General features: G+C 72.1%; 101 protein-coding genes (2 of these 101 cut by a window edge). 58 read left to right on the top strand and 43 right to left on the bottom strand.

From position 1 onward, the window contains the following. A protein-coding gene (locus MUB56_RS25790; RefSeq protein ID WP_244929871.1) for a class I SAM-dependent methyltransferase crosses the window boundary here: on the bottom strand, nt 1-826 show its 5' portion. The gene continues 344 nt to the left of window position 1, outside the view; 826 of the gene's 1,170 nt are visible here — the first part of the coding sequence; it begins with the start codon at nt 824-826; its stop codon lies off the left edge, out of view. A 202-nt stretch (nt 827-1,028) separates the two neighbouring features. Between MUB56_RS25790 and groES the strand changes: the two genes are divergently transcribed. Together groES and groL are read left to right on the top strand one after the other, a co-directional pair. Next, nucleotides 1,029-1,322: a co-chaperone GroES gene (gene groES, locus MUB56_RS25785; protein WP_244932475.1), complete on the top strand. Its 294-nt coding sequence runs from the start codon at nt 1,029-1,031 to the stop codon at nt 1,320-1,322. An 85-nt stretch (nt 1,323-1,407) separates the two neighbouring features. Then, entirely contained in the window at nt 1,408-3,033 is a 1,626-nt protein-coding gene (gene groL, locus MUB56_RS25780; RefSeq protein WP_244929870.1) for a chaperonin GroEL, read from the top strand. Nucleotides 3,034-3,115: 82 nt separating this feature from the next. Here the strand turns inward: groL and MUB56_RS25775 are convergent, their stop codons facing one another. From MUB56_RS25775 to MUB56_RS25765, 3 genes are all read right to left on the bottom strand, one after another. After that, nucleotides 3,116-3,817, bottom strand: coding sequence for a hypothetical protein (locus MUB56_RS25775; RefSeq protein ID WP_244929869.1), 702 nt, complete (start codon nt 3,815-3,817; stop codon nt 3,116-3,118). Beyond that, nucleotides 3,814-4,350, bottom strand: a complete 537-nt coding sequence (locus MUB56_RS25770; protein WP_244929868.1) for a sigma-70 family RNA polymerase sigma factor — start codon at nt 4,348-4,350, stop codon at nt 3,814-3,816. The genes MUB56_RS25775 and MUB56_RS25770 overlap by 4 nt, the downstream gene beginning before the upstream one ends. 135 nt (nt 4,351-4,485) lie before the next feature. Further along, complete coding sequence (locus tag MUB56_RS25765; protein WP_244929867.1) at nt 4,486-6,006, bottom strand: hypothetical protein; 1,521 nt, start codon at nt 6,004-6,006, stop codon at nt 4,486-4,488. Between the two features lie 96 nt (nt 6,007-6,102). Here MUB56_RS25765 and MUB56_RS25760 point away from each other — a divergent pair, with 96 nt between their 5' ends. The 5 genes from MUB56_RS25760 to MUB56_RS25740 all read left to right on the top strand — a co-directional run bounded on the left by MUB56_RS25760 (nt 6,103) and on the right by MUB56_RS25740 (nt 12,377). Continuing rightward, nucleotides 6,103-7,005: a GNAT family N-acetyltransferase gene (locus MUB56_RS25760; protein WP_244929866.1), complete on the top strand. Its 903-nt coding sequence runs from the start codon at nt 6,103-6,105 to the stop codon at nt 7,003-7,005. 58 nt (nt 7,006-7,063) lie between these two features. After that, nucleotides 7,064-8,566: an IMP dehydrogenase gene (gene guaB, locus MUB56_RS25755; RefSeq protein ID WP_244929865.1), complete on the top strand. Its 1,503-nt coding sequence runs from the start codon at nt 7,064-7,066 to the stop codon at nt 8,564-8,566. Nucleotides 8,567-8,626: 60 nt separating this feature from the next. Further along, nucleotides 8,627-9,733 (top strand): GuaB3 family IMP dehydrogenase-related protein, encoded by a 1,107-nt coding sequence (locus MUB56_RS25750; protein WP_244929864.1) that lies wholly within the window; start codon nt 8,627-8,629, stop codon nt 9,731-9,733. A 7-nt stretch (nt 9,734-9,740) separates the two neighbouring features. After that, on the top strand, nt 9,741-10,532 hold the full coding sequence (locus MUB56_RS25745) for a carbon-nitrogen hydrolase family protein (protein WP_244929863.1): 792 nt from the start codon (nt 9,741-9,743) through the stop codon (nt 10,530-10,532). Between the two features lie 117 nt (nt 10,533-10,649). Further along, complete coding sequence (locus MUB56_RS25740; protein ID WP_244929862.1) at nt 10,650-12,377, top strand: glycerol-3-phosphate dehydrogenase/oxidase; 1,728 nt, start codon at nt 10,650-10,652, stop codon at nt 12,375-12,377. Nucleotides 12,378-12,385: 8 nt separating this feature from the next. Here the strand turns inward: MUB56_RS25740 and MUB56_RS25735 are convergent, their stop codons facing one another. Beyond that, nucleotides 12,386-12,982 carry a TetR/AcrR family transcriptional regulator gene (locus MUB56_RS25735; protein ID WP_244929861.1) on the bottom strand — a complete coding sequence of 199 codons (597 nt, stop codon included), beginning with the start codon at nt 12,980-12,982 and terminating at the stop codon, nt 12,386-12,388. Between the two features lie 119 nt (nt 12,983-13,101). On the opposite strand from MUB56_RS25735, the gene MUB56_RS25730 reads away from it, so the two are divergent. From MUB56_RS25730 to MUB56_RS25705, 6 genes are all read left to right on the top strand, one after another. Beyond that, a complete protein-coding gene (locus MUB56_RS25730) occupies nt 13,102-14,202 on the top strand; it encodes a phosphotransferase family protein (RefSeq protein WP_244929860.1) in 1,101 nt (366 codons plus the stop codon). 2 nt (nt 14,203-14,204) lie between these two features. Then, complete coding sequence (locus MUB56_RS25725; protein ID WP_244929859.1) at nt 14,205-15,320, top strand: hypothetical protein; 1,116 nt, start codon at nt 14,205-14,207, stop codon at nt 15,318-15,320. A gap of 25 nt (nt 15,321-15,345) precedes the next feature. After that, complete coding sequence (locus MUB56_RS25720; RefSeq protein WP_244929858.1) at nt 15,346-16,800, top strand: aldehyde dehydrogenase; 1,455 nt, start codon at nt 15,346-15,348, stop codon at nt 16,798-16,800. Nucleotides 16,801-16,900: 100 nt separating this feature from the next. Further along, a complete protein-coding gene (locus MUB56_RS25715; protein WP_244929857.1) occupies nt 16,901-18,523 on the top strand; it encodes a succinic semialdehyde dehydrogenase in 1,623 nt (540 codons plus the stop codon). Beyond that, nucleotides 18,520-20,238, top strand: coding sequence for a GMC family oxidoreductase (locus MUB56_RS25710; RefSeq protein WP_244929856.1), 1,719 nt, complete (start codon nt 18,520-18,522; stop codon nt 20,236-20,238). The genes MUB56_RS25715 and MUB56_RS25710 overlap by 4 nt, the downstream gene beginning before the upstream one ends. Nucleotides 20,239-20,888: 650 nt before the next feature. After that, nucleotides 20,889-22,187 (top strand): HNH endonuclease signature motif containing protein, encoded by a 1,299-nt coding sequence (locus MUB56_RS25705; protein ID WP_244929855.1) that lies wholly within the window; start codon nt 20,889-20,891, stop codon nt 22,185-22,187. Between the two features lie 206 nt (nt 22,188-22,393). On the opposite strand, the gene MUB56_RS25700 is transcribed toward MUB56_RS25705, so the two are convergent. Then, a complete protein-coding gene (locus tag MUB56_RS25700; RefSeq protein WP_244929854.1) occupies nt 22,394-22,888 on the bottom strand; it encodes a GNAT family N-acetyltransferase in 495 nt (164 codons plus the stop codon). Nucleotides 22,889-23,115: 227 nt separating this feature from the next. Between MUB56_RS25700 and guaA the strand changes: the two genes are divergently transcribed. Continuing rightward, on the top strand, nt 23,116-24,681 hold the full coding sequence (gene guaA, locus MUB56_RS25695) for a glutamine-hydrolyzing GMP synthase (protein ID WP_244929853.1): 1,566 nt from the start codon (nt 23,116-23,118) through the stop codon (nt 24,679-24,681). 12 nt (nt 24,682-24,693) lie between these two features. Here the strand turns inward: guaA and MUB56_RS25690 are convergent, their stop codons facing one another. Continuing rightward, a complete protein-coding gene (locus MUB56_RS25690) occupies nt 24,694-25,569 on the bottom strand; it encodes a TIGR03619 family F420-dependent LLM class oxidoreductase (RefSeq protein WP_244929852.1) in 876 nt (291 codons plus the stop codon). A gap of 59 nt (nt 25,570-25,628) precedes the next feature. Here MUB56_RS25690 and MUB56_RS25685 point away from each other — a divergent pair, with 59 nt between their 5' ends. Then, nucleotides 25,629-26,027: a VOC family protein gene (locus MUB56_RS25685; protein ID WP_244929851.1), complete on the top strand. Its 399-nt coding sequence runs from the start codon at nt 25,629-25,631 to the stop codon at nt 26,025-26,027. Nucleotides 26,028-26,093: 66 nt separating this feature from the next. Here the strand turns inward: MUB56_RS25685 and MUB56_RS25680 are convergent, their stop codons facing one another. Together MUB56_RS25680 and MUB56_RS25675 are read right to left on the bottom strand one after the other, a co-directional pair. Then, complete coding sequence (locus MUB56_RS25680; RefSeq protein ID WP_244929850.1) at nt 26,094-26,237, bottom strand: GPGG-motif small membrane protein; 144 nt, start codon at nt 26,235-26,237, stop codon at nt 26,094-26,096. A gap of 32 nt (nt 26,238-26,269) precedes the next feature. Next, a complete protein-coding gene (locus MUB56_RS25675) occupies nt 26,270-26,728 on the bottom strand; it encodes a DUF5709 domain-containing protein (protein WP_244929849.1) in 459 nt (152 codons plus the stop codon). Nucleotides 26,729-26,833: 105 nt separating this feature from the next. Between MUB56_RS25675 and MUB56_RS25670 the strand changes: the two genes are divergently transcribed. The 6 genes from MUB56_RS25670 (at nt 26,834) to MUB56_RS25645 (ending at nt 33,496) form a co-directional block, all read left to right on the top strand. Continuing rightward, nucleotides 26,834-28,243 carry an FGGY family carbohydrate kinase gene (locus MUB56_RS25670; RefSeq protein ID WP_244929848.1) on the top strand — a complete coding sequence of 470 codons (1,410 nt, stop codon included), beginning with the start codon at nt 26,834-26,836 and terminating at the stop codon, nt 28,241-28,243. Then, nucleotides 28,240-29,406 carry a xylose isomerase gene (gene xylA, locus MUB56_RS25665; RefSeq protein ID WP_244929847.1) on the top strand — a complete coding sequence of 389 codons (1,167 nt, stop codon included), beginning with the start codon at nt 28,240-28,242 and terminating at the stop codon, nt 29,404-29,406. Before MUB56_RS25670 ends, xylA begins: the two co-directional genes overlap by 4 nt. Next, complete coding sequence (locus MUB56_RS25660) at nt 29,396-30,586, top strand: ROK family protein (protein WP_244929846.1); 1,191 nt, start codon at nt 29,396-29,398, stop codon at nt 30,584-30,586. Before xylA ends, MUB56_RS25660 begins: the two co-directional genes overlap by 11 nt. A 141-nt stretch (nt 30,587-30,727) precedes the next feature. After that, nucleotides 30,728-31,567 (top strand): ABC transporter ATP-binding protein, encoded by an 840-nt coding sequence (locus tag MUB56_RS25655; protein WP_244929845.1) that lies wholly within the window; start codon nt 30,728-30,730, stop codon nt 31,565-31,567. A gap of 70 nt (nt 31,568-31,637) precedes the next feature. Continuing rightward, entirely contained in the window at nt 31,638-32,657 is a 1,020-nt protein-coding gene (locus MUB56_RS25650; RefSeq protein WP_244929844.1) for an aliphatic sulfonate ABC transporter substrate-binding protein, read from the top strand. Continuing rightward, entirely contained in the window at nt 32,657-33,496 is an 840-nt protein-coding gene (locus MUB56_RS25645) for an ABC transporter permease (RefSeq protein ID WP_244929843.1), read from the top strand. The genes MUB56_RS25650 and MUB56_RS25645 overlap by 1 nt, the downstream gene beginning before the upstream one ends. Before the next feature lie 6 nt (nt 33,497-33,502). On the opposite strand, the gene MUB56_RS25640 is transcribed toward MUB56_RS25645, so the two are convergent. From MUB56_RS25640 to MUB56_RS25575, 14 genes are all read right to left on the bottom strand, one after another. After that, nucleotides 33,503-34,729 carry an ROK family protein gene (locus tag MUB56_RS25640; RefSeq protein ID WP_244929842.1) on the bottom strand — a complete coding sequence of 409 codons (1,227 nt, stop codon included), beginning with the start codon at nt 34,727-34,729 and terminating at the stop codon, nt 33,503-33,505. Nucleotides 34,730-34,750: 21 nt separating this feature from the next. After that, the gene (locus MUB56_RS25635; RefSeq protein WP_244929841.1) at nt 34,751-36,025 is read right to left on the bottom strand and encodes an ABC transporter permease; all 1,275 of its coding nucleotides are present in this window, start codon (nt 36,023-36,025) and stop codon (nt 34,751-34,753) included. A gap of 19 nt (nt 36,026-36,044) precedes the next feature. After that, a complete protein-coding gene (locus tag MUB56_RS25630; RefSeq protein ID WP_244929840.1) occupies nt 36,045-36,821 on the bottom strand; it encodes an ATP-binding cassette domain-containing protein in 777 nt (258 codons plus the stop codon). 133 nt (nt 36,822-36,954) lie between these two features. Beyond that, nucleotides 36,955-38,055, bottom strand: a complete 1,101-nt coding sequence (locus MUB56_RS25625; protein ID WP_244929839.1) for a substrate-binding domain-containing protein — start codon at nt 38,053-38,055, stop codon at nt 36,955-36,957. A 245-nt stretch (nt 38,056-38,300) separates the two neighbouring features. After that, entirely contained in the window at nt 38,301-40,859 is a 2,559-nt protein-coding gene (locus MUB56_RS25620) for a bifunctional FO biosynthesis protein CofGH (protein ID WP_244929838.1), read from the bottom strand. Next, nucleotides 40,856-43,009 (bottom strand): MMPL family transporter, encoded by a 2,154-nt coding sequence (locus tag MUB56_RS25615; protein ID WP_244929837.1) that lies wholly within the window; start codon nt 43,007-43,009, stop codon nt 40,856-40,858. Before MUB56_RS25615 ends, MUB56_RS25620 begins: the two co-directional genes overlap by 4 nt. Before the next feature lie 117 nt (nt 43,010-43,126). Then, nucleotides 43,127-43,525 (bottom strand): pyridoxamine 5'-phosphate oxidase family protein, encoded by a 399-nt coding sequence (locus MUB56_RS25610; RefSeq protein WP_244929836.1) that lies wholly within the window; start codon nt 43,523-43,525, stop codon nt 43,127-43,129. Nucleotides 43,526-43,595: 70 nt separating this feature from the next. Beyond that, the gene (locus tag MUB56_RS25605; protein ID WP_244929835.1) at nt 43,596-44,060 is read right to left on the bottom strand and encodes a VanZ family protein; all 465 of its coding nucleotides are present in this window, start codon (nt 44,058-44,060) and stop codon (nt 43,596-43,598) included. A gap of 29 nt (nt 44,061-44,089) precedes the next feature. Next, nucleotides 44,090-45,016 (bottom strand): phosphatase PAP2 family protein, encoded by a 927-nt coding sequence (locus MUB56_RS25600; protein WP_244929834.1) that lies wholly within the window; start codon nt 45,014-45,016, stop codon nt 44,090-44,092. Then, on the bottom strand, nt 45,013-46,509 hold the full coding sequence (locus MUB56_RS25595; RefSeq protein ID WP_244929833.1) for a hypothetical protein: 1,497 nt from the start codon (nt 46,507-46,509) through the stop codon (nt 45,013-45,015). Before MUB56_RS25595 ends, MUB56_RS25600 begins: the two co-directional genes overlap by 4 nt. A gap of 67 nt (nt 46,510-46,576) precedes the next feature. After that, complete coding sequence (locus tag MUB56_RS25590) at nt 46,577-47,374, bottom strand: ABC transporter ATP-binding protein (protein ID WP_244929832.1); 798 nt, start codon at nt 47,372-47,374, stop codon at nt 46,577-46,579. Then, nucleotides 47,371-48,453, bottom strand: a complete 1,083-nt coding sequence (locus tag MUB56_RS25585) for an ABC transporter substrate-binding protein (protein ID WP_244929831.1) — start codon at nt 48,451-48,453, stop codon at nt 47,371-47,373. Before MUB56_RS25585 ends, MUB56_RS25590 begins: the two co-directional genes overlap by 4 nt. A 35-nt stretch (nt 48,454-48,488) precedes the next feature. Continuing rightward, the gene (locus MUB56_RS25580) at nt 48,489-49,331 is read right to left on the bottom strand and encodes an ABC transporter permease subunit (RefSeq protein ID WP_244929830.1); all 843 of its coding nucleotides are present in this window, start codon (nt 49,329-49,331) and stop codon (nt 48,489-48,491) included. Between the two features lie 102 nt (nt 49,332-49,433). Continuing rightward, on the bottom strand, nt 49,434-50,582 hold the full coding sequence (locus MUB56_RS25575; RefSeq protein WP_244929829.1) for an acyl-CoA dehydrogenase family protein: 1,149 nt from the start codon (nt 50,580-50,582) through the stop codon (nt 49,434-49,436). A 122-nt stretch (nt 50,583-50,704) separates the two neighbouring features. Here MUB56_RS25575 and MUB56_RS25570 point away from each other — a divergent pair, with 122 nt between their 5' ends. Beyond that, nucleotides 50,705-51,427, top strand: a complete 723-nt coding sequence (locus tag MUB56_RS25570; protein WP_244929828.1) for a MerR family transcriptional regulator — start codon at nt 50,705-50,707, stop codon at nt 51,425-51,427. Nucleotides 51,428-51,555: 128 nt separating this feature from the next. Next, nucleotides 51,556-52,416, top strand: a complete 861-nt coding sequence (locus tag MUB56_RS25565; RefSeq protein ID WP_244929827.1) for an SDR family oxidoreductase — start codon at nt 51,556-51,558, stop codon at nt 52,414-52,416. A gap of 105 nt (nt 52,417-52,521) precedes the next feature. On the opposite strand, the gene MUB56_RS25560 is transcribed toward MUB56_RS25565, so the two are convergent. The 3 genes from MUB56_RS25560 to MUB56_RS25550 form a co-directional block, all read right to left on the bottom strand. Beyond that, the gene (locus MUB56_RS25560; protein WP_244929826.1) at nt 52,522-54,648 is read right to left on the bottom strand and encodes an OmpA family protein; all 2,127 of its coding nucleotides are present in this window, start codon (nt 54,646-54,648) and stop codon (nt 52,522-52,524) included. 118 nt (nt 54,649-54,766) lie between these two features. Next, nucleotides 54,767-55,222, bottom strand: a complete 456-nt coding sequence (arr, locus tag MUB56_RS25555) for an NAD(+)--rifampin ADP-ribosyltransferase (protein WP_244929825.1) — start codon at nt 55,220-55,222, stop codon at nt 54,767-54,769. After that, on the bottom strand, nt 55,219-56,256 hold the full coding sequence (locus MUB56_RS25550) for an LLM class F420-dependent oxidoreductase (RefSeq protein WP_244929824.1): 1,038 nt from the start codon (nt 56,254-56,256) through the stop codon (nt 55,219-55,221). The genes arr and MUB56_RS25550 overlap by 4 nt, the downstream gene beginning before the upstream one ends. 112 nt (nt 56,257-56,368) lie before the next feature. Between MUB56_RS25550 and npdG the strand changes: the two genes are divergently transcribed. After that, on the top strand, nt 56,369-57,043 hold the full coding sequence (gene npdG / locus MUB56_RS25545; RefSeq protein ID WP_244929823.1) for an NADPH-dependent F420 reductase: 675 nt from the start codon (nt 56,369-56,371) through the stop codon (nt 57,041-57,043). 55 nt (nt 57,044-57,098) lie between these two features. On the opposite strand, the gene MUB56_RS25540 is transcribed toward npdG, so the two are convergent. Together MUB56_RS25540 and MUB56_RS25535 are read right to left on the bottom strand one after the other, a co-directional pair. Next, a complete protein-coding gene (locus MUB56_RS25540; RefSeq protein ID WP_244929822.1) occupies nt 57,099-57,569 on the bottom strand; it encodes a DUF6328 family protein in 471 nt (156 codons plus the stop codon). Between the two features lie 13 nt (nt 57,570-57,582). Then, entirely contained in the window at nt 57,583-58,134 is a 552-nt protein-coding gene (locus tag MUB56_RS25535; protein ID WP_244929821.1) for a YbaK/EbsC family protein, read from the bottom strand. 77 nt (nt 58,135-58,211) lie between these two features. Here MUB56_RS25535 and MUB56_RS25530 point away from each other — a divergent pair, with 77 nt between their 5' ends. Beyond that, nucleotides 58,212-59,216, top strand: coding sequence for a glycerophosphodiester phosphodiesterase family protein (locus MUB56_RS25530; protein WP_244929820.1), 1,005 nt, complete (start codon nt 58,212-58,214; stop codon nt 59,214-59,216). Nucleotides 59,217-59,228: 12 nt separating this feature from the next. On the opposite strand, the gene MUB56_RS25525 is transcribed toward MUB56_RS25530, so the two are convergent. Together MUB56_RS25525 and MUB56_RS25520 are read right to left on the bottom strand one after the other, a co-directional pair. Beyond that, nucleotides 59,229-59,531, bottom strand: a complete 303-nt coding sequence (locus MUB56_RS25525) for a hypothetical protein (RefSeq protein WP_244929819.1) — start codon at nt 59,529-59,531, stop codon at nt 59,229-59,231. Further along, nucleotides 59,528-60,775 (bottom strand): PspC domain-containing protein, encoded by a 1,248-nt coding sequence (locus MUB56_RS25520; protein ID WP_244929818.1) that lies wholly within the window; start codon nt 60,773-60,775, stop codon nt 59,528-59,530. The genes MUB56_RS25525 and MUB56_RS25520 overlap by 4 nt, the downstream gene beginning before the upstream one ends. Nucleotides 60,776-60,943: 168 nt before the next feature. On the opposite strand from MUB56_RS25520, the gene MUB56_RS25515 reads away from it, so the two are divergent. From MUB56_RS25515 to MUB56_RS25500, 4 genes are all read left to right on the top strand, one after another. Continuing rightward, nucleotides 60,944-62,227 (top strand): ATP-binding protein, encoded by a 1,284-nt coding sequence (locus MUB56_RS25515; RefSeq protein ID WP_244929817.1) that lies wholly within the window; start codon nt 60,944-60,946, stop codon nt 62,225-62,227. After that, nucleotides 62,224-62,880: a response regulator transcription factor gene (locus MUB56_RS25510; protein WP_244929816.1), complete on the top strand. Its 657-nt coding sequence runs from the start codon at nt 62,224-62,226 to the stop codon at nt 62,878-62,880. The genes MUB56_RS25515 and MUB56_RS25510 overlap by 4 nt, the downstream gene beginning before the upstream one ends. A gap of 73 nt (nt 62,881-62,953) precedes the next feature. Continuing rightward, a complete protein-coding gene (locus MUB56_RS25505) occupies nt 62,954-64,369 on the top strand; it encodes an APC family permease (protein ID WP_244929815.1) in 1,416 nt (471 codons plus the stop codon). Between the two features lie 35 nt (nt 64,370-64,404). Then, nucleotides 64,405-64,761: a hypothetical protein gene (locus MUB56_RS25500; protein WP_244929814.1), complete on the top strand. Its 357-nt coding sequence runs from the start codon at nt 64,405-64,407 to the stop codon at nt 64,759-64,761. 85 nt (nt 64,762-64,846) lie between these two features. Here MUB56_RS25500 and MUB56_RS25495 read toward each other — a convergent pair whose 3' ends face one another. Next, nucleotides 64,847-65,857, bottom strand: a complete 1,011-nt coding sequence (locus MUB56_RS25495) for a type IV toxin-antitoxin system AbiEi family antitoxin domain-containing protein (protein WP_244929813.1) — start codon at nt 65,855-65,857, stop codon at nt 64,847-64,849. A gap of 238 nt (nt 65,858-66,095) precedes the next feature. On the opposite strand from MUB56_RS25495, the gene pcrA reads away from it, so the two are divergent. Beyond that, entirely contained in the window at nt 66,096-68,519 is a 2,424-nt protein-coding gene (pcrA, locus tag MUB56_RS25490; protein ID WP_244929812.1) for a DNA helicase PcrA, read from the top strand. Nucleotides 68,520-68,681: 162 nt separating this feature from the next. Here pcrA and MUB56_RS25485 read toward each other — a convergent pair whose 3' ends face one another. Beyond that, complete coding sequence (locus MUB56_RS25485; protein WP_244929811.1) at nt 68,682-69,743, bottom strand: M23 family metallopeptidase; 1,062 nt, start codon at nt 69,741-69,743, stop codon at nt 68,682-68,684. Between the two features lie 516 nt (nt 69,744-70,259). On the opposite strand from MUB56_RS25485, the gene sucC reads away from it, so the two are divergent. Beyond that, entirely contained in the window at nt 70,260-71,426 is a 1,167-nt protein-coding gene (sucC, locus tag MUB56_RS25480; protein WP_244929810.1) for an ADP-forming succinate--CoA ligase subunit beta, read from the top strand. A gap of 19 nt (nt 71,427-71,445) precedes the next feature. Further along, nucleotides 71,446-72,327 carry a succinate--CoA ligase subunit alpha gene (gene sucD, locus MUB56_RS25475; protein WP_244929809.1) on the top strand — a complete coding sequence of 294 codons (882 nt, stop codon included), beginning with the start codon at nt 71,446-71,448 and terminating at the stop codon, nt 72,325-72,327. A gap of 122 nt (nt 72,328-72,449) precedes the next feature. Here the strand turns inward: sucD and MUB56_RS25470 are convergent, their stop codons facing one another. Together MUB56_RS25470 and MUB56_RS25465 are read right to left on the bottom strand one after the other, a co-directional pair. Then, nucleotides 72,450-73,259: a hypothetical protein gene (locus tag MUB56_RS25470; RefSeq protein ID WP_244929808.1), complete on the bottom strand. Its 810-nt coding sequence runs from the start codon at nt 73,257-73,259 to the stop codon at nt 72,450-72,452. Beyond that, nucleotides 73,252-73,758, bottom strand: a complete 507-nt coding sequence (locus MUB56_RS25465; RefSeq protein ID WP_244929807.1) for a SigE family RNA polymerase sigma factor — start codon at nt 73,756-73,758, stop codon at nt 73,252-73,254. Before MUB56_RS25465 ends, MUB56_RS25470 begins: the two co-directional genes overlap by 8 nt. Nucleotides 73,759-73,881: 123 nt before the next feature. Here MUB56_RS25465 and MUB56_RS25460 point away from each other — a divergent pair, with 123 nt between their 5' ends. Then, nucleotides 73,882-74,673 (top strand): inositol monophosphatase, encoded by a 792-nt coding sequence (locus tag MUB56_RS25460; RefSeq protein ID WP_244929806.1) that lies wholly within the window; start codon nt 73,882-73,884, stop codon nt 74,671-74,673. A 4-nt stretch (nt 74,674-74,677) separates the two neighbouring features. On the opposite strand, the gene MUB56_RS25455 is transcribed toward MUB56_RS25460, so the two are convergent. Then, a complete protein-coding gene (locus MUB56_RS25455; protein WP_244929805.1) occupies nt 74,678-76,522 on the bottom strand; it encodes a sigma-70 family RNA polymerase sigma factor in 1,845 nt (614 codons plus the stop codon). A 70-nt stretch (nt 76,523-76,592) separates the two neighbouring features. On the opposite strand from MUB56_RS25455, the gene MUB56_RS25450 reads away from it, so the two are divergent. From MUB56_RS25450 to MUB56_RS25430, 5 genes are all read left to right on the top strand, one after another. Continuing rightward, a complete protein-coding gene (locus MUB56_RS25450) occupies nt 76,593-77,834 on the top strand; it encodes a DUF6350 family protein (protein ID WP_244929804.1) in 1,242 nt (413 codons plus the stop codon). Between the two features lies 1 nt (nt 77,835). Next, on the top strand, nt 77,836-78,462 hold the full coding sequence (purN, locus tag MUB56_RS25445) for a phosphoribosylglycinamide formyltransferase (protein WP_244932474.1): 627 nt from the start codon (nt 77,836-77,838) through the stop codon (nt 78,460-78,462). Nucleotides 78,463-78,581: 119 nt separating this feature from the next. Beyond that, entirely contained in the window at nt 78,582-80,144 is a 1,563-nt protein-coding gene (gene purH, locus MUB56_RS25440; protein ID WP_244929803.1) for a bifunctional phosphoribosylaminoimidazolecarboxamide formyltransferase/IMP cyclohydrolase, read from the top strand. 127 nt (nt 80,145-80,271) lie between these two features. Continuing rightward, nucleotides 80,272-81,126, top strand: coding sequence for a bifunctional methylenetetrahydrofolate dehydrogenase/methenyltetrahydrofolate cyclohydrolase (locus tag MUB56_RS25435; RefSeq protein ID WP_244929802.1), 855 nt, complete (start codon nt 80,272-80,274; stop codon nt 81,124-81,126). A gap of 14 nt (nt 81,127-81,140) precedes the next feature. Continuing rightward, on the top strand, nt 81,141-81,527 hold the full coding sequence (locus MUB56_RS25430) for a DUF3017 domain-containing protein (protein WP_244929801.1): 387 nt from the start codon (nt 81,141-81,143) through the stop codon (nt 81,525-81,527). A 364-nt stretch (nt 81,528-81,891) separates the two neighbouring features. Here MUB56_RS25430 and MUB56_RS25425 read toward each other — a convergent pair whose 3' ends face one another. Next, nucleotides 81,892-82,878 (bottom strand): malate dehydrogenase, encoded by a 987-nt coding sequence (locus tag MUB56_RS25425; RefSeq protein ID WP_244929800.1) that lies wholly within the window; start codon nt 82,876-82,878, stop codon nt 81,892-81,894. A 110-nt stretch (nt 82,879-82,988) separates the two neighbouring features. Here MUB56_RS25425 and MUB56_RS25420 point away from each other — a divergent pair, with 110 nt between their 5' ends. Further along, nucleotides 82,989-83,567 (top strand): hypothetical protein, encoded by a 579-nt coding sequence (locus MUB56_RS25420; protein ID WP_244929799.1) that lies wholly within the window; start codon nt 82,989-82,991, stop codon nt 83,565-83,567. A gap of 13 nt (nt 83,568-83,580) precedes the next feature. On the opposite strand, the gene MUB56_RS25965 is transcribed toward MUB56_RS25420, so the two are convergent. Beyond that, nucleotides 83,581-84,672 (bottom strand): MIP family channel protein, encoded by a 1,092-nt coding sequence (locus MUB56_RS25965; protein ID WP_348536704.1) that lies wholly within the window; start codon nt 84,670-84,672, stop codon nt 83,581-83,583. Between the two features lie 163 nt (nt 84,673-84,835). Here MUB56_RS25965 and MUB56_RS25410 point away from each other — a divergent pair, with 163 nt between their 5' ends. The 6 genes from MUB56_RS25410 (at nt 84,836) to MUB56_RS25385 (ending at nt 93,886) form a co-directional block, all read left to right on the top strand. Further along, complete coding sequence (locus MUB56_RS25410; RefSeq protein ID WP_244929798.1) at nt 84,836-87,028, top strand: NADP-dependent isocitrate dehydrogenase; 2,193 nt, start codon at nt 84,836-84,838, stop codon at nt 87,026-87,028. Beyond that, nucleotides 87,028-87,549 carry a hypothetical protein gene (locus tag MUB56_RS25405; protein ID WP_244929797.1) on the top strand — a complete coding sequence of 174 codons (522 nt, stop codon included), beginning with the start codon at nt 87,028-87,030 and terminating at the stop codon, nt 87,547-87,549. Before MUB56_RS25410 ends, MUB56_RS25405 begins: the two co-directional genes overlap by 1 nt. 23 nt (nt 87,550-87,572) lie before the next feature. Then, nucleotides 87,573-88,073 carry a DinB family protein gene (locus tag MUB56_RS25400; RefSeq protein WP_244929796.1) on the top strand — a complete coding sequence of 167 codons (501 nt, stop codon included), beginning with the start codon at nt 87,573-87,575 and terminating at the stop codon, nt 88,071-88,073. Between the two features lie 140 nt (nt 88,074-88,213). Next, nucleotides 88,214-91,720, top strand: a complete 3,507-nt coding sequence (locus MUB56_RS25395) for an ABC transporter ATP-binding protein (protein ID WP_244929795.1) — start codon at nt 88,214-88,216, stop codon at nt 91,718-91,720. A gap of 105 nt (nt 91,721-91,825) precedes the next feature. Further along, on the top strand, nt 91,826-92,608 hold the full coding sequence (locus tag MUB56_RS25390) for an alpha/beta hydrolase (RefSeq protein ID WP_244929794.1): 783 nt from the start codon (nt 91,826-91,828) through the stop codon (nt 92,606-92,608). A gap of 57 nt (nt 92,609-92,665) precedes the next feature. Further along, a complete protein-coding gene (locus tag MUB56_RS25385; protein WP_244929793.1) occupies nt 92,666-93,886 on the top strand; it encodes an MFS transporter in 1,221 nt (406 codons plus the stop codon). A gap of 4 nt (nt 93,887-93,890) precedes the next feature. On the opposite strand, the gene MUB56_RS25380 is transcribed toward MUB56_RS25385, so the two are convergent. Continuing rightward, the gene (locus MUB56_RS25380) at nt 93,891-94,982 is read right to left on the bottom strand and encodes a GNAT family N-acetyltransferase (protein WP_244929792.1); all 1,092 of its coding nucleotides are present in this window, start codon (nt 94,980-94,982) and stop codon (nt 93,891-93,893) included. A 52-nt stretch (nt 94,983-95,034) separates the two neighbouring features. Next, nucleotides 95,035-95,751: a DUF4328 domain-containing protein gene (locus tag MUB56_RS25375; protein WP_244929791.1), complete on the bottom strand. Its 717-nt coding sequence runs from the start codon at nt 95,749-95,751 to the stop codon at nt 95,035-95,037. Between the two features lie 78 nt (nt 95,752-95,829). Here MUB56_RS25375 and trpS point away from each other — a divergent pair, with 78 nt between their 5' ends. From trpS to MUB56_RS25355, 4 genes are read left to right on the top strand one after another with little or no spacing between them, the layout of a single operon-like run. Next, nucleotides 95,830-96,888, top strand: coding sequence for a tryptophan--tRNA ligase (gene trpS, locus MUB56_RS25370; protein ID WP_244929790.1), 1,059 nt, complete (start codon nt 95,830-95,832; stop codon nt 96,886-96,888). Between the two features lie 9 nt (nt 96,889-96,897). Further along, nucleotides 96,898-97,428 carry a 2'-5' RNA ligase family protein gene (locus tag MUB56_RS25365; protein ID WP_244929789.1) on the top strand — a complete coding sequence of 177 codons (531 nt, stop codon included), beginning with the start codon at nt 96,898-96,900 and terminating at the stop codon, nt 97,426-97,428. A 6-nt stretch (nt 97,429-97,434) separates the two neighbouring features. Further along, the gene (locus MUB56_RS25360; protein ID WP_244929788.1) at nt 97,435-98,487 is read left to right on the top strand and encodes a YihY/virulence factor BrkB family protein; all 1,053 of its coding nucleotides are present in this window, start codon (nt 97,435-97,437) and stop codon (nt 98,485-98,487) included. Continuing rightward, the gene (locus MUB56_RS25355) at nt 98,484-98,711 is read left to right on the top strand and encodes a hypothetical protein (protein WP_244929787.1); all 228 of its coding nucleotides are present in this window, start codon (nt 98,484-98,486) and stop codon (nt 98,709-98,711) included. The genes MUB56_RS25360 and MUB56_RS25355 overlap by 4 nt, the downstream gene beginning before the upstream one ends. Nucleotides 98,712-98,795: 84 nt before the next feature. On the opposite strand, the gene MUB56_RS25350 is transcribed toward MUB56_RS25355, so the two are convergent. The 4 genes from MUB56_RS25350 to MUB56_RS25335 form a co-directional block, all read right to left on the bottom strand. Continuing rightward, complete coding sequence (locus MUB56_RS25350; RefSeq protein ID WP_244929786.1) at nt 98,796-99,539, bottom strand: succinate dehydrogenase/fumarate reductase iron-sulfur subunit; 744 nt, start codon at nt 99,537-99,539, stop codon at nt 98,796-98,798. Further along, nucleotides 99,536-101,584 carry a fumarate reductase/succinate dehydrogenase flavoprotein subunit gene (locus MUB56_RS25345; protein WP_244929785.1) on the bottom strand — a complete coding sequence of 683 codons (2,049 nt, stop codon included), beginning with the start codon at nt 101,582-101,584 and terminating at the stop codon, nt 99,536-99,538. The genes MUB56_RS25350 and MUB56_RS25345 overlap by 4 nt, the downstream gene beginning before the upstream one ends. Before the next feature lie 19 nt (nt 101,585-101,603). Then, nucleotides 101,604-102,311, bottom strand: coding sequence for a succinate dehydrogenase cytochrome b subunit (locus MUB56_RS25340; protein ID WP_244929784.1), 708 nt, complete (start codon nt 102,309-102,311; stop codon nt 101,604-101,606). A 130-nt stretch (nt 102,312-102,441) separates the two neighbouring features. Continuing rightward, nucleotides 102,442-103,515: a glycosyltransferase gene (locus tag MUB56_RS25335; protein WP_244929783.1), complete on the bottom strand. Its 1,074-nt coding sequence runs from the start codon at nt 103,513-103,515 to the stop codon at nt 102,442-102,444. A gap of 149 nt (nt 103,516-103,664) precedes the next feature. Here MUB56_RS25335 and MUB56_RS25330 point away from each other — a divergent pair, with 149 nt between their 5' ends. From MUB56_RS25330 to MUB56_RS25290, 9 genes are all read left to right on the top strand, one after another. Continuing rightward, nucleotides 103,665-105,275, top strand: coding sequence for a sulfatase (locus tag MUB56_RS25330; RefSeq protein WP_244929782.1), 1,611 nt, complete (start codon nt 103,665-103,667; stop codon nt 105,273-105,275). Continuing rightward, on the top strand, nt 105,272-105,802 hold the full coding sequence (locus MUB56_RS25325) for a DUF1707 domain-containing protein (RefSeq protein ID WP_244929781.1): 531 nt from the start codon (nt 105,272-105,274) through the stop codon (nt 105,800-105,802). Before MUB56_RS25330 ends, MUB56_RS25325 begins: the two co-directional genes overlap by 4 nt. A 187-nt stretch (nt 105,803-105,989) precedes the next feature. Beyond that, entirely contained in the window at nt 105,990-107,717 is a 1,728-nt protein-coding gene (locus MUB56_RS25320; protein WP_244929780.1) for a methylmalonyl-CoA mutase family protein, read from the top strand. Then, nucleotides 107,714-109,891 (top strand): methylmalonyl-CoA mutase, encoded by a 2,178-nt coding sequence (gene scpA / locus MUB56_RS25315; protein ID WP_244929779.1) that lies wholly within the window; start codon nt 107,714-107,716, stop codon nt 109,889-109,891. The genes MUB56_RS25320 and scpA overlap by 4 nt, the downstream gene beginning before the upstream one ends. Next, the gene (gene meaB, locus MUB56_RS25310) at nt 109,891-110,883 is read left to right on the top strand and encodes a methylmalonyl Co-A mutase-associated GTPase MeaB (protein ID WP_244929778.1); all 993 of its coding nucleotides are present in this window, start codon (nt 109,891-109,893) and stop codon (nt 110,881-110,883) included. Before scpA ends, meaB begins: the two co-directional genes overlap by 1 nt. 219 nt (nt 110,884-111,102) lie before the next feature. Then, on the top strand, nt 111,103-112,251 hold the full coding sequence (locus MUB56_RS25305) for a ScyD/ScyE family protein (protein ID WP_244929777.1): 1,149 nt from the start codon (nt 111,103-111,105) through the stop codon (nt 112,249-112,251). Nucleotides 112,252-112,354: 103 nt separating this feature from the next. Next, nucleotides 112,355-113,545: an amidohydrolase gene (locus MUB56_RS25300; protein ID WP_244929776.1), complete on the top strand. Its 1,191-nt coding sequence runs from the start codon at nt 112,355-112,357 to the stop codon at nt 113,543-113,545. 65 nt (nt 113,546-113,610) lie between these two features. Beyond that, complete coding sequence (locus MUB56_RS25295; RefSeq protein ID WP_244929775.1) at nt 113,611-113,991, top strand: hypothetical protein; 381 nt, start codon at nt 113,611-113,613, stop codon at nt 113,989-113,991. Beyond that, nucleotides 113,982-114,684: the 5' portion of a hypothetical protein gene (locus tag MUB56_RS25290; RefSeq protein ID WP_244929774.1), read on the top strand. It continues 122 nt past the right edge of the window; only the first 703 of its 825 coding nucleotides appear in the window; its start codon is at nt 113,982-113,984; the stop codon falls past the right edge of the window. The genes MUB56_RS25295 and MUB56_RS25290 overlap by 10 nt, the downstream gene beginning before the upstream one ends.

Below are 114,684 nucleotides of genomic sequence, written 5' to 3'. Positions count from 1 at the left end.
GCTCGTAGAGGAACCGGCCCACCGGGACCACCCCGACCGCCTCGGGCCCCGGGTCGTCCTCGTCGGTCAGCGTCGCCAGGCCGCCGTCGCCGATCACGGTGGCCCGTCGGGCCGTGGTCGCGAGGCTGCCGGACCACAGGGCGGCCTCCTTCACCTCGCCGTGGTCGCTGACCCACTCCGCCTCGACGCCCGCGGGCACCAGGGCGTGCGGTATGCCCGGAGCGACCTTCACGCAGGAGTCGCGGCGCAGCAGCCGCTCGACGAACGCCCAGGGCGGGGTCCAGTCGTCGACGTCGAAGGAGCGTCCCCGGCCGGTACGACGGGCCGGGTCGGCGAAGGCCACGTCGAACGGCGACGGGTCGACCGCGGTCGCGTCGGTGACCATGACCGCGCCCGGCAGCCCGAGCGCCTCGAGGTTGGCCCGGGCCACCTCCACCCGCACCGGGTCGAGGTCGACGCCGGCGCAGGTGATGCCGACCCCGGCCGCGGCCATCAGGTCGCCGCCGATCCCGCACCCGAGGTCGACCAGCGTCGTCGTCTGGAACGCCTCCAGCCGGGCGGCCCGGTGAGCGGCGACCGGCCGTCGGGTCGCCTGCTCGAGGCCGTCGGGAGTGAAGTACAGCAACGGTGCGAGGTCGCCGAACTTCGCGACGGCCCGCACCCGGAGCGTGGCCTGGGTCAGGGCCGCCGCCACGTGCTCGGCGCTCGCCTCGCGCCGGAGCGCGGACTGGGCGCGCAGCGGGTCGTCGCCGACGACCTCGCTCGCCCGAGCGAGCAGTCGCTGGCCGTCGTCGGTCAGCAGCCAGCGGAAGGCGTCGAGGTCCACCCGGAGATCCTGTCAGGTCGACCGACGTACGGACCTCACTGGCACTCCTACGACACGAGTGCTAGTTTCTGAACTGGCACTCTCCCCGTGAGTGTGCCAGCGCTTGCGAGCCCGGCACGACCCCCGCGACGGCGTACCGGAACCCGTAGGCACCAGACGTGAATCACCCGCCATCCGAAGTTCGAAAGTGGAGGTCGACATCATGTCGGTCAACATCAAGCCCCTCGAGGACCGCATCGTCGTCAAGGCGGTCGAGGCCGAGCAGACCACCGCCTCTGGCCTGGTCATCCCGGACACCGCCAAGGAGAAGCCCCAGGAGGGCGAGGTCATCTCGATCGGCCCCGGCCGCATCGACGACAACGGCAACCGGGTTCCCCTCGACGTCGCCGTCGGCGACAAGGTCATCTACAGCAAGTACGGCGGCACCGAGGTCAAGTACGCCGGCGAGGAGTACCTCATCCTCTCCGCGCGCGACGTCCTCGCCGTCGTTTCCTGATTCTCTCCGGGTCGTGTGCCTGACCTCGCGCCAACGCGCGTGCTCAGGCACACGGCCCGGTCCTGTTTTGTGAGCTAGGAGAGCAATGCCCAAGATCCTGGAGTTCGACGAGAACGCCCGACGCGCCCTCGAGCGCGGCGTGGACAAGCTCGCCAACGCCGTCAAGGTGACGCTCGGCCCCAAGGGCCGTTACGTCGTCCTCGACAAGAAGTGGGGCGCCCCGACCATCACGAACGACGGTGTGACCGTCGCGCGTGAGATCGAGCTGGACGACCCCTTCGAGAACCTCGGTGCGCAGCTGACCAAGGAGGTTGCCACCAAGACGAACGACATCGCCGGTGACGGCACCACCACGGCCACCGTGCTCGCCCAGGCGATGGTCCACGAGGGTCTGCGCGCGGTTGCCGCCGGTGCGAACCCGATGGGTCTCAAGCGGGGCATGGACGCCGCGGCCGTCGCTGTCGGCGACGCGCTCCGAGCGGCCGCCCGCGAGGTGGACTCCAAGGAGGACATGGCCTCGGTCGCCACGATCTCCAGCCGCGACAGCCACATCGGCGAGCTGCTCGCCGAGGCCTTCGACAAGGTCGGCAAGGACGGCGTGATCACCGTCGAGGAGTCCAACACCATGGGCACCGAGCTGGAGTTCACCGAGGGGATGCAGTTCGACAAGGGCTACATCTCGGCGTACTTCGTGACCGACCAGGAGCGCATGGAGGCCGTCCTCGACGACCCCTACATCCTGCTGCACCAGGGCAAGATCTCGGCGATCGCCGACCTGCTGCCCCTGCTGGAGAAGGTCATCCAGGCCGGCAAGCCGCTGTTCATCCTCGCCGAGGACGTCGACGGCGAGGCCCTGTCGACCCTGGTGGTCAACAAGATCCGCGGCACCTTCAACGCCGTCGCGGTGAAGGCCCCCGCCTTCGGCGACCGCCGCAAGTCGATGATGCAGGACATCGCCACCCTCACCGGTGGCCAGGTCATCGCCCCCGAGGTCGGCCTCAAGCTCGACCAGGTCGGTCTCGACGTGCTGGGCACCGCCCGCCGCGTCGTGATCACCAAGGACGACACCACGATCATCGAGGGCGCCGGCGACACCGCCGAGGTCGAGGGTCGCGTCAACCAGATCAAGGCCGAGATCGAGAACACCGACTCCGACTGGGACCGCGAGAAGCTCCAGGAGCGTCTCGCGAAGCTCGCCGGTGGCGTGTGCGTGATCAAGGTCGGCGCCGCCACCGAGGTGGAGCTGAAGGAGAAGAAGCACCGCATCGAGGACGCCGTCTCCGCGACGCGCGCCGCGATCGAGGAGGGCATCGTCCCCGGCGGTGGCTCCGCGCTCATCCACGCCGTCTCGGTGCTGGACGGCGACCTCGGCCTCACCGGCGACGAGGCGACCGGCGTCCGCGTGGTCCGCAAGGCGGCCGACGAGCCGCTGCGCTGGATCGCCGAGAACGGTGGCGTCAACGGCTACGTCGTGACCACCAAGGTCCGCGAGCTCGGCGTCGGCAACGGCTACAACGCCGCGACCGAGGAGTACGGCGACCTGGTCGCCCAGGGCGTCCTCGACCCGGTCAAGGTGACCCGCTCCGCGCTGGTCAACGCGACCTCGATCGCCGCGATGCTGCTGACGACCGAGACGCTGATCGTCGAGAAGCCCGAGGCCGAGGACGACGCCCCGGCCGCCGGCGGCCACGGCCACGGCCACGGTCACTGATCCGCAGCACCAAGGATGACGGCGCCGACCCCCTTCGGGGGCCGGCGCCGTCGCCCATTTCGTGGCCGTCGGCCGCGCCGCACTACTTCTCGCTGAGGTCCCTCGTCCCCAGGACCACGCCCTGCGCGTCGATGAACTCCACGGTCGCGAAGTGGCCGCTGATCCCTCGGTCGAGCTCGGGGACGGCGACGGCGTACCCGCCCGTCCTCGGGTCGACGGCGACGCTGTGGTCGAAGCCGTCGCCGAGCACGCGCACCGTCGTCACGCCGTCCAGGGCGGGCTCGCCGTAGACGTAGTACGTGGCCGGCGGCGGGGGGTCGTCGACGGTGCCGGTCCAGGACTCGTTCGTGGTGTTGAACCACGCGTCCAGGGGGTAGTCGCCGCAGTTGCCGCCGAAGTCCGGCCCCCCGGTGGCCGCCGCCTCCAGGACCGCGATGCAGCTCAGCCCGTCTGCGTCCGTGCCCCGCCAGATCTCGAAGGTGCGGGGCGTGCCGCTCTTGGTCGTCGTGAACGAGGCCAGCTCGTGGATGCCGGACACGCTGGCCTGCGAGGTCTCGTCGAAGTGGTCGGTGATGAGCGCGGGCACCAGCCCGCCGGCGTACGCGACGCCGCTGAGGCCGAGCACTCCGGCGGTCGCCGCACCGACCAGGGCGAGACGACGGCGCCTGCCGCCGCGGCGTGCGGGCGACGGGTCGTGGCTGGCGAGGATGGCCTCCAGCGTGGTGGCCGACCACTCCGCGTCGATCGGACGGGTCTCGGGACGAAGTCGTTCGAGTGCGTTCATGACAGCTCCTGCGCTGGGATGTGTCGGGGTTCGGGGTCGGACGTTTGCGGTGCTGCCTGGGCGAGCAGGGCGGCCCGAGCGCGGCTGAGTCGCCGTCGGAACGTTGCGGGCTTGATGCCCAGGACCGTTGCTGCCTGATCGTTGGTGAGCCCGTCCCAGCTGATGAGCAGCAACGCCTCACGATGCTGCTCGTCGAGCCGGGCAAGACGTTCGAGCGCCTCACGACGGCTGAGGACTGCATCTGCGGAGTCGGCGGCGTAAGCCGCGACCCCGTCCAGCAGGGCGATCCGGTCCTCCAGGGCACGGTGGCGCCGGCTCGCGCGGGCCCGGTTCTGGATCACCTTGCGGGCGGTCACCAGGAGCCAACCGATCGGCGGAGTGGGGAGGTCACCCCAACGGCGCCACGCGATCATGAAGGTCTCCGCGACGACGTCGTGGGCGGCTTCGGCCCCGACGTGGCGCCGAGCGAAGGCCAGCACGTGCGGGGCCTCGGCGTGCCACAGCTCCGTGAACTGCTGCTGGGAGTTGCTCATACCTTGAAGTGTCCGGGAACGATGCCTCTGTGACTCGGGGCTCGCCATCGGCTGTGGGGTCCACCCGGGTCCCTCGTCGTCCCATGCCTTCCCGACGAGGTCAGGAACGGATCGGTTGCACGTGACCTCCCGGGCTCAGCCGCAGTCCGGCTCGATCGGGGCCCGGGTGAGGTCGCGCCGCAGGTAGACGGGCCGGTCGTCGCAGCCGCTGCCGTGGGCGGCGTACCGCTCCTCGACGAGCGCGCGCAACCGGGCGCCGCCGGGCTCGCTCCAGGTCTCGAAGTCGACCCACTCGACCACCCAGGCCGGGGCGTCGGGTCCGGCGACGAGGGCGGTGAGCTCGTCGAGGTCGGGGTCGAGGGTGCGCATCGGCAGGCTCCACAGGTGCGCGTACGGCGAGCTCATCCCGCTGGCCAGCTGGAGGTCGGCCCGTCCGCCGAAGACCACGAGCCGGTCGCCGGGCTCGGCCGCCGCCTTCAGGGCCACCCCCGTGTCGTACTCGTGGAACTCCTGCAGTCCGGCGGCGTTGATGACCACCCAGCCGACCAGGCAGGTCGCCGACGAGAGGGCCGCGCCGACGATCACCGCGCGCATGGTGCGCCCGCGCCGGTTGGAGCGGCGCGTCATCAGGGCCGCGGCCAGGGCGGTCGCGGGCAGCAGTGGGAAGAGGTAGTCGCGCCAGTAGCTCCCGCCGATCACCAGAGCGGCCGCATCGAAGACCAGCAGGGCGGCGGTCGCGGCCGTGACGGCCTTGCCGTCGGCCCACTCCTCGCGGATGTGCACGACGAAGCCGCCGATCACCAGCAGCATGCCGGCGACCAGGCCGGCGGTGAGCAGGATCCCGGCGCGCAGGGCCGGCGCGTGCGGGCTGCCGACCGCGAGCACGGCGGCCGCATCCGAGCGGAAGCCGCCGACGGCGTACCAGAGCACGTCGAGCTCCACCCCGGCCGACCTCGCCCACGCCACCGTCGCCACGAGGGGTACGGCGGCGCCTACCAGACCGCCCGCGGCCAGCCGGGTGAAGTCGCGCCAGTCGATCTCTCGGACCGCCCACGAGACCAGGAGCAGCACCCCTGCGAAGACCAGGCCGCCGAACAGGTTCTGCTTCACGTGCGGGGCGATCCCCGCCGACAGCCCGGCGAGGACGGCGAGCGGGACGGAGCGTTCGCGCAGGGCGAGCAGCGCGAGGGCGCAGCCGGCCATCACGAACGGAAGCCCGAGCAGCTCGCCCTTGACCGCGACGGCGTCGATGACCGTGTTGGTGGTGAGGGCGGCGACGCAGACCGCCGTCCAGCGCGCCGACCGCTCGCCCGCCACCAGCCGGGCCGTCCAGGCCGCGGCGAGGACCAGGGCCGCGCACGCGAGGGCGCCGAGGACCCGGATGAACAGCGGACCGCCGATCTCGTCGGAGACCCGGAAGATCGCGATGAGCAACGGAGGCCGGTCGACGAAGTAGGCGCCGTACACGCTGTCGGGCATCGGGTCCCAGGCCCGGGCCACGAGCAGGAAGCCCGCCTCGTCGGCCCGGACCGGGCGGGTCAGGCCGGGCAGGCGCAGCAGGAAGGCCGCCAGCGCCGCGAACGCGACGGTGTGCCGGGAGTCGACCCAGCCCGCGATCCGCCGGCCGGCGTCGACGAAGGGGGAGCCGCTGCGCATGGCGGACACCTTCTCAGACGCCCCGCGGCCCGAAGTGGCGCCCACCGGTAACGAGGACGTTGCGGGCCCGCAACGTCCCCGGGACACCATGGGCCCATGCTGTGGAGAGTTCGTACGACGCTGCCCGACCGACCCGGAGCGCTCGCCGTCCTCGCCCTCCACTGCGGGGCGGAGGGGGTGAACATCCTCGGACTGCAGATCTTCCCCGACATCGACATCGTGACCGACGAGCTCGTGCTGCGCACCCCCGAGGACTGGGAGAGCGACGACATCGTGCGGCTGGTCCTCGCCTCCGGGGCGATCGCCGTCAGCGCGGCACCCTGCAGCGAGGCGGCGCTCAAAGACCAGCCGACCCGGTACGTCCAGGCGGCACGGACGATCCTGGCGCAGCCGGCCGCGTTCCCCGAGGTCGTCGCGCAGCTCTTCGACGCCGAGGCCGACCCGCCGAGCGGCGAGGGCCCGGCGCAGGACGTCATGGAGTTCACGGTCGGCGACGTCGAGGTGCAGGTCCGGCGTGCCGCCCACTTCACGCCGACCGAGCACGCCCGGGGAGCGGCGCTGGCCGACTTGGTCAGCGACGTGCTCCAGCGCAGCAAGGAGTCGGCGGCGATCGGCTCGAACACCACCGGTCGGCGGCTGGGCGGCGGCCAGACCCCGGAGTACGTCCCCGACGGCGACTCGGTCTCCGCGATCATCGGCGACGTCGTCGTCGGTCTCGCGACCGTCCAGCAGCCGTTGCCCGACGAGCCCGAGGTGCGCTCGGTCGTGCTGCGGGTCGACCCGACCTGGCAGCGCCGGGGGATCGGCACCCGGCTGCTGGTCGACGCGGCCCGGCTGGCGCACCGGATGGGCGCGTCCGAGATCCTGCTGACCACCCGCTCGGACAACCAGGCGGTGCTGCCGATGGTGCTCGCGGCCGGCATGCGCGGCCGGATCCGGATGGCCGCGGACGTGCTGACCGTCCGGGTGCCGGTGCGGGATCTCAGGCCGCGCGGCTGAGCCGCAGGCCACACGGTCTGCGGCGGCCGCGGCCGCCGAGCGCCGGTAGGCTGTCGGGGTGGAGCTCCCCGACAAGTTCGCCGCCCTCGGTCTCACCTACGACGACGTCCTGCTGCTGCCGGGTCACTCCGACCTGGCGCCCTCGGACATCGACCTGACCTCGCGGCTGACCCGCGAGATCTCGCTCAAGGTGCCGCTGGTCAGCGCCGCGATGGACACCGTGACCGAGTCGCGGATGGCGATCGCGATGGCCCGGCAGGGCGGCCTCGGCGTGTTGCACCGCAACCTGTCGATCGAGGACCAGGCCTACCAGGTCGACCTGGTGAAGCGGACCCAGACGGGGATCATCTCGAACCCGGTCACCATCGGGCCCGACGCGACCCTGGAGCAGCTCGACCAGTTGGCCGGCGAGTACCGCATCTCGGGCTTCCCGGTCGTCGACCTCGAGAACCGCCTGATCGGCATCATCACCAACCGCGACCTCCGCTTCACGCCGGTCGCCGAGTGGGCGACCACCAAGGTCGACGAGGTGATGACCCCGATGCCGCTGATCACCGGCCCGGCCGACATCAGCCGCGACGACGCCACGCTGCTGCTGCGCCAGCACAAGCGCGAGCGGCTGCCGCTGGTCGACGAGCAGGGCCGGCTGGTCGGCCTGATCACGGTCAAGGACTTCGTGAAGTCCGAGCAGTTCCCGCTGGCCTCCAACGACGCAGCCGGCCGGCTGATGGTGGGCGCCGCGATCGGCTACTTCGGCGACGCCTGGGAGCGCGCCACCACGCTCATCGAGGCGGGCGCCGACGTCCTCGTCGCCGACACCGCCCACGGCAACGTGCGGCTGCTGCTCGACATGGTGCAGCGGCTCAAGACCGACCCGGCGACCAGGCACGTCCAGGTCGTCGGCGGCAACGTCGCGACCCGCGAGGGTGCGCAGGCCTTCGTCGACGCCGGCGTCGATGCGGTCAAGGTCGGCGTCGGGCCCGGCTCCATCTGTACGACGCGCGTCGTCACCGGCGTCGGTGCCCCCCAGGTGACGGCCGTGTACGAGGCCTCCCTCGCCTGCAAGCCCGCCGGCGTTCCGGTGATCGCCGACGGTGGCCTGAAGTACTCCGGTGAGATCGCCAAGGCGCTGGTCGCCGGCGCCGACACCGTGATGGTCGGCTCGCTGCTGGCCGGCTGCGAGGAGTCGCCCGGCGACCTGATCTTCGTCAACGGCAAGCAGTTCAAGGCCTACCGCGGCATGGGCTCGCTGGGCGCGCTGTCGAGCCGCGGCAAGAAGTCCTATTCCAAGGACCGCTACTTCCAGGCCGAGGTCACCAGCGACGACCAGCTCGTGCCCGAGGGCATCGAGGGCCAGGTCGCCTACCGCGGCCCGCTGGCCGCCGTCGCCCGTCAGCTGATCGGCGGCCTCAACCAGTCGATGTTCTACATCGGCGCCGCCAACGTCCCGGAGCTGCAGGAGAAGGGCCGGTTCGTCCGGATCACCCAGGCCTCGCTCCAGGAGAGCCACCCGCACGGGGTGCAGATGACGGTCGAGGCGCCCAACTACAGCGGACGGTAGACACCGCGGCCCGGCCACCGGGATGGCCGGGACGCGAGCCGGGGTCGGTATCCTTCGCCGGTGACCGACATCGAAATCGGCCGGGCCAAGCGGGCTCGCCGCGCGTACTCCTTCGACGACATCGCCATCGTGCCCTCGCGGCGCACCCGCGACCCGGAGGAGGTCAGCGTCGCCTGGCAGATCGACGCCTACCGCTTCGACCTACCGGTGCTGGCCGCGCCGATGGACTCGGTGATGTCCCCGGCGACCGCCATCGCGCTCGGGCAGTACGGCGGCCTCGGGGTGCTCAACCTCGAGGGCATCTGGACCCGCTACGAGGACCCGACCGACCTCCTGGAGGAGGTCGCGGGCCTGCGCGGTGCCCAGGCGACCGCGCGGCTGCAGGAGATCTACACCGAGCCGGTCAAGGCCGAGCTGATCACCGAGCGGCTCCGCGAGATCCGCGAGGCCGGCGTCACCGTCGCCGGCTCGCTCTCGCCGCAGCGCACCAAGGAGTTCGCCAAGGCCGTCGTCGACGCGGGCGTCGACATGTTCGTCATCCGCGGCACCACCGTCAGCGCCGAGCACGTCTCCTCGCAGTCCGAGCCGCTGAACCTCAAGGAGTTCATCTACGAGCTCGACGTGCCGGTGATCGTCGGCGGCTGCGCCACCCACCAGGCCGCCCTGCACCTGATGCGCACGGGCGCGGCCGGGGTGCTCGTCGGCTTCGGCGGCGGCGCAGCCCACACGACCCGCAAGGTGCTCGGCGTCGCGGTGCCGATGGCCTCCGCGGTCGCCGACGTCGCCGCCGCCCGTCGCGACTACCTCGACGAGTCCGGCGGCCGCTACGTCCACGTCATCGCCGACGGCTCGATCGGCAAGTCCGGCGACCTGGCCAAGGCGATCGCCTGCGGCGCCGACGCCGTCATGGTCGGCTCGCCGTTCGCGCGGGCCACCGACGCACCCGGCCGCGGCTTCCACTGGGGCACCGAGGCGCACCACGCCGACCTGCCGCGCGGGCAGCGGGTGGAGTTCGACACCGTCGGCACGCTCGAGGAGATCCTCTTCGGTCCCTCGCGGGTGGCCGACGGCACCATGAACCTGATCGGCGCGCTGAAGCGCTCGATGGCCACCACTGGCTACACCGAGCTCAAGGAGTTCCAGCGGGTCGAGGTCGTCGTCGAGTGAGTCCCGCGTGATCGTCGCGGCAGGCCAGGCGGCCGCCGAGGCCGGTGACCTGGCTGCCAACGTCGCGACCGCGGTCCGGCTCACGGCCCTGGCGGGCAGCCAGGACGTCGAGTTGCTGGTGCTGCCCGAGGCGTTCCTGACCGGGTACGACGCCGCGGTGTTCGCCGGTTCGCTTCCGGGTCCGGCCGACCTCGCCGGCCCGCTGCTCGACCCGCTCCGCGAGGCGGCCGCGGCCGCGGGCACGACCGTGGTGCTGAGCACGGCGCTGGACCGCGGCGAGCGTCGTACCCTCTCGTCGGTGGTGGTGCGGCCGGACGGCCGGACCGACGCGCCGTACGACAAGCAGCACCTCGACGGCGCCGAGAACGACCACTTCACCCCGGGCGACCACGGTGCCTCGATCGTCGTCGGCGGCCACGAGCTGGGGCTGAGCATCTGCTACGACGGCTCCTTCCCCGAGCACGCCCGGGCCGCGGCCGACGACGGCGCGGTCGGCTACCTGAACTCGATGGCGTACTTCCCCGGGGGCGCGCACCGGCGCGACCTCTACTACGCGGCCCGGGCGCTCGACAACGGCTTCTACGTCGTCGTCTCCGGGCTCACCGGTCGCTGCGGCTCGTCGTCGTTCATCGGGGGCTCGGCGGTCTACGACCCCGAGGGCCGCCCGCTCGCCCGGCTCGGCGAGGAGGAGGGCCTGGCGGTCGCCGAGCTGGACCCCGCCCTGGTCGCCGCCACCCGGGCCCGGCACACCATGCACCACGACCACCGACCCTTCCTGGGACAGCGGGTGGTGGGGTAGGTGGTGGGGTAGTCCGTCACACCAGGGGGGTGAGACGGCTCTTAATCCCGCTGGTGTGACGGACTACCCCGGCGGCTCGCACACCTCCCGGACACAGACCCCTGACACGATGGCCGTATGAGCATCTCGAGTGCCCTCGGACCGGACGCCCGCGACGCGGCCCTGGCCGCCATGTCGGGGGTCTCGGGTGAGGCCGAGCTCGACGTGCTGGTGGTGGGCGGCGGGATCGTCGGTGCCGGGGTGGCCCTGGACGCGGTGACCCGCGGTCTCAACACCGGCCTGCTCGAGCAGCGCGACCTCGCCAGCGGCACCTCCAGCCGCTCCAGCAAGCTGGTCCACGGGGGCCTGCGCTACCTGGAGATGCTCGACTTCGGCCTGGTCCGCGAGGCCCTGCAGGAGCGCGGCCTGCTGCTCACCCGGCTCGCGCCGCACCTGGTCCGGCCGGTGCCGTTCCTCTACCCGCTCACCCACCGCGGCTGGGAGCGGCCGTACGTCGGTGCCGGCCTCGCGCTCTACGACGGCATGGCGATGCTCGGGAAGTCCGAGATGGGCGTGCCGCGCCACCGCCATCTCACGCGCAAGGGCGTCGCCCGGATCGCGCCGGACTTCAAGACCGAGACGATCGTCGGCGCGATCCAGTACTACGACTGCCAGGTCGACGACGCCCGCCTGGTGCTGACCCTCGCGCGCTCGGCCGCCGGCCACGGCGCGTACGTCGCCACCCGCACCCGGGTGCTCGGCTTCCTCCGCGAGGGGGAGCGGGTCGTGGGCGTCCGGGCCCGGGACCTGGAGACCAGTCGCGACTTCGAGGTCCGCGCGCGGGTCGTCGTCAACGCCGCCGGCGTGTGGACCGACGAGATCCAGGAGCTGGTCGGCGGCCGCGGCGCCCTGCACGTCCAGGCGTCCAAGGGCATCCACCTCGTGGTCCCGCGCGACCGGATCCGCTCGGAGTCGGGCTTCATCGTCCGCACCGAGAAGTCCGTGCTGTTCGTCATCCCGTGGGGCCGGCACTGGATCATCGGCACCACCGACACCGACTGGAACCTCGACAAGGCCCACCCCGCCGCCAGCCGAGCCGACATCGACTACGTCCTCGACCACGTCAACGCGATCCTGCGCGAGCCGCTCGACCACGAGGATGTCGAGGGCGTGTACGCCGGCCTGCGCCCGCTGCTCTCCGGCGAGTCCGAGCCGACCTCCAAGATCTCCCGCGAGCACACCGTGGTCACACCGGTCTCCGGGCTGGTGATGATCGCGGGCGGCAAGCTGACGACGTACCGCGTGATGGCCAAGGACGCCGTCGACGCCGCCGCGCACTCCCTGAAGAGCACGGTCTCGATGACGGTCCGCGACTCGATCACCGACCGGGTGCCGCTGCTTGGCGCGGAGGGCTATGAGACCCGCGCCAACCAGCGGGTGCTGCTGGCCCGGCGCTCCGGGCTGCATGTCGCCCGGATCGACCACCTGCTCGGGCGGTACGGCGGGCTCGTGGACGACCTGCTCGACCTGGTCCAGGAGCGCCGGGTGCTGGCGCTGCCGCTGGAGGGCGCCGAGGACTACCTGGCGGCCGAGGTGGTCTACGCGGTGACCCACGAGGGCGCCCGGCATCTCGACGACGTGCTGACCCGACGCACGAGGATCTCGATCGAGACCTTCGACCGGGGGGTCGGAGCCGCGCCGGGCGTCGCGAGGCTGATGGCCGCCGAGCTCGGCTGGGACGCCGCGCGCACCGCCGAGGAGGTCGACCACTACCTCCGGCGGGTCGAGGCGGAGCGGCAGAGCCAGCTGAAGCTGACCGACCAGGAGGCCGACGAGGCCCGGGTGCAGGTCCCCGACATCGTCTGAGTCGGGCCTCAGGCCGGCAGCAGCCCGTCGAGCAGCAGGCCGGCCAGCGCCTCGACCCACGCGTCGTCGAGCACGCCGTCGGGCCGGTTCAGCAGGGCGAGCAGGGTGGCCCCTCCGACGGTCTCGATGAGTACGTCGGGGTCGACCCCGGGGCGGGCCTCGCCCGAGGCCACGGCCCGGGTCAGCCGCTCGTGCATCGCACCCCAGGTGCCGGCCTGGAAGCGGGCCAGCACGGCGCCGTTCAGCACCGGGTCGCCGACGACCTCGGCGAGCAGGCCGGGCAGCGCGGCCCGGGCGACCGGTCGGGAGAAGATGTCCCGGCAGGCGACCACCATCCCCCGGACGTCGTCGGCCAGCGGGCCGTCCCCGGCGACCGGCCCCGGGGCGTCGTCCGGGAACGCCGCCTCGTGCACCAGGTAGGCCTTGCCGGGCCAGCGCCGGTAGATCGCCGCCTTCGTGGTCCCGGCCCGTTCCGCGATCGCGGCGACGGTCAGGTCGGCGTACCCGACCTCGACCACGAGCTCCTCGGTCGCGCGCAGCACCGCCCGGTCGATCCGGGGGTCGCGAGGGCGTCCGGCGGCGCCGGTCTGGACCGTGGTCGTCATTACGAGACCGATCGTATCGGAACCCATTGACAACTAGAACACGTTCCACCGATGCTCGGTCCACGAGATCCACGTCACACCCGGGAGGAACCGTGACCCAGGCCCCACCGCCTGCCGATATGAAGCTGCAGGTCTCCAGCCGCGACGCGAGCACCGTCCCGGGGCTGCTGGCCGACTGGTTGGCCACCCTGCTGCCCGCCGGCGCGGACCCCGCCGTCGTGCTGCACAGCGGGATCGACGCCAACGGCATGTCGTCCGAGACGCTGCTCTTCGACGCCACCTGGACCGAGGACGGCCAGCAGCGGGTCGCCCGCTACGTCGCCCGGGTCGCGCCCGCCGAGGGCGACTTCCCGGTCTTCCCGAGCTACGACCTCCAGCACCAGTACGACGCGATGCGCGTCGTGGGCGAGCTCACCGACGTGCCCGTGCCCGCCGTGAGCAAGATGGAGCCCACCGGCTCGGTGCTCGGCACCCCGTTCTTCCTGATGGAGCGGATCGAGGGCGTCGTACCGCAGGACGTGCTGCCCTACACGTTCGGGGACAACTGGCTCTTCGACGGCACCGCCGAGCAGCAGCGCCGGCTGCAGGACACCACCACGGCGACCCTGGCCGCACTGCACGCGATCCCCGACGCGGCGAGCACGTTCGCGTTCCTCGACCCGCCGTACGACGGCGCGAACCTGTTGGAGCGCCACCTGGCCCGGGCCCGGGCCTGGTACGAGTTCGCCGTGCCCGACATCGGCCGCTCCGAGACCGCCGAGCGGGCGCTGGCCTGGCTCGAGGCGAACCTCCCCGAGTCGAGCGACACCGTGCTGTGCTGGGGCGACGCCCGGATCGGCAACGTGATGTACGACGACTTCGCCCCCGTTGCGGTCCTGGACTGGGAGATGGCCGCGATCGGCCCGCGCGAGCTCGACGTGTCCTGGATGCTCTTCGCCCACTGGGTCTTCCAGTCGATCACCGACATGCTCGAGATGCCCGGCATGCCGGACTTCATGAACGAGGCCGACGTCGTCGCCGCCTACCAGGAGGCGTCGGGCGAGACCCTCGGCGACCTCGGTTGGTACCACGTCTTCAACGGCCTGCAGTGGTGCGTGATCTTCATGCGCACCACCGCCCGCTCGGTCCACTTCGGTGAGATGGAGCGGCCCGAGGACATCGAGACCGCCATGCACCACAAGCCGCTGATGGAGCGGATCATGAAGCAGGTAGGGGCCTAGCAATGGCAATCACCAAGCTCGACGAGTTCCCGATCCACCAGGCGCCGCTGCCGATCGCCTGGCCGGCGTCCAGCGACCGGAACTTCTACGACCGCAACTACTTCAACTGCCACGACCGCAGCGGTGAGATCTTCGTGATCACCGGGCTGGGCTACTACCCCAACCTCGGGACCAAGGACGCCTACCTGCTCGTCGCTCGCGAGGGCAAGCAGACCGCCCTGCACTTCTCCGACCTCTGCGACGGCGACCGGCTCAACCAGCAGGTCGGGGGCTACCGCGTCGAGGTCGAGGAGCCGCTCCAGCGGATCCGGATCCAGGTCGAGGAGACCGAGGGCATCGCGGCCGACCTGACCTGGCAGGGACTCTTCCCGGTGATCCAGGAGGAGCGTCACGTGCTGCGCTCGGGTGCCCGGACGACCCTGGACGCGCAGCGCTTCGCGCAGCTGGGCTCGTGGACCGGCAGCCTCCAGATCGACGGAGAACGGATCGAGATCACGCCCGACCGCTGGATCGGGAGCCGGGACCGCTCGTGGGGCATCCGCCCGGTCGGCGAGGCCGAGCCGGCCGGCGCTCCGAGCGACCCGCCGTTCGAGGGCATGTGGTGGATGTACGTGCCGCTCGCCTTCGACGACTTCGCGATCATCCTGATCCTGCAGGAGGACCCGAACGGCTACCGCACCCTCAACGACTGCCACCGGGTCTGGCCCGACGGCCGGGTCGAGCAGCTCGGCTGGCCGCAGGTGAAGATCCACTACACCTCGGGGAGCCGGACGCCCACCGGCGCCACGATCCGGTGCACGAGCGCGGCGGGGGAGACCCTCGAGCTGGAGGTCTCCTCGCTGCTGGCCGCTCCCCTCCACGTCGGTGGCGGGTACGGCGGCGACCCCGACTGGACCCACGGCGTCTGGAAGGGCGAGAAGTTCGTCGAGCGGCTCACCTACGACATGGCCGACGACGCGGTCAAGGGTCGTTTCATGTTCGGCTGCGTCGACCACGTCGGCAGAGGCCTGCTCACCGAGGGCGGCCGGACCGTCGAGGGCTGGGGTCTCTTCGAGCACTTCTGCATCGGCCGCCACGACCCCAGCGGCTTCGTCGACTACTTCACCCTCGCCCCCTGACCGACCCGACTGACGGAGACCCGACATGAGCCTCGACCGCGACACCTTCTTCATCGACGGGGAGTGGGCCACCCCCGCCACCTCCGACACGATCCAGGTCGTCTCGCCGCACTCCGAGCAGGTCGTCGCGACCGTGCCCGAGGGCAGCAACGCCGACGTCGATGCCGCGGTCGCCGCGGCCCGGCGGGCCTTCGACGAGGGGCCGTGGCCCCGGATGAGCCCGGAGGAGCGGATCGAGGTGATCGCTGCCTTCTCGATGCTGTACGCCGGCAAGCTGACCGAGATGGCCGAGCTGATCACCATCGAGATGGGCTCGCCGACGTCGTTCGCCAACCTGGCCCAGTCGCCGGCGCCGTGGATGCAGATCGAGTCGTTCCTGGCCGTCGCCCGGGCCTTCCCGTGGGAGGAGACCCGGCCGGGCGCGCTGGGCTCGGACGTGATCGTGCGCCGCGAGCCGGTGGGCGTGGTCGCGGCGATCCCGCCGTGGAACGTCCCGCAGTTCACGACCATCTCCAAGGTCGTCCCGGCGCTGCTCGCCGGCAACACCGTGGTGCTGAAGCCGGCCCCGGAGACGCCGCTGGACGCCTACCTGATGGCCGAGCTGCTGGCCGAGGCCGGCGTACCCGCCGGAGTGGTCAACATCGTCGCCGCCGGCCGCGAGGTGGGCGAGCACCTGGTCGCCCACCCCGGGATCGACAAGGTGGCCTTCACCGGCTCGACCGCGGCGGGCCGCAAGATCGCCGCGGTCTGCGGCGAGCAGCTCAAGCGGGTCAGCCTGGAGCTCGGCGGCAAGTCCGCCGCGATCGTCCTCGACGACGCCGACCTGGCCGCGACGATGGAGGGCCTGAAGTTCGTCGCCCTGATGAACTCCGGCCAGGCCTGCGTGGCCCAGACCCGGATCCTGGCATCGCGGAAGAACTACGCCGCCGTCGTCGACGCACTCGCCGAGACCGTCGCCGGCATGGCCGTCGGCGACCCCGCCGACCCGGCCACCGAGATCGGCCCGATGGTCGCGCAGCGCCAGCAGGAGCGGGTGGAGAAGTACATCGCGCTCGGCCAGGAGGAGGGCGCCCGCCTCGTCGTCGGCGGCAACGGCATGCCCGAGGGCCTGTCGACGGGCTGGTACGTCCGCCCGACCGTTTTCGCCGACGTCGACAACCGGATGCGGATCGCCCAGGAGGAGATCTTCGGACCGGTCCTCTCGGTGATCCCGTACGACGACGTCGACGACGCCGTCCGGATCGCCAACGACTCCGACTACGGCCTGGCCGGCACCGTCTGGACCGCCGACCAGGAGGCCGGGCTGTCGGTGGCCCGTCGGGTCCGCGCCGGCACCTACGGCGTGAACACGTACACGATGGACTTCGCCGCCCCGTTCGGCGGCTTCAAGGCCTCCGGCATCGGCCGCGAGTTCGGGCCCGAGGGGCTGGCGCAGTACACCGAGCTGAAGGCGATCTACCCGACCGCGCCCGCGATGTAGTGGCACGACCGGGCGTTGACAGGCGTCGGTCTGTTGTAAAACCGGACATCTTCCTACTCGGTGGTAGTTCCGGAGACTGGCGTCACATACGCTCGGTTTCATGAGTGCCTCGAACCCCAGCCCCGCCGGCGGTCCGCTCGTCGAGGGCCCGCACGACCCCGAGCACGACCCGACCGCGTCGTACGCCTTGGAGCCGGAGTACGTCGGGGCGCTGACGGCTCGGCTGCTCGCGACCTCGGGGCGCACCGTCGAGGTGCGCTCGCCGCTGAACGGCGCGCCGCTGGCGCACATCCCACAGTCGAGCGACGCGGACCTCGACGAGGCCTTCCGGCGTGCCCGCCGGGCCCAGCACGCGTGGGCGCGCACCCCGATCGACGCGCGGGCGGCGGCGCTGCTGCGCCTGCACGACCTGGTGCTCGACCGGCAGGACGAGATCATCGACCTGATCGTGTGGGAGTCGGGCAAGGCCCGCAAGCACGCGTTCGACGAGCCGCTGCACATCGCGCTGACCGCGCGCTACTACGGGCGCACCGCCCACCAGCACCTCGATCCACAGCGCAAGCTCGGCGTCGTGCCGGGCCTGACCCGGGTCGAGGTCAACCGGGTCGCCAAGGGCGTCGTCGGCATCATCACGCCGTGGAACTACCCGTTCACGATGGCGCTGTGCGACGGCCTCCCGGCCCTGCTCGCCGGCAACGCGGTGGTCATCAAGCCCGACGCCCAGACGATGCTGTCGGCCCTGCTCGGCGCCCAGCTGCTCGAGGAGGCGGGCTTCCCGCGCGACCTGTGGCAGGTCGTCTCCGGTCCGGGCTCGCAGGTGGGCACCGCGATCATCGAGCGCGCCGACTACGTCTGCTTCACCGGCTCGACCGCGACCGGCAAGCTCGTCGCGAAGGGGTGCGCCGAGCGGCTGATCGGCTGCTCGCTCGAGCTCGGCGGCAAGAACCCGCTGCTCGTGCTCCGCGACGCCGACCTGGAGAAGGCGGCCGAGGGCGCGGTGCGGGCGACGTTCTCGAACGGCGGCCAGCTCTGCGTCTCCATCGAGCGGATGTTCGTGGCCGACCAGGTCTACGACCGGTTCGTGGAGCGGTTCGTGGCCCGGACCGAGGCGATGACGCTCGGGGCCACGCTCGACTGGGGCAACGACATGGGCTCGCTGATCTCCCAGCAGCAGCTCGACACCGTGGTCGCCCACGTCGAGGACGCGGTGGCCAAGGGCGCTCGGGTGCTGACCGGCGGCCGAGCGCGGCCCGACCTCGGGCCGTACTTCTTCGAGCCCACCATCCTGGAGGGCGTCACGCCCGACATGACCTGCTTCGGTCACGAGACGTTCGGCCCCGTCGTCTCGCTCTACCGCTTCCACGACGAGGCCGACGCCATCGCCCGCGCCAACGAGGGCGAGTACGGCCTGAACGCCTCCATCTACAGCCAGGACGGCGCCCGCGCCCGCGCGATCGCCCCGTTCATCAGGTGCGGGACGGTCAACATCAACGAGGCCTTCGGCGCCACCTTCGCCAGCGTCGACGCGCCGATGGGTGGCATGCGCCAGTCCGGCCTGGGCCGCCGTCAGGGCGGCGAGGGCATCCACCGCTACACCGAGACGCAGTCGGTCGCGACCCAGCGGCTGATCCGGTTCGCGCCGATGCTCGGCATGTCCGACCGGGCGTACGGCAAGGTGATGACCGCCAACCTGCGGCTGATGAAGAAGCTGGGCCGGGCATGAGCGACGAGTTCGACTTCGACGTCCTGGTCGTCGGCTCCGGCTTCGGCGGCTCGGTCACGGCGCTGCGGCTGACCGAGAAGGGCTACCGCGTCGGCGTGGTCGAGGCCGGTGCCCGGTTCGCGGACGACGACCTCCCCGACACCTCCTTCGACGTCAAGAACTACCTGTTCCGGCCCGAGGTCGGCTGCTACGGCATCCAGCGCATCGACGCCCTGCGGGACTGCATCATCGTCTCCGGGGCGGGGGTGGGTGGTGGCTCGCTGGTCTACGCCAACACCCTCTACGAGCCGCTGCCCGCCTTCTACGACGATCCGCAGTGGGGCCACATCACCGACTGGCGATCGGAGCTGGCACCGTTCTACGACCAGGCCAAGCGGATGCTCGGCGTCGTCGAGAACCCCCTTCGCACCCCCTCCGACGAGGTGATGGAGAAGGTCGCCTCCGAGATGGGTGTGGCCGACACCTTCCACCCGGCCCCGGTCGGCGTCTTCTTCGGAGAGCCCGGTCAGACGCAGGGGGAGCGGGTCGCCGACCCCTTCTTCGGCGGCACCGGGCCAGAGCGCACCACCTGCATCGGCTGCGGCGAGTGCATGACGGGGTGTCGCCACAACGCCAAGAACACCCTGGTCAAGAACTACCTCTTCCTCGCCGAGCAGAACGGCGCCGCCGTGCTGCCGCTCACGACCGTCACCCGGGTCGCCCCTCGAGACGGCGGCGGGTACGACGTCGAGGTCCGCTACACCAAGGCCAAGCGGCCCGGCCGGGGCGCCCGGCGTACCCTCACGGCCGAGCAGGTGGTGTTCTCCGCCTCCGCGCTCGGCACCCAGCGGCTGCTGCACCGGATGAAGGACGAGGGTCACCTGCCCCGCGTCTCCGAGCGGATCGGTCACCTCGCGCGCACCAACTCCGAGTCCATCGGCGGCGCGATCGCCTACGACGGCGACGTCGACTACAGCCAGGGCATCGCGATCACGTCCAGCTTCCACCCCGACCCCGACACGCACATCGAACCGGTGCGCTACGGCAAGGGCAGCAACCTGATGTCGCTGCTGCAGTCGGTGCTGACCGACGGCGACGGCGACGAGCCGCGCTGGCGCACCTGGGCGCGCGAGATGTGGCGTCAGCGGCGCGACATCCCGACGCTCTACGACATGAAGCACTGGTCGGAGCGGACCGTCATCGCGCTGGTGATGCAGAGCCTCGACAACTCGATCACCACCTACACCAAGCGGATCCCGTTCACGAAGCGGCGCTACCTCACCTCCAAGCAGGGCCACGGCGTCCCCAACCCGACCTGGATCCCGGCCGGCAACGAGGCGATCCGGTCGATGGCGCGGATCATGGGCGGCTTCCCGGGCAGCGCCGTCGGCGACGCGTTCAACCGGCCGCTCACCGCCCACTTCCTGGGCGGCTGTGCGATCGGGGACTCACCCGAGACCGGCGTCATCGACCCCTACCAGCGCCTCTACGGCCACCCAGGCCTGCACGTGGTCGACGGCTCGGCCGTGACCGCCAACCTGGGCGTGAACCCGTCCCTGACGATCACGGCCCAGGCCGAGCGGGCGATGGCACTGTGGCCCAACAAGGGCGAGCGCGACCCGCGTCCCGCGCTGGGGGAGACCTACCTCCGGGTCGATCCCGTCGCCCCCGCAGCCCCGGTCGTCCCCGCCCACGCCCCCGGTGCGCTCCGGCTCCCGATCGTGGACGTCAGCTGACCCGCGGTCCCCGCCGGTGATCGAGCCCCGGTGATCGAGCAGGAAGGCGCGCTGGCGCCTGACGTTGTCGAGATCCGGTGACCTTCCGTACGGCGGTGGGTTGGGGTCTCTTGTCGGCACCAGGCTGGTTCGAAGCCCTTTCAATGAAATAAGGGGCTCGTCGTTCGCGGCACTCGTCGTACCTGGTCGCGGCGGCTGCTCGGCTCACGGTCGCTTCGGGTCGACCGTCGTGGTCACCGCTGTGGATGGCTCCGTCGGAATTGCGTGACGCCGGTGCATCACCCTGGTCAAGCGCGACGCCGCGTCCCGCGCTGGGGGAGACCTACCTCCGGGTCGCCCACGTCGTCCTCCGGCTCCCGAGCGTGGGCGTCACCTGACCCGCGGTCCCTGCCGGTGATCGAGCAGGAAGGCGCTCTGGCGCCTGACGTTGTCGAGATCCGGTGAGCTTCCGTACGGCGGTGGGTTGGGGTCTCTTGTCGGCACCAGGCTGGTTCGAAGATTTTCAGTGAAGTAAGGGGCTCGTCGTCCGCAGCACTCGTCGTACCTGGTCGCGGTTGCTGGTCGGCTCACGGTGGCTTCGGGTCGACCGTCGTGGTCACCGCTGTGGAAGAACAACCCGGACTGTCGGTGGCCTCGAATACATTACTGGTATGGCCAACGGTGAGCTCCACGACTGCGACGACGCATCCGCGTTGCTCGCGTTCGTGCGCGCTGAGCGGCAGGCCGAGGCCCGGGCCTCGGCGAACCTGCTGGCGTCCGCGGTGGCCTGGGCGGCGATGCACTCCACCGACTCCCCCGACGAGGCCGCGAGCCTGGTCCCGGGCAGTCAGGAGCCGGTCGCGATCGCCGGGGAGGGTGCGCCGTTGGTGGCGGAGTTCAGTGTGTTGGAGTTCGCCGCTGCGCTGGGACTCTCTACCGATGCTGGGCGGATCTACCTGGGCGATGCGGTCGAGCTGGCGCACCGGCTGCCGAGGATCTACGGCCGGGTCCAGGCGTTGGACCTGCCGGTGTGGAAGGCCCGGCGGATCGCGAAGTCCACCAGTGACCTGCCGATGGAGGGTGCGGCCTACGTGGACGCGTACCTGCACGCGGTGGCGCACAAGGTCTCGATCGCCCAGCTCGACCGGACGGTCGAGGAAGCCCGGGTGACGTACGACCCCGCCGAAGGTCGGGCCCGGCGGGAGGCGTCGTTCGAGAAGCGACACTTCGACATCGAGTCCCAGCAGGTCTCGTTCGACGGCACCGTCGACGTGCACGGCACGTTGGATCTGGCCGACGCCCTCGATCTGGAGGACGCCGTCGCCCGCCGCGCCCGCGAACTCGGCGCCCTGGGACTCGACGTGCCGGTTGACATCCGCCGCTCGATCGCCGTGGGTGACCTGGCCCGGCGCCAGCTGTCGCTGGAGTTGAACGCCGGGGAGCCCGAGGGCCGGCAGCGGAAGCGGCCGCGACAGGTGGTGCTGCACGTGCACCTCTCCGACGCCGCCCTCGGCACCACCACCAGCGACGACCTGCACCTGGCGCGCGTCGAGGAAACTCGGTCCTTCGTCTCCGCCGACCAGGTAAGGACCTGGTGCGCCAACTCCGACACCCAGGTCACCGTCAAGCCGGTCATCGACCTCGACGGCCACGTCCACGTCGACGCCTACGAAACTCCGGATCGGCTCCGCGAACGCCAGGTGCTCTTGCAGCACTCGTGTGTGTTCCCGTGGTGCCGCAAGCCGGCCCGACGCTGCGACTGCGACCACATCGACCCCGCCGCCCGCGGCGGACCGACCTGCGACTGCAACATCGCCCCGCTCTGCCGGCGCCATCACCGGGCCAAGACCCACACCAGATGGCGCTACGACAAGCTCGACGACACCACCTTCGTCTGGCGAAGCCCCAACGGTCTGCTGATGAAACGCGACCACGCCGGCACCATCCCGCTCGACACCCTGCAGCCCTGACCGCCTCGGCCCGTCAGGGCTACAGGCACGCCGCGCGCTCGGACAGGCAGTAGTCGGATCCAGCCGCCCGGACGCGAGTGCAGGACGTGACCGCTGAGCGCCTCCGGATCGTCGGCGGACGCGATGTTCGGCCGCGGGAATCGAAGGTGGTGCTCGCGATCCGAGGATGATGAGTCCTCCGGTCCGCGGCTACCGACCGCCCAGGGCTACGGGCGCGCCCGGACCCGCCGCTTGACGTACCTCCGGCAGGGTGAGACGTACGACGAGCCGCCGGCGCTGACCTCGTACGGCAGCGGTCCGCCGTCGTGCCAGCCGTGGTTCTCGTAGAACCGTCGGGCCCGCGCGTTGCCCTCGACGACCGCCAGCCAGGCCTCGTCGTACCCGGTGGCAGCGACCTGTCGCTCCGCCTCGTCGAGCAGCAGGGCCGCGACCCCGCTGCCGCGATGGGCGGAGCCGACGTAGACCTGCTCGACCTCGTCGCCGACGACCATCACGAAGCCGGCGACCTCGCCGCCGATGTCCGCGATCGTGGTGTCGGAGACCCGGAGGGGCGCGCGCTCGTGGAAGGCGGTGAGCGTGCGGGCCGCGGTGAGGCCGTCGGGCACGTGGCCCGCGTGGCCGTCGTGCCAGCCGGCGTGCCAGAGGCCGGCGACGGCGGCCGCGTCCGCCGGCGTGCCGGGGCGGAGGGCGGGAGCGGTCATCCCGGCAGGCTACGGCCCCTCGGAGTCGCGCCGCGAGTGGGCCGTAACCCGCTTCCGGGGAGTTCGTTGAGGCAGAGAAGGCCCGGTCCAGTTGCTCCCTCCGTTGCCGGGTCGACGAGTCCACGCACTGTTCGACAAGTCGCCTGGACGATCAGGGCCCGGCCACCTCCCTCCCCGGCCGGGCCCTGGTGCGTTCACCGCCCCGGCGCCGCCGATAGGCTGGGTCCATGACGCAGCAGCCCGACCATGACCTGGTCCTGGTCGTCGACTTCGGCGCCCAGTACGCCCAGCTGATCGCCCGCCGGGTGCGCGAGGCCCGGGTCTACTCCGAGATCGTGCCGCACACCGTGCCCGTCGAGGAGATGCTCGCCCGCAAGCCGAAGGCGATCATCCTCTCCGGCGGTCCGTCGTCGGTGTACGACGAGGGCGCGCCCGGCATCGACCCCGCCATCTTCACGGCGGGGGCGCCGGTCTTCGGCATGTGCTACGGCTTCCAGCTGATGGCTCGCGGCCTCGGCGGCGAGGTCGCCCACACCGGCGCGCGCGAGTACGGCCGCACCGACGTCACCGTCGGCGAGCCCGGGACCCTGCTGGCCGACATCCCCGTCGAGCACCGGGTCTGGATGTCCCACGGCGACTCCGTCACCGCCGCGCCCGAGGGCTTCACCGTCCTCGCCTCCACCGCGACCACCCCGGTGGCCGCCTTCGAGGACGTCGACCGCGGCCTGGCCGGCGTCCAGTGGCACCCCGAGGTGCTGCACACCGAGCACGGCCAGGCCGTCCTGGAGCACTTCCTGCACGACATCGCCGGCTGCCGCCAGACCTGGACGATGCTGAACATCGTCGAGGAGCAGGTCGAGACCATCCGCGCCCAGGTGGGCGAGGGTCGGGCGATCTGCGCGCTCTCCGGCGGCGTCGACTCCGCCGTCGCGGCGGCGATCGTGCAGCGCGCCATCGGCGACCGGCTCACCTGCGTGTACGTCGACCACGGGATGATGCGGCTCGGCGAGACCGAGCAGGTCCGTCGCGACTTCGAGGAGGTCTTCGACGCCCTCGACGTGGTCGACGCGGCCGACCAGTTCATCGACGCGCTGGCCGGGGTCACCGACCCCGAGGAGAAGCGCAAGATCATCGGGCGCGAGTTCATCCGCACCTTCGAGGCCGCCCAGGTCCGGGTCTTCGGTGATGCGGTGGACGGCGAGACGGCGTACCTCGTCCAGGGCACGCTGTACCCCGACGTCGTGGAGTCCGGCGGCGGCGCCGGCACCTCCAACATCAAGTCCCACCACAACGTGGGCGGGCTGCCCGACGACCTGAAGTTCGAGCTGATCGAGCCGCTGCGCACCCTGTTCAAGGACGAGGTCCGGGCGGTCGGCGAGCAGCTCGGCCTGCCGTCGACGATGGTGTGGCGCCAGCCGTTCCCCGGCCCCGGCCTCGGCATCCGGATCATCGGCGAGGTCACCCGCGACCGGCTCGACCTGCTCCGCGAGGCCGACGCGATCGCCCGTGAGGAGCTCACCCGCGCGGGCCTCGACCGCGACATCTGGCAGATGCCCGTCGTGCTGCTGGCCGACGTCCGCTCGGTCGGCGTCCAGGGCGACGGCCGCACCTACGGCCACCCGGTCGTGATCCGCCCGGTCACCTCCGAGGACGCGATGACGGCCGACTGGGCGCGGCTTCCGTACGACGTCCTCGAGCGCATCTCGACCCGGATCACCAACGAGGTGCGCGACGTCAACCGGGTCACCCTCGACGTGACGTCGAAGCCGCCGGGCACCATCGAGTGGGAGTAGCCCGCTGCCGGTTCAGCCGGCGGTGGCGCTCAACGGCTCGATGACGTCGGCGGCGAAGCGCTGCATGCCCTCGAGCTTCTGCTCGACGGTGGCGTCCATGCCGAAGTAGTACGCCCAGGGCATGGTCATGCACTCGGTCACCCCGCCCTTCCGGGCCCGGTCGAAGTGCTCGGGCAGGAACGCGTCGGTGAGCGCGACGATGACCTCGAAGTCGCCGGTGGCACCCTGCTCGGCGCGGACCTCCGCGAGCCGGGTCGCCCACCCGATGGCCTCGTCGGTCTTGTACATGTCGCCGATCCAGCCGTCGTGCCGGGCGGCGCGGGCGAACGCGATCTCGGAGAGCCCGCCGACGAAGATCGGCGGCTGGACGGTCGGGGTCGGCTCCATGACGAGGCGCGGGGCGTCGTAGAACTCGCCGTGGAACTCCGTCCAGCCCGGCTCCCAGAGTGCCTTGACCAGGGCCAGGCCCTCGTCGGTACGCCGGCCGCGGGTGCGGAAGTTCTGCTCCAGCAGCGTGAACTCCTCCTCGCACCAGCCGATGCCGACCCCGAGGCTGACCCGGTTGCCGGACAGCACCGCCGCCGTACCGACCGACTTCGCGACCTGGAAGGGGTTGCGCATCGCCGGGACGTAGACGGAGGTGAAGAAGCGCAGCCGGGTGGTCACCGCGGCGAGCGCCCCGACGAGCACCCACGGGTCGGGCCACTGTGCGGAGTGGTCCCAGCGGCGCGCGCCGTCGGGCGTGTAGGGGTACGGCGTGCTCAGCGTCTCCAGGTCGACGACGTGGTCGGGCACCGCGATGCTGTGGTAGCCGAGCTCGTCGGCCGCCCGGGCGATGGGCAGCAGCTGGTCGGTCGGGATGAAGGCCGAGCTGATCGAGAAGCGCACGAGCGCCACCATAGAACGTGTTCTCGTTCTGCGGGTCGGCGTGGGACTACCGTGGCGTCATGATGCGCGCGCTGCACCACCTCGACCTGTGGGTGAGCGACCCGGACCTCGCGGCGGAGGAGTGGGGCTGGCTACTCGGCGAGCTCGGCTGGGAGGCCGACGACGCGGTCCTCTCCTGGGCGCACCCGGACGGCACCTACCTCTTCGTGGAGCGCTCGGCCGACCAGGTCGACGGGCCACACGACCGGCTCCGGTCGGGCGTCAACCACCTCGCCCTGCACGTCGGCGACCGCCGCGCGCTCGACCGGCTGCGAGCCGAGTCGAGTGCCCACGGCTGGCACGAGATGTTCGCCGACCGCTATCCGCACGCCGGGGGCGAGCAGCACACCGCGCTCTACCTCGAGAACGGCGAGGGCTTCGAGGTCGAGGTCGTCCTGGCCGACGAGCCGGAGGACTGACGGGCTGAAATGCCCGATCGCCCGTCCGACGAGGTCGGACGGGCGATCGGTGGTGCTGAGCGGGGGCTACTTGAAGATGCTGTAGCCGCCCGGGCCGACGGCGAAGCCGACGATGATCAGCACGACGCCCCAGAGGGTCTCGCCCTTGAACAGCTGGAAGATGCCAGCGATCACGAGGATGACGGCGATGATCCAGAAGATGAAGGCCATGGTGTGTTGCTCCTGTCGTAGGGGTCTGAGGGTCAAATCTGGTCGTCGGAGGAGTCGTCCTCGACGATGTGCATAGCCGCCTCTTCGGCGGATGCGGCGGCGCCGTCGATGCCGACGTCGGTGCCCACGAGCTCGGACTCGGTGTCCTCGCCGATCCCGGCGTTCGGGTCGACGAGCCGGCCGGCGCGACGGTCTCCGACCTCCCCGTCCTGGAGGTCCTCGGTGACCGACTCGTCGTACGGGTCGGGCTCCGGCTCCTCCTGGACGATCCGCTGGTCGATGGTCTCCCGGTGCTCCTCCTCCCAGGGCGTGTTGCCGTAGCCCTGGCCGGCGGAGTACTTCTCGGGCGGGCTGTAGCCCCGGTCCGCCTCGTCCTTGACGTCCTGGTCGAGCAGGAGGTCCTCCGCGCCGGGCTGGTCCTCGTCGTCGACGCTGTAGTCGCCGTACGTCTCGTGGTCCGCCGGGTCCGGGGTGTCGTCCCCCTGGGTCATGGCTGGCTCCTGTCTGTCGTGTTCGCCGGTCGTGTACCCGGCGGTCTCGAGACGCATGCCCCAGCGCCCTTGACTTTAGTTTGAGTCGCGTACTTAATGGACGGGGTGACCCTCGTGCTCGGTGTCGACTCCTCGACGCAGTCGACCAAGGCCGTGCTCGTGGACGCCGACGACGGCACCGTCGTCGAGAGTCGTACGGCGCCGCACCCGGCCGGCACCGAGGTCGACCCGCGCGCCTGGCTGGTCGCCTTCGACGCCGCCACCGGGGGCCTGCTGGAGCGGGCGGACGCGGTGGCGGTCGCCGGCCAGCAGCACGGGATGGTCGCGCTCGACGACGCCGGCGTCCCGGTGCGGGACGCCCTGCTCTGGAACGACACCCGCTCCGCCGATGCCGCCCGCGACCTCATTGCGGAGCTCGGCGGCCCGCAGGCCTGCGCCGACGCGATCGGCAGCGTCCTGGTCGCTTCCTTCACCGCCAGCAAGCTGCGCTGGCTCCGCGACCACGAGCCCGCGAACGCGGCCCGGGTCGCCCAGGTGCTGCTGCCCCACGACTACGTCTCGCGCCACGTCGCGGCGACCGGCACCGCCGCCTTCACCGACCGGGGCGACGCCTCCGGCACCGGCTACTTCGCCACCGCCGCGGGGGAGTGGCGCCCCGACCTGCTCGAGCTGGCGCTCGGTCGCGTCGTCGACCTGCCCACCGTGGTCGCGCCCGGGGCGGTCGCCGCCCGGACCGCCGGCGGAGCAGTGGTCGCCGCCGGCACCGGCGACAACATGGGCGCCTCGCTCGGCCTGGCGCTGGGCCCGGGCGACGTGCTCGTCTCGGTCGGGACCTCGGGGGTCGCGTCCGCGGTCAGCGCCGAGCCGGTCGCCGACGGCAGCGGCGTCGTCACCGGCTTCGCCGACGCCACCGGCGGCTTCCTGCCGATGGTCACGACCCTGAACGCCGCCGGCATCCTCGACCTGCAGGCCCGGCTGCTCGGGGTCGACCACGCCGGCCTCGCCGGGCTCGCGCTCGAGGCGCCCGCCGGATCGAACGGCGCGACCCTGCTGCCCTACTACGGCGGCGAGCGCAGCCCGAACCGGCCCGCCGCCGTCGGCACCTGGACCGGCCTGACCGGCGCGACCACCCGCGCCGACCTGGCCCGGGCGTCGTTCGAGGCGCTGCTCTGCTCGCTGGCCGACGCCGTCGACCAGGTCGCGGCCGTCACCGGCGACACCCCGCGCCGGGTGCTGGTCGTCGGGGGCGCGACCCGCAGCCCCGCGCTGCGAGCCCTGGCGCCCGCCGTCCTCGGGCGCCCCGTCGTACTCCCGCCGCCGGGGGAGTACGTCGCCCGCGGCGCCGCCCGCCAGGCCGCCTGGGCGCTGTCCGGCGCGGCCGGACCGCCCACCTGGCCGCTGGAGGGCGCCGAGACCCTCGAGGCCGACCCCACCCCCCACGTCCGCGAGGCCTACGCCCGGCTCCGCGACCGCACCGAGTCCTGGTCACGAGAGCAACGAGAGGTCGCACCATGAGCATCCAGATCCCCAGCCCCACCCCCGAGGACAAGTTCTCCTTCGGCCTGTGGACCGTCGGCTGGCAGGGCGTCGACCCGTTCGGCGGCGCCACCCGGCCACCGATGGACACCGTGCACGCGCTCGAGAAGCTCGCCGGGCTCGGGGCGTACGGCGTCAACTTCCACGACGACGACGTCATCCCGTTCGGTAGCGACGACACCGCCCGCGAGGCGATCATCGAGCGGTTCAAGAAGGGCCTGGCCGACACCGGGCTGGTCGTCACCACGGCGACGACGAACCTGTTCAGCCACCCGGTGTTCAAGGCCGGCGGCTTCACCAACAACAACCGGGAGATCCGCCGCTTCGCGCTGCGCAAGGTGCTGCGCAACATCGACCTGGCCGCCGAGCTCGGCGCAGGAGTCTACGTCGCCTGGGGTGGTCGGGAGGGCGCGGAGTTCGGCGCCTCGCAGGACACCGCCGTCGCGCTGGACCGGATGAAGGAGGCCTTCGACCTGCTCGGCCAGTACGTCGTCGACCAGGGCTACGACCTGCGGTTCGCGATCGAGCCCAAGCCCAACGAGCCCCGCGGCGACATCCTGCTGCCGACGATCGGCCACGCCCTGGCCTTCATCAACGAGCTCGAGCGTCCCGAGCTGGTCGGCGTGAACCCGGAGATCGGGCACGAGGAGATGGCCGGCATGAACGCCGCCGCGGGCTACGCCCAGGCGCTGTGGGCGGGCAAGCTCTACCACATCGACCTCAACGGCCAGAACGGTCCGAAGTACGACCAGGACCTGCGCTTCGGCGCCGGCAACGTGCGCGGAGCGTTCTGGGTGGTCGACACCCTGCTCGCCGGCGGGTACGACGGCCCGGTCCACTTCGACTTCAAGCCCTCGCGGATCGAGGACGAGGACGGCGTGTGGGTGAGCGCCGCGGCCAACATGCGCAACTACCTGATCCTGCGCGAGAAGGTGCAGGCCTTCCGTGCCGACCCGGAGGTGCGGTCGGCCCTCGAGGCGGCGAGGCTGCCCGAGCTCGCGCAGACCACGCTCGCGGCAGGAGAGGGTTGGCAGCAGCTGCTGGAGTGGCCGCTGCCCGACCCCGAGGTGCTGGCCCAGCACGGTGCCGCGGTCGAGCACCTCGACCAGCTCGCCCTCGAGCACCTCTACGGTGTCCGCTGACCGGCCGGCCGGCACCGAGGGTCTGCGGCGCCGGAACGCCGCCCTGGTGCTGCGCAGCCTGCGCCAGCTCGGACCCGCGACCCGGGCCGAGCTGGCGCAGCGCACCGCGCTCGCCAAGGCGACCGTGGGCGTCATCGTCGCCGGTCTCGAGGTCGCGGGCGCGGTCGCCGAGATTGCCTCCGGCGCCGAGTCCCGCACCGGTGCACGCGGCCGCCCGGGCCGGCCGGTGGCGCTGCGTGGCGACTCCTGGGTGGGCCTCGGCCTGGAGCTGAACGTCGACTACGTCGCAGCCGTCGTCCTCGACCTGGCCGGTGAGGTGCGGCTCAGCGAGAGTCGCCCCGTGGCGCTCGACGACGGCGTCGAGCAGGCGCTCACCGACCTCGTCCGCCAGGTGGCCGCCCGTTGCCGGGCCGCCGGTCAGGAGCTGGTCGGCGCGACCGTCGCCGTCCCCGGCCTGGTGCGCGGCGACAACCGCACGATCGCCTGGGCGCCCAACCTCGGTCTCGAGGGGCCGGGACTGGCCGACCTGGTGGCCGAGCTGCTCGGCGTCCCGGTGCGGGTCAGCAACGACGCCAACTGCGCGGCGTACGCCGAGTCGCACCACGGCGCGGCCGTCGGCGCCGAGCACGCGCTCTACCTCACGGGCACCGTCGGCATCGGCGCCGGGATCGTCGACCGCGGCGAGCTGGTCCGCGGGGCGGCGGGGTTCGCCGGCGAGGTCGGCCACATGCCGATCGGGGACTCGGCGGCCACCTGCGGCTGCGGTCGCCAGGGCTGCTGGGAGGCCTCGATCGGCCTGCATGCCGTGCTCGCAGCGGTCGGCATGCCGGAGCTGGACTCTCCGCTGGAGAGCGCGGCCGCCGTGGCCGAGCGGGCCGCCACCGACCCCGACGTGCGCGCGGTGCTGACCCGGGTGGGCGAGGACGTCGGCCTCGGGATCGCGATGCTCGCGGGGGTCCTGGACCCCGAGGTCGTGGTGCTGGGCGGCTACTTCGTGCCGCTCGGCGAGCTGGTCCTCGGCCCCGCCCGCACCGCCCTCGACCGGCGGCTCGCCTCGGCGGCCCAGGTCCGCCCCGAGCTGCGGCTGAGCACCCTCGGCATCCAGGCGGCGGCGCTCGGGGCCGCCGAGCAGGTGTTCGCCGACGTCTTCGCCGGCGAGCTGGACCTCACCTCGGGCTGACGGTGAGGCTGCCGGGTACGCCGAAGGCCCGACAGGCAGGACCTATCACCGGCACCGCCGTGGACTCGACGGCACCTGGCAGACTGGTTTAATAGCACTAAACCACTTGGGTTTAGTGAATTAGTCTTCAAGAAGGTCGCCATGAGCCTGCTCGGTACGCCGGCCCGCCGTACTGCCTCCGCCCGGGCCGGCACCGCCGCGGGCGGCGCGGACGCCGGCGCGCTGCGCTTCGAGGGCGTCGGGCGGACCTTCGGCGACGGGGCGGGCGCCCGGGACGTGCTGCGCGCCATCGACCTGGAGCTGGCGGCCGGTGAGGTCGTCGCCCTGCTGGGTCCCAGTGGCTGCGGGAAGTCCACCCTGCTGCGCGCCGCGGGCGGGCTCGACACGCCCACCACGGGCCGGGCGCTGATCGGGGGGAGCGCGGTGCGTCAGCACGACGAGCGCTGCGCGGTCGCCTTCCAGGAGCCCCGGCTGCTGCCGTGGCGCACCCTGCGCGCCAACGTCGCGCTGGGGTTGCCGACCGGCACCGAGCGACGCGCCGGGGCGGGACGGGTCGACGAGCTGCTCGAGCTGGTCGGGCTCGCCGACCACGCCGACCTGCGCCCGCGCGAGGTCTCCGGGGGCATGGCCCAGCGCACCTCGCTGGCCCGGGCCCTGGCCCGCCGGCCGGGCGTGCTGCTGCTCGACGAGCCCTTCGGAGCCCTCGACGCGCTCACCCGGATGAAGATGCAGGACCTGCTGCTCGCGGTGCACGCCGGGAGTCCGACCACCGTCCTGCTGGTCACCCACGACGTCGACGAGGCGCTCCAGCTCGCCGACCGGGTGGTGGTGCTCGGCCGGTCCGGCGACGACCCCGCCGCCACGGTGACCGAGCTCGTCCCCGTGCCCGGGGCACGTCCCCGCGACCGCGGCTCCGTCGAGCTCGCGCAGCTCCGCGGCCGGCTCCTGGAGAGCCTCGGCGTCGACGCGCACCGCCGCTGACGCCCCTCGATTCTCGGACCTTGACCTCCGCCCCGACCGGGTGCGGGGCCCGACACCAGAAGGAAGCTCCATGACGACGCACCACCTGCGCCCCACCGTCCGCCGTACCCTCGCCGCACTCGTGGCCACCAGCGCCGTGCTGGCGGGCGCCACCGCGTGCGCCGAGGGCGAGGCCGCCGGCGACGACGACGGCGGCACCCGTTCGCTCGAGCTCGACTACGCGACGTACAACCCGCTCAGCCTGGTCATCAAGGACCAGGGCTGGCTCGAGGACGAGGACGTCGAGGTCACCTGGGTGAAGTCCGAGGGATCCAACAAGGCCAACGAGGCGCTGCGCGCCGGCGCCATCGACGTCGGCTCGACGGCCGGCTCCGCCGCGCTGCTCGCCCGCGCCAACGGCTCGCCGATCCACGCCATCGACATCTACTCCCAGCCCGAGTGGGCCGCCGTCGTCGTCGGCGCCGACTCCGAGATCACCGAGCTGAGCCAGCTCGAGGGCAAGAAGGTCGCCGCCACCCAGGGCACCGACCCGTACTTCTTCCTCGTCCAGGCCCTCGAGGCCGAGGGCGTCGACCGCTCGAAGGTCTCGATCGAGAACCTCCAGCACGCCGACGGCGCCGCCGCCCTCCAGAACGGCGCGGTCGACGCGTGGGCCGGGCTGGACCCGATCATGGCGAACGCCGAGACCCAGGGCGCCGAGCTCATCTACCGCAACATCGACTTCAACACCTACGGCTTCCTCAACGCCACCGAGGACTTCCTGGAGGAGGAGCCGGAGCTCGCCCAGCTGGTCGTCGACGCCTACGCGAAGGCGCGTGACTGGGTGCAGGAGAACCCCGACGAGGCGGTCGCCATCCTCGCCGCCGAGGCCGGCATCGACGAGGCGGTCGCCCGCACCGTGCTGACCGAGCGCACCAACCTCGACTTCGACCACGTCCCCGGGACCGCCCAGCTCGACGTGCTGACCAAGGTCGGTCCGCTGTTCGTGGAGACCGGCGACGTCGAGGAGCAGGCCCAGATCGACGACGCGCTCGACACCCTGCTCGACGACACCTGGGCGGCGAAGGCCGACGGCTCGAAGGTCGGCTGATGGTCGGGGCGAGCAACACGAGCCAGGAGCCGGCCGGCTCGGTCGACGAGCCGCGCCTGGTGGCCCCGCCGACCCGCGCCTGGCACGACCGACGGGCGGTCCGCCTGCTCGGCGGCGCCCTGCTGCCGGTCGGCCTGCTGGTGGCCTGGCAGCTGGTGACCGCCGCCGAGGTGTTCAGCCCCGTCCAGCTCCCCGCCCCCGGCGCGGTGCTGGACGCAGCCCAGGGGCTGATCGAGCGCGACCTGCTCTGGCAGCACGTGCACATCTCGACGCAGCGGGTGCTCGTCGGCTTCGCCATCGGCGCCGCGATCGGCACCGCGCTCGGCGCCCTGGTCGGACTGTCCCGGGTCGCCGACGTACTGCTCGCCCCCACCATCGGTGCCCTGCGCGCCGTACCCTCGCTGGCCTGGGTGCCGCTGCTGATCCTGTGGCTGAAGATCGGCGAGGACTCCAAGCTCACCCTGATCGCCATCGGCGCGACCTTCCCGGTCTTCACCACGGTCTCGCTGGCCCTGCGCCACGTGGACCGACAGCTGGTCGAGGCGGCCCGGGCGTTCGGGCTCCGGGGGCTGCGGCTGTTCACCACCGTCCAGCTCCCGGCGGTGATCCCCTCGCTCTTCTCGGGCCTGCGGCTCGCGCTCGCCCAGTCGTGGCTGTTCCTGGTCGCCGCGGAGCTGATCGCCTCCTCGCAGGGCCTGGGCTACCTGCTCATCGAGTCGCAGAACAACGGCCGCACCGACCGGCTGCTGCTCGCGATCGTGCTGCTGGCCGTGATCGGCAAGCTCTCCGACGCGCTGCTCGGCATCGTCGAGCGCTGGGCCGTGCGCCGCTGGACCTAGGCCGGGTCAGCCCGCCAGTCGGGACCGGACGTCGACCAGGGCGGTGCCGAGGGCGGCGACCGGGTCGACGAAGAGGGGTTCGAACGCGATCTCCGCCGCGCCGAGCAGCACCGAGTCCTCGCCCAGACCCGGCAGGGCCAGGGTGACCGACTCCAGCGGCGCGGGCAGGGCCCGGTCGGCGAGCCCGGCCTGGACCTCGGCGCCGACCAGCGTGAACAGGGCGCGGAAGTAGCCGCCGAGCACGACCACGCGTGGGTTGAAGGCGTTGACGATGCTCGCGAGTCCGTGCCCGAGGGCGGTGCCGGTGGCGCGCAGCTCGCGGGTCGGCTTGTCGAAGGCGGCCAGCACCTCTCCGAGCTGGGCCACCTTGTCGGCGGGGCAGCGGATCGCCGCGGCGATGGCGTGCGCGCCCACCTCGGTCTCCCAGCAGCCGAGGTTCCCGCAGTGGCAGGGGTGGCCCTGCGGGTTGAAGCGGAGGTGGCCGACCTCGCCGGCGTACCCGCCCGCCCCCTCCAGGCGGTGTCCGCCGGTGATCACGCCGGCGCCGACGCCGACGTTGCCGGACACGTAGATCAGGTCGTCGATCCCCACGCCGGCGCCGCGCTGGTGCTCGGCGAGGGCGCCGAGGTCGGCGTCGTTGGCGATCGAGACGGGGATGTCGAGGCCGAGGGCGGCGAGCACGATCCCCCCGAAGGAGACGTCGTGCCACTCCAGGTTGGGGGCGAGCCGGACCAGGCCGTCGGTACGACGCACCAGGCCCGGGACGCTGACCCCGATGCCGACCAGGGGAGCGGACACCGGGGCGTCCTCGACGACCTCGCGGATCAGGGTGGCGACCGAGGAGCCGACCTGCCACGCCTCGCCGGCGGTGGCGTAGATCGGTGCCTCGGTGCGCTGCTCGATGACACCGCCGAGGCCGACCCGGGCCACGACCGCACGGTCGACCCCGAGGTCGACGCCGATGACGTACGGTCCGCTGTCGGTCAGCCGCACCCCCGCGGACGGCCGGCCGGCGCCCTGGCGCGCACCGACCGGCAGCGCGCGCTCGGTGACGCCGAGCGACTCCAGCTCGCCGACCAGACCGGCGATGGTGCTGCGGTTCAGCCCCATCATGCTGGTCAGCTCGGCGCGGGAGATGTGTCCGGCCCGGTGCACGTGCCGCAACAGCGTGCCGAGGTTGTGGCGGCGTACGGCTTCCTGGTTGGTGCCGAGGCCCGCCCGTTGGCGGCTCATGGTGATAGGTCCGGTCCCCGCCTAGACGCCTGCTGCGGAACGACGACGGCGCGAGATGGCGTCCACACTCGCGGCCAGCAGCAGCACGCCGCCGGTCACCAGGAAGTTTATGTAACTGGCCTGGTTGAGCAGGCCCAAACCGTTCGGAATGGTCGCGATGACCAGACCGCCGACGACCGCGTCGATCGCCCGGCCGCGGCCGCCGAACAGGCTGGTGCCGCCGATCACGGCGGCGCCCACGGCGTACAGGAGCTCGTTGCCGCCACCGGAGCCCGGCGAGACCTTGCCGGTGTACGACGCCGCCAGCAGACCGCTGATCGCGGCCATCGAGGAGCAGATCACGAAGGCGGTGATCTTGATCCGGGTGACGCTGATGCCGGCCCGGCGGGCGGCCTCGGCGTTGCCGCCGACGGCGTACAGGTGCCGGCCGAAGCGGGTCCGGGAGAGGACGAAGGTCCAGAAGAGCAGCAGTGCGACCACGACGGGCAGCACCCACGGGATGCCGCTGATGTTGAAGACGGCCGGGTTCGGCGCCCGGTTGGAGCTGAGCAGGGCGGTCAGGCCCAGCACGATCGCGCCGAGCACGACGATCTGGATGACCACGAGCGCGAGCGGCTTGTGCACCAGGCCGCGTGCGGAGCGGGAGCGGTAGCGCCACAGCGAGAGGGCCGCATAGCCGACGACGATCACCCCGGCGGCGATCCAGCCGGCCGTCACCGGCACGTTCTTGATCGACAGGCCGCGCAGCACCTCGTCGTTGAACCGGAGCGAGCCGCCGGAGCCGATCAGCTTCAGCGGCACCGCCTGCAGGGCGAGGAAGAAGGCCAGGGTCACGACGAAGGACGGGATGCCCAGGAACGAGACGAGCGAGCCGATCGCCAGCCCGATCACGGCTCCGACGGCGATGCCGGCGAGGGTCGCGAGCCACCAGGTCCAGTCGTAGTCGATCAGCGCCAGCGCGATGATCGTGGCCGAGGCGCCGCCCGCGACGCCCGCCGACAGGTCGATCTCGCCGAGCAGCAGGACGAAGACCAGGCCCATGGCCAGGACGCAGATGGAGCCGGCCTGGATGACCAGGTTGGCCATGTTGTACGTCGTGAGGAACCGGTCGTGGAGCGAGCTGAAGACGATGAACAGGACGACCAGGCCGAGGATGGCCGGCAGCGAGCCCATGTCGCCGCCCCGGAGGCGGTTGACGTAGTCGCGCGCCGAGTCGCCGATGGTCACGGCCTGGCGGTCGTCGATGGTGAAGTCGCTGCCGGTGACCTGCGAGGGGGTGTCGGATCCGACGGTCATGATGAGTCTCCGGTCCTTCTCAGACAGTCGCGGTCACGGGGTTCTCGGCGATGCCGAGGTCCCCGGAGCGTCCGGCGGTGATGAGCTCGACGATCTGGCTGTGCGTGACGTCCTCGACCCAGACGTCGGCGGCCACCCGGCCGAGGTAGAGGGCGGTGATCCGGTCGGCGACCTCGAAGACGTCACCCATGTTGTGCGAGATCAGCACGACGCCGAGACCGCGGTCCGCGAGCCGTCGTACCAGATCGAGGACCTGGCGGGTCTGCGCGACGCCGAGCGCGGCGGTCGGCTCATCGAGGAGGACGACCTTGGAGTTCCAGAGCACGGCCTTGGCGATCGCCACGGTCTGGCGCTGGCCGCCGGAGAGGCTCGCGACGCTCTGGCGCACCGACTTCACGGTGCGCACCGACAGGGAGGCGAGCGTCTCGCGGGCGCGCGACTCCATGGTGACCTCGTCGAGGCCGATGCGCCCGGTCTCCTCGCGGCCGAGGAACATGTTCTCGACGATGTCGAGGTTGTCGCAGAGTGCGAGGTCCTGGTAGACGACCTCGACGCCGAGGCCCGCGACGTCGCGCGGTCCGTGCACGTGGACGTCCTGGCCCTCGAACAGGTAGTCGCCGCTGTCGCGGCCGTAGATGCCCGCGATGATCTTGACCAGCGTGGACTTGCCGGCACCGTTGTCGCCCACCAGCGCGGTCACCTGACCGGGATAGACGGCGAAGTCGACGTCGTGCAGGACGTGCACCACGCCGAAGCTCTTGTTGACCCCGCGCAGTTCGAGCAGCGGCTGTGTCATGAGGTCCCACTCTCCTCAGGAGATTGTTGTCCGAGTGAACGAAAGGCGCCCGGGCCGAGGTGCGGCCCGGGCGCCGATCGGAGCAGAGTTGCCCGACGAGTCGGTCAGGTTGTCTGCCGGTGGTGCACGACGATCAGGAGATGCCGGCCTCGGTGCAGAGGGCGGCGTAGCTGCCGGTGCAGACGTCCTCCACCGTCTGGCCGCCGTCGGTGATGACGTCGCCGACGTTGTCCTTGGTGATGGACAGCGGCTCGAGCAGGATCGAGGGGACCTCGCGGCCGCTCTCGGAGTCCTTGGTGGTGCCGGTGGTCTGGGCGTCCTCGCCGTTCACCAGGGCGATCGCGGCGTCGGCCAGCGCGCCGGCCTCCTGCGTGGCGGACTTGTAGACCGTCATGCACTGGGTGCCGGCGAGGATGTTCTGCAGGCCCTCGACCGTGGCGTCCTGGCCGGTGACCGGGACCTTGCCGGCCTGGCCGTTGCCCTCGAGGATGCCGATGGCGGCGCCGCCGAGACCGTCGTTGGCCGCGAGCACGCCGTCGACCTTGCCGTCAGCAGCCGTGTACAGCTGCTGGAAGATCGTCGCCGCCTCCTCGTTGTCCCACTCCGGGACGGCCTGCTCCCCGACGACCGTGAAGTTGGTCATCGGGTCCAGGACGCTGTGGGCGCCGTCGGCGAACAGGGTCGCGTTGTTGTCGGTGGGCGAGCCGTTGAGGAAGACGATGTTCGCCTTCTTGTCACCCAGGCAGTCCGCCAGGCCCTGGCCCTGCAGCTCGCCGACCAAGGTGTTGTCGAACGAGACGTAGTACTGCGCGGTGCCGTTGAGGGTCAGGCGGTCGTAGTCGATGGTGGCCACGCCCTGCGACTCGGCCTTCTCCTGGATGGCCGCGCCCGACTCGGAGTCGAGGTTGACGATCGCCAGGACCGTGACGCCGTTGCCGATCATGGTGTCGGCGATCTGGGTCATCCGCTCCGCGTCGCCCTCGGCGTTCTGGATGTCGTACTCGACGCCGGCCTCCTTGAAGGCGGCCTCGAGGGCCGGGCGGTCCGCGCTCTCCCAGCGGACCGACGACTCGGTGTCGGGGAGGATGACGCCGATCTTGCCGGCCGCGGCCGAGCTGTCGCCGGTACTGCCCTCGCTGCCTTCGCTACCGGAGTCCGAGTCGTCACCACATGCGGTGAGCGACATCGCCACACCGAGCATCCCGACCAGGACCAAGCTGTGCTTCCGCTTCACGCGAACCGCCTCCTTGCGATCTCCACCGCGCCCGCCCGTCCGCCCATCGGAGGTTCACCGCGCGTTTGTTGTTCGCCACAACATATGGTGTGACCGCGATCACGTCCAGAGTCGACGCAGGCCCGTTTCGGCTTTGTTATCCCGTCGAGTCAGCAGAAATGGGGGCCGAGTCAGCACCAGTAGTGCTGACTCGGCCCCCCACTTCTGCTGACTCGGCGTCTGGGGGGAGAGATTCCCAGGGCGGGTCAGCGCAGGGTGTAGGTGGTGGTGCGCTCGCGCACCGGGCGGTCGATGCCGGCGCCGATCTCGATGAGCTCGGCGACCGTCTTGGCCGAGCCGTGCTCGGAGCCGGCCATCCGGGAGATGGTCTCCTCCATCAGGGTCCCGCCGACGTCGTTGGCGCCGGCGCCGAGCATCGCTCGGGTGCCCTCGACGCCGAGCTTGACCCACGAGGTCTGGATGTTCGGGATCCGGCCGTGCAGCAGGATCCGGGCCATCGCGTGTACGGCGAGGTTGTCGCGCAGGGTCGGTCCGGGGCGGGCCACGCCGGCGAGGTAGATCGGGGCGGAGGTGTGCACGAACGGCAGCGGCACGAACTCGGTGAACCCACCGGTCTCGTCCTGGATGCGCGACAGGACCCGGAGGTGACCGACCCAGTGCTTCGGGTTGTCGACGTGGCCGTACATCATCGTGCTCGTCGTCGGGATGCCCACGCGGTGCGCGGTGGAGACGACCTCGATCCAGGTGCGCGTCGGGAGCTTGCCCTTGGTCAGCACCCAGCGGACCTCGTCGTCGAGGATCTCCGCGGCGGTGCCGGGCAGCGACCCGAGTCCGGACTCGCGGGCCTTGATCAGGAAGTCCTCGATCGACAGCCCGGTGCGGGCGGTGCCGTTGACGACCTCCATGGGCGAGAAGGCGTGCACGTGCATCTCCGGCACCCGCTGCTTCACGGCCGCGACCAGGTCGAAGTACGCCGTGGCGGGCAGCTCGGGGTCGATGCCGCCCTGCATGCAGACCTCGGTCGCGCCGAGCTCCCAGGCCTCCTGGGCCCGGTCGGCGACGTCGTCGTACGACAGGGAGTAGGCGTCGGCGTCGGTGCGGCGCTGGGCGAAGGCGCAGAAGCGGCAGCCGACGTAGCAGACGTTGGTGAAGTTGATGTTCCGGTTGACGACGTAGGTCACGTCGTCGCCGACCGTCTCCTTGCGGAGTGCGTCGGCCAGTTGGACGACCTGCTCGAGCAGTGGCCCCTCGGCCGTCATCAGGGTCAGGGCGTGCTCGTCGGAGAGGTTGCCGGGGTCGGCCTCGGCCGCGGCCATCGCCTCGCGGCCCTCGGCGTGCAGCACCGCGGGGGCGCCGTCGATCATCGCGGTGCCGGAGGCGGCGGCCTTGACGGCGTCCCAGTCGCCGTACACGTCGGCGAAGTCCGAGCGCCGGTCCTCGGTGCGGCCGTCGGTGTCGACGGTCGCGAAGAGGTCGGTGCGGCCGGCCGAGGCGAACCCGCCGTCGGGCTCCTGCCACGGCAGTCCGACCGGTCGTACGCCGGGGCGCGCGAACCCGGCCAGCGGTCCGGACGGGATCGCCAGCGCCGCGACGTGGGCCGTGATCCGCGGGTCGAGCCACGGGCTCCCGCCGTCGAGGGCGGCCCGGACGTATTCGGGGTGCACGGTCAGCCGCGCCTGCAGCTCGAAGCCGCACTCGGCGGTGATCGCCCGCAGCCGATCGAGTGAGGGCCAGGGGCGCTCGGGGTTCACGTGGTCGGGGGTCAGCGGGGAGACCCCGCCCCAGTCGTCGACACCGGCGTCGAGGAGGGCCCGGCACTCGGCCGACCCGACGGCGTGGTCGACCAGGTTCGGCGGCGCCTGGATGCGCGCCTTGGGGCCGAGCACGAGCCGGGTGACCGCGATGGCGGCGCGGTACTCGTCGAGGTCGAGGTCGTCGGTGTGCCGCATCGCGGTGTCCGGCTTGGCCCGGAAGTTCTGGACGATCACCTCCTGCACGGCGCCGTACGCCCGCGAGGTCGCGCGCAGCGCGAAGATCGTCTCGGCGCGCTCGGTCAGCGTCTCGCCGATGCCGACCAGCAGGCCGGTGGTGAACGGGATCGAGAGTCGGCCCGCGTCCTCGAGCACCCGCAGCCGGACCTCGGGGTCCTTGTCGGGGGAGCCGAAGTGCGCCTCGCCCTTCGTGTCGAAGAGCCGGCGCGAGGTGGTCTCGAGCATCATCCCCATCGAGGGCGAGACCGGCTTGAGCCGGTTCATCTCCTCCCACGACATCACGCCGGGGTTGAGGTGGGGCAGCAGCCCGGTCTCCTCCAGCACCCGGATCGCCATCGCGCGGACGTAGGCCAGCGTCGAGTCGTAGCCGCGCTCGTCGAGCCACTCCCGGGCCTCGGGCCAGCGGTCCTCGGGCCGGTCGCCGAGTGTGAACAGCGCTTCCAGGCAGCCCATGGCCGCACCCTGGGAGGCGATCTCGAGGATCTCGTCGGGGGAGAGGTACGGCTCGCGGCCCTCGCGCCGGGCGTGGCCCGGCGTCTCGACGAAGGTGCAGTAGTGGCACTTGTCGCGGCACAGCTTGGTGACCGGGATGAAGACCTTCGGCGAGTACGTCACCATGCCGCGCCCGTCGACCACCCGGCCGGCGGCGACCAGGCTCGCGTCGCGGACCCGCGCAGCCGCGAGCGTCAGCCGGTCGAGCTCGTCCCCGGTCGCCGCGAGCAGCGCGGTCGCCTCAGGCACGTCGAGCGCCGCTCCCCGCTCGGCCCGAGCAAGGGCCCGGCGTACCTGCTGGGGAGTGGGCCTGTCCGTCATCTCGTCAGGCTAACCTCGCTGTCCTCGGAGGACGCCGGTGGCCCGCTCAGTGGTCCCCGGTCGAGCTTGGACGGCCACCAGATCCGCGAGCCGAGGTCGAGGTTGAGCGCCGTCACGAGCACCGACCGCACGATCAGGGTGTCGAGCAGTACGCCCAGGGCCACGGCGACGCCCAGCTGCACCAGGAAGACGAACGGCAGCGTCGCGAGGGCGAGGAACGTGGCCGCGAGCACCAGTCCGGCGGAGGTGATCACCCCACCGGTCGAGGCCAGCGCGATCAGCGAGCCGCGTCGGGTGCCGAAGGTGGCCGTCTCCTCCCGGACCCGGGTCATCAGGAAGATGTTGTAGTCGATGCCCAGGGCGACCAGGAACACGAACGCGAAGAGCGGGAAGCCGGCGTCGGAGCCCGCGAAGTCGAAGACGTACTCGAAGAGCAGGGCCGAGAGGCCGAGGGCGGCCCCGAAGGAGAGGACGACGGTCAGCATCAGCAGCAGCGGGGCGACCAGGGCGCGCAGCAGGATGATGAGGATCAGCAGCACCACGAGCAGGACCAGCGGGATGACGACCTTGTTGTCCCGCAGCGAGGCGGTCTTGGTGTCCAGGTAGAACGCCGCGCCGCCGCCGACCAGGGCATCCGCGCCGTCGACCGCGTGCGCGGCCGTCCGGGTCGCCTCCACGATCCCGAACGCCGTCTCCGAGGAGATGTCCGCCCTGATCGGCACCTCGAAGTAGGACCGACCGTTGCCCAGCGAGGTGGCGTCGGTCGGGCTGCCGAGGCCCTCGACGGCCGTGACGGCCTCCTCGACGGCGGCCAGCTGCTCGTCGGCGGCCACCACCTGGACGGTGTTGGAGTTGTCGCTCAGCCCGTGGTCGGTGAGCAGCTCCTGGGCGATGATCGAGTCGAACCGCTCGGTGAAGGAGTCCTCGGTCGACAGGCCCGACGCGTCGAGGCGCAGCATCCCGAGGCAGGCGACCAGCAGGGCGATCGTCGTACCGACCCACACGATCCGGGGCCGGACGGCGATCCGCTTGCCCACGCGGGACCAGAGCCCGGACTGGGTCGGCTCGGCGGAGGCGAAGGTGGGACGCACGGGCCAGAAGATCCAGCGACCGACGATCACCAGCAGCGCGGGCAGCAGGGTGACCATCACCAGGAAGGTCACGGCCACGCCCACGGCCAGCACCGGTCCGAGGCTCGCCGTGGAGTTCAGGTCGGCGAAGACCAGGCAGAGCAGGCCGACGACCACGGTGGCCGCGGAGGCCAGGATCGCCGGTGTCGCCCGGTGCAGCGCGTAGGCCATCGCCTCGTGGCGGTCCTCGTGGCGGCGCAGCTCCTCCCGGTAGCGCGCGACCAGCAGCAGCGCGTAGTCGGTGCCGGCGCCGATCACCAGGATGCTGAGGATGTACTGGCTCTGGTCGTTGACGGTCAGGTCGGCGTACTTGGCCAGGAGGTAGACGACGCCGCCGGCCATCGTGTTGGCCACGATGGCGCAGAGGATCGGCAGGATCCACAGCACCGGGCTGCGGTAGGTCACCAGCAGGATCAGGATGACGACCCCGAAGGTGATCATGAGCAGGGTCACGTGGGAGCCGTCGAAGGAGTTGATGAAGTCGTAGGCCTGGCCGCCGAAGCCGCCGACGTAGACGTCGACCCCGTCGATCGCGGTCAGGTCCTGGATCTCCTCCACCGGGTCGGCGATCTTGTTCCAGCCCTCGGAGCCGAGGTTGAAGACGAAGTAGAGGTAGGCGACCTGGCCGTCCTCGGAGACCAGCTCGGGAGCCTTGCCGCCCTGGGCCCGGATCTCCTCGGCCGTCTGCGGTGAGAGGACGCCGGCGTCGGTGACGCCCTCGAGGCCGGCGATCTCCTGGGCGTGCTCCTCCAGCGCGGCCAGGTCGGCCTCGGTGAGGCCGGACTCCCGGTGGTAGGCGACCAGGGTCGGGATGTCGTTGGGGTCGATCGCGTCCGAGAGCTGCTCGGACACCCGGGTCGACTCCGCCTCGGCGGGCACCCAGGACGCCTGCTCGTTGTCCTTGACGTCGGCGAGCTGACTGCCCAGCGAGCCGAGCGCACCGGTCAGGAGTACGACGACGGCGAGGACGATCCACTTCGTGACCGGGCTGGTGAGCCGGCCGGCGATCTGACGGTGCATGACGCGCTCCAGCGGGGAGAGGACGATAGGTCTCCTCGAGTCAGACCCGCCGTCCGCGCCGTACTCATCGGTGCCGGTGGCCGCGCCGTGCGCGGCGGCGGCCCGGTCAGCTGCCGATCAGCTGCCCGTCGTCAGCCGGCGACCGGTGATCTGGTCGACGACGACGGCGACGATGGTGTGCCGCGTCCCGCCCACCCACGGCTCGGGCGTGGGGCCGTCGTCCGCGCCGTACCGGACCTCGGCGCGGCCCCGGGCCACCACGCTCCAGCCGGAGTGGTCGGTCTCGTCGATCGAGTCCGCCTCGAATGCGACCCGCTCGGCGTCGACCTTCTGCACCAGGGCGGAGTACGCCGCGGTCCGGATCCGGATGGTGGAGCCGTCGGCGACGAAGTTGACCGGGACCACCTCGGGGCCGGACGCGGTGTTCCAGATGATCCGGCCCACCGGGGCCGTCGTCAGCAGCTCCCAGCACTCGGGGGCCGACAGGTCGCGCAGCTGTCCCGGCTTGTTCGTCATGCCCCCATCGTGCCCGGGCCGGTCCAGGACCGACAGGTCCCAGAGGCCCGAAGCGACGGGACGTACGGGCCTACGCCGTCTTCTGGGCGGTCGCCCGACGGGCCCGGCGGGCGCGGTTGCGGCGCAGGGTGGCCGGGAGGGTCAGCACGACGCCGACCGCGATCCCGATCACCGCGCCGGTCGTGTTGGCGGCGAGGTCGCGCTCGTCGGGCACCCGGCCGGGGATCGAGCGCTGCGCGGTCTCGATCGCCGAGGTCATCGCGAACGCCGCGGCCGCGGCGACCCACCAGAACCGGGTGCCGAACAGCAGCAGCAGGAACAGCCCGACGGGGACGAACAGCGCGATGTTGGCCAGGAACTCGGCCCGGTCGTAGGTGAGCCAGGACAGCTCGTCGTACCGCTGCAGCCGGGCGAGCACCCGCAGCACCAGGTCGCTCTGGGTGGGCGCAGCCGAGCCCGGGGTCAGGGTCAGCCAGGCGACGAAGCCGAGGTAGGCCAGGGTCGTCAGGCTCAGGAAGGGGTGCCGGTGCAGCATCTGCCCAGTGTGCCGAGGATGCGGTCGGGTCAGGCCGCCCGGGCCCGGCGGTTCTCCCACAGCTGGCACCCGACCAGCACCGCGAGCGCGACCAGGGCGCCGGCGATCGCGTCGACGACGTAGTGCTCGCCGGAGTACACCAGGCTCAGCGACATGGTCAGCGGGTAGATCAGCAGCAGCCAGCGGGCCGGGTGCCGGAACCGCTGGATGGCGTAGAAGACCAGCAGGAACGAGAACCCGGCGTGCAGCGACGGCATCGCGGCGACCTTGTTGGGCAGGCCGCCGAAGAAGATGCTCTGGCGGTGCAGGTCGATCTCGGACCAGCCCCGGCTGGTGATCCGGCTGACCGCGCCGATGAACCCGTCGCGACCGGCCATCCACGGCGGGGCCATCGGGTAGAGGAAGTAGATCGTCAGGCCGGCGAAGTTCATCGCGACGAACCGGCGGATCCAGCGCACCCACTCACCGCGGCTGCGCACCCACAGCACGCCCGCCAGTCCGAGGGAGGCCAGGAAGTGCGAGGCGTAGACGGTGGTGAACAGCGTGTCGTACCAGCGCGGCGAGGAGCCCGGCAGGCACGGGTCGCCGCACCAGGCGCTCTGCAGCAGCTCCGTCGGCGTGGTCCCGCCGCCGAGCCACTCGTCGAAGCGGATCGGAGCGGTGACGTTGACCGGGACGAAGGTCTGGTCGGCTACGCCGCGCAGCAGCGAGTACGCCACCAGCAGCACCATCGGCAGCCACCAGTCGCGCCACCAGGCCCGGGTCGTCTCGAGCGGCGCGTCGGCGTGCCAGGCCACGGTGCCGATCCAGATCCACAGGCACACGCCGAGGGTGTCGTTGGGGATGCCGATCGTCAGGCTCCACACGAGGAGGGCGACGACGTACGCCGCCATCGCGCGCCGCCGACTCGCCGGGCGGGTGGGGGTGGCGGCGACCTGGGTGGACGCGGACGTCACGGAGTGTGGTCCTTCCGGTGGTAGACGGTGAACCGGCCGGGGCTGCCGACGAGCTCGTAGTGCTGGTCGACGTGACCCTGCGCCGCCGAGGCATCGATGCCCCAGGTGTCGAGCGAGCGGCCCGCGACGACCAGCCAGGTCGGGCGCTCCGGCCCGGCCAGCACGCCCGCGAGCCGCTCCAGCCTCGGGTCGCGGACCCGGACCGGCAGGCTCCACAGGTCGGGGTAGGGGCTGCGCAGGCCGGAGGCCTGCAGGATGTTGGCCGCCCCGAACGCCACCATGCCGGTGTCGCCGGGACGGACCTTGTCCTGGAGGTAGGAGATGACCGGCTCCTCGGGCCGCTCCATGGGCCGCACGGCGACGAACGCGATCGCGATCGCCGTCGAGATCGCGGTGACGGCGTACGCGGTGGTCAGCAGGCGGGTACGTCGGGGGCGGCGCTGCGCGGCCGCGGCCGCCACCAGCACGACCCCGGGTACCAGGGCGGTCAGGTAATGGAGCCAGTAGCTGCCGCTCACGTAGGCGGCGAGCAGCTCCCAGGACAACACGGCCAACGCGGGCCAGCGCAGGTCGCCGGGTCCCGGCGAGTCTCCGGCTTCCCGCACCGGGCGCCGGGTGGCGAGGATGAGAGCCGCGATGAGGAACGGCGCCCCGCTGGCGAGGAGCGCGCCGATCATGCCGAGCAGTCGGCGGGTGGTCGTCTCGGTCGCGGCGGAGACGATCTTGGCGGCGGCCTCGCCCCGGAAGGAGACGACCGCCTCCCAGAGCGGTCCGGGGTCGGTGCCGCGGAGGGCGGCGAGCGAGACGGCGACGCCGACCGCGGCGAGTGCGCCGACGACGCTGCCGGCCAGCGTGCGGGACCCGACCGTCGACTCGCCCCGGCGCGGCCGCCACTGCAGCACGACCAGGGCGGCGAGGAGCACGAAGACGTCGACGAGGTTCTGCTTGACCATCGCGCCGCAGGCGCCCGCGACCCCGGCCAGCAGGGCCCAGCCGAACCCGCCGCGCCAGCTGGTCGCCATCCGGGAGCGCAGCACCGCGGCGATCCCGGCGAGCAGGAACGGCAGGCCCAGCAGCTCGCCGTTGACCGCGCCTCCACCGAAGAGCGGAGTGGCGACGAGCGCGGCCGCGGCGCCGGCGGTGAGCAGCGGGGCGCTGCGCGAGGAGGGTACGGCGAGCCGCCCCACCAGACCGGCCAGCGCGACGCTCGCCAGTACGGCGAGCACGCCCATGGTGCGCAGCGCCCACGCCCCGCCCGCGCCGTCGGCGAGCGCGAACAGTGCGACCAGCACCGGGGGCCGGTCGACCCAGTAGTCGCCGTACAGGGAGCTGCCGGGGGCCCACTGGCCACCCACGATCAGCATGCCGCCCTCGTCGGGGCTCAGCGTGCGGCCCATGAACGGCACCCAGCCCAGGCAGGCGAGGGCGGCCAGGAGACCGACGCGCGACCACACCGAGCGAACGGCCCGCGGGCTGGTGACGCGGCGGTGCACAAGATCCCCTTCACAGGTGTCGGACAGCTGAGACGAACTCTAGGGTGAAGAGGACTCTTGGAACACGTCAGATACCGGATGCGGTGTCGGCCGGCTGATGGATCGCGTGCCGCACCCGGTCGCAGAGCGCGGCGTACTCCGGCAGGGCCCGGATCTCGTCGGCCGGCACCCGGGCGCCGGCCTCGGTGAAGACGGCGGGCTCGTCGAAGACGATCCGGCCCGGCCGGGGGCTCATCACCAGGACCCGCGAGCCCAGGAAGACCGCCTCGTCCACGCTGTGGGTGATGAAGAGGATCGTGCGTCCGGTGGCCCGCCAGATCTCGAGGAGCTCCTCCTGCAGCCGCTCCCGGGTCAGGGCGTCCAGGGCGCCGAACGGCTCGTCCATGAGCACGATGTCGGGCTCGTTGGCCAGCACCCGCGCGATCTGGCAGCGCTGCTGCATCCCGCCGGACAGCTCGTAGGGCCGGTGCTTCCCGAAGTCCTGCAGGCCCACCAGGCGCAGGTACTTCTCGGCGAGCTCGGCTCGCTCCGCCGCCGGTACGCCGCGCAGCTTCGGGCCGAGCTCGACGTTGCGCCGCACCGACAGCCAGGGGAACAGCGTGGGCTGCTGGAAGACCACGCCACGCTCCTCGGCCGGGCCGCGGACCTGCTCGCCCCCGACCGTCACCGACCCGGTCGTCGGAGGCAGGAAGCCGGCGACCAGGCGCAGCAGCGTGGTCTTGCCGCACCCCGAGGGCCCGGCGAGCGTCACCAGCTCGCCGGGCTCCAGGGTCAGATCGATCCGGTCGAGTGCGGGCACGGGCGTGCCGCCCACGTCGAAGTGGTGCTCGACGCCCTCGAACGCGATGGCACGCCCGTGGCTCACTCCGCGGCCCGGGTCGCCGGTCCGGCGTCGACGTGCTCGGCGTACACCGCGGCGTCGCTGAGCGCCTCGATCTCGCCCTGCTCGAGCAGGAAGGTCGCGGTGGTCAGCAGATCCTCGGCGAACTTGCCGCCCAGGTAGTCCGCACCGGCCTGGTCGGCCGCGCGGACGTACTCCAGCCCGGCGAACTGGGCCTCGGCGGCGGCCGGGTCGATGCCCAGCACGACGGCGACGGACTCGGCCGCCTCGGCCGGGTCGTCCTGGATCAGCTGCACGGCGTGGTCCTGCGCCTTGGCCCACTGGGTGAGGAAGTCCTCGTTCTCGGCGGCGAAGGCGCGGTCGACGGTGCCGACGTCGAAGGTCGGGCGGCCGGCCTCCGCGGTGTCGGCGCTGGAGATCAGGCGGGCGCCGCCGCCCTCCAGCAGCTCGCTCTGCACCGGGTCCCACACCCAGGCGGCGTCGATCTCGTCGCCCTGCCAGGCCGCGGGCATCTTCTCGGGGTCGAGGTTGATGACCGTGACGTCCTTGGCGGGGTCCAGACCGGCCTCGGAGAGTGCCTGCAGCAGCGAGTAGTGGGCGGTGCTGCTGAACGGGGTGGCGATCGTGGCGCCCTTCAGCCCGGCGAGGTCGGTGACCCCGGGGTCCTTGACGATCAGCGACTCGGCGTCGCCGATGACGTCGTGGATCCAGATGGTGGCGATGTCGACGTCGCGGATCACCGGGGCGGAGGCGGAGCGGGCGGCCGGAGCCGAGCCCATCAGGCCGAGGTCGACCTCGTCGGCTCCGTAGTAGGTGATCACGTCGCCGCCCGAGGAGGCCTGGACCCAGGTGATCTTCGCGTTCGGCATGCACGCCTCGAGCAGGCCGAGGTCCTTGACGACGGCGTCGCCGTTGGGGATGGCCTGCCAGGCGATCCGGGCGGTCGTGGTGATCGACTCGTCGGGCGTCCAGGGGCAGTCGCTCCCGGTGGCGTCGGCGGCGTCGGCGGCCTTGCGCTCGTCGGCGGACTCGACGCACCCGCTGAGGGTCAGGGCGAGCGCGGCGGTTGCGAACAACGCGAAGCCGGTGGTCTTTCGGGTCATTCGGGTTTCTCCTTCGTACGCCGTGGCGGCGTGGTTCACGCCTTGCCCCGCCAGGGGACAAGGGCCTTCTCCAGGTACTTCAGACCGAGATCGAGGGCGATCGCCGCGAGGCCGATCACGAGGATGCAGGCGAGGACGAGCTCGGGGCGCAGCTTCTGGCCCGCCAGGTAGGCGAGCCCGCCGATGCCGGGGATGCCGTTGGCGATCTCGGCGGCCACGACCGTCGTCCAGGCGAAGCCGACCGCGACCCGGATGCCGGTGAGGATCTCGGGCAGCGTCGCGGGGAGCATCACCGACGTCAGCGCCTGGCGGCGCGAGGCGCCGAGGGAGAGGACCGCGTTGACCATGTCCTCGCGCACTCCGCGGATGCCGCCGATGGTGGCCATCGTGATGGGCGGGAACGCGGCCAGGAACAGCAGCCAGATCTTCGACGTGTCGCCGATGCCGAACCAGACGATCAGCAGGCCGATGTAGGCCAGTGGCGGCAGCGAGCGCACGAAGCTGAGGTAGGGCTCCAGGACGGTGCCGAGCCAGGTGGTGGCCATCAGCAGGCCGAGCGGGATGCCGAACGCGATGGCGGCGCCGACGCCGACCACGATCCGCTGGAGGCTGGCGAGCAGGTGCTCCCACAGGTAGTAGTTCTGCTCGCCGCGCACGATCCGGTCCGAGGTCGAGCTCAGCGGGTGGTCGGTGTTGGCGCGCACGAAGGCGTCCCAGACGTCGCCGGGGGGCGGCAGGATGAGCGGTCGCACCAGCTCCAGGCGGGTGACCAGCCACCACACGAACAGCAGCGCGAGGAGGGTCCCGACGTGCAACGGGATCCGGCGCCGGTGTTGGCGTCGTGCGGCCTGTGCGCGCACGGTGGAGGGGGTGGCCATGCCGGCGATCAAATCACAGTTGGTTGATCGACTTTACTGAGTGACTCGCTTTCGAGACGGCCGGTCCAGACAGGCGTACGTCCGGCGGGCGGGAAGGCCGGGTCAGATCCCCAGGCTGCGGCCGATGATCTCCTTCTGGATCTCCGTCGTCCCGCCGTAGATCGTCTGGATCCGGCTGTCCACATAGGCCTTCGCGATGGGGTACTCCATCATGTAGCCGTAGCCGCCGTGCAGCTGAACGCCCTGGTCGACGAGCTTCTTCTGCAGCTCGGTCGTCCACCACTTCGCCATCGACGCCAGGGTCGTGTCGACCTCGCCGGCGTTCAGCTTCGTCACGCAGTCGTTGACGAAGACCCGCGCGATGTGGACCTCGGTGGCCATCTCGGCGAGCAGGAACCGGTTGTGCTGGAACTTGCCGATCGGCTTGCCGAACGCCTCGCGCTCCTTGGCGTAGTCGAGGCAGAGCCGCAGCACGTGCTCGCAGGCGGCGACCGCGATCGAGGCGATCGAGATCCGCTCCTGGGGCAGGTTCACCATCAGCGAGATGAAGCCGGCGCCCTCCTCGCCGAGGAGGTTCTCCTTGGGCACGACGACGTTGTCGAAGAACAGCTCGGCGGTGTCCTGGGCCTTCAGGCCCATCTTGTCGAGGTTGCGGCCGCGCTCGAAGCCCTCCATGCCGCGCTCGACGACCAGCAGGCTGATGCCCTGGTGGCCGGCGTCGGGGTTGGTGCGCGCGACCACGATCACCAGGTCGGACAGGATGCCGTTGCTGATGAAGGTCTTGGAGCCGTTGAGGACGTAGTGGTCGCCCTTGTCGACGGCGCTGGTGCGGATGCCCTGCAGGTCCGAGCCGGCGCCCGGCTCGGTCATCGCGATCGCCGAGATCAGCTCGCCGCTGACCAGGCCGGGCAGCCAGCGCTGCTTCTGCTCCGGGGTCCCGAGCTGGCTGATGTAGGGGACGATGATGTCGGTGTGGACCGGGAAGCCGAGTCCGCTGGCGCCGACCCGGCCGATCTCGTCGGAGACGACCATGTTGTAGCGGAAGTCGGAGATGCCGGCGCCGCCGTACTCCTCCTCGACGTCGAAGCAGAGCAGCCCCTGCTCGCCGGCCCTGCGCCAGACCTCGCGGTCGACCTGGCCGTCCTTCTCCCACTGCTCGTGGAAGGGCACGACCTCCTTCTCGAGGAACGCGCGGACGGTACGACGGAAGTCCTCGTGCTCCTGCTCGAAGAACGGCTCGGTCTTGGACATGGGGCCTCCTGGGGCGTGACGGGCGGCCGGACGCTCGACCGTGTGGTCAAGCGCGCAGCACTACTGTGACAGCATCACTGTCACGTTAACGCAGATCCGATGACAGCACTACTGTGACAGTCATGAGTGTTCAGCCCGGGGCCCCCGACGACGGGCTGCTCACGATCGACGAGCTGGCGGCCGCCACCGGCATGACGGTGCGGACCACGCGCTACTACGCGAGCCTGGGCCTGCTTCCGGCTCCGGTCCGCCGCGGCCGGATGGCGTACTACGGCCCGGTGCACCGTTCGCGGCTCGACCTCGTGCGGGCACTGCAGGACCACGGGTTCACGCTGCAGGCCATCGAGCGCTTCCTCGCCGGACTGCCCGCGGACGCGACGGTCGAGGACCTCGCCCTCCAGCGGGCGATGATGACCTCCTGGACGCCCCGGCCGCCGGAGGAGCTGAGTCGCCGCCAGCTGGAGAAGAAGGCCGGTCGCCCGCTCAGCGACCGCGACGTCACCCTGCTGGAGAAGGCCGGCACCATCGAGCCGACCGGGTCGGGCTACCGGGTGCTGCCCAACTTCGCCGTCGGGGTCGAGCTGCTCGACCTCGACGTTCCCGAGGACGCGATGGGCGCCGCCGGGGAGGCGATCCGCCGGCACATGGAGGCGCTCGTCGAGGAGCTCACCCAGATCCTGCGCGAGGGGGTGCTCGCGCCGTACCGCCGCGAGCCGCACTCGCCCGAGGATGCCGAGCGCCTCGAGCGCACCGTGTCGCGGCTGCGTCAGCTGACCCTGGAGGCCGTGGTCACCGGCTTCCAGCGGGCCGCCAACGCCGTCATCACCCGGTCGCTGGCGCGGTAGGGGGAGGTAGCGCGCAGCCGCCCGACCGGTGCTCGGACTATCGTCCTGACTGCTAGAACGTGTTCTAGCATCGGGGCAGTCGTCGCACCGGACCGGCCCGGTGAGGGACCTCGAGAGGAAGTCGTGCGGTGGGCAACTACGTGGTGACCGGATCGGCCTCGGGCATGGGCGCAGAGGTCGTCGCCCGGCTTCGCGCCGACGAGCACCGGGTGATCACCGTCGATCTCCGCTCTGCCGACGTCGTCGCGGACCTCTCGACCGCACCGGGCCGCGAGTCGGCGGCGACCGAGGTCCTGCACCGGCTGGACGGCACGCTCCACGGTGCGGTCCTGGCGGCCGGGGTGGGTCCGCTTCCGGGACGGGAAGAGGTCATCGCCCAGGTCAACTACGTCGCACCGATCCAGCTCCTCGAGTCGTGGCGAGAGGCACTGGCGGCCGGGGCGGCGGCCGCGGGAGTCTCGAGCAAGGTGGTCGTCTTCGGCTCCAACTCGGCCAGCGTCACGCCCGGCATTCCCCAGTTGCTGGTGCGGTCGTTCCTCAACGACAGGCCGAGAACGCGAGCACGGGTCCTGAAGGCGTTCGGAGGCAGGAACGCTCCGGCATTCGCCTACGGCGCATCCAAGCTCGCCCTCAGCACCTGGGTCAGGCGTACGGCGGTCACCCCGGAATGGGCCGGAGCGGGCATCCGGCTCAACGCGATCGCGCCCGGCGCCATCATGACCCCCCTCCTCCAGAGCCAGCTGGACGGAGCCGAGAGGGAGCGGATCGAGACCTTCCCCGTCCCCGTCGGCGGGTACGGCGAAGCGGGCCACCTGGCCGACTGGGTGGCGTTCATGCTGTCGCCGGCAGCGGACTTCCTCTGCGGCAGCATCGTCTACGTCGACGGCGGCACCGACGCCTACTTCCGGGCCGACGCCTGGCCGGCGTCGTCGTCGCTGCTCAGCATCCCGCGGTGGCTGCTGCGTGCCCGAGCGTTCAGTCGGCCGTAGCGGCCTCGACGACGCCGTGTCGGGTCCGTCGAGCGACCGCAGCCCCTCCCGGCAGTCGTGCCGGGAGGGGCTGCGGTGGTCAGCCGGCCGGGGTGCGGCTACCGGTCACTTGACCCAGTAGATGTCCGCGCGGCGGTTGGCGGCCTCGTCCTTGCCGGCCGGGTTGCGCGAGCCCAGTGCGACAGTGGTCGTCTTGGCGTCCACACCGAGGTCGCGAAGGAACGCGGTGACGACGGCGGCCCGCTGACGCGACAGCTTCCGGTTGGCCGGGGTGTCACCGGCACCGAACGCCTGGGTGTTGCCGTAGACGGCGACGAGCTTGGCCTCGCGCAGCTTCGGCGCGAGACGCCGCAGCCGGGCCTTCGCGCGGTCGGTCAGCTCGGCCGACCGGTAGCCGAACCGGATCGAGCCGGCCAGGGACATGTCGCCCCGGTCGACCGCGCCGGTGCGGAGCTCGACGATCCTGACCTTCGCGGACCGGACCCGGTCGCCGCCCTTGGTGGTGACGGTGATGGTGCACCTGCCGGCGTCGGTCAGCGCGACCTGGCCGCCGCGAACGGCGCGGCACACGGTGGCCGGGGTGGCCGAGACGCGCAGGCTGCCCTCGCCCTTGCCGAGCACGTCCAGGACGCGGGTGGCCCGGGCCCTGGCGGGCAGCGCGGGGGTGCGCCACACCGTGAACGAGGCGGAGACCGGCTGGGCGGCGAGGTGACCGGCGTTTCCGGCCGCCGCACCGGTCAGAGTGCAGGTCCCGGCCTTGCGGAGACGGACGAGGCGGTTGGTCACCGAGCACACAGCCGGGGTCGTGGTCGTGACCTGGACCGGCAGGCCGGCCGAGGAGGCGAACGCGATCGGCGAGGTCCTGGACGACAGGGCGACGCCGTGGGCACCGGTGACCGCGATGGTCTGCGCGGCCGGCTCGACCTGCTCGACCGGCACGGCGGTGATCTCGAACGACTCGCTGACCTCGGGGGCCGGCGAGTAGGTGAGGTCGCCGGTGTCGCCGCCGTACTGGTTGGCGGTGACGGTGCACGTGCCCGGGGCCTTGGCCTCGACCTTCACCGGTGCGGGCGCGATCCCCCTGCCGTAGACGACGCCGGTGATCTCGCAGGTGCTCGGGGTGGCGGAGGCGTAGGAGATCTGGAGGCCGGACGTCGCGGTGGCCGCGGGCGCCTGGTTCTCACCGACGTGCAGGTCGTTCAGCTCGGGGAACGTGATGGACTGGGCGGCGATGTCCGGGCGGATGGTGAACGTCCGCTCCACGGGAGTCGCGGCGTTGTAGACCTGCTCCTCCCAGCTCCAGTCCGCGTTGCCGGGCTGGGTGGCGCGCACGGTGCACTCGCCGACGGCGACCGGTACGACGGTCGAGGTCCGGGGGGACGGGGCACGCTGCGCGACGGCGTTGCCGGCGGCACGGCCGGCCAGGCTGACGGTCTGCACGGCGCAGGTCGTGGGGGTCAGGGACTCGAAGCCGACCTGCAGGCGGGCGTCGGTGGTGGCGTCGAGGTTCTGGGGGGAATCGCTCAGCCGCATGTTCGCGGGCTGGGTGAAGCTGATGGACTGGCTGCCGGGCAGCGGCCAGACGGCGAAGTCGCGTTCGACCGGCGTCGCGGCGGCGTAGGTGGTGGCGGTGCTGGTGACGATGCCGCCGGGCTGGGTGGCCCGGACGGTGCAGGTGCCCTCACCGACGCCGGTGGCGACGCTCCCGGCGACGGTGCACACGGTCGGGGTCAGGGACTCGAAGGAGACGCCGAGGCCGCTGGTCGCGGTGGCGACCAGGTCACGGGTGCCGTTGAGGCGGACGTTGTCGGGGTAGTCGAACCCGATGGTCTGCTCGGTGGGCACCTCGGCGACGAAGCTGATGTCGCAGAGGTACGGGGTGTCGTAGGTGACCCTGGTCTGGTCGATGCCGTACGGGTAGACGCGGTAGTCGAGACGCTCGCTGCCCTGGTTGTCGGACAGGGCCCGAGCGTCGAGTGGCACGGTCCTGTCGAGGGTCAGGGCCCAGCCGCGGAAGTCGCCGTCGGCGAACGTGAACAGCCAGACCTCCGACTCGACGTCCAGGGCGGCGCTGGGGCGGCCGTCCTTGACGAGCTCGGTGAAGGAGCAGGAGAACGGCGGCTCCGCGTGGGCGGGTGCTGCGGCCACGGTGACGCCGGCGAGCGCGGCGAGGGTGGTCAGGAGGGCGGCAAGAATCGCGGGCAGACCACGACCCCGAGAAGTGGAGGGCATAGGAGCGAGTGTCACCCGTCCCGATCTGCCGTGTGGTCGTTACGAGTGAAACGAGGCGGGCGACACACCTGCCTCCACTCGCGCGACCTGCGACCCGCGTCGCCGGGCGAGGGGTCGATCAGTCCTCGATGACGTCGAGGCCCTGCTCCCGCAGCCGCGCGAGGTTGTCGAGCATGGTGCCCAGCACCTCGGGCGAGTGGCCCTCCCAGTCCTCGACCTCGCCGACGACGCGCAGGGGATGGCGGGTGCGGTAGGACCTCGTCGAGTTGCCGGGGAACTTCTTGTCGGTCACGTTCGGGTCGTCCTCGAACGGACCCAGCGGCTCCACGACGTAGATGCGTCCCCGCTCCTGGATCCCGGCCAGCGTGGTGGCGAGCTCGGCTCCCCACACGGCGGTCTCCAGCACCGCGGTGAAGTAGATGTTGTTCGACACCCGGCCCTCCTGGTAGTTGGAGCCGAAGCCGGGCACCAGCTCGTCGCCGACGGCGAGCGCGGCCTTCGTCCCATGGAAGAACGGGCCCTCGACGTGCTCGTAGCGCTCGAAGGTGACCGGCCCTCCGCCGGCGTCGCTCAAGACACCATCTCCTTGACCTGCGCGACGGTGGCCGCGGGGTCGGCGGAGGCGGGCACGAGGGACAGGTTGGTGACACCGGCCTCGCGGAACGCGGCGATCCGCTCCTCGACGTACGACTTCGGGCCGACCAGGTTGCCGGCCTCCAGCCACTCGAGCGGGACCTTGGCCTCCGCGTCGCGCTTGTTGCCGCCGAGGTAGAGGTCCTGGATCTCCTGGGCCTCCTTCTCGTAGCCGTACTGGCAGGCGACGTCGAAGTAGAAGTTCTTGCCGCGCGCGCCCATGCCGCCGACGTAGAGGGCGTATGTCGGCCGCGCGAAGTCGAGCAGTGCCTTGGTCTCGGGCCCCTCGCCGATCGCGACCATGCCGCCGGCGCTGATCTCGAGCGGGCCGAGGTCGGCGGAGCGCTTCGCCGCGCCGCGGGCCAGCGAGTCGCCCCAGACGCCCTGGGCCTTCTCGGGGTAGAACAGGTGCGGGAGCCAGCCGTCGGCCACCTCGGCGGTCATCTCGACGTTCTTGTCGCCGAGCGCCGCGATCCAGATCGGGACGTCCTTGCGCTCGGGCTTCGTGAGCAGCTTCAACGGCTTGCCGAGGCCGAGGCCCTGGTCGGCGGGGAGCGGGAGGGTGAAGTTGCGGCCCTCGTGCACGAGCGGCTCGCGGCGCAGGCCGCTGCGGAGGATCTCGACGACCTCGCGGGTGCGGCCCAGCGGGCGCTCGTAGGCCAAGCCGTGGAAGCCCTCGATGACCTGCGGGCCGGAGGCGCCGAGGCCGATCACGGCGCGGCCGCCGGAGACGTTGTCGAGGCCGGCCGCGGTCTGCAGCAGCGCGCCCGGCGTGCGGGAGAAGACGTTGAGGATCCCCGCGGCGATCTCGACCGTCTCGGTCTTGGCCGCGAGGTAGCCCATCAGCGTGGGGGAGTCGAAGCCGTACGCCTCGGCCACCCACACGGTGTCCAGCCCGGCCTTCTCCAGCGCCGCGACCTGGTCGGCGGACTCGCGCGGGTTGCCGGCGTACATCAGGGGGGTCGAGAGCTTCATGACGCGAGGTTACCAACTGGTAACGACCAGCGGGCGAGCGCTCGGCCGACGTCTCGGGGCGTGTGCGATCCTCGGGTCCGGACCATCTAGCCGGACCCCATCGGAGGAACAGTTGACGACGTACCGCATCGCCGTGATCGGCGGCACCGGACCGCAGGGCAAGGGGCTGGGCTACCGGTTCGCGAAGCACGGCCACGACGTGGTGCTGGGCTCGCGCGCGGCCGAGAAGGCCGAGCCGGTCGCCGCCGAGGTGGCCGAGCGGCTCGCGGGCGTCGCGGGTGCCGGGACGGTGACCGGGATGGCCAACGACGACGCCGTCGCCGCGGCCGACGTCGTACTCCTCGCGGTGCCGTACGACGGCCACGACGAGCTGGTCGCCACGCTCCCGCTCGCGGGCAAGACCGTGATCTCCTGCGTCAATCCGCTGGCCTTCGACAAGCGCGGCGCGCACGGCCGGGTCGTCGACGGCGGCGAGGGCTCCGCGGCCGAGTCGGCCCAGCGCCTCGCCCCCGAGGCCACCGTCGTGGGCGCGTTCCACAACGTCTCCGCGGTCCACCTGTGGGGCGACCACGACTACCTCGACGAGGACGTCCTGGTCGTCGGCGACGTGGTCGAGGCCAAGCAGGTCGCGATGGAGCTCGCCGCAGCGATCACCAGCCGGGTCGGCATCGACGCCGGCAAGCTGCGCCTGGCCCGTCAGCTCGAGCCGTTCACCGCCGTGCTGATCTCGATCAACCGCAAGTACAAGGTCAACTCCGGCATCCGGATCTCCGGCCTGGAGCACTGACCGTCGGGTCGTGTGCCTGAGGACGCGCCCCGCGGGGTCTCAGGCACACGACCGCTCAGTCCCGGGCCAGGAGCGCGGGTACGACGAGCAGCAGACCGACCATCACCGCGCCCATCACCCCACCGGCGACCAGCGCCGCGGCGAGGCTGACCACCACGTCGAAGATGAACGTGGTGATGCCGACGACCAGCAGCGCGAGGCAGGCCAGCACGCCGGACATCAGGCGGTGCGCAGCGGCGACCAGCCGGTCCTTGACGTGCCCGCCCACCAGCCGGCGGTGGATGGCGACGGGCGTCATCACCAGGGCGGTGGTGAGGCCGGCGAGCACCACGAGCACCAGGTAGAAGACCTCCTGGCCTCGGCCGAGCCGCTCCCAGAAGACGTCCTGGAAGGGCAGGGTGAGCAGGAAGCCGGCGGTCAGCTGGGCGCCGGTCTGCATCACCCGCAGCTCCTGGAGCAGGTCCTCCCACTTGCGGTCCTGCTGCTCGGCGCGGGTCTCGTGGCGGCCGGTCGGAGCCTCGTCCATCGCATCTCCTCGTTCAGGAGACCGGTACCCCCAGGCCCTCGACGACCTCCGCGCCCGGCAGCTCGGCGAGCAGTCGGCCGGGGACGAGCAGCTTGGAGCGGCGTACGCCGGAGCCGAGCACCGCGATCTCGATGTCGAGCACCCGGCTGTCGACCAGCACCCGCCATGGGTCCGGCAGGCCGACGGGCGTGATCCCGCCGTACTCCATCCCCGACTCCTCGACCGCGCGGTCCATGGCCAGAAACGAGCACTTGCGCACGTCGAGGGTCCGCTTCACCAGGCCGTTGACGTCGGCGCGGGTGTCGGCCCGGACCACGCACGCGGCGGCCCGCTCCTCGCCGTCGCGGCGGCCGGCGACCACGACGTAGTTGGCGCCGGTGTCCAGGGGCAGGTCGTAGGCCGCGCTCATCGCGGCGGTGTCGGCCAGGTCGGGGTCGATGGCGACGACGGCGATCTCTCCGGTGTGCGGCCAGGTCGCGAGCGCGGCCGCCACGCTGGGGCCGAGCAGGTCGGGGTGGTCGAGGACCGACAGCGAGGTGAGCCCGCCGAGCGAGGGGAGGGTCATGGGCCCATCATGTGGCATTCACCTGACGTCCACGGCGGAACCACCGCCGGGACGGGTCGGCGTGGGATCCATGACGTGTGAGCGTCCTGACCGCCGGGTCGATGTCCCGGCTGCACACCTCCCGCCTCGCCGTCACCCCGGCCGTGGTGGCCCACCGCGGGGCCAGCGGCTACCGCCCCGAGCACACCCTCGACGCCTACCGCACGGCGATCCGGATGGGCGCCGACGCCATCGAGCTCGACCTGGTGCCGACCGCCGACGGCGTCCTGCTGGCCCGCCACGAGAACGAGCTCAGCCTGACCACCGACGTCGCCGAGCACCCGGGGCTCGCCCACCTGCGCACGACCAAGGTGGTCGACGGCCACGCCATGACCGGCTGGTTCAGCGAGGACCTCACGCTGGCGGAGGTGCGGACCCTCGCCGCCCGGGAGCGCCGCCCCGGCCTGCGCCCCGGCAACACCGTCCACGACGGTCGCGAGGGGGTCCCCACCCTGGACGAGGTGCTGACGATGGTCGCCGCCGAGACGGTACGACGGGGGCGCGCCGTCGGCCTGCTGCTCGAGCTGAAGAGCTCGCCGTACTTCGACGCGCTGGACCGCTCCCTCGACGAGCCGCTGCTGGCCGACCTGCGCCGGCACGGCCTCGACCACGCCCGGTCGCGGGTGACGCTGATGTCCTTCGACACCGCGATCCTGCGCCGGCTCGCGCCGCGGACGAAGGTGCCGCTGGTGCAGCTGCTCGACGTCGGCGACCCGTTCGACGGGCCCGCCCTGGACGCGATCGAGGAGTACGCCGACGGCATCGGCGTCCACCAGGACCTGGTGCTGCCCCGGACCGCCGACGGTGCGCTGGACCTGCCCACCCGGCTGGTCCGCGACGCCCACCGGCGCTGGCTCGACGTCTACGTCTGGACGCTGCGCGCCGAGAACCACTACCTGCCGACGGACTTCCGGGTCGGGGAGGATCCGGCCGGGCTCGGGGACCTGGGTGGTCTGGCCGAGGCGTTCCTGGACGCCGGGGTCGACGGGCTGATCACCGACCACCCGGACCTGGCGGTCCGGGCGGTGGCCGCCGCCGCGTAGCGGCGGCGCCGCTCAGCCGAGCGGCTCGTCCTCGTCGCGCCGGGGCTCGGGCTCGGCGGCGTCGGACGGCTGGATCCAGCCGACCTGCGGCTGCTGGTGCCGATGCCCGGCGAGCACGCTGGCCAGCAGACCGGCACCGCCGGCGAGGACCCACGGGACCGGCAGCAGCCAGCGGATGTGCTCGTCGGCGACGGCGTCGCTGTGGACGACGGCCCAGACCGCGACCAGGCCCAGGAAGGCGATGCCCATCACCAGGTGGCCGACGTTGACGGGGTGGCGGCCGCTGCTGAGGCGGCCGGTCGGGTGCTCGCTCATCGGGTCCTCACCTGGATCTCGCCGAGGTCCATCTCGGCGGTGATGGTGAGCTCGGGGTGGTCCCCGAGCCCGGGGTCGTGGGTCTCGCTGGAGCTGGTGTCGATGCCGTCGCGCGTCTCGCCGAACAGGTCGATCGACCCGGGACCGTTGACGATCGCCTCGACGTCGACGCCGAGCTCCTCGGGCACGATGACCTCGATCCGCCCGACGTTCACGTCGAGATCGAGGGTGCGGCCGTCGAGGGCCTCGAGGTCCGCGACGTCGGTCAGGTCGAGGACCAGCTCGCCGGCGCCGAAGCTGTAGCTCTCGTCGAGGTCGGCGGCGATCGTCGGCCGTTCGGTCGTCGTCTCGTCGTCCCAGCGGTCGGCGGCGGTGGCTCCCGCCGTCGCCACGGCGGCGATCAGCCCGAGGAGGATCAGGCCGCCGGCGCGGCCGTAGAACGCGCCGACCAGGAGCATCACGCCGAAGGTCGCGAGGGCGAGGGCCGGGTACGCCGCGTCCGGCACGGGAGCGCCCGCCAGGTCGGCGATGCCGAGCACTCCCTCGAGCAGGGCGACCAGCGCGATCGTGAACCAGAACAGCAGCGGTCCGCGCCGACGCGGGTCGCGCTGCACCGGGCGCACGTAGACGGGCGGGGGGACGTAGCCCGGGGGCGGCGGGGCGTACGGCGGCGCACCCGGCACCCAGGGGGCCGGCCCGGGCTGACCCGGCTGACCACCTTGATAGGGCTGACCGGCTTGGTAGGCCTGACCGGGCTGATAGGCCTGGCCGGGCGGGGCGGGCTGGCCGTCGTACCCGGCGCCCGGCTTCGGCTTGTTGCGGGTCAGGAAGTAGAGCGCGATCACCCCGATGATCGCGACCGGCCACGGGAAGCCGATGAAGCCCCACGAGTCGCTGACCAGCGCCACCGCCGCGAGGAAGCCGACGACCACCAGCGCCACCGTGCGGTTGCGGTCGTCGAGGGTGATCGTCGCCTCGGTGCCGTCGTCCTCGGGCACGAGGAGCCAGCAGGCGCCGTACACCAGCAGGCCGGCCCCGCCGAAGAAGACCAGCACCACCAGGGCCACGCGCAGCAGCAGCGGGTCGATGTCGAGGTGTCGACCCAGGCCGCCGGCGACGCCGGCGATCTTGCGGTCGGTCGTGGAGCGGCGCAGCCGCCCGAGGTCACGGATCTCCTCGCGGGTGGTCCGCGGGCCCTCGTCCGGGCCGGGACCCGGCGCCGCGTCGGGTGGTGTCGTCGTCATGTCTCAACCCTCGCCGCGGGGACGCTGCAGAACCATCGGGGACGCCCCTGATCCTGCCGCACCTCGGACCCTCAGGTGGACCCGTACCGGACCGGGGTCCGGGTCGGGGGTCTCTCGGGGTCGATCCTCATGGTCCGGCCCCGGTCGCTGTGTGACGATTGTGGGGAGATGAGCGCCGCCACGACCCCCACGCCGTACGAGCCCCGGAAGGCCTACCGCGACTCCCAGGACTCCGTCCTCGGCGGCGTCGCGTCGGGGGTCGCCCGGCACCTCGCGGTGCCCGCGCTGTGGGTGCGCGCCGCCTTCCTGCTGATGTCCCTGCTGGGCGGCCTCGGCGTGATGCTGTACGCCGGCCTGTGGCTGATGCTGCCGAGCGACACCCGGTTCGACGAGAGCCCGCCCGGACTGGCCAGCGCGACCCGCGGCGGCCGGCGGCCCGGTCGGCTGCGGCGGCTCGGCGACGTCGGGCCCGCGATGGCGCTCGCCGCGCTCGGCCTCGGCGCGGTGCTCGCGCTGCAGGCCACCATCGGCGGGGGAGCGGTCTTCTGGCCCGCGTTCTTCGGGCTGGCCGGACTCGCCCTGCTGTGGAGGCAGGCCGACGAGGCGCAACGGGAGCGGTGGCTCGACCAGACGGGCCGGATCGACCCGGTCCGGATCGTGTTCGGCAGCGGCGGCTGGGCGTCGTACGCCCGGGTCCTGGCGGGTGCGCTCCTGGTCGTCTCCGCGGTCTTCATCGTCGGGTTCGAGGGCGCCTCCGCGAGCGACGCCCGCGCCGGGCTGCTCGCCGGCGGGCTGGTGCTGGTGGGGCTCGCGATCGTGATCGGCCCGTGGGTCTTCGGGCTGGCCTCGGACCTCAGCGCCGAGCGCGAGGAGCGGGTGCGCTCGCAGGAGCGCGCCGACGTCGCCGCGCACCTGCACGACTCGGTGCTGCAGACCCTCGCCCTGATCCAGAAGAGCGCGCACGACAGTACGACCGTCGCCCGTCTCGCCCGGGCCCAGGAGCGCGACCTGCGGGCGTGGCTCTACGCGGGGGAGTCCGCCGACGAGTCGTCCGTGGCGAGCGCGCTGCGTGGAGCCGCGGCCGAGGTGGAGGACACGCACGGGGTCTCGGTCGACGTCGTCGCCGTCGGCGACTGCGACCTCACCGAGTCGCTGCGGCCGATCGTCGCGGCGGCCCGCGAGGCCGTCACCAACGCCGCCAAGCACGCAGGCACCGGGCAGGTCGACGTGTACGCCGAGGTCACGCCCGGAGCCGTCGACGTCTTCGTCCGCGACCGCGGCGTCGGCTTCGACCCGGACGAGGTGGCGACCGACCGCTACGGCGTCCGCAACAGCATCGTGGACCGGATGCGTCGCCACGGTGGCAGCGCAGAGATCCGCACCGCGCCCGGCGAGGGCACCGAGGTGCGCCTGCACCTGTCCCGCACCCACCCCCAGGAGGACCCTTCATGATCTCCGGCCAGCTCGTCCGCGTCGTCGTCGTCGACGACCACGCCATGTTCCGTCGCGGCGTGATCGCCGAGCTCGAGGCCGCGGGGGCCGGCGAGATCGAGGTGCTCGCGCAGGCGGCCGACGTCGACGAGGCGGTGGCCGCGGTCGCTGCGCACCGGCCCGACGTCGTACTGCTCGACGTGCACCTGCCGGGCGGGGGCGGGGTCGAGGTGATGCGGCGCGGCCAGTCGCCGGAGACCCGCTACCTCGCGCTCAGCGTCTCCGACGCCGCCGAGGACGTCATCGGCACCATCCGCGGCGGCGCCCGGGGCTACGTCACCAAGACCATCACCGGCCCCGAGCTGGTCTCCGCGATCCGCCGGGTCGCCGACGGCGACGCGGTCTTCTCACCGCGGCTGGCCGGCTTCGTCCTCGACGCCTTCGCGGGCTCGATCGAGGTCGCGGCCGTCGACGAGGACCTCGACCGGCTCACCGAGCGGGAGCGGGAGGTGATGCGGCTGATCGCCCGTGGCTACGCCTACAAGGAGGTCGCGAAGGAGCTGTTCATCTCCATCAAGACCGTCGAGACCCACATGTCGAGCGTGCTGCGCAAGCTGCAGCTCTCCTCGCGTCACGAGCTCAGCCGCTGGGCCTCGGACCGCCGGCTGCTCTGAGGTCTCGTTTCCTCCCGGGTGGGAGGGGGTACCTCGGCCGGTGCCCGCGTGGATCCCCCGGCTGGAGGCACCGATGCCCGCGACGATCGAACACGAGAAGCTCGACGACACCGATCTCAAGCGCACGATCACCGGACGGCTGCTCTTCTTCTACGTCCTCGGCGACGTGCTCGGCTCGGGCATCTACGTCCTGATCGGTGCCGTCGCCGCGGCGGTGGGCGGCGCGTTCTGGATCGCCTTCCTCATCGGCATCTCGGTCGCGACCCTCACCGGTCTCGCGTACGCCGAGCTGGTCACGAAGTACCCCCGCGCCGCGGGCTCGTCGCTCTACGCGAACAAGGCGTTCGGGAAGCCGGCGCTGACCTTCTTCGTCACCGTCGCGATGCTCTCCTCCAGCTTCGCGGCGGCCGGCTCCCTGGCGGCCGGTTTCGCCGGCTACTTCGCCGAGATCTGGTCGGCGCCGCCCGCGCTGCTCGTCTCGCTCGCCTTCGTGATCATGCTCAGCGTCGTCAACTTCATCGGCATCACCGAGTCCGTGCTCGCCAACCTCGCGATGACCGTCGTCGAGGTCACCGGCCTGCTGATCGTGATGCTCGTCGGCGTCATCGTGATCGCGCAGGGCGACGCCGACTTCGGTGTCCTCGGGCAGTTCGACACCAGCGGCAGCCCGATCCTGGCGATCGTCTCCGGCGTGGCGCTCGGGTTCTTCGCGATGACCGGCTTCGAGAACGCCGCCAACGTCGCCGAGGAGTGCACCCACCCCCGTCGTACCTTCCCGAAGGCGCTGGTCGGGGGCATGGTCGGCGCCGGGATCATCTACGTCCTGGTCTCGATGTCGGCCGCCCTCGCGCTGCCCATCCCGGAGCTGGCCGCCTCCACCGCGCCGCTGCTCGACGTCGTCGAGTCCGGGGTGCTGCCGCTCCCGGTCGGCGTCATCACCATCGTCTTCGCGCTGATCGCGATGACCGCGATCACCAACACCACCCTGGTCGCGGTGGTCACCCAGTCGCGGATCCTCTACGGCATGGCCAAGGAGGACGTCGTCCCGAACGTCTTCTCCAAGCTGCACTCCTCGCGTCGCAGCCCGTGGGTCGGCCTGGTGTTCTCCGCCGTGGTCGTCGCCGGACTGCTCGTGGTCGGCGCCGTGCTGCCGAAGGTCGGCATCGACGTCAACGTGGTGGAGCGGCTCGCCGCCGTGACCGTCGTCCTGCTGCTGTTCGTGTACGGCATGGTGATCGTCTCCGCCCTCAAGCTGCGCGGCCAGGACGAGACCGACGAGACCTACCGCGCACCGACGGTGCTGCTCGGCGTCGGCCTGGTCGGCAACGCCGCGCTGCTGGCCTACGTCGTGTACGACGACCCCGCGTCCCTGGTCTGGTCGGCCGGACTGATCGCCGTCGGCGGGGTGCTGTTCGTGCTGGAGTACTTCTTCGGTTCCACGGACCGGCCCGCCGACAAGCGCCGGGGCGACCCGGTAGCGACCCGGTAGCGACCCGGTCGGCGTCGGCGTCCTAGGCTTCGCCCGTGGACACGTTGCGCCTGATCCTGCTGTTCCTGCACGTTCTGGGCTTCGCCGCCCTGATCGGCGGGCTGATCGCCCAGAGCTCGGAGCCCGTCAAGCGGGTCAACGCCGCCATGCGCGACGGCGCCGGCACCGCCTTCGTCGCGGGCCTCGCCCTCGTCGGCGTACTCGAGGCCGGCGACGGCGACGTCAACCACGCCAAGGTCGGCGTCAAGCTGGCCATCGGCCTGGTCATCCTGGTCCTGGTGATGGCGAACCTCCGCAAGGAGCGCATCCCGCAGGGACTCTGGATCGGCCTGCTCGCGCTGAGCGTCCTGAACGTCGCCGTCGCGGTCTTCTGGTCCCCGACCCACGCCTGAGTCCGGCCCCCGAGGGCTGCTGTAACGCGGTGTCCACCGGACTCCTGCGGTGCAGTGGAGCCGCGGAAGATCGGTGGACACCGCGTTACAGCCAGGTCCGGCGCCGGGGGCGCGGGACGATGTACGGCGCCAGGTCGGTGATGTCGGTGCCGAAGCGGGCCTCGGTGTCCGAGACCTCGCGCTCCAGCCGCACCAGTGCCGCCGCCTGGCCGGGTCCGTACACGTCGGTCCACGTGAGCCGGCTCATGCCGAGCTTGAAGCCGCACAGCCAGTCCTGACGCAGCTTCTCGTCCCAGACGACCTCGTCGGCCGTGCGGCCGGCCGGGCCGTCGCGCTGGTACTTCACCTTGCCGTCGACCTCGATCAGGTGCCGCCCGATCCGCAGGTCGACGTAGGCGACCTTGCCGTCGCTGGCGAGGCCGAACTGGGTCTGGGGCCGGCCACGGCCCAACCTGGCCACCAAGAGTCGGCCGAGGCTCTCGGCGACCGAGTCCGATCGGGGGTCGCAGTGGTCGAGGGCAGCGCGCACCTCGGTGCTGTAGGGCCAGCAGCGCATCTCGGAGAACGCCTGGCACAGGTCGTCTCGGCTCACCCCTCGCCGCAACGCGGAGTCCATCGCGACGACGCCGCGGACGGCACCGTGCTCCCGGGCGATGTCGAGGGCGGTGCGGGCCGGGTCGAGGACCCGGATCCCGTCGATCTCGCGGACCTGGTCGGGACGGTACGGCGCCCCGTGGTGCTTGACCCCGTGCTCATGCCGCGAGCCGTGGACGTCGGCCCGGGTCACGTGGGTCACGGGTGCGCCGGGCAGGAGAACCGGCATCCCGAGCACCACTGCGGCGCTCTCGTGGCTGCGCACGTGCGACCCGGAGATCCGCAGGCACGCCGCGTCGTCGTGGAGTCGCTGCCGGTCGTCCCGTGTGACCCGAGCATCGACGTACGCACGTCGGGCGTAGACCCCACGGCGGACCGCCACCCACTCACCCCGGCGCACCAGCCGGTCCACCGTCTCGGCGGCGATCCCCTGATCCAGCGCGGCCCGCCGGGTCACCAGGCCCGTGCTGCCGAAGAGGATCTCGCTCGCGAACTCGTCCATTCCCTCAGGCTGACCCCGCGCCCGGCCCGCTCACCGACGGTCCAACGCCACCTGGGGACAACCCAGCGACAGCCGCAAATGTGGACGCCAGATGGCCCCCGGGGCCTGACCCGGTGGCTGTAACGCGGTGTCCACCCACCTACCGCGGCCCCGTGTGACCGCACCAGGTAGGTGGACACCGCGTTACAGCCCCGCCGACCCCCGGACCGTCGGCACCGGACCGTAGGCTGGACGCAGCATGAGCACCCCCTCCCTTCCCGGCTTCGAGCACCTCACCGACGCGCCGCCCGCCGAGCCGCGCACGACCCGCCGCGGGCCGACCCGCGAGGAGCTGCTCGAGGGGCTCAACGACCCCCAGCGGGCCGCCGTGATCCACGAGGGCGCACCGCTGCTCGTCGTCGCGGGCGCCGGCTCGGGCAAGACCCGGGTGCTGACCCGGCGGATCGCCTGGCTGATCCAGGAGCGCCGGGCGCACCCCGGGTCGATCCTGGCGATCACCTTCACCAACAAGGCCGCCGCGGAGATGAAGGAGCGCGTCGAGGACCTGGTCGGCAAGCGCGCCCGGATCATGTGGGTCAGCACCTTCCACTCCGCCTGCGTCCGGATCCTGCGCAAGGAGATCGAGCGCTTCGGCTACAAGTCCAGCTTCTCGATCTACGACGCCGCCGACCAGAAGCGGTTGATGGGACTGGTGCTGAAGGACCTCGACCTCGACCCGAAGCAGTTCCAGCCGGGTCCGGTCCTGCACTGGGTGTCCAACCACAAGAACGAGCTCCGCGACGCCGAGGAGGCGACGAAGGACGCGCAGAACAAGCTGGAGCAGCAGTACGCCGCGGCGTACACGCTCTATCAGCGGCGGTTGCGCGAGGCCAACGCCCTCGACTTCGACGACCTCATCATGAGCACGGTCCACCTGTTCCAGGCGTTCCCGGACGTGCGCGAGGTCTATCGGCGCCGCTTCCGGCACGTGTTGGTCGACGAGTACCAGGACACCAACCACGCCCAGTACGCCCTGATCCACCAGCTGTGTGCGGAGCAGCTGGAGGAGACCGGGGCCCCCGAGCACAGCGGCGGCGAGCGGGTCGAGCCGGCGGAGCTGATGGTCGTCGGCGACGCCGACCAGTCCATCTACGCCTTCCGCGGCGCCAACATCCGCAACATCCTCGACTTCGAGCAGGACTTCCCGAACGCCACGTCCATCCTGCTGGAGCAGAACTACCGCTCCACCCAGACCATCCTCACCGCCGCCAACTCCGTGATCGGCCACAACAAGGGCCGCAAGGAGAAGCGGTTGTGGTCCGAGGCTGGCGACGGTGAGCGGATCGTCGGGTACGTCGCCGACGACGAGCACGACGAGGCCCGGTTCGTCTCCGACGAGATCGACAAGCTCGTCGACACCGGCGTGCGGGCCGCCGACGTCGCGGTGTTCTACCGCACCAACGCCCAGTCGCGGGTGTTCGAGGAGATCTTCATCCGCACCGGTCAGCCGTACAAGGTGGTCGGCGGCGTGCGGTTCTACGAGCGGCGGGAGGTCCGCGACGCCCTGGCCTACCTGCGGATGCTGGCCAACCCCGACGACCAGGTCTCGCTCCGCCGGATCCTCAACACGCCCAAGCGCGGCATCGGCGATCGGGCCGTGGCGTGCGTGTCGGTGCTGGGCGAGCGCGACGGCCTGACCTTCTGGGAGGCACTGCGCCGCGCTGACCAGGCGCCCGGTCTCGCGACCCGCTCGCTCACCAACATCCGCGGCTTCGTCGCGCTGGTCGAGGAGCTCCAGTCGATGGTCGAGGCGGGGGAGCGCGCCGACGTGGTCCTCGAGACGGTGCTGGCCCGGTCGGGCTACCTCACCGAGCTCGAGGAGTCCGACGACCCGCAGGACGCGACCCGGCTGGAGAACCTCGCCGAGCTGGTCGCGGTCGCGCGGGAGTTCAGCGACGACCCGGTCGCGGGTCCGTCCGCCGACCCCGCCGACGTCGACGCCGGCATCGTGGCACCCGGCCTCACCGACTTCCTGGAGCGGGTCGCGCTGGTGGCCGACACCGACCAGCTCCCCGAGACCGACGAGGGCGTCGTCACCCTGATGACGCTGCACACCGCGAAGGGGCTGGAGTTCCCGGTCGTCTTCCTCACCGGCCTCGAGGACGGCGTCTTCCCGCACTCGCGGTCGCTGGGCGACCAGAAGGAGCTCGAGGAGGAGCGTCGACTGGCGTACGTCGGCGTCACGCGGGCCCGCGAGCGCCTCTACATCTCGCGCGCCGTGGTCCGCTCCGCCTGGGGCGCCCCCTCCCACAACCCGGCCTCGCGCTTCCTCGACGAGCTGCCGATCGACCTCGTCGACTGGCGTCGTACGGAGGCGGCCCAGACCCGGTGGGGCCGCCCCGACCTGGCCAGCGGCTCGCCGGCCCGGCTCGGCAGCCCGACGGCGGCCGGCCGTCGCAACTTCTCCTCGGCGGCTGCTCGTGCCGACGCCGCCTCGAAGGCGAAGCCGGCCCGCGAGGTGCCGTCGCTCGAGCCCGGCGACCGGGTCCAGCACGACACCTTCGGCCTCGGCACGGTCGTCGCGCTCGAAGGAGCCGCCGACAAGTCCGTGGCGTCGATCGACTTCGGCACCGAGGGCGTCAAGCGCCTGCTCCTGCGCTACGCGCCGGTGGAGAAGCTGTAGGCCGGAGCGCAGCGACGGCCAACAGCTTGATGGTGGTCGAGCGAGCGGCGCGACTGAGGAACGAAGTCGCGACCCGCCTGTCGAGACCTCATCCAGCTCTCGCAAGCAGAGTCGACGCGACCGTGTCGAGACCTCAACCGGGTCTCGCGAACAGCGTCTCTGCTACGGCTGCAGGCCGTTGACGACCATCGCGCTGAACGGGTCGACCGGGTCGCCGGCGCCGGGCCGGACCTCGAGGTGCAGGTGCGGGCCGGTGACGTTGCCGGTGGAGCCGACGGTGCCGATCCGCTCGCCGGCGCGCACGGCCTGGCCGGCCGTGACCTCGATCGAGGTCTGGTGGCAGAACCACAGCTCGGTGCCGTCCTCGAGCGTGACGACCGTCTTGTTGCCGTAGGCGCCGTCGTAGCCGGTCTCGGTCACGACGCCGTTGGCGATCGCGCGGATCTCGGTGCCGGTGGGCGCGGCGAAGTCGAGGCCGGTGTGGTAGCTCGACCAGAGGCCGTACTCACCGAAGCGGGCGGTCAGCCGGTAGCCGTCGAGCGGCGAGACCCACTGGTTCTCCTCGATGACCGCGGAGCGCTTCTCCGCCTTCTGAGCCAGGCTCATCACCGCGCCCTCGCGGATCTCGTACTGCTTCTCGACCGCCGCCTGGAGCTCCTGGTCGGCCGCGCCCTCCAGCGCGTCACGGCGCGAGTCGCGGCTGACCACCTGCCGGCGCTTGTCCTTGAGCAGGTTGACCGTCGAACCGGCACTCGCGCCGCTGAGGGCACTGGCCTGGCTCAGTCGGGGCGCCTCGGCGTCGGTGATGCCCGTGCCGCCGGCCAGCAGCGCGCCGCCGGCGGAGACGGCCAGGGCGGCGATGCCGACCAGGACCGGGGCAGACGGCAGGCCGCGGAACAGGGGGCCGCGGTTGCCGACGTGCTTGACGGCCTTCCGCTTGCCGGGGGCCGAGACGAGGGGGAGTCGTTCGGTGGCGTCGGAGTGGAACGAGGTCGTCGTGTCCAGCTCGGCGGCCGGGACGGGCGGACCTGCGAGGACGATCGGCTCGGAGACGTGCAGGACCGGCTCCACGACCACAGCGGCCTCGGTGGCGAGCGCGGTCGACGAGGTGCTGGGAACCGGTCGACCGGCGACCCGACGACCGACGTACGTCGAGGGGATCTCCTGTCGCGTCTCCGAGGGTCCACGGCGAGAGCCGCGGTGGTCCGCTCGGTGATTACCCATGGATCAAGTCGCTCCGGAGATGTCGTTTCGCGAGGTCTGACAAGCGCCCCAGACTGTAACGGATGGGTCTCGGTCGTTGAAACTGGGCGCACCTCGGATTGTGGAGGAAGTGGCGACCGACGGGAGGCGGTTTGAGTGTTTTCGCAGGTCAGCGAGGTGGTCCCGTGAGCGCGATCACGGGTACGACGTGTTGTGGGTCATCCGGGACCGTCCCACTCGCGGCCTCGGGGGCCTCCGGTGCGCCGCCCTGAACAGGGTGACTGGGAAAGCTGCTGGGTCCGCGCCGCCCGGCTCGGAAGACGGCTGAGCCGTCTGCCCTCCGGATCTGACCAAGAGCTCCGGACCCGGCGGTCTTCCCACCCGCCGACCGAGCACCGCCAGGTGCGTACGACGGCGGCCGGGCGGTTACCCGGCCTGGGTATGTCCTCTATCACGTCGGTGCCTCCGGCCTTATCGAGGACGACCCGACAGGGCTATCGTCCCGTGGGATATCCGCGACTAGAGACTGGTGGATCAGTGGACCTGATGGAGTACCAGGCGAAGGAGCTCTTCGCCAAGCATGGTGTGGCAACGACTCTGGGAGTCGTCGTCGAGACCGCGGAGGCCGCCAAGGCCGCTGCCGAGAAGCTGGGCGGCGTGACGGTCATCAAGGCGCAGGTCAAGGCCGGCGGCCGCGGCAAGGCTGGCGGCGTCAAGCTCGCCAAGACCGCCGACGAGGCCTTCGAGCACGCCTCCAACATCCTCGGCATGGAGATCAAGGGCCTCACGGTCAACCGGGTGCTGGTCACGCCGGCCACCCCGCCGGTGGAGGAGTACTACTTCTCCTTCCTGCTCGACCGCTCGAACCGATCGCACCTGTGCATCGCGTCGGTCGAGGGCGGCGTGGAGATCGAGGAGGTCGCCAAGACCAACCCCGAGGCCGTCCGCCAGATCCCGATCAACGCGCTCGAGGGGGTCACCCCCGAGAAGGCTGCGGCGATCGTCGACGAGGCCAAGTTCCCCGCGGAGCTGCGCGACCAGGCCATCGAGATGGTCCAGAAGCTGTGGCAGGTCTACGTCGAGGAGGACGCCACCCTCGTCGAGGTCAACCCGCTGGCTCGCCTGGAGGGCGACAAGCTGGAGGCTCTCGACGGCAAGGTCTCGCTCGACGAGAACGCCTCCGAGTTCCGGCACCCCCACCACGCGGAGTTCGAGATCCGCGAGGAGGCCGACCCGCTCGAGGCGAAGGCCAAGGACCTCGGCCTCAACTACGTCAAGCTCGACGGTGCCGTCGGCATCATCGGCAACGGCGCGGGCCTGGTCATGTCGACCCTGGACGTCGTCGCGTACGCCGGTGAGGCGCACGGCGGCGTGAAGCCGGCCAACTTCCTCGACATCGGCGGCGGCGCCAACGCCACCGTGATGGCGAACGGCCTCGACGTGATCCTCAACGACCCGCAGGTCAAGAGCGTGTTCGTGAACGTCTTCGGTGGCATCACCTCGTGCGACGAGGTCGCCAACGGCATCAAGGGTGCCCTGGAGATCCTCGGCGACAGCGCCACCAAGCCGCTGGTCGTCCGCCTCGACGGCAACAACGTCGAGGAGGGTCGCGCGATCCTGAACGAGCTGAACCACCCGCTCGTGACGCAGGTCGACACCATGGATGGCGCGGCCGACAAGGCCGCCGAGCTGGCGAACGTCTGAGAAACGGAGACCTGACAACATGACGATCTACCTCAACAAGGACTCCAAGATCATCGTCCAGGGCATCACCGGTGGGATGGGCTCCAAGCACACCACCCTGATGCTCCAGGCCGACTCGAACATCGTCGGCGGTGTCAACGCTCGCAAGGCGGGCACCACCGTGGAGCTGAACGGCAAGGAGCTGCCGGTCTTCGGCACCGTCAAGGAGGCCATCGAGGCCACGGGCGCCGACGTGTCGGTCGCCTTCGTGCCCCCCGCCTTCACCAAGGACGCCTGCATCGAGGCCATCGACGCGGAGATCCCGCTGCTCGTGGTCATCACCGAGGGCGTCCCGGTCCAGGACAGCGCCGAGGTCTTCGCCTACCTCGACGGCAAGAAGACCCGGATGATCGGCCCGAACTGCCCCGGCATCATCTCGCCGGAGGAGTCGCTGGCCGGCATCACCCCGCACACCATCGCGGGCAAGGGCCCCATCGGCCTGGTCTCCAAGTCGGGCACCCTGACCTACCAGATGATGTACGAGCTGCGGGACTACGGCTTCTCGACCGCCATCGGCATCGGCGGCGACCCGATCATCGGCACCACGCACATCGACGCCCTCGCCGCCTTCGAGGCGGACCCCGAGACCAAGGCGATCGTGATGATCGGCGAGATCGGCGGCGACGCCGAGGAGCGCGCCGCGGCGTACATCAAGGACAACATCACCAAGCCGGTCGTCGGCTACGTCGCGGGCTTCACCGCCCCCGAGGGCAAGACGATGGGTCACGCCGGGGCGATCGTGTCGGGTTCCTCCGGCACCGCGCAGGCGAAGAAGGAGGCCCTCGAGGCCGTCGGCGTGAAGGTCGGCAAGACGCCGTCCGAGACCGCCGAGCTAATGCGAGAGATCCTCAAGACTCTCTGATCCACGAGCCCGTACGACGGCCCCCGGCGAGCGATCGCCGGGGGCCGTCGTGCTTCGTCGAGTGACATGTGGTGGCCCCCAGAACCCGGGTTCTGGGGGCCATTCCATGTCACTCGACGGGGTCAGTCGGCCTCGGGGGAGAAGGCCGACATCGTCGCCACCAGGTCGGCGACCGCGTCCTGCTCGGCCTGCACCTGCTGGTCGTTGGCGGCGACGCCCTCGGTGAGGGTGACCAGCAGCGCGTTGCCCGTTCGGGCCACCACGTAGTGGTCCACCCCCTGGGTCGGGAAGTCGTCGCCGGCGCCGTAGACGCCCCGGGTCACCACGAACGACTCGTCGGCCGCGAGCTGACCGCCGGACACCTCGAAGCGCACGGTGTCGCCCTCTCCCGTGCCGGGCGCAGAGGTGCAGCGGTCGGCCGCGTCGCGTAGCCGGGCGGCCGCCTCCTGCGCCGCCGTGCCGTCGGGGTAGACGGCGAGGGTGCGGCCCACGGAGTGCTCGGTGCCGAGCTCCACGTACGTCGCGCCCGCCACGTCGACCGTTCCGGCCGCGGCGGCGAAGGCGGTCTCGCCGCACACCTCGATGTCGATGACGCCGGGCTGGTCGGTCGGCTCCGGGTCCTGGGCGGCATTGGCGCCCTGGATGCCCAGCGAGACGTCCACCGTCCCGGGGATCTCCTGGAGCCAGTCGACCTGGGTCGGCTGGGTGGCGATCGGGGGATCGGGCTTCTCCGGGGAGGACTGGTTGGCGACCACCGCGAGCGGCGTCGCGATCACGACGAGGGCGGCGGCGACACCGCCGACCGCGGCCAGGGTGTTGTTGCGTCGCCGCATCCGGTCGCCGCGTCGGCGTACCTCGGAAGCGGGCAGGGGGTTCACGGGGGATCCTTGGGTCTTGAAGGTGGCGAAGAGGTCGTCGTCGAGGTCAGGCATGACTGGCTCCTTCCTGGAGGCCCCCGTCGTCGGAGAGCAGCGCGGCGAGGGCAGCCCGGCCGCGGCTGAGCCGAGCCTTGATGGTGCCTTCGGGGACGCCGACCTCACGGGCGACGTCGTGCACGGACATGTCCGCGATGTGGTGCAGCACCAGCGCCTGGCGCTGGGCCTCGGGCAGCTGCTTGAGCGCCGTCACGAGCGCGACGTGGCTCTCGCTCGGTGCCGCGGTCTCGGTGAGCGCGCCCAGCGCCCGGTCCTCCGGGCGGCGGGCCCGGACGGTACGGCGCCAGCGGCTGACCGCGAGGCGGTACGCCGTGGTCCGCACCCAGGCCTCGGGGTGCTCGGCCCGTTCGAGCTTGCGGCGGTGGGCCCAGGCGCGCACGAATGCCTCCTGGACGCACTCCTGAGCCTCGTCGCGGCTCCCGATCATCGCGTAGAGCTGGCCGACGATGCGGGTGAACGACGCGGTGTAGAAGTCGTCGAACTCGCGTTCGTCCATCTCCTCGTTCCCGTCTGTGGGGGTCCTCGTGGTGCTTGTCGGAGTGGATACGCCCCAGGTGGCGCCACGGTTGCACACGACCGGGGCGTCTAGACCGCACCGCGCGGTCGGTAGGTTCACGGGGTGCAGAGCGACGAGGTGCTGACCCTGCTGCGGGACGTGTCCGCCGAGGTGATCGAGCCGAGGTTCCGGGCGCTGGACGACGACCAGGTCTCGGAGAAGGGGCCGGGCGACCTGGTGACGGTGGCCGACCGGGAGGCGGAGGTGCTGATCACCGCGGCGCTGACCGCGGCGTACCCGGACGCCCTGGTCCTCGGCGAGGAGGCCGCCGCCGAGGACCCCGGACTGCTGGAGCGCTTCCGCACCGCCGAGCACGCGTTCACCGTCGACCCCGTCGACGGCACCCGCAACTTCGTGCACGGCTCGCCCGACCACGCCGTGATGGCGGCCGAGCTCCGCGCCGGCGTCGTGGTCCGGAGCTGGATCTGGCAGCCGCAGCACCGCGTCGCGTACGTCGCCGAGCGCGGCGCGGGCGCCTGGCGCGACGGCGTACGCCTCCAGCGCCCGCCGCTGGGGGACGGCCTGCGCGGCGTGACCTCGCGGCGCAGCTGGCTGGGTCGCGCCCTCGGCACGCTGCGGGAGCTGGAGCTCACCTGGGTCTGCTGCGGGGTGGACTACCCGAAGCTGGTCGAGGGCGAGGCCGACTACGCGCTCTACCGTGGCACCAAGCCGTGGGACCACGCGCCGGGGTCGCTGCTGCTCTCGGAGGCCGGCGGCTTCGTCGGCACCTTCGCCGGCGAGGCGTACGACGCCCAGGCGCCGCTCCCGTCCGGGCTGGTCGCCGCGGCCGACCGGGCGACGTACGACCTCGTCCAGGGTCTGCTGCCCGGGCTGCCTGGGCTGCTCGGGCGCTGAGGGCTCAGCGGCCGGGTCGGGGGAGCCGCGGCAGCCGCTGGAGCGCACGCTCGGCCAGGGCGACGAACGCGTCGTCGGTCATCCGCACGTCCGCTGACGGGATGTAGGCGATCTGTGCGACCGCCGTGCCGGTCCGGATGATCGCCATCCGGTACTCCACCGAGCGGTCGTCGGAGACCTCCGTCGACACCTGCCACGCGGTGAGGTCCTCGTCGGCGGAGCGTCGGTCGGCGACCTGCCGGACGTCGGTGCCCAGCTGCTCCTCGGGGCAGGCGCGCACCGACTGGCGGACGTCCTCCACGAACGCCCGCGCCCGTCGCTTCGACAGGGCACCGACGGTCTGCGTGAGCCCGAACTCCGCCGGCAGCTTCGCGCCCGGGATCAGGAAGGTGCGGGTGAGGTTGGTCGACCAGCCGGCGCCGCGGAACCTCGCGTCGTCGCACCGGGTCGCCGCGAGGTTCGTCCGGGCCTGGCGCGGCTCCGTGCCGGCCCAGGTGCGCCGCCTGACGTTGCTCACCGGCGGCAGGTCGACCGTGTCGAGCATGGCGGGCACCACCCCGACCGGCAGCGGCGGCACGTCCTTCAGCTCGGGAGCGGAGCCGCACCCGCCGGCGTCGGGGAGGGTGCACAGGTCGGCGACCGCCGTGCCCAGCAGTTGCGCCGCCGAGCGGGGCCGCGCCCGTTCGGTGCCGGCGACGGAGGTCACCGTCGTGGTGGTCAGCTGCCCGGTCCGGGCGACCGCGGCGACCAGGGTCGTCGCCCCAGCGCCCCAGCGTCGCAGGGTCAGCACCATCGCCTCGTCGCCGACGCCGAGGACCCGCTGGGTGGTCAGCAGCTGGGTGCGGTCCTCGGTGCAGCCGGCGAACCAGCGCAGGCTGGTGCGGAACGCTCGGTGGGCCGCCTCCTCGGACGCGGAGGCCTCGGCCAGCTGGGTGGTCGAGCGGGCGGGCTCGCGGGGCAGCGGGGCGGTGGCGAAGTCGCGGACCAGGGCGGTCGAGCCGCGGGAGTCGGCGTACCGCGCGAGCTGGCAGGGCAGCACCAGGCCGTCGCCGGCGGTGTTGTCGTGGGTGCTGCCCTCGGTCCACGCGCGACCGGGCACCACGTCGGCGACCTGCTCGACGGAGAGCAGCGCCTCCTCCGAGAGGGGCGGCGGGGGTGGCGGCGCCTCGGTCCGCGGCCCCTGCTGGCCGGCCGTCTGCAGATCGCGGTCCAGGGTGGGGTGGACGCCGTCGGTGTCGGTCACGACGGTGCCGGTCACGACCAGGGCGGCGACGGCCACGACCACGCCGACGGCGGTGTGGGTACGGCGCCGCGCGGCGCCGGCCCGCCGCAGGATCGACGCCCGGGGGAGCCGTACGTCGGCGACGATGTCGGCGAGCGGGTCGAACAGGGCCCGCGCGACCGGGGTGCCGAGGTCGAGGTGGATCGCCAGCTGGGAGGTGGCCGTCTGCAGCTCCCGCTCGGCGTCCTCGCGGGTCAGCCCCACCTCGCGGGCGAAGTCGGCCAGGGTGCCGGTGGCGAGGACGGTCAGCAGCAGGATCTTGCGCTGGTCGACGCTCAGCTTCCCCAGGGCCTCGAGGGTGGCCTGGGCCTCCGGGGCCAGGCCCTTCTCGCGGTGCCAGATCCGGGCGCTGTGCCGCCGCTGGGCGTGCGACCAGGCGATCGGCCGGATCCAGGACTCGGGGTCGCCGTGCCGGTTCGCCTTGCGCCAGTGGTGCCACGCGACGGCGAACGCGTCGTTGACCGCGGACCGGGCCGCAGGGAGGTCACCGGTGAGCGCGTAGGTCTGCAGCAGCAGCCTGGTCCGGGCGGCCTGGTAGCACGCGTCGAACTCCTCTGGGTCCCTCATGGCCAGACCACGGTACGCGACGGCGTGGCGGCTCCGAAGCCCCGGATCGGACGGTCATGATGGATCGACCATGACCTCCGTGCTTCCCGACCTGACCCGCAGCCGGGACGACCTGCGACACCGCCGCCCACTCGCCCTGCTGGCCACCCTCGGCGGAGTGATTGCCGCCGCGTCGACCCTCGTCGTCTGCCTGGCCGTCGGGGTCGCCGGCTGGTTCCTGACCGACGCGGGGGCGCACGGGGAGCCTCGTGACGCCCTGCAGGTCGGTGCGCTCGGCTGGCTGATGGGCCACGGGTCGGGCATCACGGTGCAGGGCACGCCGGTGAGCGTCGTACCTCTCGGTCTGACGCTGGTGGTCGCGTGGACCATCTGGCGGCTCGGGATCCGGGTGGGGGACTCGGTCTCCGGGCACGGTCCCGACGCGGACGCGATCGCCGACGGTGAGCGGGACCTGACGGTGCCGGTGGCCGCCTCGCTCTTCGCCGCCGGGTACGCCGTCGTGGTCGCCGTCACCCACACGCTCGCCGCCACTCCCGCCACGTCGCCGTCGCTCGCCCGGCCGATCGTGTGGTCGGTGCTGCTGTGCCTCGTCGTCGGCGGCGCGGCCGTCGCGGTCGGCTCCGGGCGGGCGGCGATCTGGGCGGCGTTCGTCCCGATCGCGCTCCGCGAGGCCGCCGCCACCTGTCGGCGGATCCTCCTCGGCTGGTTCCTCGTGGCCGGCCTGGTGCTGGTCGCGGCGCTCGTCGTCGATCTCGACACCGCCGTCAACGTGATGTCGCAGCTGCACACCGACGCGGGCGACGCCACCGTCTTCACGCTGCTCAGCCTCACCGTGCTGCCGAACGCGGTCGCGTTCTCCGGCGCCTACCTGCTCGGACCGGGCTTCGCCGTCGGCGTGGGCACCCTGGTGTCGCCGGCGGCGGTGGCCCTGGGCCCGCTGCCGATGTTCCCGCTGCTCGCGGCGCTGCCCGACGACGGCACGCCGCCGGTCTGGACGGCGTACCTCATGGTCCTGCCGCCGCTGGTCGCCCTCGCCGCGACGATGCGCTCGCAGCGGCAGGCGCCGACCTCGCGCTGGGACGAGGGGATCATCCGCGGCCTGGCCGGCGGGGTGCTCGCGGGCCTGCTGTTCGGGCTGTTCGCGGCGATGGCGGGCGGTGCGGTCGGACCGGGCCGGATGGCCGACGTCGGGCCGCTGGTCCTCGACACCACGGTGTATGCCGTCACCGCCTTCGGCCTCGGCGGCCTGCTCGGCGGGGTGCTCGCGACCGCTCTCCAGCGGCGCCGGGCCCGCCAGGCCGAGAACCCCTAGACTGCGCCGCGTGCCAGACGAACCCGCCTCCGTCGTCGTCCTCGTGTCGGGCTCCGGCACCAACCTCCAGGCGCTGATCGAGGCCTGCCGCGACCCCGCGTTCGGCGCGCGCATCGTCGCCGTCGGCGCGGACCGCGACGACATCGAGGGACTCGCGCGTGCCGAGCGCGCCGGCATCCCGACCTTCACGCTGAAGGTCGGGGACTTCGAGACCCGCGAGGAGTGGGACGCCGCCCTGGCCGGCGCCGTCGCGGCCTGGGACCCCGAGCTGGTGGTGCTGGCCGGCTTCATGAAGCTGGTCGGACCGGTCTTCCTGGGCCTGTACGGCGGTCGCGTGGTCAACACCCACCCGGCGCTGTCGCCGTCCTTCCCGGGCATGCATGGCCCCGAGGAGGCGCTGGCGTACGGCGTGAAGGTCACCGGCGCGACCCTGTTCGTCGTCGACCCGGGGGTCGACACCGGGCCGATCGTGGCGCAGACGTCGGTGCCGGTGGAGGACTACGACACCGTCGAGACCCTGCACGAGCGGATCAAGGTCGCGGAGCGCGCGATGCTGGTCGAGACCGTGGGCCGGATGGCCCGCGAGGGCTTCACCGTCGAGGGTCGCCGGGTCCGCTTCAACGCTTGACAGCCGGTATGCTGGGGCCACACGACTGGCGCAGGTGGGTGACCACCAGGGAGTGATCTGCGGGAGCATCGACCGCCTGGGTGCCCCGGCCACCCGAGCCCACCCCTCAGGAGATTTCCGTGTCTGATGCCCGTGTCCCGATCAAGCGAGCGCTGGTCTCCGTCTACGACAAGGCCGGCCTCGAGGACCTCGTCCGCGGGCTGCACGACGCCGGCGTCGCGCTGGTCTCCACCGGCGGGTCCGCGAAGCTCATCGAGGGCCTCGGCCTGCCGGTGACGAAGGTCGAGGACCTGACCGGCTTCCCCGAGTGCCTCGACGGCCGGGTCAAGACGCTGCACCCGCGCGTGCACGCCGGCATCCTCGCCGACCGCCGCCTGGACTCCCACGTCGCCCAGCTCGCCGAGCTCGGCGTCGAGCCGTTCGACCTGGTCGTCTCGAACCTCTACCCGTTCACCCAGACGGTCGACTCCGGCGCCGGCCCCGACGAGTGCGTCGAGCAGATCGACATCGGCGGGCCGTCGATGGTCCGGGCCGCGGCGAAGAACCACCCGTCGGTCGCCATCGTCACCTCGCCGGCGCGGTACGCCGACGTCCTGGCCGCCGTCGCGGACGGCGGCTTCACGCTGGCCCAGCGCCAGACGCTGGCCGCCGAGGCGTTCGTGCACACCGCGTCGTACGACGTCGCCGTGGCCTCCTGGATGGGCAGCGTGCTCACCGACTCCTCCGAGGGCACCGGCTTCCCCGCGTGGGCCGGGGCGACCTGGGAGAAGAAGTCCGTCCTGCGCTACGGCGAGAACCCGCACCAGCCGGCCGCGCTCTACGCCAGCGGCTACGGCCCCGGTGGCCTGGCCGCCGCCGAGCAGCTGCACGGCAAGGAGATGTCGTACAACAACTACGTCGACACCGACGCCGCCCGCCGCGCCGCCAACGACTTCGCCGAGCCGGCCGTCGCGATCATCAAGCACGCCAACCCCTGCGGCATCGCGGTCGGTGCCGACGTCGCCGAGGCGCACCGACGGGCGCACGCCTGCGACCCGACCTCTGCGTTCGGCGGCGTGATCGCGGTCAACCGCCCGGTGTCGGTCGAGCTGGCCCAGCAGGTGGCCGAGATCTTCACCGAGGTGATCGTGGCGCCGTCGTACGACGAGGGCGCCGTCGAGGTGCTGCAGGGCAAGAAGAACATCCGGATCCTGGTCTGCCCCGTCGACGGCGGCGCGGCCGTCGAGACCCGGCCGATCAGCGGCGGCCTGCTGATGCAGCACGTCGACCACGTCGATGCCGAGGGCGACGACCCGGCCACGTGGACGCTGGCGACCGGCGAGGCCGCCTCGCCCGAGCTGCTCGCGGACCTCGCGTTCGCCTGGAAGGCCTGCCGCTCGGTGAAGTCGAACGCCATCCTGCTGGCCAAGGACGGCGCCTCGGTCGGCGTCGGCATGGGCCAGGTCAACCGGGTCGACTCCTGCAAGCTCGCGGTCCAGCGGGCGGGGGAGCGCTCGATCGGCTCGGTCGCCGCCTCCGACGCCTTCTTCCCGTTCGAGGACGGTCCGCAGATCCTGATCGAGGCCGGCGTCGCCGCGATCGTGCAGCCGGGCGGCTCGGTGCGTGACGAGCTCACGATCGAGGCGGCGAAGGCCGCGGGCGTGACGATGTACTTCACCGGCACCCGTCACTTTTTTCACTAGGGGACGCGTCAGCGGACCCGCAAGTGAAAAGGTCGAGTGCGCCCGCGGCTGAGGAACGAAGCCGCGACGGCGTGTATCGAGACCCGGTGACCCAAGAAGCAGCAGCAGCCCCTGACAGGATGAAGAAGTGACCGCACAGAAGCTCGACGGCAGCGCCACCCTCAAGGCCATCAAGGCCGAGCTCGCGGCGCGGGTGGCCGTGCTTAAGGAGCAGGGGATCACCCCCGGCCTCGGCACCGTCCTGGTGGGCGACGACCCCGGCTCGCACTGGTACGTCGGCGCCAAGCACAAGGACTGCGCCGAGATCGGGATCGAGTCGATCCGCGTCGACCTGCCGGCGAGCGCCACCCAGGCCGAGGTCGAGGCGGAGATCGACCGCCTCAACGCCGACCCCGCCTGCACCGGCTTCCTCGTCCAGCAGCCCACCGGCCTGGACGAGTACGCCCTGCTCTCGCGCGTCGACCCCGACAAGGACGTCGACGGCCTGCACCCGGTCAGCCTCGGCCGGCTGGTGCTCGGCGAGGCCGGGTCGCTGCCGTGCACCCCGATCGGCTGCATCGAGCTGCTGCGCCGCCACGGCGTGGAGCTGAACGGCGCCGAGGTGGTCGTGGTCGGCCGCGGGCTCACGGTCGGCCGGCCGATGGGCCTGCTGCTCACCCGACGCAGCGAGAACTCGACGGTCACCCTGTGCCACACCGGCACGCGCGACCTGGCGGCCCACACCCGCCGGGCGGACGTGGTCGTCGCGGCAGCCGGCGTACCCGGGATCATCACCGCCGACATGGTCAAGCCCGGCGCCGCGGTCCTCGACGTGGGCGTGTCCCGGGTCGACGGCAAGATCGCCGGCGACGTCGCCGCCGACGTGTGGGACGTCGCGGGCTGGGTCTCGCCGAACCCCGGCGGGGTCGGCCCGATGACCCGCGCGATGCTGCTGTCCAACATCGTGTCGATGGCCGAGCAGTCGGCCGCGGTCGCGGTCTGACGTCGAGACCGTCCGTGAGCGACCGCGGCGACGAGCCCGCCGAGCAGCCGGAGGAGACGCCTGTCCCGACCCCGGACGAGGTCGCGGCGGAGCTCGAGCGGGCCGCCGCCGTCGAGGAGATCCGGCGCTACCCCTCGACGATCGGCGGCGTGTTCTACCTGGTCATCCTGATCGGGACCGCGATCGGCCTCGGCATCACCTGGTCGGGCAACTGGCGGCTGGGCGTGCAGTGGATGGCCGGCGCACTGATCGTCGCGGCGGTGCTGCGGCTGGTGCTGCCCCGCCGCGACGCCGGCATGCTGGCCGTGCGGCACCGGATCTTCGACTGCCTGCTGCTCGGTGCTGTCGGCGGTGCGTTGATCTTCCTGGCGCAGACGATTCCGGACCAGCCGGGGTTCTGAGGGGGCGGTGAGTTTCTCCGCCTGGGCGGAGAAACTCGTTGTTCTGTGGTGAAGCATCTCGACACAGGCGTGAGTTCCTCGACATCGGTGTGACGTCAGGTGCCGCAGTGACGGCGGTGAGGGCCGGATCGGCCGGGAGTGTGACCGGGCGGTGAGTTTCTCCGCCTGGGCGGAGAAACTCGTTGGTCTGTCGTGAAGCATCTCGACACAAGCGCGAGTTCCTCACCACCAGTGTGACGCCAGGGTCTGCAGGGATCACCCCGCCTGCGACGGCCGCGAGCCCCGGGTACGACGGGCGCAGCGAGGCGCAGGTACGACGACGGCCCGCCACCCTCGGGGTGGCGGGCCGTCCTGCGGGCCCGGCTCAGATCAGGCCGAGCTCGGTGACCGCGTCCCGCTCCTCGGCGAGCTCGGCGGTCGTGGCGTCGATCCGGCCGCGGGAGAAGTCGTCGATCTCCAGGCCCTCGACGATCGACCAGTCGCCACCGGAGGTGGTGACGGGGAAGGAGGAGATGAGGCCCTCGGGTACGCCGTACTCGCCCTGGGAGCGGACCGCCATCGAGACCCAGTCGCCCTCGGCGGAGCCGAAGAGCCAGTCGCGGGCGGCGTCGATGGTGGCGGAGGCGGCGGAGGCGGCCGAGGAGGAGCCGCGGGCGTCGATGATGGCCGCGCCGCGCTTGGCGACGGTGGGGATGAAGTAGCTCTCCAGCCACTCCTGGTCGCCCACCACCTCGGCGGCGTTGCGGCCGCCGACCTCGGCGTGGAAGAGGTCGGGGTACTGCGTCGCCGAGTGGTTGCCCCAGATCGTCATCTTGGTGATGTCGGTGACGGGGGCGCCGGTCTTGGCGGCCAGCTGCGAGATCGCCCGGTTGTGGTCGAGGCGGGTGAGTGCCGAGAACCGCTCCTGCGGGATGTCGGGGGCGTTGGTCATCGCGATCAGCGCGTTGGTGTTGGCCGGGTTGCCGGTGACGCCGATGCGCACGTCGTCGGCCGCCGCCTTGTTGAGCGCCTTGCCCTGGGCGGTGAAGATCGCGCCGTTGGCCGAGAGCAGGTCACTGCGCTCCATGCCCGGGCCGCGCGGGCGGGCGCCGACGAGCAGGGCGAGGTTGACGCCGTCGAAGATCTTCTCGGCGTCGTCGCCGATCTCGACGCCGGCGAGGTTCGGGAACGCGCAGTCGTCGAGCTCCATGACGACCCCCTCGAGCGCCTTCAGCGCCGGCGTGATCTCCAGCAGGCGCAGCTCGATCGGCCGGTCACCCGCCAGGGCGCCGCTCGCGAGGCGGAAGAGGAGGCTGTAGCCGATCTGGCCGGCAGCGCCGGTGACAGCGACCTTCAGGGGGGTAGAACTCACGACGACTCCTAGTCGGTTCTGGTCCGATGGTGGGACGTTCGTCACGGACGCTAGCAGCGCCGAGAGCATGCTCGCGGCGGGGGCGGTACCCGGTGGGGGATGCTTCCCCCATGCAGACAGGAGTACGCCGGCTCGCGGCGTCCGTGGCGACGGCGCTCCTCCTCACCGGCTGCGCGTCCGACCCGGACCCCAGTCCGCCCGCCGGAGTCGACGAGCTGACGATCCCGACGCCGTCACCCGACCCCGACGACTTCGTGGCCCGGGTCGACAACCCCTGGCTCGCCCTGGAACCGGGGACGAGTACGACGCTGACCGGTCCCCGAGGAGAGCTGGTCCTCGCGGTCGACGAGGCGCCGACGACGCTCGGCGGCGTGAGCGTCACGAGCCTGAGGGTCGGCGACGCGTCGTACCTCCTCGCCCAGGACGACGAGGGCAACGTGTGGCGCTTCGTCGAGGGGGCCGAGCCGGGGCTGTTCGTGCCCGCCACCCCGCGCTTCGGCGACGGCTACCGCACGGCGTACGACGAGGGCGTCGTCGAGGAGCGGGCCGAGATCACCGCGCTGGAGGGCGACACCGTCGAGATCACGACCAGCGACCCGGCCCGACCCGGCGCCGACACGGTGGCGACGTACGAGAAGGGCACGGGGCTGGTGCGGATCGTGACCGCCACCGGGACCTACGAGCGGTAGCTCCCAGCGGAACCTAGGCCGGCGGCGGCCGGAACTGGGTGTGACCGTCGTCGGGACCCGACTCGTCCGTCGACGGCGGCGTGGCGGTGGAGCCGGGACTCTGGTCGGGAGTCTGGCCGGGAGCCGAGCCGGGCGTCTGGCTGCTCGGGTCGGCAGGCGCCGCCGGTGCGGCGCCGGGCTGCGGGGCGGGGATCCACTGCTGGGCGTAGGGGTCCCACTGCCAGCCGTCCTGGATGATCGGCTCGCCGCTCCAGACCTGCTGGTTCCACTGCTGCTGGTACTGGTCGGTCGCGCCGTACCCGGGCACCGCGGCGGGGGTGGTGCGGGTCGGGAAGCGGAGCCCGGAGCCGGGGACCGGGTCGCCGGCGTGGCCGAACACCGCGGGGTAGGCGAAACCGGCGACGAGGGCGCCGAGCAGCGGGGCCAGGATGAAGAGCCAGAGCTGGAGGATCGCGTCGCCGCCGGCGAACAGGGCCGGGCCGATCGAGCGGGCCGGGTTGACCGAGGTGCCGGTGGCCGGGATCGCGACCAGGTGCACGGCGGTCAGCGTGAAGCCGATGACCAGCGGTGCCAGCGCCGGGTGCTCGTTGCGGGCGTCGGTGACGGCGAGGATCACGAAGACGAAGATGGCGGTCAGCACCAACTCCAGCAGGAACGCCGCCCACCAGGCGTAGCCGCTGCCCTCGTCGCCGAAGGAGTTCTGGCCGAGCCCGAACCGGTCGACGTCGTAGAAGTCGAAGCCCTGGACCAGCGCGAGCAGCACCGCGCCGCCGACGACGGCCCCGGCGAGCTGGGCGCCGACGTACACGGGCACCTCGCGCCAGGAGATCCGGCCGCCGACGGCGGCGGCCACCGAGACGGCCGGGTTGAAGTGGCCGCCGGAGATCCGACCGACGGCGTAGGCCATCACCAGCACGGCCAGGCCGAAGGCCAGGGCGGTGCCGACGATGGTGAAGGAGTCGCTTGCGTTGGCGTAGGCGACGGCGCCGCAGCCGAAGAGGACGAGCACGAAGGTGCCGATCACCTCGGCGACCACCTTCTGCAGGACGGTCGGCGCCGGCGGCGCCTCGGCGACGTCGTTGACGTCGGGGGCGGGATCGGTCATGGCTGGCTCCTCGAGACGGTTCCCGGCAGGTCCGGGCGGGAAGAACTCTATCGATTCGACCGACGTTTGCCGCGGTGCCGGACGGATGTCAAGGTGAAGGAGACGGACCAGTCAGGTATCTTGACGTCGAGAAACTTCCTCCCAGTTCAGGAGTCGCTGCACCATGGCCACGATCATCTACACCCACACCGACGAGGCGCCGCTTCTCGCGACGTACTCCTTCCTGCCGATCATCCAGGCGTACGCCGCTCAGGCAGGCGTGGAGGTGGAGACCCGCGACATCTCGGTCGCGGCGCGCATCCTGGCCCAGTTCGGGCTGGCCGACGACGCGCTGGGCGAGCTCGGTGAGCTGGCCACCAAGCCCGAGGCCAACATCATCAAGCTGCCCAACGTCTCCGCCTCCGTCCCGCAGCTCCGCGCCGCGATCAAGGAGCTGCAGGAGAAGGGCTACGACCTGCCCGACTACCCCGAGAATGCGCAGAGCGACGAGGAGAAGGCGGTCGTCGCCAAGTACGACAAGGTCAAGGGCTCCGCCGTCAACCCGGTGCTGCGCGAGGGCAACTCCGACCGCCGCGCGCCGCTCTCGGTCAAGAACTACGCCAAGGCCCACCCGCACCGGATGGGGAAGTGGACCGCCGACTCGAAGACCAACGTCGCGACCATGGGTGAGCACGACTTCTTCTCCAACGAGCTGTCCGTCGTGATCCCCACCGACGACACCCTCACGATCACCCTGGTCGGTGTCGACGGCACCGAGACCGTGCTCAAGAGCGGCGTCAAGGTGCTGGCCGGCGAGGTCGTCGACGGCACGTTCATGGACGTCGCCGCGTTGCGCCGCTTCCTCACCGAGCAGATCGCCCGGGCCAAGGCCGAGGGCGTGCTCTTCTCCGCCCACCTGAAGGCCACGATGATGAAGGTCTCCGACCCGATCATCTTCGGCCACGTCGTGCAGGCGTTCTTCCCCACCCTCTTCGAGCAGTACGGCGAGCAGCTGGCCGCGGCCGGCATCTCCCCGAACGACGGCCTGGGCGCGCTGCTGGACGCGGTCGGCAGCCTGCCCGAGGGCGACGCGATCAAGGCCGCCGTCCAGCAGGGCCTCGCCGACGGCCCGGCGATCGCGATGGTCGACTCCGACAAGGGGATCACCAACCTGCACGTCCCGAGCGACGTCATCATCGACGCCTCGATGCCGGCCATGATCCGCAGCTCGGGCCACATGTGGGGCCCCGACGGCGAGGAGGCCGACACCCTCGCGGTGATCCCGGACTCCTCCTACGCCGGCGTCTACCAGACCGTCCTCGACGACTGCCGCGCCAACGGCGCCTTCGACCCGGCCACCATGGGCTCGGTGCCCAACGTCGGCCTGATGGCCAAGGCGGCCGAGGAGTACGGCTCCCACGACAAGACCTTCGAGATCCCGGCCGCCGGCACCGTCCAGGTGACCAACGGCGCCGGCGAGGTGCTGATCTCCCACGACGTGCAGCCCGGTGACATCTGGCGCGCCTGCCAGACCAAGGACGCGCCGATCCGCGACTGGGTCAAGCTCGCCGTCACCCGCGCCCGCGCGACCGGCGTACCGGCCGTGTTCTGGCTCGACGAGTCCCGCGCCCACGACGCCAACCTGATCGGGCTGGTGAAGAAGTACCTGCCCGAGCACGACACGGACGGCCTGACCATCGAGATCATGGCGCCGGCCGCTGCGACGGCGTACTCCCTGGAGCGGATCCGCAAGGGCGAGGACACCATCTCGGTCACCGGCAACGTGCTGCGCGACTACAACACCGACCTGTTCCCGATCCTCGAGCTCGGCACCTCGGCCAAGATGCTCTCGGTCGTCCCGCTGATGAACGGCGGCGGCCTCTTCGAGACCGGCGCCGGCGGCTCGGCGCCCAAGCACGTGCAGCAGCTGGTCAAGGAGAACTACCTGCGCTGGGACAGCCTCGGCGAGTTCTTCGCCCTGGCGGCGTCGTTCGAGCACCTCGCGGGCTTCGACAGCAACCCGCGTGCGCAGGTGCTGGCCGACACCCTCGACCGCGCGACCGGCACGTTCCTGGAGAACGACAAGTCCCCGACGCGGCGCATCGGCGGCATCGACAACCGCGGCTCGCACTTCTACCTGGCGCTCTACTGGGCCCAGGAGCTCGCGCAGCAGTCCGACGACGCCGCGCTGGCCGCGACGTTCAAGCCCTTCGCCGAGGCGCTGACCTCGCAGGAGGAGAAGATCGTCGGCGAGCTCAACGGCGTGCAGGGCAGCCCGGTCGACATCGGTGGCTACTACCAGCCCGACGACGCCAAGGCCGAGGCCGTCATGCGCCCGTCGTCGACGCTCAACGAGGCGCTCGCGACGCTAGCCTGATGACCTCCCAGCACGCCGACCAGCAGGCCGAGGGGCCGTATCGCCCCGACCCGTCGTACGGGCGGCGTGCCCTCTCCACCAGGGGGTACGTCGCCGCGGTGGTCGTGCCGGTCCTGATCGCGGCCGGGCTCTTCGGGCTCGTGGTGTGGAACTACGACGACAGCGACATCCAGGGCAGCACGGCCCCGTTGCTGGTCTCCTCGTGGCGGTCCGGCCAGCCGGCTGGCGCCGAGCAGATCATCGGGGTCCTGGAGAAGGGTGAGGGGGACTGTCCGGTGCTGAGGTCCGCCGACGGCCTCGCCTCGGTGGCGTGGCCCGCGGGCTACGCGGCCCGGGTCAGCGCCGGCGGCACGCTGACGGTCTACGACCCCGACAACGACGCGGCCGTCCGGGCCGGCCAGGAGGTCCGGGCGACCGGCAGCCTGGTCGAGGTGGCCGGGTCGGAGTACGCCGGTCGCCCCTGCGCGCCCGGCTCGGGCGGGTTGCTGGCGATCCAGTCGGAGGTCCAGGTCGTCGGCTGACGGGTCGTGCGACGATGTGGGCCGTGCCCACGTTTCCGCCCACCTTCGCCGAGGACGTGATCGACGCTCCGGCCCAGCGCCAGTTCGAGTTCTTCGTCGATGAGCACCGGGCCGCCCTCGCCTCCTGCCTGGACGGGCTGAGCGAGGAGCAGGCCCGGCGCTCGCTGGTGCCGTCGCGTACGACGCTGCTCGGCCTGGTCAAGCACGTCACCTTCGTCGAGCAGGTCTGGTTCGACGAGGCGATCACCTCCCGCTCGCGCGCCGAGATCGGGATCCCGGCGACCCCGGACGAGTCGTTCGTGCTGGCCGCGGACGACACGATCGCGGCGGTGCGCGAGCGCTACCTCGCGGTGTGCGCGGCCTCGCGGCGGGCCACCGCCGACCTCGGGCTCGACGACCGCGTGCCCGGCAACCGGCGCGGGCCGCTGCCGCTGCGCTGGGTCTACCTCCACGTGCTCCGCGAGCTCGCCCAGCACTGCGGGCACGCCGACATCCTGCGCGAGCAGCTGCTGGCCGACGGCTGAGGACGTCGTCCGGCGAGTCGCTGCCGGCGCCGGACGTCATCCGCCCTGGCTATCAGGGGCGCCAGATCGTATGACGTGCGCCACATGACACGCGAAAACCCGTCGTGGACGGTCGGTGGGGCGTCGTACCGTCGTCGGTGATGAGCACCGCAGCCCTCACCGAGGTCTCCCACCCCGCCGCACCGGTCCTGTCGACGCCGGATCCGCGGCGCCGCGTCGGCTGGCGACGGCTCCGCTCCGGCATCGCGATCGCCGCGCTCGTGGCCTCGATGATCTCCGCGATCGGGCAGACCCTCGGCACCGTCGTGGCGGGTCGCCTCGCCGAGGACCCCACCGGACGGCTGGTCGGGATGCTCGCCCTCTGTGTGGTCGGCGCCGCCGTGCTCGACACCATCGGCCGCACCGCCTGGGCGGGGGTGTCCGACCGGGCCGAGGGGCAGCTGCGCGCCGACCTGCTCGAAGCGGCGCTGCACCAACCGCTGGCCATGCTCTCCGAGCAGGCCGTCGGCGAGGTGCTCGACCGCGTCGACGACGACACCCACGAGGTCGGCACCCTGGTCCGTCGCCAGCTCTGGGACGCCATGCGCACCGCCTTCACTACGGTGCCGATGTGGATCGTCGCGGGCGTGACGTGGTGGCCGGCGTGGTTCCTCTTCCCGGTCGTGGGCGCCGTGACCTTCGTGGTGGTCCGGCCCCTGCTCGGTGAGATCTCCCGTCGCAAGGTCGTCGAGGAGATGGCCTGGACCGACCACGCGGCGGCGATGGAGGAGGGCGTCACCGGCCGCGACGACCTGCGCACCAGCCTCGGCCAGGCCCACGTCGTACGCCGCCTCAGCGAGCTGTCGGCGCGCGTGCACGACCTGTTCGCCCGGGTGCTCGCCGTCGAGACCCGGCTGGCCCGCCGGGCCGGGCTCCTGCTGCACGGCCTGCTCGCGGGCGTCGGGGTGGTCGGCGTCGCCCTGACCGCGGCCGGCGACCTGTCGGTGCCGCGCCTGGTGACGCTGTTCCTGGTGACGACGATGTTCGTCGGCCAGATCGACCAGGTCGCCCGACACCTGCCCGATCTGCAGGCCGGGGTCGGCGCGCTCGTGCGGCTGCGCCAGATGCTCGGCGCCGAGCCGGAGCCGGCCGGCGGGCGGCCGCTGCCCGACGGCAGCCTGGGTGTCGAGCTGCGCGACCTGCACTTCGCCTACACGGAGGGCACCTTCGCGCTGCGGGAGGTCGACCTGAGCGTGCCGGCCGGCCAGACCGTCGCGCTGGTGGGGCGCACCGGCTCCGGCAAGTCCACGCTGGCCTCGCTGCTCTCCCGCGCCGTCGACCCGGAGCCCGGGAGCGTCCTGCTCGGCGGCGTCGACGTACTCGACCTCGACCTCCAGCAGCTGCGGGCCGCGGTCGGGGTGGTCACCCAGCGCACGGAGATCCTCGCCGGCACGCTCGCCGAGAACATCGCCCTCTTCTCCGACCTGCCGCGGACCACGATCGCGGACGCGGTGGCCGAGCTCGGGCTCGCCGACTGGGTCGCCGGTCTCCCGGACGGTCTCGACACCGTGCTCGGACCCGGTGGCACGACCCTGTCGGCGGGGGAGGAGCAGCTGGTCGCCTTCGCGCGGCTGCTCGTGCGCGACGTGCGGGTGGTGGTCCTCGACGAGGCGACGGCGCGGATGGATCCGCTCACCGAGGCGCGCGTGGTCCGGGCCTCCGACCGCCTGCTGGCCGGTCGCACCGGCGTCCTGGTCGCGCACCGGCTCTCGACGGTGAGCCGGGCCGACCTGGTGGCGGTGCTCGAGTCCGGTCGCGTGGTCCAGCAGGGACCCCGTCAGCTGCTCGCCTCGCGTCCCGGTCACTTCCGCGACCTGCTCGACGCAGGCGGCCCCGAGCAGGTCGAAGACCCCACCGACGAGCCCGCGAGCGCCGTCGGCGGCGTACGCCGCTCCGGCCCGCCGCCGGTCCTGCCCGAGGTGCCGGACGGCTCGACGCTGACCCACGGCATCACCCGGGCCCTGCTGGTCGAGCCGCGCTGGGGCGTGGTGGGTGCGGTGCTGTTCCTGATGGCCGCCGTCGTCGGGGCGTACGGCGCGGTCACCGGCCTGGTCTGGGGCCGCATCGTCGAGGACCTGCAGGCCGGCCGGGAGCCGGTGCTGCTCACCGTGGGCCTGGTCGTCTCCCTGCTCGCGGCCCCGCTGCTGCTCGCCGGCGCGTTCGTCCGCTACCCCCGCTGGTGGGTCGAGGTGATGCTCCGGGTCCGGATGTCGGTCCTCGCCGGCCAGACCGAGCAGCACCGGCTCGCCCGCACCCCGCCCGGCGAGGTCGTCGCTCGGGCCATGGACGCCGACCGGTTCGCCCGTTATGCCGACCGGTGGGTCGACTTCCTCAACGGCCTCGCGATCGTGGTGGTCACCGCGATCCTCGGCGGCAGCCTGCTGGCCGGTGGAGTGCTGCTGGCCGTGATGGTCGCCTCCGCCCTGGCCTCCACGGCCGGCCGGCCGGTCGCCGGTCGCTCGGCCACGGCGTCGTCCGCGGCCCGGGCCCGGTTCGGCCGCTCCCTGGTCTCCGCGCTGGAGTCGGCGCGCACGGTCAAGCTGGCCGCCGCCACCCCCGACGTGCACGCCCACCTGCGCCGGGTCGACGGCGGCCGGGTGGACGCCGCGGTCCGCGAGCACCGGGTCCAGGCCGTCCTCGACGGGGTCCCCGTCGTGATGGTGCAGGCGGGCGTGGTCGCCGCCTGGGCACTCTTCTTCTCCGGCGGTTGGGGCCTGGCCACCGCGCTGCTGGTGGCCAACGCCGTCAACGGCTTCGACTGGTTCGGCCGGGTCGCCGGCGCGGTGATCACCGAGGCCCCCGGCACCCGCTCCTGGCAGCAGGCCACCAGCCGGCTGGCCGGTGGGGTCGACCTGATGGACCTGCCGCCGGGAGTCGACCTGGTGAGCGGTGCCGCGCCCACACCGGCTCCGACCGAGCGGGTGCCGCTGCGCGAGCTGACCCTGCAGGGGGTCGCGGCGGTCCACGACGACGGCACCCGCGGGGTGGTCGGCGTCGACCTGACGCTGCGCTCCGGTGAGCTGGTGCTGCTCCTCGGCCAGGTCGGCTCCGGCAAGTCCAGCCTGCTCGCCGCGCTCGCCGGGCTGGTCGAGCACACCGGCTCGATCCGGTGGAACGGCTCCGAGGTCGAGGACGCCCAGACGTTCCTGCGCCCGGGCCAGGTCGCCCACATCGCCCAGGTGCCCCGGGTGCTCTCCGGCACCTTCGCCGACAACGTGCGGCTCGGTCACGAGCGTCCTCTCGGGCGGGCCATCGCCGACGCCCGGCTGGAGGCCGACGTCGCCGAGGCCGGTGGTCCGGACGCGATCGTCGGGCACCGCGGCGTCCGGCTCTCGGGCGGCCAGGTGCAGCGGCTGGCGCTCGCCCGGGCGCTCGCGGCCGACACCGAGCTGCTGCTCGCCGACGACGTGTCCAGCGCCCTCGACGCCGGCACCGAGATCGAGCTCTGGAAGGCCCTGCGCGAGCGCGGCACCACGGTCCTCGGCGCCACGTCCAAGCAGGCCGCGCTGGCCCAGGCGGACCGGGTGGTGGTGCTCGTCGACGGCGAGGTCGCCGCCATCGGCCCGTGGCGCGACCTGTCCTCCGCCTGGGCCCACCTAGCCGGTTGAGTCGTGTCCCCTGACCGTTGAGTAGGGAGTTCTGGTGGTCGAGTCCGTCACGGATTCCCGACTCGACCGCCAGGGGACACGACTCGACCGCGTAGCGTCGCGCGGGTGCTGGAGCTGAGGGTCACCATGTCTGACGGCTTCGAGCTGGCGGTCCAGGTGGCCGGGCCGGCCGACGGCCCGACCCTGCTGCTGCTGGCCGGGCAGGCCAACAACCACCACTGGTGGGACCTGGTCCGCGGCGGCTTCGAGGACCGGTGGCGCACGGTCACGATCGACCAGCGCGGCACCGGTGACAGCCGCGGGACCGTGGGGGAGTGGTCGACGCGGCTCTTCGCCGACGACGCGGCCGCGGTCGTCGAGCACCTCGGGGGCGGGCCGGTCGCGGTGTACGGCACCTCGATGGGCGGCCGGGTCGCCCAGGTGCTGGCGGCCGAGCACCCGGAGCTGGTCGGCCGGCTGGTGCTGGCCTGCACCTCGCCCGGCGGCAAGCACGCGCAGGAGCGCGACAGCGTCGTACGACGCGAGCTCGCGCACCCCGACCCGGCCCACCGGCGCGCGACCCTGCGCGAGCTCTTCTACACCGACGCCTGGCCGCACCGGCCCGAGGAGAGCCTGCTGTTCGGCGACCGCACGACGACCGCGGCGGAGAGTCGCGCGCACCTGCGGGCCAGCGGCCGGCACGACGCCTGGGACCTGCTGCCCCGGATCGCCGCGCCGACGCTGGTGCTGCACGGCACCGACGACCGGATGGTGGCCACCGCGAACGCGCCGCTGCTGGCCGAGCGGATTCCCGGTGCCGTGCTGCACCTGCACGAGGGTGGTCGGCACGGCTTCTTCGAGGAGTTCGCGACGAACGTCACCCCGCGCGTGCGGGACTTCCTGGAATAGCCGATCGACGGGTGCTGGTTGGACGATGAGCCCGCCCGCTCCCGACCGAAAGCGATCATGACGACGACCGCGCCCGCCACGACCGCAGCACCGACCCCCGAGCTCGGTGGTCGAAGGTTCGTGCTGGCGGTGCTCGCGCTCGCGGTCGGCGGGTTCGCGATCGGCACGACGGAGTTCGTGACCATGGGCCTGCTCCCGCAGATCGCCGAGGGCATCGGCGTCTCGGAGCCGAAGGCCGGCCACGTGATCTCGGCGTACGCCCTCGGCGTCGTCGTCGGCGTCCCGATCCTGTCGTTCTTCGCAGCGAGGCTGCCGCGGCGCGGGCTGCTGGTCGGCCTGATGGCGGCGTACGGCCTCTTCAACCTGCTCAGCGCGGCCGCCACCGGCTACGGCATGCTCACCTTCGCCCGCTTCCTCGACGGGCTGCCGCACGGCGCGTACTTCGGCGTCGCCAGCCTGGTCGCCGCCGGCCTCGCCGAGCCCCGGCACCGCGGTCGGGCGGTGGCCAGCGTGATGCTCGGGCTGTCCTTCGCCAACGTGGTCGGCGTGCCCGCCGCGACCTGGGTCGGTCAGGGCCTCGGCTGGCGCGCGGCGTACCTGATGACCTCCGGCATCGCGCTGGTGACGATCGTGCTGGTCCTGGCGTTCGTGCCGTCGGTGCCGGGCGACAAGGAGGCCACCGGCCGCAAGGAGGCCCGCGAGTTCTTCGCCCGCCGGCAGGTCTGGCTGACGATGGCCGCGGGCGCGATCGGCTTCGGTGGGCTGTTCGCCGTCTACTCCTACATCGCCACCACGGTCACCGACGTCGCCGGGCTGAGCGAGGGCGACGTACCGATCTTCCTGCTCGCCTTCGGTCTCGGCATGGTCGGCGGCACCTGGCTCGCGGGCGAGCTCGCGGCCTGGTCGGTCTTCCGGTCGCTGCTGTGGTCCGGCATCGGATCCGCCGTCATCATGCTGGTCTTCTGGGCGGTCGCGCCCTACGGCTGGTGGCTGCTGCCGGTCGTCTTCTCGATCACCGCGATCGGCTCGATCCTCGTCACCAACCTGCAGCTGCGGTTGATGGACGTCGCCGGCGACGCCATCACGCTCGGCGCCGCGATGAACCATGCCGCGCTCAACACGGCCAACGCCCTCGGCGCCTGGCTCGGCGGCGTCGTGATCGCGGCCGGGTACGGCTACCGCTCGCCGGCCCTCGTCGGCGCCGCACTGTCGGTCCTCGGCGTGGGGATCCTGCTGTGGTCGGCGCTCAGCCACCGGCGCGAGCACGCCCCAGCCTGACCCGTCAGCGGGCCGCCCACTCCGCGGCCAGCACGTCGTACAGCGCCAGGTCGGCACGGCCGCCGCGGACCATCGCGCCGAGGCGCTCGACGCCGTACTGGCGGAAGCCGTTGGCCTCGATGACGTGGCGCGACGCGGTGTTCTCGACGGCTGCGAAGCAGGTGACCCGCTGCACGCCGAGGGTGGCGAAGACGTGGTCGGTGACGACCGCGAGCGCGCGGGTGGTGATCCCGCGGCCCCGGGCGTCGGGATGGGCCCAGTAGCCGATCTCGCACGCCACACCCACGGTGTGGTTGAACCACCCGATGTCGGCGAGGATCCGGTCGTCGCCGGCCTCGGTCACCGCCCAGGTCTCGCCGCGGCCGTCGGCGAGCATCGCGGTGCGGGCCTCGACGTAGGCCTCCGCCTCCTCGAGCGTGTACGGCGCCGGCAGCTGGCCGAGCCAGTGCTGGGTGCGCTCCTCGCTGCAGGCCTCCTGGATGCGAGGCGCGTCGGCGGCGGTGATCGGCCGCAGCCGCAGCCCGCGCGACTCGATGACCGGACAGGGCAGCCAGGTGGTGCGCGGCTCGCGCGGGTCGTCGCGGTGCAGGGTGCCGACCCACACGTCGCGGAGCTCGCCGCGCTGCGGCGCCCAGTGCCGCAGCGTGCCGTCGCAGGAGAAGCCGAGCCGCCAGGCGACCTTGCGGGAGGCCCAGTCGCCGGTGTGCGCCATCCAGAAGACGGTCCGCAGCCCCCGCTCGGCGAAGCCCCACTCCAGGAGCAGCCGCAGCGCCCGCTCGACGACCCCGGTGCCGCGGACGGCCGGGTGGGCGCCGTACGCGATCTCCGCCCGGCCCTGCCCCTCGTCGCGCAGCGAGACGGTCCCGGCGTAGCGGCCGTCGTACTCGATCGCGAAGCCCCACTCGGACCCGTCGGCCCAGCCTCGCGGCATGATCTCGCCGACGAACGTCTCCGCGTCGCTCATCGCGTACGGCACCGGCACGGTCGTCCACCGCTGCGACTCCGGGTCCTGGCTCTGCTCGAAGGAGCCCGGCGCGTCGTCGGGGCGGTGGGCGCGGATCGTCACGGTGCCGTCGGTGAGGGTGGGGGCGGGCATGGGCCCAACCCTCACCGACGACGGGGGCGTCGGCAAACCGGATTCGGACCGGTCAGCGCGGCTCGACGAGCCGGCGCTGCGCGGCGGTGGTACGGCGCACGACACCCACCCAGGGGACCAGCGCGACCACCAGGGCGACCGCCGCCATCGTCTCCAGCACCGGCAGCGCGCTCGCGAGGGTCTCGTCGATGGCGTCCGAGGAGCTCGTCAGGGGAGCCGTGCCCTGTGACAGGAACAAGAAACCGAGCCAGCCGGCCCACCACCAGCCGAGCCACACCCGCGGCGCGGTCGAGTGGTCGTGCTGCGCGTCGCGCACGACCTGGTAGGGGAACCAGAGCGACACCACCGGCACCCACCAGCCCAGCCACGTCCAGATGGGGCTGCGCGCGTGGTCGAGGTGCGGGGCGAACCGGTCGAGGTTGGCGCGACACCGCTGGAGCCACAGGCAGCTCACCACGTAGCAGCCCACCAGCGTGGGGAACAGCAGGACGGTGAGACCGTCGTACACCGTGAAGACGTCCGACGGAGCCAGCCCGTCGCGCGCCGCCTGCCGGTAGGTCTCGCCAGCCGGCCAAGCAGCGACGGCGATCGACACCTGCACGGCGGTCAGGAGCAGGGCGAGGACGATGACGCCCACCGCCAAGGTGCTCGGGGCCTGGGGCGGCGGGCCGCTGTGCGACCAGGCGCCGGGGTCGCCGTGCTCCGGGGGATGGCACCGGTCGGCGGGCCGGGGGTACGGCGGTGGCCACGGCGGCTGCGGGACGCTCACGGGTGCTCCGTTGTCGGGGAGGCGCCAGCGTAGGGCCCGTGCACGCCTCGGCGGGTGCGATCGGGAAGAATGCCTCCCATGTCCACCACCACCCAGCCGGACGTCGCCGTACCCACGCAGGCCTCGGGCGGCGCCCGGCCGCGCGTGCTCTCCGGCATCCAGCCGACGGCCGACTCGTTCCACTTCGGCAACTACCTCGGCGCGCTGCGTCAGTGGGTGGACCTGCAGCGCGACCACGAGCCGTTCTTCTTCATCGCCGACCTGCACGCGATCACCCTCGAGCAGGACCCGAAGGTGCTGCGGGAGCGGTGCCTGCGCGCGGCCGCGCAGCTGCTGGCGATGGGCATCGACCCGGAGCGCTCCGCGATCTTCATCCAGTCCCAGGTGCCGGCCCACCCGCAGCTCGGCTGGGTGCTGCAGTGCCTGACCGGCTTCGGCGAGGCCCGCCGGATGACCCAGTTCAAGGACAAGTCCGCCAAGGGCGGCGAGGGCGCCGCGAGCGTCGGGCTGTTCACCTACCCGATCCTCCAGGCGGCCGACATCCTGCTCTACCGGCCGCACTACGTGCCGGTCGGCGAGGACCAGCGCCAGCACCTCGAGCTCACCCGCGACCTGGCCCAGCGGTTCAACCACCGCTACAAGAAGACCTTCCGGCTGCCCGAGCCGTACATCCTGAAGTCGACCGCCAAGATCGCCGACCTCCAGGACCCCACCTCGAAGATGTCGAAGTCGGCGTCGTCGCCGGCCGGGATCGTGGAGATGCTCGACGACCCCAAGGTCAGCGCCAAGAAGATCCGCTCGGCGGTCACCGACTCCGAGGCCGAGGTCCGCTTCGACCCCGAGACCAAGCCCGGGGTCTCCAACCTGCTGACGATCTTCTCCGCGCTGACCGGCACCGGCGTACAGGACCTCGCCGAGCAGTACGCCGGCAAGGGGTACGGCGACCTGAAGAAGGACCTCGCCGAGGCCGTGGTCGAGTTCGTCACGCCGTTCCGCGAGCGGACCCTGGAGCTGCTCGACGACCAGGCCCACCTGAGCGCCGTCCTGAAGCAGGGCGCCGAGCGGGCGGGCGAGGTTGCGGAGGCGACGCTGCGCGACGTCTACCAGCGGGTCGGGTTCGTCGCCCCGGCTCAGTAGGGTCGAGCCATGCCGACCATCGGTGTTGCCGTCGCGATCCCCGAGCCCTGGGCCACTGAGCTCCAGGACTACCGCACGGCCCTGGGCGACCGCACCGCCACGATGATCCCCACGCACGTCACCCTGGTGCCGCCCACCGAGGTGAGCGACACGGAGCGGCGTGACATCGAGGGCCACCTCGCTGATGTCGCCGCGGACTTCGACGGCTTCCGCGTGCACCTGCGCGGCACCGGCACCTTCCGGCCGGTCTCGCCGGTGGTGTTCGTGACCCTGGCCGAGGGCATCTCGCACTGCGAGCAGCTGGCCTCCGCCGTACGCCGCGGCCCGCTCGACGTACCCCTGGACTTCCCGTACCACCCGCACGTGACCGTCGCCCATCACCTGGACGACGAGCTGCTCGACCAGGCCTTCCGCGAGCTCGCGGGGTTCGAGTGCGAGTTCGCGGTCGACGAGTTCCACCTCTACGTGCATGACCAGGACAGCGGCTGGCAACCCACCAGTCAGTTCACCCTGAAGCATCCCCATCCCACGAGGCGGTAGCCAGCCATGCCGGCGATCTCAGCGCGCGTCACCGCGAAGGTCGCCGACGTACGCCGGCGGCGGCCGGGCATCGACCACGTGGTGCTCATGCAGGAGCACTTCGGTGCCGTGAAGGCCGCCCAGCAGGCCGGCGCCGTCACCTACTTCGCCTTCCTGTCGTTCTTCCCGATCCTGGCGCTCGCCGTCTTCGTTCTCGGCCGGCTCTCGAGCCTGTACGACGGCCCGGACCCCGACCTGGCCCAGACGATCAACTCGGTGGTGCCGGGCATCGTCGGGAACCGTGAGGACCAGGTCTCCCTCGACGACATCCGCACCTTCTCCGGGTGGGCGGCGATCCTCGGTCTCGTCGGCGTCCTCTACTCCGGGCTCGGCTGGATCTCGGCGCTGCGCGACGCGCTGCTGGTCGTCTTCGAGACGCCGGACCGCGAGCAGCCCGGGTTCGTGGCCGGCAAGCTGCGGGACCTGGTCGCGCTGGTGGTGCTCGGCGTCGTACTGCTCGTCGCCGTGGCGGCCACGGGGTTCCTGGCGGGCTTCTCCGACGACGTGCTCGCCTGGCTCGGCCTCGGTGCCGAGCTCGGCTGGCTGGTCAAGCTGCTCACGATCGGGCTGGGCCTGGCGGCCAACGCCGCCCTGTTCTTCTTGATGTTCCGGCTGCTCGCCGACCCGCGGGTGCCGCGCCGCTCGCTCTGGTCCGGCGCGCTGGTCGGTGGCGTCGTCTTCGAGCTGCTCAAGCAGCTGTCCGGGGTGCTGCTGGAGGCGACCAGGAACCAGCCGGCCTTCCAGGCGTTCGGCATCGCGCTGGTCCTGGTGGTGTGGATGAACTACACCTCGCGGGTCATCCTGTACGCCGCGTCCTGGGCCTACACCACCGTCGAGGCGCGGGAGTCGCGCTGGGTCGAGCCGGCGGAGCCCGTGCAGGGCCCCCGGATGCCGTCGCTCGACGAGGTGGACAATGGTGACGACGGCCGGCCGACCGGCCGAGCGGCCTTCGCCGCGGGGGCCGTCGCGGGGGCTGCGGTCGCCGCCGTCGTACGCAAGGTCAAGGAGAACGACTCGTGAAGCTCGAACGCCGGCACGGCTGGCTGCTCGTCGGGGTGGCGGTGTGGAACTTCGTCACCTACGCCACCTTCACCCGCAACCTCTGGAACGCCCACTCCTCGGGCGAGGACCGGCCCACCGGCTACTGGGTCGCGCACACCGTGCTGATCGTCGTGAACGTCGTGATCGGCGTCGTCCTCGGCCGCCTGGGCCTGAAGTCCCTCCGCGAGCGCAACCGCTCCTGAAACGCCGAGTCAGCAGAAACAGCGGGCCGAGTCAGCACTTGTAGTGCTGACTCGGCCCGCTGTTTCTGCTGACTCGGCGTGGGATCAGCGGCCCTGCTTCATCGCGGTCCGCAGGTCCTTGTTGAGCTGGGAGATCACGTCGAGCGGGATCTCCTTCGGGCAGGCGGCGGTGCACTCGCCGATGTTGGTGCAGCCGCCGAAGCCCTCGTGGTCGTGCTGGGCCACCATGTCGACGACCCGGGTGTAGCGCTCCGGCTGGCCCTGGGGGAGCTCGCCGAGGTGGGTGATCTTGGCGCCCATGAACAGCGAGGCCGAGCCGTTGGGGCAGGCCGCCACGCAGGCGCCGCAGCCGATGCAGGTCGCGACGTTGAACGCCCGCATCGCCTTCTCGCGGGGGGCCGGGACCGAGTTGGCCTCGGGGGCCGAGCCGGTGTTGGCCGAGATGTAGCCGCCGGACTGGATGATCCGGTCGAAGGCGCTCCGGTCGGTGACCAGGTCCTTGAGCACCGGGAACGCGTCGGCGCGCCAGGGCTCGACGGTGATGGTGTCGCCGTCCTTGAACGAGCGCATGTGCAGCTGGCAGGTCGTGGTGACCTCCGGGCCGTGCGCCTGACCGTTGATCATCAGGCTGCAGGTGCCGCAGATGCCCTCGCGACAGTCGGAGTCGAACGCCACCGGGTCCTCGCCGGTAGCGTTGAGCTGCTCGTTGAGGACGTCGAGCATCTCCAGGAAGCTCATGTCCTCCGAGATGCCGGCGAGCTGGTAGGTGTGCATGGCACCAGCGGTGACCGCGTCGGGCTGCCGCCAGATGTTGAGGGTGAGGTTCACTTGTAGCTCCGCTGCTTCATCTCGATGGCGGTGTAGATCAGGTCTTCCTTGTGCAGCACGGGCTGACCTTCGTCGCCGCCCCACTCCCAGGCCGCGACGTAGGCGAACTCGGCGTCCTGGCGCAGCGCCTCGCCGTCCTCGGTCTGCGACTCCGCCCGGAAGTGGCCACCGCAGGACTCGCGCCGGTTCAGGGCGTCGATGCACATCAGCTCGCCGAGCTCGATGAAGTCGACCACCCGGCCGGCCTTCTCGAGGCTCTGGTTGAGGCTGTCGGCGGTGCCGAGGACCTTCAGGTCGGACCAGAAGGCCGCCTTCAGCTCCCGGATCAGGTCGATCGCCTTGCGCAGACCCGGTTCGGTGCGCTCCATGCCGCAGTACTCCCACATGATGGTGCCGAGCTCCTTGTGGAAGGAGTCGGCGCTGCGGGTGCCGTTGATGGAGAGGAACTTCGTGACCCGGTCCTCGACCTGGGCGCGTGCCTCGACAACCGCCGGGTGCGACTCGTCGATCTTCTCGAACGGGCCGTCCGCCATGTACTCGCGGATGGTGTTCGGGAGCACGAAGTAGCCGTCGGCCAGACCCTGCATCAGCGCCGAGGCACCGAGGCGGTTGGCGCCGTGGTCGGAGAAGTTCGCCTCACCGGTCACGAACAGGCCCGGGATGCTCGACTGCAGGTGATAGTCGACCCACAGGCCGCCCATCACGTAGTGGACCGCGGGGTAGATCCGCATCGGCGTCTCGTACGGGTTCTCGCCGGTGATCCGGGCGTACATGTCGAAGAGGTTGTCGTACTTCTCGCGGATGCCGTCCTCGCCGAGCCGGGCGATGGCGTCGGCGAAGTCGAGGTAGACGCCGCGGCGCACGAACTTCTCGTTGCCGTCCTTGTCGATCTCGCGGACGGCCGGGCCGACCCCCTTGCCGTCGTCGCACTGGTACTTCGCGGCGCGCGAGGCGATGTCGCGGGGGACCAGGTTGCCGAAGGAGGGGTAGATCCGCTCCAGGTAGTAGTCGCGGTCCTCCTCGGGGATGTCGCGCGGGTCCTTCTCGGCGTCGGCCGGGTTCTTGGGGACCCAGATCCGCCCGTCGTTGCGCAGCGACTCCGACATCAGGGTCAGCTTCGACTGGTGGTCGCCGGAGACCGGGATGCAGGTCGGGTGGATCTGCGTGTAGCAGGGGTTCGCCATGTAGGCGCCCTTGCGGTGCGCACGCCAGGCCGCGGTGACGTTGGAGCCCATCGCGTTGGTCGAGAGGAAGAAGACGTTGCCGTAGCCACCGGTGGCGAGTACGACGACGTCGGCCAGGTGGGTCTCGACCTCGCCGGTGACGAGGTCGCGGGCGATGATGCCGCGCGCCTTCCCGTCGACCACGATGACCTCGAGCATCTCGTGCCGGGTGTACTGCTTGACCGTGCCGGCGGCTACCTGGCGCTCCATGGCCTGGTAGGCGCCGATCAGCAGCTGCTGGCCGGTCTGGCCACGCGCGTAGAACGTGCGGGAGACCTGCACGCCGCCGAAGGAGCGGTTGTCGAGCAGGCCGCCGTACTCGCGGGCGAACGGGACGCCCTGCGCGACGCACTGGTCGATGATGTTCACGCTCACCTCGGCGAGCCGGTGGACGTTCGACTCCCGCGAGCGGTAGTCGCCGCCCTTGACGGTGTCGTAGAAGAGACGGAACGTCGAGTCGCCGTCCTCCTTGTAGTTCTTCGCGGCGTTGATGCCGCCCTGGGCCGCGATCGAGTGGGCGCGGCGCGGGGAGTCCTGGTAGCAGAAGGACTTCACGTTGTAGCCGGCCTCGCCCATGGTCGCGGCGGCGGCGCCGCCGGCGAGGCCGGTGCCGACGATGATGACCTCGAGCTTTCGGCGGTTCGCCGGGTTGACCAGGCGGTTGTCGAACTTGCGCTGGGTCCAGCGCTCCCCGATCGGGCCGGTCGGCGCGACGGGGTCGACGAGCGGCTCACCCAGGGTGTAGTAGCCGCGTGCGTCGTCGGAGATCTGCGTCGGCGCCGAGTTCAGGGGCGTGGTGTGCGACGGATCGGAGGCTGCCATGAGGGTTCGATCCCTTCCCTTACTTGGTGATGACGCCGAAGAGTACGAACAGGGGGACGAGCGAGAAGCCGCCGGCGACGACGACCGCCACGACCCAGCCGGCCTCGCGGGCGCGGGCGCGGGACTTCTCGGTGTTGGTGAAGCCGAGGGTCTGGATGGCGCTGAACGTGCCGTGGTGCAGGTGCATGCCGAGGGCGAGCATCGCCACGAGGTAGATGAGCGTCATCCACCACAGGTCGAAGGTGTCGACGATCAGGGCGTAGGGGTTCTCGCCACCGGTGTCGCCGTTGCTCGGGTTGACCTTGACGATCGTGAAGTTCAGCAGGTGCCACACGATGAAGGCCAGCAGCGTCAGCCCGCCCCAGCGCATGGTGCGTGAGGAGAGCGACGACTTCTGGTTCTTCTTCACCGCGTACTTCACCGTGCGGGCCTTGTTGGCGCGCCGCCACAGGGCCGCCGCGCAGGCGACGTGGACGACGACCGCGGCGATCAGGCCGAGACGCAGGATCCACAGCAGCCCGCTGTGCGGAAGCATCGGCTCACCGATCTCGCGGAGGTGGTGGGCGTACTCGTTGAACGCCTCCTCACCCGAGAACGCCTTGAGGTTGCCGTACATGTGCGCGAGTACGAAGCCGATGAAGAGCAGGCCGCTGACGGCCATGGCCAGCTTCAGCGCGATCGTGGAGCGGGTCGAGCGCGCTCCCTTGACGAGTGTCGGAGTTGCCACGGCGGCCACGCTACCGCCCCGCTCGCCCGCGAATGACAGGAGGCGGTGTGACAAACACCGCTACGAGACGCAACTTAGGGCAGCCTCACCATCCTACGTGCGGGGGCCAAGGGGGACCCTCCCAGGCGGCTCAGCCCGGACGGCGGGGCACGGGGGTGGTGGCCCGGAGGCCGAGCGGACCGTAGTGCTGCTCCACCAGCTCGTCGACCGCGCTGCGCCAGTCGCGGGTGGCCAGCTCGCGGGCCCGGACGCCGAGCAGGGCCCGCCGGCTGTCGGCGGCTACCGCCTCGACCGCGCGGGCCAGCGCGTGCGGTGCCTCCGGGTCGTAGAGCAGTCCGGACTCCAGCGGTCGGACCAGGTCGCGCGCGCCGCCGGCCCGCGGCGCGACGACGGGTACGCCGCTCGCCGCGGCCTCGCGCAGTGCGTGGCAGCAGGTCTCCTCGGTGCCCGGGTGCACGAGCACGTCGAGAGTCGCCAGGGCCACCGTCAGGTCGCCGGTGGCCAGGGTCCCGGTCAGCTTGGCCTGCGGCATCCGTGCTCGCAGCCACGCCCGCTGCGGGCCGTCGCCGATCAGCACCGGACGGATCCCCGGGACCGCGTTCAGCTCCGGCAGCCGTCGTACTCCGTGGCGACGGTGCAGGCTGCCGACGTACCCGACGGTCACGAGCGGGCCCTGCGGCGAGCGAGCCCGCGACCAGGAGCCGTGCAGCCAGGCGTCACGCAGGGCGGGGGTGAACGCGTCGGTGTCGACGCCGGGCTCCCACAACGCCGCCTCGACGCCGAGGGCGGCGACCCGGTCGAGCATCCACGGTGCCGTGACGAGGACCCGGTCGGCGCGGTCGGCGACCTTCGTCCGCCAGCGTTCGGCCGCCAGGTCCGCGACGGGGGCCTGCTGGACGACCACGCTCGGGATGCCCAGGCGCCCGGCGTGCTTGAGCGCCTTGCGGCCGACGGTTCCGGGGCTCGTCACGTGCACCAGGTCCGGGCGGTACGACGCCAGTGCGTCGCGCACCTGCCCGCCGGGCTTGTCCAGCGTCCGGAGCCGGACCACCTCGCTGCGGCGGTAGCAGGACAGCCCCGGCCCGGGCGCGATGATCCGCACCTCGTGGCCGATGTCGATCAGCCGGTCGGCGACCGCCTTGACCGTGGTCGTGGTGCCGTCGACCGCGGGATAGAACGACTCGGTGACCAGGGCGACCCTCATAGCCCCACGATCGCCCGCCCGGCGGTCCCTCCGGTGGCGCGGAGGTTGACGTCGTGTGAACGGTCTGCGCGTGGCTGCCGTCCGTTACCGTTCTGTCCTGGTAGGTGTTCTAAAGCAATCAAGCAACACGACTTCGATCGGGTGCTGCGGTGGACGGGTGGGAACGGGTGCGGCGACGGCCCGCGCGGGCGCTGCTGGCGACGCTCGCCGTGGGTGCCCTGGCGGTGACGGGGATCGAGGGTTCGACGGGCGGCGCCGGCGACCCGAGTGGCTCAGGTGAGCCGGCCGACCCGTCGACCTCCGTGCGGATCGCGCCGACTCCGACGCCGGCGTACCAGCGGCCGGCCGGCCGGCCGAACGTCCTGCTCGTCACGGTCGACGACCTGGCCGTGCGGGACCTGCCGTACCTGCCGAACGTCCTCCGGCTGATGGGGAAGGGCGGCGTCGCGTTCGCCGACGCGATCGCGCCGACGCCGATCTGCGTCCCGGCCCGGGCCTCGCTGCTGACCGGCCAGTACGCCCACAACCACGGTGCCGTCACGGTCGAGGGTGCGCGCGGCGGGTACGCCGCGTTCGACGACCACGCCACCCTGGCCACCTCGCTCCAGGACGCCGGCTACGACACGCTCTTCACCGGGAAGTACCTCAACGGCTACGGCAAGGACGGCACCGAGCTCGACGTACCGCCGGGCTGGACGGAATGGCGCGCGACGATCGACCCCTCGACGTACCACTTCACGCGGCGGCGGATGAACATCGACGGCTCGGTGGTCCGCTCGCCGGGCTACGCCACCGACGTGATGACCCGGCACGCGCAGGCGATGATCCGCCGCGACCGCGGGAGCACGCCCTGGTTCGCCTGGGTCAACTACGTCGCCCCGCACGTCGGCGGGCCGAAGCTGGCCGACGATCCGGTGCGCCTGTACGAGGGCACCGATGCCGGCAACCTGAAGACGACGGTGCCGGCACCGGAGGACCGCGGGCGCCACCGCCGCGTCAAGATCCCGAAGCTGCCGTACTCCTTCCCCGACGACACCAGCTCGCTGCCCGCGGCGGACGCGCCCGCGCACCGGCGGTTCAGCAAGCTGGAGAAGAAGGCGCTGCGGATCGTCTACCAGCGGCGGATCGAGGCGGCTCACGGCCTCGACCGGGGTGTCGAACAGCTCTTCACGACCCTGCGGGCGACCGGCCAGCTGGACCGGACCCTGGTCATCTTCACCTCCGACAACGGCTTCGCCGTCGACGCCCACAACCTCAACGGCAAGCTCTACCACTGGGACGACTCGCTCCGGATCCCCGTGCTGATGCGCGGGCCCGGCCTGCCCGCGGGTCGGGAGGTCCGGACGGCGGTCACCAACCCGGATCTCGCCGCGACCATCCTCGGCGTCGCTGGTGCCCGCCCGCCCCGCCCGCTCGACGGCGTCGACATCCTGCCGTGGGTCACCGCACCCGACCAGGTGCGCGTGGTCCCGATCGCCGGCTGGCCGGGCAGGGACGGTCGCCGCCGCTTCTACGCCGGGGTCCGGGTGGGCGGGTGGACCTACGTCCGCTTCCGCCGCGGGGGAGAGGAGCTGTACGACCGAGGTCGCGATCCCTACGAGATGCGCAACCTGGTCGACGACCCGGACTCGCAGGCGGTGCTCGGCGCGCTGCGGCGGCTCACCCTGCGCTATCGCGACTGCGCGGCCGCGACCTGTCCGCAGGAGTTCTACCCGGCGTCGGCCGCCTCCGACCCCACCCGGATCGTGGGCGCGGGATGAGCACGTCCGACGACGTCTTCTGGCGCGGCTTCCGCCACGATCCGCGGCAGCGCGAGCACGCCGGGCTGCGGACCTCCGACGCCGACCGCGAGCTGGTGCTCGGCCTGTTCGTCGAGGCGTACGCCGAGGGCCGGATCGGCGTCGACGACCTGGAGTCGCGGGCGGCCGCGCTGACCTCGGCGTCCACCCTGGCCGAGCTGCTGGGGCTGCTCGCCGACCTGGTCCCGGCGGCCGAGCCGACTCGGGCGCCCGATGCTCCGTCCGGAGCCCTCGACGTGCGGGTCGCGCGCGAACTGGCCGTCGCCGGCGTCCGACGGCAGCTGGTCGGTGACCTGGCGATCTTCGTCGTACCCGGGGCGGCGTGCGTCCTGCTGTGGTGGCTGGCCGGCAGCGGCTTCTTCTGGCCGGTCTGGGTGCTCGTCTACACCGGCATCCCGCCGGTGCTCACGCTGGGCTCGGCGCGCTCGCGGATCGCCGAGCGGGAGCGCGAGCTGGTGCAGGCGCGGCTGCCGGACCTGGCGGCGTAGCGAGGCGGTGCTCCTGCGGCTTCATCACGGTATGCAGACGAGCCGGCACCTCCCACGGTGGGTACGCCGTGGGACCTGCCAACTGGCCTGCATACCGTGATGAACCTGCGTCGCCTGGGACCCGCCCTCCAATCGAAAAAGTCACACTTCATGGCCGACCCCACGCAACGCTCCTAAGGTGCCCTCCATGACCGAGGTGGAAGGTGGGCTCCCCGAGCCCGAGGAGCTCGAGCCCGCGCAGGGCACGCTCGATCTGGCGGCTCCCGAGGACCGGCACACCCGCGAGGAGTGGGAGGCGGCCACCGCCGCCGTGCTCCGCAAGTCGCGGCGGATCGGCGACGACGCCCCCGACAGCGTGGTGTGGGAGAAGCTGAGCCGCACCACCCTCGACGGCATCGCGGTCACCCCGCTCGGCACCTCCGAGCTCCTCGACGACCTGGTGACGAGCGGCCGGCCGACCCGGGCCGGCGCCTGGGACATCCGGGCGCACCACGGGGCGGGCGAGGCGAAGGCCGTGAACGAGGCGGCCCTGGTCGACCTCGACGGCGGCGTGAGCTCGCTGTGGCTCGATACCGACGGCACCGACCTCGCGACGCTCCTCGACGGTGTCCTCCTCGACCTGGCGCCCGTCGTCCTCGACGCCCCGGCAGCCCCGCTCGACGCCGCCCGCGCGTTCCTCGAGTACGCCGGTGGCCGCGAGCTCGCCGCCGGCACCAACCTCGGTGTCGACGCCTCGGCAGCCGACGACGTACTCGTCGCCGCCGCGACCCTGGCCCGCGACGCGGGCACCCTCGCCCTGGTCGTCGACGGCACCACGGTGCACGACCGCGGCGCCTCCGACGGGCAGGAGCTCGCGCACTCGCTCGCGGTCGGGGTCCGGGCGCTCCGGGCGCTCACCGGCGCCGGGATCCCGGTCGACGAGGCCGCCGCCCTGGTGGAGTTCCGCTACGCCGCGACCGACGAGCAGTTCCCGACCATCGCCAAGCTGCGCGCCGCGCGCCGGCTCTGGGCGCGGGTGCTGGAGCTGAGCGAGGCGGGCGACGACCTGACGCAACGCCAGCACGTCGTCACCAGCCGGCCGATGATGACCCGCTACGACCCCTACGTGAACATGCTCCGCACCACCGTCGCCGCGTTCGCCGCGGGCGTCGGGGGAGCGGACGCGGTCACGGTGCTGCCCTTCGACAGCCCGCTCGGTCGCCCCGAGGGCCTCGGCCGCCGGATCGCCCGCAACACCTCGCACCTGCTCGTCGACGAGTCGCACGTCGCGAAGGTCGCCGACCCGGCCGGCGGCTCGTACGCCGTCGAGAAGCTGACCGACGACCTCGCCCGCGCGGCCTGGGACCTGTTCGGCCGCCTTGAGGAGGGCGCCGACCTCGACGCCGAGATCGCCGCGACCGTCGAGCGCCGCGAGCGCGAGGTCGCCACGCGCAAGCGCCCGCTCACCGGGCTCACGGAGTTCCCGAACCTCGCCGAGACCCTGCCCGAGCGGGCGGGCGACGACGCGTTCGCGGACGTGCGGCCGTACGGCGCCAGCTTCGAGGCGTTGCGCGACGACCCGCCGGCCGACCACGTGTTCCTCGCGACCCTCGGCCCGATCGCGCAGCACACGGCACGGGCCACGTTCGCGACCAACCTGTTCGCCGCCGGGGGTGTCGCGGTCGACGTCGCCGGCCCGACCAAGGACGCCGACGAGCTCGTCGCCGCCTACGCCGGTCAGCGGGTGGTCTGCCTGGCCGGGGCCGACGGCGTGTACGCCGACTGGGGCGCGGCCGCCGCCGAGGCGCTGCGCGGCGCCGGCGCGTCGTACGTCATCGTCGCGGGGAAGCCGATCGACGGCGTCACCGACGACTCCTGCGCGATGGGCCTCGACGCCCTCGCCTTCCTCACCCGAGTCAGGGAGCAGCTGGCATGAGCGTTCCGAAGTCCTTCTCCGGTCTGTCCCTCGCGAGTGACGGGGTGCCGCGGCTCGATGCCCCGGCGCCGTCCGACGCCTGGACCTCCCCCGAGGGGATCGCGATCCGGCCGTCGTACGGCCCCGAGGACCTCGCGGGCCTCGACGCGCTCGACACCTGGCCGGGGCTGAGCCCGTTCCTGCGCGGGCCGTACCCGACGATGTACACCACCCAGCCCTGGACCGTCCGCCAGTACGCCGGGTTCTCGACCGCCGAGGAGTCCAACGCCTTCTACCGCCGCAACCTCGCGGCCGGCCAGAAGGGCCTCTCGGTCGCGTTCGACCTGGCCACCCACCGCGGCTACGACTCCGACCACCCGCGGGTGCGCGGCGACGTCGGCATGGCGGGCGTGGCGATCGACTCGATCTACGACGCGCGCACCCTCTTCGACGGCATCCCGCTCGACGAGATGTCGGTGTCGATGACGATGAACGGCGCCGTGCTGCCGGTGCTGGCGCTCTACATCGCGGCGGCCGAGGAGCAGGGGGTGAAGCCGGAGCAGCTCGCGGGGACGATCCAGAACGACATCCTCAAGGAGTTCATGGTCCGCAACACCTACATCTACCCGCCGGCGCCGTCGATGCGGATCATCTCCGACATCTTCAGCTACACCTCGGCGAAGATGCCGCGCTTCAACTCGATCTCGATCTCCGGCTACCACATCCAGGAGGCCGGGGCGACGGCTGACCTGGAGCTCGCCTACACGCTGGCCGACGGCGTCGAGTACATCCGCGCGGGCCTCGAGACCGGCATGACGATCGACCAGTTCGCGCCGCGGCTCAGCTTCTTCTGGGCGATCGGCATGAACTTCTACATGGAGATCGCCAAGATGCGCGCGGCCCGCGCGCTCTGGTCGCGACTCGTGCGGCAGTTCGACCCGCAGAACCCCAAGTCGCTCAGCCTGCGCACGCACAGCCAGACCTCCGGCTGGTCGCTCACCGCCCAGGACGTGTTCAACAACGTCGGGCGCACGGCGATCGAGGCGATGGCCGCGACGCAGGGTCACACCCAGTCGCTGCACACCAACGCCCTCGACGAGGCGATCGCGCTGCCGACCGACTTCTCGGCGCGGATCGCCCGCAACACCCAGCTGCTGCTGCAGCAGGAGAGCGGTACGACGGGCACGATCGACCCGTGGGCCGGCTCCTACTACGTCGAGCGGCTGACCCACGACCTCGCCGAGAAGGCCTGGGCGCACATCATGGAGGCCGAGCAGGCCGGCGGGATGGCCAAGGCGATCGAGCAGGGCATCCCGAAGATGCGCATCGAGGAGGCCGCCGCCCGCACGCAGGCCCGGATCGACTCGGGTGCGCAGAAGGTCATCGGCGTCAACACCTTCCGGCTCGCGGCCGAGGACAAGCTCGACGTGCTCCGGGTCGACAACGACGACGTCTACCGTCAGCAGATCGCCAAGCTGGAGCGGCTGCGCGCCGAGCGTGACGACGACGAGGTACGCCGCACCCTGGAGGCGCTGACCAACAGCGCCGACCGCGGTGCCGAGCGTGGCTCCCTCGACGGCAACCTGCTCGCGCTGGCCGTCGACGCGGCCCGCGCCAAGGCGACCGTCGGCGAGATCTCCGATGCGCTCGAGAAGGTCTACGGTCGCCACCAGGCGGTGATCCGTACGATCAGCGGCGTGTACCGCGACACCGCCGGCGAGGGCGACACCACCCTGATCCAGCAGGTCCTCGACGCCACCGACGAGTTCGAGGAGGCCGAGGGCCGGCGCCCGCGGATCCTGGTCGCCAAGATGGGCCAGGACGGCCACGACCGCGGCCAGAAGGTGGTCGTCTCCGCCTTCGCCGACCTGGGCTTCGACGTCGACGTGGGCCCGCTGTTCTCGACGCCCGAGGAGGTCGCCCTGCAGGCGGTCGACGCCGACGTGCACATCGTCGGCGTCAGCTCGCTCGCGGCCGGCCACCTCGCCCTGCTGCCCGCGCTGCGGCAGGCACTGGCCGACCAGGGACGGCCGGACATCATGGTCGTGATCGGCGGGGTGATCCCGCCCGACGACGTCCCGACCCTGCGGGAGATGGGCGCCGCCGCGGTGTTCCTGCCCGGCACGGTCATCGCGGAGTCGGCGCTCGACCTGCTCGCGGCGCTCCGGGAGCAGCTCGGCCACGACGGCGCCTGATGGCGCCGCCTGACGTCGACGCCCTGCTCGACGGCGTCCGATCCGGGCGCCGGGCGGCGGTCTCGCAGGCCATCACGCTGGTCGAGTCCTCCCGCCCGCAGCACCGCGAGCGGGCCCGCGAGCTGCTCACCCGGCTCGCCGAGGCCGGCGACGCCGGGGTCCGCTCGCCCGCCGTACGGGTCGGGATCTCGGGCGTCCCGGGGGTCGGGAAGTCGACGTTCATCGAGGCGCTCGGCAGCCGGTTGACCGCCGCCGGCCACCGCGTCGGGGTGCTCGCGGTCGACCCGTCCAGTGTCCGCACCGGCGGCTCGGTGCTGGGCGACAAGACCCGGATGGCGCGCCTCAGCGTCGACCCGCAGGCGTTCATCCGCCCCTCGCCGAGCGCGGGCACGCTCGGCGGCGTCGCCCGCGCGACGGTGCAGGCGATGTCGGTGCTGGAGGCGGCGTCGTACGACGTGGTGCTGGTGGAGACCGTCGGCGTCGGCCAGTCCGAGGTGACGGTGGCCGGGATGGTCGACACGTTCCTCTTCCTGACCCTGGCCCGCACCGGCGACCAGCTGCAGGGCATCAAGAAGGGCATCCTCGAGATCGCCGACGTGATCGCGGTCAACAAGGCCGACGGCGACCGGGAGCAGGAGGCGCGCGGGGCCGCCCGCGAGCTGGCGGGCGCGCTGCGGCTGGTCCGCGGCCACGACGAGTGGGCGCCGCCCGTCGTCACCTGCTCCGGCCTCACCGACGTGGGGGTCGACGACCTCTGGGAGCGGGTCCGGGCGCACCGCGATCACCTCGGCGCCGACGGGCTCGCCGCGAAGCGCGCGGGACAGCAGCTCGACTTCACCTGGGCGCTGGTCCGCGACGAGCTCGACCAGAGGCTGCGGCACTCGCCGGCGGTCCGGGCGATCCGGGACCGGGTGCGGGCCGAGGTGCTCGCCGGCGACCTGCCGGCCCCCGTCGCGGCCGACCAGATCCTCGCGGCGTACGACGAGCGCTGAGCCGCCGCGGGGGTGCGACCGGCCGAGCTGTAACGCGACGTTCGCCGCACTACCCGCACGCTGCAGCAGGCGGGTAGTGCGGCGAACATCGCGTTACAGCTGGGGGCGCGCGCCCCCGCCGGTCGCAGCTCCCGGGCCGGGCGGGACAACGCACCCTGTCGCTCGGGACACCGGGACCGCGAGCCTCGTCGTGTTCACCCACGACTGGAGGCACCACCGATGCGTCACACCCCGTTGGCCGGCAAGATGGCCGGCAAGATGGCCGGCAAGGTCGCCGGCACCCTCACCGGCCTGACCGCCCTCGCCCTGCTTGGCTCGACCGCGCCTGCCACCGCGGCCCCGCCCCCCGAGAGGGCGGCCGAGGAGGTGGCCGAGCGGGCCGTCGCGAAGGGGCTGCTCAGCCCGCTGAGCCTGGCCGTCGCCTCCGACGGCACCGTCTACTACTCCCAGAACTTCGCCGGCAGCCTGCACGCGCGCCAGCCCGGGAAGAAGGCGAGGACGATCTTCACCGCGAAGAAGCGCGGCGACGAGGTCGGTGCGGTCTCCGAGCGCGACGGCGTGGTCACCTTCGCGACGACCGGCGGCACCGGCCAGACCACCCTCCGACAGCGCACCGCGGCGGGGCGGACCCGCACCCTCGCCGACCTCGATGCGTTCGAGCGGAAGCGCAACCCCGACCGGGCCGTGACCTACGGCATCTCCGACCTGGCGACGGACTGCGCGGCACAGTTCCCCGCCGACGGCCTGCCGGCGTCGTACGGCGGCATCGTCGAGTCGCACCCCTACGCCACCGCGACGACCGCGCGCGCGGTGTACGTCGCCGACGCCGCGGCCAACGCCGTCCTCCAGGTCCGCGGCGGCAAGGTCAGCACCGTGGCCGTGCTCCCGCCGGTGCCGGTGGAGGTCACGGCCTCGGTGGCGGGGGCGATGAAGCTGCCGACGTGCGCGGTGGGGAAGACCTATCGCTTCGAGCCAGTCCCGACCGACGTGGAGGTCGCCCGGAACGGCGACCTGTACGTCTCCACGCTGCCGGGCGGGCCCGAGGACGGCACCATGGCCGGCCACGCGGCCGTCTACCGGATCGACCCCGACGCGAAGCGGCCGCGGGCGAGGAAGGTCATCGGCGGCCTGACCAGCGCCACCGGCCTGGCCGTCTCGCCGAAGGGGACCGTGTACGTCGCCCAGCTGTTCGCCGGCTCGGTCGTCAAGATCGCGAAGGGCTCGACGAGGGCCAGGCCGGTCCGCAGGGCGATGCTCCCGGGCGACGTGGAGTGGACGCCGCAGGCGCTCCTCGCCACCACGGCGGTGCTGACCGGGCTCGAGCCCGGCACCTCGCCGGCCGGCCGGGTCGAGCGCTGGCGGCACTGAGCGGGTCGCCGGTGGGCCACAGGGCCCGGCCGCCGCGCCCGACCGGCCCCTGCGGTGGACCGCAGGGGCCGGCAGGGCCCCGCGTGAACTAACCTCGCTCACGATGCCTGCGGACGACTTCCTCCCCTCACTCCTGGCCGGTGTCGTGGAGAAGCACGACGCCGAGCTGGTCGGGCTGCGCCGTGACCTGCACGCCCATCCCGAGCTGTCGTGGGACGAGGTGCGCACGACCCGGCTGGTCGCCCGGCGCCTGGAGGAGGCCGGCTGGCGGGTCACCCGGCTGCCCCGCACCGGGCTCGTGGCGGAGCTCGGCACGGGCGAGCGGGTGGTCGCGCTGAGGGCGGACATCGACGCCCTGCCCATCCAGGACGCGACCGACGACCCGTGGAGCAGCACCGTCGCCGGGGTGGCGCACGCGTGCGGGCACGACGTGCACACGACGGCCCTCGTCGGCGCGGCCCTCGCGCTGGCCGAGGCCCACGACCGCGGCCTGCTCGAAGGTCGGGTGCGGCTGTTCTTCCAGCCCGCCGAGGAGGTGATGCCCGGCGGCGCCGTGTACCTCATGGGGCTGGGCGCCCTCGACGACGTCGAGCGGATCTTCGCCCTGCACTGCGACCCGGGCGTCGACGTGGGCCAGGTGGGTCTGCGCCTGGGCCCGCTGACCAGCGCCGCCGACCGGGTCGAGGTCCGCCTGGAGGGTAGCGGCGGGCACACGTCCCGACCGCACCTCACCGGGGACCTGACCTTCGCGCTCGCGAAGGTCACGACCGAGCTCCCGGCCGTGCTGTCGCGCCGGATGGACCCGCGGGCCGGGGTGAGCGTGGTCTGGGGCATCCTCAGCGCCGGCGCCGCTCCCAACGTCATCCCCGACCAGGGACTGGTCGCGGGCACGGTGCGGATCCTGGACGCCGTCGCGTGGGCCGACTGCGAGACCCTGGTCCGCGAGCTCGTCCACGACATCGTCAGGCCGTACGGCGTGAGCGCGCACGTCGACTACCAGCGCGGGGTCCCGCCGGTCGTCAACGAGCCGGTGTCCAACCGGATCCTGGCCCGCGCCGTGCTCGAGGTGCTCGGTCAGGACGGCCAGGTCGTGGCCCCGCAGAGCCTCGGCGGCGAGGACTTCGGGTGGTACCTCGACCAGGTCCCCGGCGCCATGATGCGGCTCGGCACCCGCACGCCGGGCGGCCCGACGTACGACCTGCACCAAGGCAACCTGCGCATCGACGAGCGGGCGATCGGGATCGGTGCCCGGATGCTCGCCGGTGCGGCGCTCGGAGCGCTCTCCGAGGCCTGACCCGAGGCCTGAGCCGAGGCTCGACCCGAGGTTTGATCCGAGGGGTCCACGGGCAGGACGCGGCCATGGGACTGGCGGATCCGGGTGCGCTGGAGCAGCTCGCCACCAAGCTCGACGGGCGGGCGGACGAGGTGCGGGAGCAGACCCGCGCCTTTCGCTCGGAGGTCGGTCTCGTGGCGTGGCAGTCCGCGGGTGCGGACCGCTACCGCGAGCGGTGCTCGGGGCTGTGCGAGGACCTCGAGGGCAACGCCCAGCAGCTCAACGACGCGGCCGACGACCTGCGTGCCCACGCCCAGGCGGTCCGGGAGCGGATCGAGTGGATGCACCACATGGTCGACAAGATGCGCGCCACGGCCGAGGAGGCCTGGGACGAGACCCAGGGTGCCTTCGAGTGGGGCCAGGACAAGGCCTCGGACGCGTGGGACAAGGTGACGGGATGGCTGTGATCCGCCTCGGCGAGCGGCGGCCGGTCGCGTCCGCCCGCCGTGTGCGGCTCGGCCTGCCCGGGCTGAGCGCGCTGGACCGGGCGCTCGTGGAGTCCGGCGACCTGCGGTTGCCCGCCGACCTGGTGCCGGAGCCGTCGCCGACGGTGGCGGCCCTCGCCGGCGTCGACCTCGACCTGCTGCTCGCCGAGGCCGGGATCGCGCTGCACGGCCACGGCGTCCTCGACGACGTCGGAGTGACCCCGGCCGTTGCGGCCAACCTGGCCGGCCTGGTCGCGGCGCCGCGGCGGGTGCGGGTCTCCCTGGCCGGCGTGGGCCTCGACCTGCTGGCCTACCACTGGGTCGATGCCGCGGTCGGCGGGTCCGTGGTGCGCGACGGGGCCGAGGCCGTGCTCTCCCTGTACGACGCCCGCTCGTTCGGCCAGGAGGTGCTCGACGCGCTGCCCGACCCGGGTCCGGGCCGGCGCGGGCGCAGCCCGGTGGACGTCCCCCTGGAGGCGCTGACGACGCTGCCCGCGGCGGCCGACGACCCCGCCCTGCGTCCCGAGCTCGGTGCCCTGCTCGGGGTCGAGGCCGACGTCGTACGCCTGGTCCAGGAGTGGAGCGACAGCGTCCAGGGCGTGCTCCACCTCACCGTGCTGCCGAGTGAGCCCGACCGGCTGCCGGGGATGCTCGTGTGGTTCCTCGACCAGCACG

Origin of the sequence: Nocardioides sp. W7, assembly GCF_022919075.1 — a bacterium.
Lineage (GTDB): Bacteria > Actinomycetota > Actinomycetes > Propionibacteriales > Nocardioidaceae > Nocardioides.
The sequence above is the reverse complement of the archived record's forward strand: the minus strand, read 5'-3'. Positions and strand labels throughout refer to the sequence as shown.

Bases quoted from the DNA above. Each gene is read 5' to 3' on its own strand.
- MUB56_RS25335 (WP_244929783.1), bottom strand. From the start codon at position 103,515: ATGAGGGTCGCCCTGGTCACCGAGTCGTTCTATCCCGCGGTCGACGGC.
- MUB56_RS25765 (WP_244929867.1), bottom strand. From the start codon at position 6,006: ATGCGCAGCGGCTCCCCCTTCGTCGACGCCGGCCGGCGGATCGCGGGC.
- MUB56_RS25615 (WP_244929837.1), bottom strand. From the start codon at position 43,009: ATGCACCGTCAGATCGCCGGCCGGCTCACCAGCCCGGTCACGAAGTGG.
- MUB56_RS25575 (WP_244929829.1), bottom strand. From the start codon at position 50,582: ATGTCCAAGACCGAGCCGTTCTTCGAGCAGGAGCACGAGGACTTCCGT.
- MUB56_RS25395 (WP_244929795.1), top strand. From the start codon at position 88,214: ATGAGCACCGCAGCCCTCACCGAGGTCTCCCACCCCGCCGCACCGGTC.
- MUB56_RS25520 (WP_244929818.1), bottom strand. From the start codon at position 60,775: ATGACGACGACACCACCCGACGCGGCGCCGGGTCCCGGCCCGGACGAG.
- MUB56_RS25965 (WP_348536704.1), bottom strand. From the start codon at position 84,672: ATGACCGATCCCGCCCCCGACGTCAACGACGTCGCCGAGGCGCCGCCG.
- MUB56_RS25485 (WP_244929811.1), bottom strand. From the start codon at position 69,743: ATGGGTAATCACCGAGCGGACCACCGCGGCTCTCGCCGTGGACCCTCG.
- MUB56_RS25300 (WP_244929776.1), top strand. From the start codon at position 112,355: ATGCCTGCGGACGACTTCCTCCCCTCACTCCTGGCCGGTGTCGTGGAG.
- MUB56_RS25775 (WP_244929869.1), bottom strand. From the start codon at position 3,817: ATGAACGCACTCGAACGACTTCGTCCCGAGACCCGTCCGATCGACGCG.
- MUB56_RS25505 (WP_244929815.1), top strand. From the start codon at position 62,954: ATGCCCGCGACGATCGAACACGAGAAGCTCGACGACACCGATCTCAAG.
- MUB56_RS25580 (WP_244929830.1), bottom strand. From the start codon at position 49,331: ATGGCCACCCCCTCCACCGTGCGCGCACAGGCCGCACGACGCCAACAC.
- MUB56_RS25675 (WP_244929849.1), bottom strand. From the start codon at position 26,728: ATGACCCAGGGGGACGACACCCCGGACCCGGCGGACCACGAGACGTAC.
- meaB (WP_244929778.1), top strand. From the start codon at position 109,891: ATGGCGCCGCCTGACGTCGACGCCCTGCTCGACGGCGTCCGATCCGGG.
- guaA (WP_244929853.1), top strand. From the start codon at position 23,116: ATGACGCAGCAGCCCGACCATGACCTGGTCCTGGTCGTCGACTTCGGC.
- MUB56_RS25685 (WP_244929851.1), top strand. From the start codon at position 25,629: ATGATGCGCGCGCTGCACCACCTCGACCTGTGGGTGAGCGACCCGGAC.
- MUB56_RS25585 (WP_244929831.1), bottom strand. From the start codon at position 48,453: ATGACCCGAAAGACCACCGGCTTCGCGTTGTTCGCAACCGCCGCGCTC.
- MUB56_RS25645 (WP_244929843.1), top strand. From the start codon at position 32,657: ATGGTCGGGGCGAGCAACACGAGCCAGGAGCCGGCCGGCTCGGTCGAC.
- MUB56_RS25535 (WP_244929821.1), bottom strand. From the start codon at position 58,134: ATGACCCTCCCCTCGCTCGGCGGGCTCACCTCGCTGTCGGTCCTCGAC.
- MUB56_RS25730 (WP_244929860.1), top strand. From the start codon at position 13,102: ATGAAGCTGCAGGTCTCCAGCCGCGACGCGAGCACCGTCCCGGGGCTG.
- MUB56_RS25715 (WP_244929857.1), top strand. From the start codon at position 16,901: ATGAGTGCCTCGAACCCCAGCCCCGCCGGCGGTCCGCTCGTCGAGGGC.
- groES (WP_244932475.1), top strand. From the start codon at position 1,029: ATGTCGGTCAACATCAAGCCCCTCGAGGACCGCATCGTCGTCAAGGCG.
- MUB56_RS25630 (WP_244929840.1), bottom strand. From the start codon at position 36,821: ATGACACAGCCGCTGCTCGAACTGCGCGGGGTCAACAAGAGCTTCGGC.
- MUB56_RS25680 (WP_244929850.1), bottom strand. From the start codon at position 26,237: ATGGCCTTCATCTTCTGGATCATCGCCGTCATCCTCGTGATCGCTGGC.
- MUB56_RS25325 (WP_244929781.1), top strand. From the start codon at position 105,272: ATGAGCACGTCCGACGACGTCTTCTGGCGCGGCTTCCGCCACGATCCG.
- MUB56_RS25420 (WP_244929799.1), top strand. From the start codon at position 82,989: ATGCAGACAGGAGTACGCCGGCTCGCGGCGTCCGTGGCGACGGCGCTC.
- MUB56_RS25405 (WP_244929797.1), top strand. From the start codon at position 87,028: ATGACCTCCCAGCACGCCGACCAGCAGGCCGAGGGGCCGTATCGCCCC.
- MUB56_RS25640 (WP_244929842.1), bottom strand. From the start codon at position 34,729: ATGAGCCGCCAACGGGCGGGCCTCGGCACCAACCAGGAAGCCGTACGC.
- scpA (WP_244929779.1), top strand. From the start codon at position 107,714: ATGAGCGTTCCGAAGTCCTTCTCCGGTCTGTCCCTCGCGAGTGACGGG.
- MUB56_RS25605 (WP_244929835.1), bottom strand. From the start codon at position 44,060: ATGCTGCACCGGCACCCCTTCCTGAGCCTGACGACCCTGGCCTACCTC.
- MUB56_RS25650 (WP_244929844.1), top strand. From the start codon at position 31,638: ATGACGACGCACCACCTGCGCCCCACCGTCCGCCGTACCCTCGCCGCA.
- MUB56_RS25450 (WP_244929804.1), top strand. From the start codon at position 76,593: ATGACCTCCGTGCTTCCCGACCTGACCCGCAGCCGGGACGACCTGCGA.
- MUB56_RS25705 (WP_244929855.1), top strand. From the start codon at position 20,889: ATGGCCAACGGTGAGCTCCACGACTGCGACGACGCATCCGCGTTGCTC.
- MUB56_RS25365 (WP_244929789.1), top strand. From the start codon at position 96,898: ATGCCGACCATCGGTGTTGCCGTCGCGATCCCCGAGCCCTGGGCCACT.
- sucD (WP_244929809.1), top strand. From the start codon at position 71,446: ATGACGATCTACCTCAACAAGGACTCCAAGATCATCGTCCAGGGCATC.
- MUB56_RS25740 (WP_244929862.1), top strand. From the start codon at position 10,650: ATGAGCATCTCGAGTGCCCTCGGACCGGACGCCCGCGACGCGGCCCTG.
- MUB56_RS25320 (WP_244929780.1), top strand. From the start codon at position 105,990: ATGACCGAGGTGGAAGGTGGGCTCCCCGAGCCCGAGGAGCTCGAGCCC.
- MUB56_RS25410 (WP_244929798.1), top strand. From the start codon at position 84,836: ATGGCCACGATCATCTACACCCACACCGACGAGGCGCCGCTTCTCGCG.
- MUB56_RS25470 (WP_244929808.1), bottom strand. From the start codon at position 73,259: ATGCCTGACCTCGACGACGACCTCTTCGCCACCTTCAAGACCCAAGGA.
- groL (WP_244929870.1), top strand. From the start codon at position 1,408: ATGCCCAAGATCCTGGAGTTCGACGAGAACGCCCGACGCGCCCTCGAG.
- MUB56_RS25620 (WP_244929838.1), bottom strand. From the start codon at position 40,859: ATGACGGACAGGCCCACTCCCCAGCAGGTACGCCGGGCCCTTGCTCGG.
- xylA (WP_244929847.1), top strand. From the start codon at position 28,240: ATGAGCATCCAGATCCCCAGCCCCACCCCCGAGGACAAGTTCTCCTTC.
- MUB56_RS25380 (WP_244929792.1), bottom strand. From the start codon at position 94,982: ATGCCCGCCCCCACCCTCACCGACGGCACCGTGACGATCCGCGCCCAC.
- MUB56_RS25465 (WP_244929807.1), bottom strand. From the start codon at position 73,758: ATGGACGAACGCGAGTTCGACGACTTCTACACCGCGTCGTTCACCCGC.
- MUB56_RS25735 (WP_244929861.1), bottom strand. From the start codon at position 12,982: ATGACGACCACGGTCCAGACCGGCGCCGCCGGACGCCCTCGCGACCCC.
- MUB56_RS25655 (WP_244929845.1), top strand. From the start codon at position 30,728: ATGAGCCTGCTCGGTACGCCGGCCCGCCGTACTGCCTCCGCCCGGGCC.
- MUB56_RS25635 (WP_244929841.1), bottom strand. From the start codon at position 36,025: ATGACCGTCGGATCCGACACCCCCTCGCAGGTCACCGGCAGCGACTTC.
- MUB56_RS25770 (WP_244929868.1), bottom strand. From the start codon at position 4,350: ATGAGCAACTCCCAGCAGCAGTTCACGGAGCTGTGGCACGCCGAGGCC.
- trpS (WP_244929790.1), top strand. From the start codon at position 95,830: ATGTCCACCACCACCCAGCCGGACGTCGCCGTACCCACGCAGGCCTCG.
- MUB56_RS25455 (WP_244929805.1), bottom strand. From the start codon at position 76,522: ATGAGGGACCCAGAGGAGTTCGACGCGTGCTACCAGGCCGCCCGGACC.
- MUB56_RS25525 (WP_244929819.1), bottom strand. From the start codon at position 59,531: ATGAGCGAGCACCCGACCGGCCGCCTCAGCAGCGGCCGCCACCCCGTC.
- MUB56_RS25610 (WP_244929836.1), bottom strand. From the start codon at position 43,525: ATGACGAACAAGCCGGGACAGCTGCGCGACCTGTCGGCCCCCGAGTGC.
- MUB56_RS25515 (WP_244929817.1), top strand. From the start codon at position 60,944: ATGAGCGCCGCCACGACCCCCACGCCGTACGAGCCCCGGAAGGCCTAC.
- MUB56_RS25700 (WP_244929854.1), bottom strand. From the start codon at position 22,888: ATGACCGCTCCCGCCCTCCGCCCCGGCACGCCGGCGGACGCGGCCGCC.
- MUB56_RS25725 (WP_244929859.1), top strand. From the start codon at position 14,205: ATGGCAATCACCAAGCTCGACGAGTTCCCGATCCACCAGGCGCCGCTG.
- MUB56_RS25345 (WP_244929785.1), bottom strand. From the start codon at position 101,584: ATGGCAGCCTCCGATCCGTCGCACACCACGCCCCTGAACTCGGCGCCG.
- MUB56_RS25295 (WP_244929775.1), top strand. From the start codon at position 113,611: ATGGGACTGGCGGATCCGGGTGCGCTGGAGCAGCTCGCCACCAAGCTC.
- MUB56_RS25550 (WP_244929824.1), bottom strand. From the start codon at position 56,256: ATGAAGCTCTCGACCCCCCTGATGTACGCCGGCAACCCGCGCGAGTCC.
- MUB56_RS25360 (WP_244929788.1), top strand. From the start codon at position 97,435: ATGCCGGCGATCTCAGCGCGCGTCACCGCGAAGGTCGCCGACGTACGC.
- MUB56_RS25710 (WP_244929856.1), top strand. From the start codon at position 18,520: ATGAGCGACGAGTTCGACTTCGACGTCCTGGTCGTCGGCTCCGGCTTC.
- MUB56_RS25510 (WP_244929816.1), top strand. From the start codon at position 62,224: ATGATCTCCGGCCAGCTCGTCCGCGTCGTCGTCGTCGACGACCACGCC.
- MUB56_RS25305 (WP_244929777.1), top strand. From the start codon at position 111,103: ATGCGTCACACCCCGTTGGCCGGCAAGATGGCCGGCAAGATGGCCGGC.
- MUB56_RS25720 (WP_244929858.1), top strand. From the start codon at position 15,346: ATGAGCCTCGACCGCGACACCTTCTTCATCGACGGGGAGTGGGCCACC.
- MUB56_RS25385 (WP_244929793.1), top strand. From the start codon at position 92,666: ATGACGACGACCGCGCCCGCCACGACCGCAGCACCGACCCCCGAGCTC.
- pcrA (WP_244929812.1), top strand. From the start codon at position 66,096: ATGAGCACCCCCTCCCTTCCCGGCTTCGAGCACCTCACCGACGCGCCG.
- MUB56_RS25570 (WP_244929828.1), top strand. From the start codon at position 50,705: ATGAGTGTTCAGCCCGGGGCCCCCGACGACGGGCTGCTCACGATCGAC.
- MUB56_RS25495 (WP_244929813.1), bottom strand. From the start codon at position 65,857: ATGGACGAGTTCGCGAGCGAGATCCTCTTCGGCAGCACGGGCCTGGTG.
- MUB56_RS25540 (WP_244929822.1), bottom strand. From the start codon at position 57,569: ATGGACGAGGCTCCGACCGGCCGCCACGAGACCCGCGCCGAGCAGCAG.
- MUB56_RS25560 (WP_244929826.1), bottom strand. From the start codon at position 54,648: ATGCCCTCCACTTCTCGGGGTCGTGGTCTGCCCGCGATTCTTGCCGCC.
- MUB56_RS25760 (WP_244929866.1), top strand. From the start codon at position 6,103: ATGCTGTGGAGAGTTCGTACGACGCTGCCCGACCGACCCGGAGCGCTC.